Origin of the sequence: Micromonospora sp. WMMD1082, from assembly GCF_029626175.1 — a bacterium.
GTDB lineage: Bacteria > Actinomycetota > Actinomycetes > Mycobacteriales > Micromonosporaceae > Micromonospora.
Genome location: NZ_JARUBM010000002.1, coordinates 2232130 through 2347472, shown reverse-complemented (window position 1 = coordinate 2347472; position 115343 = coordinate 2232130). Strand labels below are relative to the sequence as shown.

105 protein-coding genes, 1 tRNA gene and 1 pseudogene (1 of these 107 running past the window's edge) are annotated in these 115343 nt (G+C 72.9%); 66 read left to right on the top strand and 41 right to left on the bottom strand.

What is annotated here, in order from left to right; translation table 11 throughout:
• The 5 genes from O7615_RS11035 to O7615_RS11015 form a co-directional block, all read left to right on the top strand.
• A protein-coding gene (locus O7615_RS11035; protein ID WP_278177343.1) for a hypothetical protein crosses the window boundary here: on the top strand, positions 1-152 show its 3' end. It extends 316 nt beyond the left edge of the window; the window shows 152 of its 468 coding nt (coding positions 317-468); its start codon lies beyond the left edge, outside the window; its stop codon occupies positions 150-152.
• The gene (locus O7615_RS11030) at positions 149-436 is read left to right on the top strand and encodes a hypothetical protein (RefSeq protein WP_278177341.1); all 288 of its coding nucleotides are present in this window, start codon (positions 149-151) and stop codon (positions 434-436) included. Before O7615_RS11035 ends, O7615_RS11030 begins: the two co-directional genes overlap by 4 nt.
• Positions 426-1967 (top strand): replication initiator, encoded by a 1542-nt coding sequence (locus O7615_RS11025; RefSeq protein WP_278177339.1) that lies wholly within the window; start codon positions 426-428, stop codon positions 1965-1967. The genes O7615_RS11030 and O7615_RS11025 overlap by 11 nt, the downstream gene beginning before the upstream one ends.
• A gap of 68 nt (positions 1968-2035) precedes the next feature.
• Complete coding sequence (locus tag O7615_RS11020; protein WP_278177338.1) at positions 2036-2254, top strand: helix-turn-helix domain-containing protein; 219 nt, start codon at positions 2036-2038, stop codon at positions 2252-2254.
• Complete coding sequence (locus tag O7615_RS11015) at positions 2251-3414, top strand: site-specific integrase (RefSeq protein WP_278177336.1); 1164 nt, start codon at positions 2251-2253, stop codon at positions 3412-3414. The genes O7615_RS11020 and O7615_RS11015 overlap by 4 nt, the downstream gene beginning before the upstream one ends.
• A 65-nt stretch (positions 3415-3479) precedes the next feature.
• Here the strand turns inward: O7615_RS11015 and O7615_RS11010 are convergent.
• Positions 3480-3556: transfer RNA gene (locus O7615_RS11010), tRNA-Pro, on the bottom strand.
• A gap of 67 nt (positions 3557-3623) precedes the next feature.
• Complete coding sequence (locus tag O7615_RS11005; protein ID WP_278177334.1) at positions 3624-4517, bottom strand: metallophosphoesterase; 894 nt, start codon at positions 4515-4517, stop codon at positions 3624-3626.
• A 25-nt stretch (positions 4518-4542) separates the two neighbouring features.
• Here O7615_RS11005 and O7615_RS11000 point away from each other — a divergent pair, with 25 nt between their 5' ends.
• The gene (locus O7615_RS11000; RefSeq protein ID WP_278177332.1) at positions 4543-4998 is read left to right on the top strand and encodes a GatB/YqeY domain-containing protein; all 456 of its coding nucleotides are present in this window, start codon (positions 4543-4545) and stop codon (positions 4996-4998) included.
• An 87-nt stretch (positions 4999-5085) separates the two neighbouring features.
• Here the strand turns inward: O7615_RS11000 and O7615_RS10995 are convergent, their stop codons facing one another.
• Complete coding sequence (locus O7615_RS10995; protein ID WP_278177331.1) at positions 5086-7554, bottom strand: transglycosylase domain-containing protein; 2469 nt, start codon at positions 7552-7554, stop codon at positions 5086-5088.
• Between the two features lie 402 nt (positions 7555-7956).
• Here O7615_RS10995 and O7615_RS10990 point away from each other — a divergent pair, with 402 nt between their 5' ends.
• A complete protein-coding gene (locus tag O7615_RS10990) occupies positions 7957-8277 on the top strand; it encodes a WhiB family transcriptional regulator (RefSeq protein ID WP_278177330.1) in 321 nt (106 codons plus the stop codon).
• Between the two features lie 9 nt (positions 8278-8286).
• Here the strand turns inward: O7615_RS10990 and O7615_RS10985 are convergent, their stop codons facing one another.
• Genes O7615_RS10985 through O7615_RS10975 form a run of 3 tightly spaced genes read right to left on the bottom strand, consistent with a single transcriptional unit; the run spans position 8287 to position 11092 of the window.
• Entirely contained in the window at positions 8287-9438 is a 1152-nt protein-coding gene (locus O7615_RS10985) for an ArsA-related P-loop ATPase (RefSeq protein WP_278177329.1), read from the bottom strand.
• 53 nt (positions 9439-9491) lie between these two features.
• Positions 9492-10469, bottom strand: coding sequence for an ArsA-related P-loop ATPase (locus O7615_RS10980; protein WP_278177328.1), 978 nt, complete (start codon positions 10467-10469; stop codon positions 9492-9494).
• A 26-nt stretch (positions 10470-10495) separates the two neighbouring features.
• Positions 10496-11092, bottom strand: coding sequence for a hypothetical protein (locus O7615_RS10975; RefSeq protein ID WP_278177327.1), 597 nt, complete (start codon positions 11090-11092; stop codon positions 10496-10498).
• 322 nt (positions 11093-11414) lie between these two features.
• Here O7615_RS10975 and O7615_RS10970 point away from each other — a divergent pair, with 322 nt between their 5' ends.
• The 7 genes from O7615_RS10970 to O7615_RS10940 all read left to right on the top strand — a co-directional run bounded on the left by O7615_RS10970 (position 11415) and on the right by O7615_RS10940 (position 19433).
• Positions 11415-11927 (top strand): hypothetical protein, encoded by a 513-nt coding sequence (locus O7615_RS10970; RefSeq protein WP_278177326.1) that lies wholly within the window; start codon positions 11415-11417, stop codon positions 11925-11927.
• Between the two features lie 44 nt (positions 11928-11971).
• A complete protein-coding gene (locus O7615_RS10965; protein ID WP_013736319.1) occupies positions 11972-12127 on the top strand; it encodes a DUF4177 domain-containing protein in 156 nt (51 codons plus the stop codon).
• 76 nt (positions 12128-12203) lie between these two features.
• Positions 12204-12665 carry a RidA family protein gene (locus O7615_RS10960; protein WP_278177325.1) on the top strand — a complete coding sequence of 154 codons (462 nt, stop codon included), beginning with the start codon at positions 12204-12206 and terminating at the stop codon, positions 12663-12665.
• A 123-nt stretch (positions 12666-12788) separates the two neighbouring features.
• The gene (locus O7615_RS10955; protein WP_278177324.1) at positions 12789-13640 is read left to right on the top strand and encodes an MBL fold metallo-hydrolase; all 852 of its coding nucleotides are present in this window, start codon (positions 12789-12791) and stop codon (positions 13638-13640) included.
• Positions 13637-17260 carry an adenylate/guanylate cyclase domain-containing protein gene (locus tag O7615_RS10950; protein WP_278177322.1) on the top strand — a complete coding sequence of 1208 codons (3624 nt, stop codon included), beginning with the start codon at positions 13637-13639 and terminating at the stop codon, positions 17258-17260. The genes O7615_RS10955 and O7615_RS10950 overlap by 4 nt, the downstream gene beginning before the upstream one ends.
• 168 nt (positions 17261-17428) lie before the next feature.
• Positions 17429-17929 (top strand): hypothetical protein, encoded by a 501-nt coding sequence (locus O7615_RS10945; protein WP_278177321.1) that lies wholly within the window; start codon positions 17429-17431, stop codon positions 17927-17929.
• Positions 17930-17960: 31 nt separating this feature from the next.
• Complete coding sequence (locus tag O7615_RS10940) at positions 17961-19433, top strand: serine/threonine-protein kinase (protein ID WP_278177320.1); 1473 nt, start codon at positions 17961-17963, stop codon at positions 19431-19433.
• A 62-nt stretch (positions 19434-19495) separates the two neighbouring features.
• On the opposite strand, the gene O7615_RS10935 is transcribed toward O7615_RS10940, so the two are convergent.
• Complete coding sequence (locus tag O7615_RS10935) at positions 19496-19825, bottom strand: hypothetical protein (protein WP_278177319.1); 330 nt, start codon at positions 19823-19825, stop codon at positions 19496-19498.
• 266 nt (positions 19826-20091) lie between these two features.
• Here O7615_RS10935 and O7615_RS10930 point away from each other — a divergent pair, with 266 nt between their 5' ends.
• The gene (locus tag O7615_RS10930) at positions 20092-21894 is read left to right on the top strand and encodes an alpha/beta hydrolase (protein ID WP_278177318.1); all 1803 of its coding nucleotides are present in this window, start codon (positions 20092-20094) and stop codon (positions 21892-21894) included.
• 101 nt (positions 21895-21995) lie between these two features.
• Here O7615_RS10930 and O7615_RS10925 read toward each other — a convergent pair whose 3' ends face one another.
• The 10 genes from O7615_RS10925 to O7615_RS10880 all read right to left on the bottom strand — a co-directional run bounded on the left by O7615_RS10925 (position 21996) and on the right by O7615_RS10880 (position 33234).
• Positions 21996-22289, bottom strand: coding sequence for a hypothetical protein (locus tag O7615_RS10925; protein WP_278177317.1), 294 nt, complete (start codon positions 22287-22289; stop codon positions 21996-21998).
• Entirely contained in the window at positions 22282-22833 is a 552-nt protein-coding gene (locus tag O7615_RS10920; protein WP_278177316.1) for a Panacea domain-containing protein, read from the bottom strand. The genes O7615_RS10925 and O7615_RS10920 overlap by 8 nt, the downstream gene beginning before the upstream one ends.
• Positions 22834-23138: 305 nt before the next feature.
• Positions 23139-24302 (bottom strand): acyl-CoA dehydrogenase, encoded by a 1164-nt coding sequence (locus O7615_RS10915; RefSeq protein WP_278177315.1) that lies wholly within the window; start codon positions 24300-24302, stop codon positions 23139-23141.
• The gene (locus O7615_RS10910) at positions 24299-26311 is read right to left on the bottom strand and encodes a biotin carboxylase N-terminal domain-containing protein (protein ID WP_278177314.1); all 2013 of its coding nucleotides are present in this window, start codon (positions 26309-26311) and stop codon (positions 24299-24301) included. Before O7615_RS10910 ends, O7615_RS10915 begins: the two co-directional genes overlap by 4 nt.
• 12 nt (positions 26312-26323) lie before the next feature.
• The gene (locus O7615_RS10905) at positions 26324-27925 is read right to left on the bottom strand and encodes a carboxyl transferase domain-containing protein (protein ID WP_278177312.1); all 1602 of its coding nucleotides are present in this window, start codon (positions 27923-27925) and stop codon (positions 26324-26326) included.
• Entirely contained in the window at positions 27922-29145 is a 1224-nt protein-coding gene (locus tag O7615_RS10900) for an acyl-CoA dehydrogenase family protein (protein ID WP_278177310.1), read from the bottom strand. Before O7615_RS10900 ends, O7615_RS10905 begins: the two co-directional genes overlap by 4 nt.
• Positions 29142-30893 carry an acyclic terpene utilization AtuA family protein gene (locus tag O7615_RS10895; RefSeq protein WP_278177309.1) on the bottom strand — a complete coding sequence of 584 codons (1752 nt, stop codon included), beginning with the start codon at positions 30891-30893 and terminating at the stop codon, positions 29142-29144. The genes O7615_RS10900 and O7615_RS10895 overlap by 4 nt, the downstream gene beginning before the upstream one ends.
• Positions 30890-31693, bottom strand: coding sequence for a TIGR03084 family metal-binding protein (locus O7615_RS10890; protein WP_278177308.1), 804 nt, complete (start codon positions 31691-31693; stop codon positions 30890-30892). The genes O7615_RS10895 and O7615_RS10890 overlap by 4 nt, the downstream gene beginning before the upstream one ends.
• A 33-nt stretch (positions 31694-31726) precedes the next feature.
• A complete protein-coding gene (locus O7615_RS10885; RefSeq protein WP_278177307.1) occupies positions 31727-32362 on the bottom strand; it encodes a TetR/AcrR family transcriptional regulator in 636 nt (211 codons plus the stop codon).
• 194 nt (positions 32363-32556) lie between these two features.
• The gene (locus O7615_RS10880; RefSeq protein WP_013736306.1) at positions 32557-33234 is read right to left on the bottom strand and encodes a Crp/Fnr family transcriptional regulator; all 678 of its coding nucleotides are present in this window, start codon (positions 33232-33234) and stop codon (positions 32557-32559) included.
• Between the two features lie 218 nt (positions 33235-33452).
• Here O7615_RS10880 and O7615_RS10875 point away from each other — a divergent pair, with 218 nt between their 5' ends.
• From O7615_RS10875 to O7615_RS10850, 6 genes are all read left to right on the top strand, one after another.
• Entirely contained in the window at positions 33453-34112 is a 660-nt protein-coding gene (locus O7615_RS10875; RefSeq protein ID WP_278177306.1) for an adenosylcobinamide amidohydrolase, read from the top strand.
• Positions 34113-34170: 58 nt separating this feature from the next.
• On the top strand, positions 34171-35319 hold the full coding sequence (locus O7615_RS10870) for a CapA family protein (protein ID WP_278177304.1): 1149 nt from the start codon (positions 34171-34173) through the stop codon (positions 35317-35319).
• Positions 35320-35386: 67 nt separating this feature from the next.
• Positions 35387-36166: an endonuclease III gene (gene nth, locus O7615_RS10865; RefSeq protein WP_278177303.1), complete on the top strand. Its 780-nt coding sequence runs from the start codon at positions 35387-35389 to the stop codon at positions 36164-36166.
• 23 nt (positions 36167-36189) lie between these two features.
• Entirely contained in the window at positions 36190-36801 is a 612-nt protein-coding gene (locus O7615_RS10860; RefSeq protein WP_278182063.1) for a TlpA disulfide reductase family protein, read from the top strand.
• Positions 36798-37508: a CoA pyrophosphatase gene (locus O7615_RS10855; protein ID WP_278177302.1), complete on the top strand. Its 711-nt coding sequence runs from the start codon at positions 36798-36800 to the stop codon at positions 37506-37508. The genes O7615_RS10860 and O7615_RS10855 overlap by 4 nt, the downstream gene beginning before the upstream one ends.
• A gap of 63 nt (positions 37509-37571) precedes the next feature.
• The gene (locus O7615_RS10850; RefSeq protein WP_278177301.1) at positions 37572-38750 is read left to right on the top strand and encodes a MarP family serine protease; all 1179 of its coding nucleotides are present in this window, start codon (positions 37572-37574) and stop codon (positions 38748-38750) included.
• 3 nt (positions 38751-38753) lie between these two features.
• On the opposite strand, the gene O7615_RS10845 is transcribed toward O7615_RS10850, so the two are convergent.
• The 3 genes from O7615_RS10845 to eccCa form a co-directional block, all read right to left on the bottom strand.
• Complete coding sequence (locus tag O7615_RS10845) at positions 38754-39386, bottom strand: phosphatase PAP2 family protein (RefSeq protein ID WP_278182062.1); 633 nt, start codon at positions 39384-39386, stop codon at positions 38754-38756.
• A 173-nt stretch (positions 39387-39559) separates the two neighbouring features.
• A complete protein-coding gene (mycP, locus tag O7615_RS10840) occupies positions 39560-40882 on the bottom strand; it encodes a type VII secretion-associated serine protease mycosin (protein WP_278177300.1) in 1323 nt (440 codons plus the stop codon).
• A 73-nt stretch (positions 40883-40955) separates the two neighbouring features.
• Positions 40956-44897, bottom strand: a complete 3942-nt coding sequence (eccCa, locus tag O7615_RS10835; protein ID WP_278177298.1) for a type VII secretion protein EccCa — start codon at positions 44895-44897, stop codon at positions 40956-40958.
• A gap of 105 nt (positions 44898-45002) precedes the next feature.
• On the opposite strand from eccCa, the gene eccD reads away from it, so the two are divergent.
• Complete coding sequence (gene eccD / locus O7615_RS10830; RefSeq protein WP_278177297.1) at positions 45003-46403, top strand: type VII secretion integral membrane protein EccD; 1401 nt, start codon at positions 45003-45005, stop codon at positions 46401-46403.
• Positions 46404-46432: 29 nt separating this feature from the next.
• Here the strand turns inward: eccD and O7615_RS10825 are convergent, their stop codons facing one another.
• Positions 46433-46939: an inorganic diphosphatase gene (locus O7615_RS10825; protein WP_278177295.1), complete on the bottom strand. Its 507-nt coding sequence runs from the start codon at positions 46937-46939 to the stop codon at positions 46433-46435.
• A gap of 539 nt (positions 46940-47478) precedes the next feature.
• Here O7615_RS10825 and dacB point away from each other — a divergent pair.
• From dacB to O7615_RS10805, 4 genes are all read left to right on the top strand, one after another.
• Positions 47479-48891 (top strand): D-alanyl-D-alanine carboxypeptidase/D-alanyl-D-alanine-endopeptidase, encoded by a 1413-nt coding sequence (dacB, locus tag O7615_RS10820; RefSeq protein WP_278182061.1) that lies wholly within the window; start codon positions 47479-47481, stop codon positions 48889-48891.
• Between the two features lie 91 nt (positions 48892-48982).
• Positions 48983-50050, top strand: coding sequence for a zinc-dependent metalloprotease (locus O7615_RS10815; protein ID WP_278177293.1), 1068 nt, complete (start codon positions 48983-48985; stop codon positions 50048-50050).
• 3 nt (positions 50051-50053) lie between these two features.
• Positions 50054-51070 carry a tRNA lysidine(34) synthetase TilS gene (gene tilS, locus O7615_RS10810; protein ID WP_278177292.1) on the top strand — a complete coding sequence of 339 codons (1017 nt, stop codon included), beginning with the start codon at positions 50054-50056 and terminating at the stop codon, positions 51068-51070.
• Positions 51067-52704: a gamma-glutamyltransferase family protein gene (locus tag O7615_RS10805; protein WP_278177291.1), complete on the top strand. Its 1638-nt coding sequence runs from the start codon at positions 51067-51069 to the stop codon at positions 52702-52704. Before tilS ends, O7615_RS10805 begins: the two co-directional genes overlap by 4 nt.
• A 16-nt stretch (positions 52705-52720) precedes the next feature.
• On the opposite strand, the gene O7615_RS10800 is transcribed toward O7615_RS10805, so the two are convergent.
• Positions 52721-53683 (bottom strand): helix-turn-helix domain-containing protein, encoded by a 963-nt coding sequence (locus tag O7615_RS10800; protein WP_278177290.1) that lies wholly within the window; start codon positions 53681-53683, stop codon positions 52721-52723.
• Positions 53684-53721: 38 nt separating this feature from the next.
• Here O7615_RS10800 and O7615_RS10795 point away from each other — a divergent pair, with 38 nt between their 5' ends.
• The 4 genes from O7615_RS10795 to folE all read left to right on the top strand — a co-directional run bounded on the left by O7615_RS10795 (position 53722) and on the right by folE (position 57677).
• Positions 53722-53973: a hypothetical protein gene (locus O7615_RS10795; protein WP_278177288.1), complete on the top strand. Its 252-nt coding sequence runs from the start codon at positions 53722-53724 to the stop codon at positions 53971-53973.
• Positions 53974-54073: 100 nt separating this feature from the next.
• The gene (gene hpt, locus O7615_RS10790; protein WP_013736289.1) at positions 54074-54649 is read left to right on the top strand and encodes a hypoxanthine phosphoribosyltransferase; all 576 of its coding nucleotides are present in this window, start codon (positions 54074-54076) and stop codon (positions 54647-54649) included.
• Positions 54650-54960: 311 nt separating this feature from the next.
• Positions 54961-56976: an ATP-dependent zinc metalloprotease FtsH gene (ftsH, locus tag O7615_RS10785; RefSeq protein WP_278177286.1), complete on the top strand. Its 2016-nt coding sequence runs from the start codon at positions 54961-54963 to the stop codon at positions 56974-56976.
• A gap of 38 nt (positions 56977-57014) precedes the next feature.
• Positions 57015-57677 (top strand): GTP cyclohydrolase I FolE, encoded by a 663-nt coding sequence (gene folE, locus O7615_RS10780; RefSeq protein ID WP_278182060.1) that lies wholly within the window; start codon positions 57015-57017, stop codon positions 57675-57677.
• 11 nt (positions 57678-57688) lie between these two features.
• On the opposite strand, the gene O7615_RS10775 is transcribed toward folE, so the two are convergent.
• Positions 57689-58402, bottom strand: a complete 714-nt coding sequence (locus tag O7615_RS10775; RefSeq protein ID WP_278177285.1) for a hypothetical protein — start codon at positions 58400-58402, stop codon at positions 57689-57691.
• Positions 58399-60954, bottom strand: coding sequence for an FtsK/SpoIIIE domain-containing protein (locus O7615_RS10770; RefSeq protein WP_278177283.1), 2556 nt, complete (start codon positions 60952-60954; stop codon positions 58399-58401). The genes O7615_RS10775 and O7615_RS10770 overlap by 4 nt, the downstream gene beginning before the upstream one ends.
• A gap of 198 nt (positions 60955-61152) precedes the next feature.
• On the opposite strand from O7615_RS10770, the gene O7615_RS10765 reads away from it, so the two are divergent.
• The gene (locus O7615_RS10765) at positions 61153-61707 is read left to right on the top strand and encodes a hypothetical protein (protein WP_278182059.1); all 555 of its coding nucleotides are present in this window, start codon (positions 61153-61155) and stop codon (positions 61705-61707) included.
• Between the two features lie 2 nt (positions 61708-61709).
• Here O7615_RS10765 and O7615_RS10760 read toward each other — a convergent pair whose 3' ends face one another.
• The 7 genes from O7615_RS10760 to O7615_RS10730 are packed head-to-tail and all read right to left on the bottom strand — an operon-like array spanning position 61710 to position 70013.
• On the bottom strand, positions 61710-62303 hold the full coding sequence (locus O7615_RS10760) for a hypothetical protein (RefSeq protein ID WP_278177282.1): 594 nt from the start codon (positions 62301-62303) through the stop codon (positions 61710-61712).
• Between the two features lie 13 nt (positions 62304-62316).
• On the bottom strand, positions 62317-63486 hold the full coding sequence (locus O7615_RS10755) for a M23 family metallopeptidase (RefSeq protein ID WP_278177280.1): 1170 nt from the start codon (positions 63484-63486) through the stop codon (positions 62317-62319).
• Complete coding sequence (locus tag O7615_RS10750) at positions 63483-64040, bottom strand: hypothetical protein (RefSeq protein ID WP_278177278.1); 558 nt, start codon at positions 64038-64040, stop codon at positions 63483-63485. Before O7615_RS10750 ends, O7615_RS10755 begins: the two co-directional genes overlap by 4 nt.
• Positions 64037-65974, bottom strand: coding sequence for an MFS transporter (locus O7615_RS10745; RefSeq protein ID WP_278182058.1), 1938 nt, complete (start codon positions 65972-65974; stop codon positions 64037-64039). Before O7615_RS10745 ends, O7615_RS10750 begins: the two co-directional genes overlap by 4 nt.
• A 2-nt stretch (positions 65975-65976) precedes the next feature.
• The gene (locus O7615_RS10740) at positions 65977-69270 is read right to left on the bottom strand and encodes an ATP-binding protein (protein WP_278177276.1); all 3294 of its coding nucleotides are present in this window, start codon (positions 69268-69270) and stop codon (positions 65977-65979) included.
• A 49-nt stretch (positions 69271-69319) separates the two neighbouring features.
• Positions 69320-69682: a hypothetical protein gene (locus tag O7615_RS10735; RefSeq protein WP_278177275.1), complete on the bottom strand. Its 363-nt coding sequence runs from the start codon at positions 69680-69682 to the stop codon at positions 69320-69322.
• A 13-nt stretch (positions 69683-69695) separates the two neighbouring features.
• Positions 69696-70013 carry a hypothetical protein gene (locus O7615_RS10730; RefSeq protein WP_278177274.1) on the bottom strand — a complete coding sequence of 106 codons (318 nt, stop codon included), beginning with the start codon at positions 70011-70013 and terminating at the stop codon, positions 69696-69698.
• A 364-nt stretch (positions 70014-70377) separates the two neighbouring features.
• Here O7615_RS10730 and folP point away from each other — a divergent pair, with 364 nt between their 5' ends.
• From folP to O7615_RS10695, 7 genes are all read left to right on the top strand, one after another.
• Complete coding sequence (gene folP, locus O7615_RS10725; RefSeq protein WP_278177273.1) at positions 70378-71229, top strand: dihydropteroate synthase; 852 nt, start codon at positions 70378-70380, stop codon at positions 71227-71229.
• A gap of 36 nt (positions 71230-71265) precedes the next feature.
• On the top strand, positions 71266-71631 hold the full coding sequence (gene folB, locus O7615_RS10720) for a dihydroneopterin aldolase (protein ID WP_278177272.1): 366 nt from the start codon (positions 71266-71268) through the stop codon (positions 71629-71631).
• Positions 71628-72155, top strand: coding sequence for a 2-amino-4-hydroxy-6-hydroxymethyldihydropteridine diphosphokinase (gene folK, locus O7615_RS10715; RefSeq protein ID WP_278177271.1), 528 nt, complete (start codon positions 71628-71630; stop codon positions 72153-72155). Before folB ends, folK begins: the two co-directional genes overlap by 4 nt.
• Before the next feature lie 58 nt (positions 72156-72213).
• A complete protein-coding gene (locus tag O7615_RS10710) occupies positions 72214-72699 on the top strand; it encodes a DUF3180 domain-containing protein (RefSeq protein ID WP_278182057.1) in 486 nt (161 codons plus the stop codon).
• Between the two features lie 145 nt (positions 72700-72844).
• Complete coding sequence (locus tag O7615_RS10705; protein ID WP_278177270.1) at positions 72845-74062, top strand: ABC transporter permease; 1218 nt, start codon at positions 72845-72847, stop codon at positions 74060-74062.
• A 96-nt stretch (positions 74063-74158) separates the two neighbouring features.
• A complete protein-coding gene (locus O7615_RS10700; protein WP_278177269.1) occupies positions 74159-74464 on the top strand; it encodes a hypothetical protein in 306 nt (101 codons plus the stop codon).
• Positions 74465-74577: 113 nt separating this feature from the next.
• Entirely contained in the window at positions 74578-75069 is a 492-nt protein-coding gene (locus O7615_RS10695) for a hypothetical protein (protein WP_278177268.1), read from the top strand.
• 135 nt (positions 75070-75204) lie between these two features.
• Here the strand turns inward: O7615_RS10695 and O7615_RS10690 are convergent, their stop codons facing one another.
• Entirely contained in the window at positions 75205-76200 is a 996-nt protein-coding gene (locus O7615_RS10690) for an ABC transporter ATP-binding protein (RefSeq protein WP_278177266.1), read from the bottom strand.
• Between the two features lie 2 nt (positions 76201-76202).
• On the opposite strand from O7615_RS10690, the gene O7615_RS10685 reads away from it, so the two are divergent.
• The 4 genes from O7615_RS10685 to O7615_RS10670 all read left to right on the top strand — a co-directional run bounded on the left by O7615_RS10685 (position 76203) and on the right by O7615_RS10670 (position 80498).
• On the top strand, positions 76203-76889 hold the full coding sequence (locus O7615_RS10685; protein WP_278177265.1) for an ABC transporter permease: 687 nt from the start codon (positions 76203-76205) through the stop codon (positions 76887-76889).
• 46 nt (positions 76890-76935) lie between these two features.
• Entirely contained in the window at positions 76936-77658 is a 723-nt protein-coding gene (locus tag O7615_RS10680; protein WP_278177264.1) for an ABC transporter permease, read from the top strand.
• 214 nt (positions 77659-77872) lie between these two features.
• Positions 77873-78874 carry a glycine betaine ABC transporter substrate-binding protein gene (locus O7615_RS10675; protein WP_278177263.1) on the top strand — a complete coding sequence of 334 codons (1002 nt, stop codon included), beginning with the start codon at positions 77873-77875 and terminating at the stop codon, positions 78872-78874.
• 91 nt (positions 78875-78965) lie between these two features.
• Positions 78966-80498 (top strand): hypothetical protein, encoded by a 1533-nt coding sequence (locus O7615_RS10670; RefSeq protein WP_278177262.1) that lies wholly within the window; start codon positions 78966-78968, stop codon positions 80496-80498.
• A 55-nt stretch (positions 80499-80553) separates the two neighbouring features.
• On the opposite strand, the gene O7615_RS10665 is transcribed toward O7615_RS10670, so the two are convergent.
• Positions 80554-81735, bottom strand: a complete 1182-nt coding sequence (locus tag O7615_RS10665; RefSeq protein WP_278177261.1) for an NADH-quinone oxidoreductase subunit D — start codon at positions 81733-81735, stop codon at positions 80554-80556.
• Positions 81736-81772: 37 nt separating this feature from the next.
• A complete protein-coding gene (locus tag O7615_RS10660; RefSeq protein WP_278177260.1) occupies positions 81773-83113 on the bottom strand; it encodes an SAM-dependent methyltransferase in 1341 nt (446 codons plus the stop codon).
• A 111-nt stretch (positions 83114-83224) separates the two neighbouring features.
• Between O7615_RS10660 and O7615_RS10655 the strand changes: the two genes are divergently transcribed.
• The 11 genes from O7615_RS10655 (at position 83225) to O7615_RS10605 (ending at position 96226) form a co-directional block, all read left to right on the top strand.
• On the top strand, positions 83225-84187 hold the full coding sequence (locus tag O7615_RS10655; protein ID WP_278177259.1) for a Rossmann-like and DUF2520 domain-containing protein: 963 nt from the start codon (positions 83225-83227) through the stop codon (positions 84185-84187).
• 38 nt (positions 84188-84225) lie between these two features.
• Positions 84226-85074, top strand: coding sequence for a pantoate--beta-alanine ligase (gene panC / locus O7615_RS10650; protein WP_278177257.1), 849 nt, complete (start codon positions 84226-84228; stop codon positions 85072-85074).
• A 29-nt stretch (positions 85075-85103) separates the two neighbouring features.
• Positions 85104-85523: an aspartate 1-decarboxylase gene (gene panD, locus O7615_RS10645; protein WP_278177255.1), complete on the top strand. Its 420-nt coding sequence runs from the start codon at positions 85104-85106 to the stop codon at positions 85521-85523.
• Between the two features lie 115 nt (positions 85524-85638).
• A complete protein-coding gene (locus O7615_RS10640; RefSeq protein WP_278177253.1) occupies positions 85639-86535 on the top strand; it encodes a septum formation family protein in 897 nt (298 codons plus the stop codon).
• Positions 86536-86596: 61 nt separating this feature from the next.
• On the top strand, positions 86597-88291 hold the full coding sequence (locus O7615_RS10635) for an L-aspartate oxidase (protein ID WP_278177251.1): 1695 nt from the start codon (positions 86597-86599) through the stop codon (positions 88289-88291).
• Complete coding sequence (nadC, locus tag O7615_RS10630) at positions 88288-89184, top strand: carboxylating nicotinate-nucleotide diphosphorylase (RefSeq protein WP_278177250.1); 897 nt, start codon at positions 88288-88290, stop codon at positions 89182-89184. Before O7615_RS10635 ends, nadC begins: the two co-directional genes overlap by 4 nt.
• Before the next feature lie 19 nt (positions 89185-89203).
• A complete protein-coding gene (locus O7615_RS10625) occupies positions 89204-89962 on the top strand; it encodes a type III pantothenate kinase (protein WP_278177249.1) in 759 nt (252 codons plus the stop codon).
• Positions 89963-90123: 161 nt separating this feature from the next.
• Positions 90124-91632 carry a lysine--tRNA ligase gene (gene lysS / locus O7615_RS10620; RefSeq protein WP_278177247.1) on the top strand — a complete coding sequence of 503 codons (1509 nt, stop codon included), beginning with the start codon at positions 90124-90126 and terminating at the stop codon, positions 91630-91632.
• 115 nt (positions 91633-91747) lie between these two features.
• Complete coding sequence (locus tag O7615_RS10615) at positions 91748-92098, top strand: Lsr2 family protein (RefSeq protein WP_308440940.1); 351 nt, start codon at positions 91748-91750, stop codon at positions 92096-92098.
• Positions 92099-92565: 467 nt separating this feature from the next.
• Positions 92566-95100: an ATP-dependent Clp protease ATP-binding subunit gene (locus O7615_RS10610; protein WP_278182056.1), complete on the top strand. Its 2535-nt coding sequence runs from the start codon at positions 92566-92568 to the stop codon at positions 95098-95100.
• A gap of 469 nt (positions 95101-95569) precedes the next feature.
• A complete protein-coding gene (locus tag O7615_RS10605) occupies positions 95570-96226 on the top strand; it encodes a C39 family peptidase (protein WP_278182055.1) in 657 nt (218 codons plus the stop codon).
• Between the two features lie 51 nt (positions 96227-96277).
• Here O7615_RS10605 and O7615_RS10600 read toward each other — a convergent pair whose 3' ends face one another.
• Positions 96278-97180 (bottom strand): A/G-specific adenine glycosylase, encoded by a 903-nt coding sequence (locus O7615_RS10600; RefSeq protein ID WP_278182054.1) that lies wholly within the window; start codon positions 97178-97180, stop codon positions 96278-96280.
• Between the two features lie 96 nt (positions 97181-97276).
• Between O7615_RS10600 and O7615_RS10595 the strand changes: the two genes are divergently transcribed.
• From O7615_RS10595 to O7615_RS10585, 3 genes are all read left to right on the top strand, one after another.
• Positions 97277-97789 carry an ACT domain-containing protein gene (locus tag O7615_RS10595; protein WP_278177246.1) on the top strand — a complete coding sequence of 171 codons (513 nt, stop codon included), beginning with the start codon at positions 97277-97279 and terminating at the stop codon, positions 97787-97789.
• A complete protein-coding gene (locus tag O7615_RS10590; protein WP_278177245.1) occupies positions 97786-98379 on the top strand; it encodes a peptide deformylase in 594 nt (197 codons plus the stop codon). Before O7615_RS10595 ends, O7615_RS10590 begins: the two co-directional genes overlap by 4 nt.
• 145 nt (positions 98380-98524) lie before the next feature.
• Positions 98525-99256: a hypothetical protein gene (locus tag O7615_RS10585; RefSeq protein ID WP_278177244.1), complete on the top strand. Its 732-nt coding sequence runs from the start codon at positions 98525-98527 to the stop codon at positions 99254-99256.
• Between the two features lie 25 nt (positions 99257-99281).
• On the opposite strand, the gene disA is transcribed toward O7615_RS10585, so the two are convergent.
• The 4 genes from disA to O7615_RS10565 all read right to left on the bottom strand — a co-directional run bounded on the left by disA (position 99282) and on the right by O7615_RS10565 (position 103854).
• Positions 99282-100460 carry a DNA integrity scanning diadenylate cyclase DisA gene (gene disA, locus O7615_RS10580; protein WP_278177242.1) on the bottom strand — a complete coding sequence of 393 codons (1179 nt, stop codon included), beginning with the start codon at positions 100458-100460 and terminating at the stop codon, positions 99282-99284.
• A gap of 98 nt (positions 100461-100558) precedes the next feature.
• Positions 100559-102010: a DNA repair protein RadA gene (gene radA, locus O7615_RS10575; protein WP_278177240.1), complete on the bottom strand. Its 1452-nt coding sequence runs from the start codon at positions 102008-102010 to the stop codon at positions 100559-100561.
• A gap of 94 nt (positions 102011-102104) precedes the next feature.
• Positions 102105-102827, bottom strand: a complete 723-nt coding sequence (locus tag O7615_RS10570) for a hypothetical protein (RefSeq protein WP_278177239.1) — start codon at positions 102825-102827, stop codon at positions 102105-102107.
• A gap of 139 nt (positions 102828-102966) precedes the next feature.
• The gene (locus O7615_RS10565) at positions 102967-103854 is read right to left on the bottom strand and encodes a UbiA family prenyltransferase (protein ID WP_278177238.1); all 888 of its coding nucleotides are present in this window, start codon (positions 103852-103854) and stop codon (positions 102967-102969) included.
• Here O7615_RS10565 and O7615_RS10560 point away from each other — a divergent pair.
• The 4 genes from O7615_RS10560 to O7615_RS10545 all read left to right on the top strand — a co-directional run bounded on the left by O7615_RS10560 (position 103853) and on the right by O7615_RS10545 (position 107682).
• Positions 103853-104590: a methyltransferase domain-containing protein gene (locus tag O7615_RS10560; RefSeq protein ID WP_278177236.1), complete on the top strand. Its 738-nt coding sequence runs from the start codon at positions 103853-103855 to the stop codon at positions 104588-104590. The genes O7615_RS10565 and O7615_RS10560 overlap by 2 nt on opposite strands.
• A 126-nt stretch (positions 104591-104716) precedes the next feature.
• A complete protein-coding gene (locus O7615_RS10555) occupies positions 104717-105901 on the top strand; it encodes an acyl-CoA dehydrogenase family protein (RefSeq protein WP_278177235.1) in 1185 nt (394 codons plus the stop codon).
• Between the two features lie 146 nt (positions 105902-106047).
• Positions 106048-107097 (top strand): type III polyketide synthase, encoded by a 1050-nt coding sequence (locus tag O7615_RS10550; RefSeq protein WP_278177234.1) that lies wholly within the window; start codon positions 106048-106050, stop codon positions 107095-107097.
• Between the two features lie 27 nt (positions 107098-107124).
• Positions 107125-107682 (top strand): hypothetical protein, encoded by a 558-nt coding sequence (locus O7615_RS10545; RefSeq protein WP_278177233.1) that lies wholly within the window; start codon positions 107125-107127, stop codon positions 107680-107682.
• A gap of 63 nt (positions 107683-107745) precedes the next feature.
• Here the strand turns inward: O7615_RS10545 and O7615_RS10540 are convergent, their stop codons facing one another.
• Entirely contained in the window at positions 107746-108420 is a 675-nt protein-coding gene (locus tag O7615_RS10540) for a hypothetical protein (protein WP_278177232.1), read from the bottom strand.
• 410 nt (positions 108421-108830) lie between these two features.
• Between O7615_RS10540 and O7615_RS10535 the strand changes: the two genes are divergently transcribed.
• The 4 genes and pseudogenes from O7615_RS10535 to O7615_RS10520 all read left to right on the top strand — a co-directional run.
• Complete coding sequence (locus O7615_RS10535; protein WP_007073334.1) at positions 108831-109316, top strand: CarD family transcriptional regulator; 486 nt, start codon at positions 108831-108833, stop codon at positions 109314-109316.
• A 56-nt stretch (positions 109317-109372) separates the two neighbouring features.
• Positions 109373-110068 carry a 2-C-methyl-D-erythritol 4-phosphate cytidylyltransferase gene (ispD, locus tag O7615_RS10530; protein ID WP_278177231.1) on the top strand — a complete coding sequence of 232 codons (696 nt, stop codon included), beginning with the start codon at positions 109373-109375 and terminating at the stop codon, positions 110066-110068.
• 13 nt (positions 110069-110081) lie between these two features.
• Positions 110082-110567: a 2-C-methyl-D-erythritol 2,4-cyclodiphosphate synthase gene (gene ispF, locus O7615_RS10525; RefSeq protein WP_278182053.1), complete on the top strand. Its 486-nt coding sequence runs from the start codon at positions 110082-110084 to the stop codon at positions 110565-110567.
• Positions 110568-110577: 10 nt separating this feature from the next.
• A pseudogene (locus O7615_RS10520) lies at positions 110578-111207 on the top strand (tetratricopeptide repeat protein); the annotation flags it as partial.
• A 773-nt stretch (positions 111208-111980) separates the two neighbouring features.
• On the opposite strand, the gene O7615_RS10515 reads toward O7615_RS10520, so the two are convergent.
• Positions 111981-113150 carry a homogentisate 1,2-dioxygenase domain-containing protein gene (locus O7615_RS10515; RefSeq protein ID WP_278177229.1) on the bottom strand — a complete coding sequence of 390 codons (1170 nt, stop codon included), beginning with the start codon at positions 113148-113150 and terminating at the stop codon, positions 111981-111983.
• 82 nt (positions 113151-113232) lie between these two features.
• Between O7615_RS10515 and O7615_RS10510 the strand changes: the two genes are divergently transcribed.
• Together O7615_RS10510 and fahA are read left to right on the top strand one after the other, a co-directional pair.
• The gene (locus tag O7615_RS10510) at positions 113233-114087 is read left to right on the top strand and encodes a hypothetical protein (protein WP_278177228.1); all 855 of its coding nucleotides are present in this window, start codon (positions 113233-113235) and stop codon (positions 114085-114087) included.
• Positions 114084-115280: a fumarylacetoacetase gene (gene fahA, locus O7615_RS10505; RefSeq protein ID WP_278177227.1), complete on the top strand. Its 1197-nt coding sequence runs from the start codon at positions 114084-114086 to the stop codon at positions 115278-115280. The genes O7615_RS10510 and fahA overlap by 4 nt, the downstream gene beginning before the upstream one ends.
• Positions 115281-115343: the final 63 nt, after the last annotated feature.

Sequence of the window (115343 nt, the reverse complement as noted above, 5' to 3'; positions counted from 1 at the left end):
AGGTCGACCCCATCGAAAACTGCTACTGGTGCGGCCGATCCGGCTGCCAGTGGTGCCCGGCCAACCGCTGCCCCGACCCACGCAACCCGCAGTGCGACTGCCCCTCCTGCCTCGCCACAGAGGCCGAGGAAACCCCGGCGGTGGCCCGATGACCACCACCCCTGCCACCTACCGGTGGCGTCAACCCCGCCTTGCTCGGGGCTGGGAACCCGTCCAACTCATCGGCCGTATGAAGATCCTCGCCGCCCGCGACGGGATCGAGTTGCCGAAGACCTACGTCCTGATCCGCTACCTCTACCTGTGGGAGCACCACCGGGCCGACCTGCCCACCTATGTGGCGTCCCTGCTCGGCCGGATCTTCGACACGCCGAACCCGTTCGGCACCGGCCCCACCACCCACCTACCCACCAGGGCGGTCCGCACCCGTGGCCGCTGACCTGATCGCCGTTGTCCCGGACCAGCACACCAACGCTGGTCCGGGGCACCGGCCCCACGCTCGCCCCGCCGACGGCTCACCGGGTGGGTTCGTCGGCCGCGATGAGTCCGCCTTTACCCGCGCCACCGGCCCGGACTACTTCGGCTGGCTGGAGCACGTGAAGGCGGCTGCGGGCTGCTCCCACCCCATCCGCCTCGCGGGCGAGGTGGCCACCATCGACCGGGACACCGGCCGTCTCCTCAACTCCGTCACCACCGCCGAGCTGCCGGACGGGGAGATCTACAAACCGTGCGGCAACCGCCGTCACGCCGTGTGCCCCTCGTGCGCGCGTACCTACCAGCGCGATGCCTACCAGCTCGTCCGCGCCGGCCTCGCCGGCGGCAAAGGCATCCCCGCCACCGTTACCGGGCATCCGGCGGTGTTCGCCACGCTCACGGCACCGTCGTTCGGGCCGGTCCACACGCAGCGCACCGACCGCGCTGGTCGGCAGGTCCCGTGCCGGCCTCGCCGCGACGTCGAGCTGTGTCCGCATGGTGTGGATGTGCGTTGCCACCAGCGGCACGCCGATGACGATCCGACTCTCGGTACCCCGCTGTGCCTGGACTGCTACGACCACCCGGCACAGGTGGTGTGGAACCACTGCGCGCCGGAACTGTGGCGCCGGACCACGATCGCGCTCACTCGCCACGTCCGTGCCCGCGTCCGGCAGCTCGGCCTGCCCTGGGTCGAGCAGGTCACCGCCAGCGGGAAGGTTCGTCGGGTGCCGCCGGTCAAGCTGTCGTTCGGCAAGGTCGCGGAGATGCAACGCCGGGGCGTCGTGCACTACCACGCGATCATCCGCCTCGACGGTGTCCACCCGTACGACCCTGCCGCGATCGTCCCACCCCCGGCAGGCTTCGATCATGGCGACCTGGTCGCCGCCGTCACCCACGCCGCCACCACGACCGGCTTCACCACCCGCCCCCATGCTGTCCAGCCCGGCGGCTGGCCTATCTGCTGGGGCGACCCCGGTAAGGGCCTCGATGTGCGGCCGGTCAACGCCGACGGCGACATCACCGACGGGAAGGTGGCCGGCTACCTCGCCAAGTACGCCACCAAGAGCACCGAAACCACCGGGCATGTCTCCCGCCGCCTCAACGGCGACACCATCGACCTGTACGCCAACGAGCACGGCACTCACGCCGAACGGCTCGTAGACGCCTGCTGGACCCTCGGCCAACACCGCGACTGGCAGCAACTCCGACGGTGGGCGCACATGCTCGGCTTCGGCGGCCACTTCCTCACCAAAAGCCGCCGCTACTCCGTCACCTTCCGCATCCTCCGCGACGCCCGCACCATCTGGCGACGCACCGAAACCGGCCACGAATACGCCGACCAGCAGAACGACGACACCACCCTGATCGTCGGCCTCCTCAGCTACGCCGGCTCCGGCTGGCGCACCACCGGAGACGCCCTACTCGCCAACACCGCCGCCGCCCTGGCCCGCGAACGACACGAAGCCGCCCGAGACGCCCTGCTTGCCGCCGCCTGAGCCGGCCACCGATCCACCGTCAAGACAGCCTTGACGGTCAACCTGTCCCCGCACGGAAGGAGCACCGATTGACCGCACCCGCACTCACCGCCCCCACACGGGCGCTCTACCGCATCCCCGAGGTCATGCGACTGCTCAGTCTCTCCCGGTCCGTGATCTACGAACAGATCCGCGCCGGCCGACTCCGCACCGTCCGGCAAGGACGTGCCCGCCTCGTCCCTGCCGCCGCGATCACCGCTTACGTCGACCTACTCGAACAGGAAACCCAGAAGGGAGGTACCCGATGACCACACGCCGTGCCCGAGGGGAAGGCGGCCTGCACTGGGACGAGTCCCGGCAACGCTGGATCGCCACCGTCACCGTCGGATACACCCCGGCCGGCAAGCGCATCGTGCGCAAAGGCAGCGGCAAGACCAAGACCGAAGCCCGCACCAAACTGCGGGAGAAGATCCGCGACTACGAAGACGGGCTCGCCATAGCCGAGCACCACTACACCGTCACCGAAGCCGTCACCGACTGGCTGACCTACGGACTCAACGGCCGATCAGACCGCACCAAGGCCAAGTGCGAGATCCTGTGCCGCACCCACATCATCCCCGCGTTGGGCGCCCGGAAGCTACGCGAGCTTCGCGCCCAGGACGTCGACCGCTGGCTAGCTGACAAGGCCACCACCCTCAGCACCCGCACCCTTCGTGACCTCTACGGGTGCCTCAACCGCTCGATCAACCGAGCCATGGCCCGAGACAAGGTGAAGCGCAACGTCGTCGCGCTCTGCACCGTGCCGCGCGGCCAAGAAGGACGCCCCTCCAAGTCCCTCACCCTGGATCAAGCGAAGGCCGTCCTCAACGCCTCCGAGGAAACCCGCCTGCACGCCTACGTCGTGCTCTCGCTGCTGACCGGCGCGCGGACCGAGGAACTACGCGCCCTGTGCTGGGACCACGTTGACCTTGTCGGACAGCCCGACCTCGATCCGCCGCTACCGCCCGCCCTACACGTCTGGCGTTCCGACCGAGAAGGCGGCGACACCAAGACCCGCAAGTCACGGCGCACCCTCGCATTACCTGCCCGGTGCGTCTCCGCGCTGACCCGCCACCGCCAGCGCCAGAACCAGGAGCGCAAGACTGCCGGCAAGGACTGGCATGCGCTCGACCTGGTCTTCGCTTCCACCGTCGGTACCGCCCTCGACGCGGCTAACGTCCGCCGGGCCTTCCGCCGAGTCGTCACCCTCGCCGGCCTCGACCCGGCCGCCTGGACACCCCGCGAGCTGCGGCACAGCTTCGTGTCCCTGCTCTCCGACAGTGGGGTGAGCCTTGAAGACATCGCAGACCTGTGCGGGCACTCGGGAACGACCGTGACGGAGCTGGTCTACCGCCACCAACTCCGGCCCGTGCTGCTCCAAGGCGCGGCCGTCATGGATCGGATCTTCGCGCCTGTTGCCGAGGCGTAGTCACTCAGTTGGTCACTCAGGACGTAGTAGAGGGCACACCCATTGATGGGATGTGCCCTCTGACCTGGTCGGGGTGGCCGGATTCGAACCGACGACCTCTTCGTCCCGAACGAAGCGCGCTACCAAGCTGCGCCACACCCCGAGGCGTGCCGACAAATAGTAGCCCACCCGCTCCGAGGCTCAAACTCGGTACCCCGGCGCGCGGGCGGTCAGCGGGGGATCAGGGTGAGCAGGCTGGCCTCCGGTAGGCAGGCGAAGCGGACCGGGGCGGTCGGGTGGGTGCCGAGCCCGGCGGAGACGTGCAGCCAGGAGTCCGAGCCCGGCCAGCTGTGCAGGCCCTTCGCCATCGACCGGGGCAGGCCGCAGTTGGTCACCAGCGCCCCCACCCCCGGTACGCAGACCTGGCCGCCGTGGGTGTGGCCGGCGAGCAGCAGCCCGAAGCCGTCGGCGGCCATCTCGTCGAGCAGCGCCGGTTCCGGGGAGTGGGTCAGCGCGATGGCGAGGTCCGCCTCGGGAGGGATCGGGCCGGCGACCGAGGCGTAGTCGTCCCGTTCGACGTGCGGGTCGTCGACGCCGGCCATGTCGATCGTCCGGCCGCCGGCCTTGACCGTGGTCCGCCGGTTGTTCAAGTCGGCCCAGCCGGCCCCGGTGAACACGTCACGCAGCTCCTCGAAGGGCAGCTCGACCCCCTCGGCGTACTCCCGGTCGGGCAGGAAGTAGCTGAACGGGTTCTTCCAGACCGGCCCGGTGTAGTCGTTCGAACCGAAGACGAACGCGCCCGGGTAGTCGAGCAGGGGTTGCAGCGCCCGCAGCACGCCCGGCACCGCCCCCGGGTGCGCCATGTTGTCCCCGGTCACCACGACCAGGTCGGGGTCGAGGGCGGCCAGCGAGGCGACCCAGTGCTGCTTGCGCTCCTGGTGGGGGGTCATGTGCAGGTCCGACACGTGCAGTACGCGCAGCGGCTCGGTGCCGGTCGGCAGCACCGGGACGTCGAAGCGGCGGAGGGTGAACATGTTGCGCTCGACGAGCGACGCGTACGCCAGGGCGGCGGCACCCGTCGCGACGGTTGCGGTCGCGAGCCGGAATAGTGTGCGCTTTCGCATGCCGATCAGGGTAGTTTGACCGTCCATGAGCACGCTGAAGGACCGTCTCACCGCCGACATGCGCGCCGCCCTGAAGGCCCGCGACGAGCTGACCACGTCCACCCTGCGGATGGCCCTGGCCGCCGTCGGCACGGCCGAGGTAGCCGGCAAGGCCAAGCGCGAGCTCAGTGACGACGAGGTGCTGGCGGTGCTGACCAAGGAGGCCAAGAAGCGCCGCGAGGCGGCCACCGCCTTCGCCGAGGCGGGCCGCACCGAGCAGGCCGCCAAGGAGACCGCCGAGGGTGAGGTGCTGGACCGCTACCTGCCGAGGCAGCTCTCCGACGCCGAGCTGACCGAGCTGGTCGCGGGGGCGCTCGTCGCCGGCGGCTTCACCGGCAAGGCCCAGATGGGCCCGGCGATGAAGGCGGCCCAGGCCGCGGTGGCGGGCCAGGCCGAGGGGGGCCGGGTGGCCGCCGAGGTACGCCGCCAGCTCGGCCTCTGAATCCTTCCCCGATCGAGCCGCCCACCGATGCGCGGATGGGCGGGCACCCTTCCTGGGATGCCCGCCCATCCGGCGTGGGAACGGCGATCAGCCGCCGGGTCGGTCGTCCGGCGGCCGGCTGGGACTGCTGGGCGGACTGGACGGACCGGTACTCGGCCGGCCGTTGTTGCCACCGCCGTTGTCGTTGTCGCCACCACCATTGCCGGCGCTGACCATGATCGTCACGATGCCGCCCTTGATGGTGCGGCCGCTGGGGCTGGTGCCGGCGGCGGTGCCGGCGGGGCAGTCGGAGGTCACCCGGCTGCTGGAGACCAGGGGCTGGAAGCCGGCGCCGGAGATGCGCGACTTGGCCCGTTCGATGTCCAGGCATCCGACACCCGGGATGCTGCGCTGGTCACCCAGGGAGATCTTCTGACCGGGCGGATCGAAGTTGATCGCCTTCTTGCCGTCCATGGCGGCCTTCAACGTCTGCCAGACCGGCGGGTTGATGCCGTCGCTCGGCTTGTGCTTCATCTTGACGTTGGTCTGCGGCCAGTCCGGGTCGGCCAGGATGCCGGCCACCGCGTACTGCTTGGTCATCGCGACCAGCGAGGCGGTCCGCTCCGAGTCGGTGGTGCCCGACTTGCCGGCGACCGGCTTGCCCACCTGGTACTTCACCTCGGCGGCGGTGCGGCTGCCGCCGCACTTGCTGGTGGAGGAGTTGTCGCCGACCGGGCAGCGGGCCGCGTCCACGGCCGCCCGGGCCACCTCGGTGCTGATCCGCTTCTCACAGCGCGGGTTGGCCACGTCCAGCTTGTTTCCGTCCAGGTCGCGGATCTGCTGCACCGGGATGGGCTCGCAGTACTTGCCGTCGGCGGCCAGCGTGGCGTACGAGTTGGCCAGTTCCAGTGGCGTGGTGTCCGTGACGCCCAGCGTGAACGAGCCCCACTGGTGGGCGGCCGCCTTGTCGTTGGCCCAGTCGTTCTCCTTGCTGACCCGGAACTGGATGCCCAGCCGCTTGGCCGCGTCGACCACGTTCTCCGCGCCCACCTGCTGCTGGAGCGGGACGAAGTACGTGTTGGTCGACGCGGAGAAGGCGCTCCACATGTCCTTCACGCCGCCCGGCTGCCGGTTCGAGTTCATCGGGCAGTAGAAGTGTGTGCCGGGGCAGGCCGCGTCACTGCTCCTGTCAATGATGTACTCGGACTTGAACTGCTGCGGCGCGTTGATGGTGTAGCTGAGCGGGATGCCCTTCTCCAGCGCGGCCACGATCGTGTAGATCTTGAAGACCGAGCCGGCCTGGTAGCCGGTGAGCCCGTCGCCGCCGGTCAGCAGCGGGTTCACCGTGTTGGGGTAGTTGCCGAGCGTGCCCTTGGCTCGCTTTGCCGGATCGCTGTGCGGCTTGTTCTGCGGGTTCTTCGGGTTGTCGAGCTTGAAGTTCCGGTTGACCGACAGGGCGCGTACCCGGCCGGTGCCGGGCTCGACCACCGCGACCATCACGGCTTCCTTGGAGTTCACCGACTTCGCAGCGCGGACGGCCTTGTCGGCGCCGTCCTGGGCCTGCTTGTCCAGCGTGGTGACGATCGTGTAGCCGCCGCTCTTGAGCCGCCGCTCCCGGTCGTAGGTGGTCGAGCCGAACGTCTCCTGCGACATCCACCAGCGGTAGAAGTAGTCGCAGAAGAAGCCCCAGGCGTTCTTGTTGGTGGCGACGCAGCCGTTCGGCGCGCGCTTGCCCTTGACCACCAGCTTGGTGGCCTTGGCCGCCTCGGCCTCCTCCCTGGTGATCGCGCCGGTCGTGACCATGTGGTCGATCACGTAGTCGCGCCGGGCGACCGCGTGCGGGTAGCCGCTCTTGGTGGTCGGGTCGAACGAGGTCGGCGCCTTGACCAGGCCGGCCAGCATGGCGGCCTCCTCGATCTTCAGCTCCTTCGGCGGCTTGTTGAAGTAGACCTGGCTGGCGGCGTAGACGCCGTACGCGCCGTTGCCGAAGGCGGCGAGGTTGAGGTAGCTCTCCAGGATCTCGTCCTTGGTGAGCTTCTTCTCGATCTGTAGCGCGTAGTTCATCTCGCGCAGCTTGCGGGCGCTGGTGTCCTCGGTCGCGGCGATCACGTCGGCCGGGTGGGTCGCCGAGTAGGCGATGCCCATCCGGACGTACTGCATGGTCAGCGTCGAGGCGCCCTGCCGGTCGTTGTCCGCGGAGCTGTTGTTGACGAAGGCCCGGGCCACGCCGTTGAGGTCGACCCCGTTGTGCTTGTAGAAGTCGTGATCCTCGGCGGCGATGATCGCCTGCTGCATGTGGGGCGAGATGTCGGCAAGCGTCACGTCGCGCCGGTTCTCGTCGTACATGGTGGCCAGCGGTGTCTTGGCGTCCGAGGCGAGCAGGTAGCTGATCTGGGGTGCGCGGGCCATGGTCAGTTCCTTCGGCAGTGCGCCGAAGGTCTCCGCGCTGGCCTTCGCGGCCAGGCCCGACATCGCCACCGCGGGGAAGGCCGCAGCGGCGACCACCACGCCAGCCAACAGCCCACAGATGAGCAGCGATGCGGCGTTGGTCAGGACGTTGTGGTCACGTTTCCGCATCCAGGTCACCTCGACAGGGTACGCGAACAGGTAACGAGGGGCGCTGGGGCGTCTTTTCCCCATTTCCTGCGCGCGCCGTCCTCGTTGTGCTAGACGCGTGGCACCGGTCGTCCGGTTGCGTGGATCCGTGCCGAGTTTCCTCCTCGCGGAGGTGGCCCGCAGCGTTTTCGCGGACTCCGGTGGGGTAAGCGGCGGTCCCTGGCCCGAGAAGCCGGGAGTGTCCGGAATGATGGATTTAGCCGACAACGTTGCGTAATCGGGTGACTACAGAGCATGATGGGGGCGGCGACAGCGCCACATGTCGTCCGCGCCGCCTTGGGGTAAGGCGTGCCGGACGGCCGGGGGGATTGCCGGCTGGCCCAGGAACGGCGTCGGTAGTACTGCAAGGGGGGACGTGTACAGATGGGCATGATCACTGACTGGCCGTCGTTGGCGGCGTGTCAGAACGGAGACCCGGACGCGTTGTTCGTACAGGGCGCCGAACAGAACGTGGCCAAGCGGATCTGCCGGAGCTGCCCAGTCCGGTACGAATGCCTGGCCGACGCGCTGGACAACCGGATCGAGTTCGGTGTGTGGGGTGGCATGACCGAACGGGAACGCCGCGCGCTGCTGCGTCGCCACCCGCAGGTCACCAGCTGGCGGAAGATGTTCGAGGCGGCGATGAAGAAGAACGCCAAGGACAAGGCCGGGAAGGACAAGATCCTGGCCACCGCCGGCAACTGACCGGCACGGTCAGTCGCGGCTCATCGCCGCCGCGATCGTTCGCAGCCCGTCGACGTCGTGCACGTCGGCGGGCTGTGCCGTCACCGAGACGGCCGGCACCTGCGGGAACGCCTCGGTGAACCGCGCGGCCACCTGCCGCTCGCGGACCGCCTGCTCGGCCAGGGCCGCGTGCGCCCGCAGGACCTCGACGGTGCCCTCGTGGCCGCCGGCCGCAGCCAGCTGGTCGGCGGCGGCACGGCTCTCCGGCCCGCCCAGCTCGGGCACCGCCGGCCGGTGCACCCGGTTGAGCACCAGGCCGGCGAGCGGCATCTTCTCCTCGCGCAATCGGCCGGCGAAGTAGGCGGCCTCCCGGACCGCGTCCGGCTCCGGCGCCGCGACCAGCAGAAACGCCGTCTCCCGCGCCTGCAGGATGCGGTACGTCTGCTCCGCGCGCTGCCGGAACCCGCCGAACATCGAGTCGAGCGCGGCCACGAAACCGGACAGGTCAGTCAGCAACTGAGCGCCGATCACCTTCTGCACGACCCGGGAGAACATCCCGAAGGAGGCGGTGACCAGGCTGAACATGCTGCGACCGCCGGTCCGCGCTGGGGCGAGCAGCAGCCGCAGCATCCGCCCGTCGAGGAACCGGGACAGCCGCGCCGGCGCGTCGAGAAAGTCCAGCGCCGAGCGCGACGGCGGGGTGTCCACCACGATCAGGTCCCACTCGCCCCGCGCGTGCAGCTGGCCGAGCTTCTCCATCGCCATGTACTCCTGCGTACCGGCGAAGGTGGAACTCATCGCCTGGTAGAAGGGGTTCGCGAAGATCTCCGTGGCCTTCGCCGGATCGGTGTGCGCGAGCACCACGTCGTCGAAGGTGCGCTTCATGTCGAGCATCATGGCGTGCAACTGGCCACCGCTGTCCTCGACGTCGATCCCCTTGACCTGCCGAGGCGTGTTGTCCAGCTCCGTCAGGCCGAGCGACTGTGCCAGCCGCCGCGCCGGGTCGATGGTGAGCACCACCGTACGCCGGCCGTGCTGCTCGGCCGCGCGCAGCGCGAGCGCGGCGGCCGTGGTCGTCTTGCCCACCCCGCCCGCCCCGCAGCAGACCACGATCCGTACGCCCGGGTCGGCCAGGATCCGGTCGACGTCCAGCTGCGGGGCGGCGTTGTCGGAAGGCACCAATCGAGCGTATCGGGCCGGCCCGCTCCGCGCGTCAGGCCGAGGTCAGGTGTGAGTCAATCGCCGTGCACGAGCGCCGTGGTGAGCACGTCGAGGCCGGCACGGTCCACCCCGTCGGGCAGGAGCGGGAGTTCCACCAGGGGCACGCCGAGTTCCACCAGATCGGCGCGGAGCGAATCCTCCAGCTCCCGGCGGATCGCCAGGTCGCGTGCCTCGTGGTGCAGCCCGGCGACGGTCCGCTGGTCGGCCGGCAGCCCGGCGGCGCGAAGCCCCCGCTCCAGCTCGGCCTCGGTGACCAACCGCCCCGCCGGCAGCGGCGCCCGGGTCGCGTTGACGATCACCCGGCCCACCCCGAATCCCAGCGAGGTCAGCTCGGCGATCGCGTCGACGGTCTCCTGTACCGGCATCTCCTCGAGCAGGGTCACCACGTGCACCGCGGTCATCGGTGAGCGCAGCAGGGCCGAGACCCCCTCGCTCTGGGTCTTGATCGGCCCCACCTTGGCCAGCCGGGCCGTCTCGGCGGTGACGTTCAGGAAACGCCCGATCCGGCCGGTGGGCGGTGCGTCCAGCACCACCGCGTCGTACACCCGTCGCTGGTCGACGGTGCGGGTGGTGGCCTCCTTGAGCTTGCCGGTGAGTAGCACGTCGCGCAGGCCCGGAGCGATGGTGGTGGCGAAGTCGATCGCGCCGAACTTGCGCAGTGCCCGGCCCGCCGCGCCGAGCTTGTAGAACATGTCAAGGTATTCGAGCAGCGCCTCCTCGGCGTCCACGGCGAGGGCGCGGACCTCGCCGCCGCCGGGCGCGTCGGCCAGGTGCCGTTCGGCGTACGGCAGCGGCTCGGTGCCGAAGAGTTGGGCGATGCCCTGCCGGCCCTCCACCTCGACCAGGAGCGTGCGTCGACCGGCGGCGGCCAGGCCCAGGGCCAGGGCGGCGGCCACGCTGGTCTTGCCCGTGCCCCCCTTGCCGGTCACCACGTGCAGGCGGGCGGGCCAATCGGTGCCGGCCTGGTCAGTCGGTCGCTGCGCTGCTCCCACCCGTCGAGCCTATCCATTCGGCGAGTTCAGGCGACCTCGCAGACCCACCAGCCGGTCTTGCGGATCACGGTGAAGCGTAGGTCCTGGTCGGCGATCTTCTCGTCGGCGGTGGTCACGGTCACCGTGGTGGTGACGGTGGCCCGGTCGCCGGTCTCGTTGTCCACCGTCGGGGTGTCCCAGCGGAACCGGGGGTTCTGGTAGGTCGAGACGTACTTCTCGACCTCGGCCACCTTGGCCCTGATCTTGTCCCGGTCGCGGGCGGCGGTGCAGACCAGCTTGGCCGCCTTGGCGGCGTCCCGCTCCTGGTAGACCGCGGTGAGGAAGTCGTCGACCGCCACCGACGGATCCTGCGCCCCCTCGCCGGACTCGGTGTTGCGCAGGGCAAGGAACGCGGCCACGCCGCCGCCGGCGCAGAGCAGCAGCACCACGACCAGCGCGATCGAGGCGACCAGCGCCCCGCGCTTACGGGGCGGACCCGCCGGCGCCTGGTGCGGCGGATAACCGGACGCCGGTGGCGGGGTCGACGCACCATTGCCGGCGGTTGCCGGGGAGGAGGACTGGCCGGGCGGACCGGCTGGTGGGAGGTCGGTGGGGCCGGTCGGGCCGGTGGGTGGCTGGGTCATCGGTCCCCCGGGGTGCGGCGCAGCACCGCAGTGGCGGTGAGCGTGGGATCGGGTGGCCGGGCCGGGCGCCCGTCCAGACCGGAAGGGTAGCGGTCCCCGGTCCGGCTGCGGAGGGCCCGGTGTCTCCCGTACGGGCGTCGCGGTCAGCTTTCCGCTGGTCGGGTGTCGCAAATGTGACCCAATGCAATCGGGCGTGCGCGTCCTGTTGATGGGACCGGTGGGTCGGCCCTACGGTCGCTCCGGCACGCCCGCCCCGGGCCGGGCGCAGGGGCCCGGACCGACGGGCGGCGCCGTGACCAGGTACGACGCCCGGAGGCAGCGCATGCGCGACACGGAGAACACCCGCCGAGCCCAGTTCCCGGCCGGGCCACAACGGGGCGGTCGGACGGCTGGCGGAGACTCCACCGGCCGGCTGCCGGTGAACGAGCGCTCGTACCGCCGCCCCGCGGACCCGGTCACCGGTGTCGAGCCGGCCGGAGGGCGGGAGGAGGAAGGCCCCGGGTACGTCATTCACCTGCCCATCCGGGTGACCGACCTGGCCGCCGCGACCGCCCTGGCCGGTCGGGTGGCGACCTCGCTGAACTTCCTGCTCGAACTGGACGCCGGTGAGACCGAGGTGTCGACCGCCGACGACCAGAACAACCGGCACCGGGTCTTCTGCGACCTGCTGCTGCCCGACCGCACCCGCTGCCCCCAGCCCTACGACCACTCCGGCCCCTGCGGGGAACTGCCGACCCCGCCCGAGCAGCGCCCCGCCCCGGAGCAGCGTCCCGAGTCTGCACAGCGTCCCGAGTCTGAGCAGCGCCCCGCGCCCCGACCGGCCGGCGGACCGTAGGCTGTGCCCCGAAGTGTCCATGCCACCGAGGGAGCCCTCCACCGATGCAGAAGTGGGAATACGCCACGGTCCCGCTGCTGGTCCACGCGACCAAGCAGATCCTCGACAACTGGGGTGAGGACGGCTGGGAACTCGTCTCCGTCGTGCCCGGGCCGAACCCGGAGCAACTCGTCGCCTACCTGAAGCGGCCGAAGGCATGAGTGAGCGGAGCGAGCGAATCGTCAGGCGCAGTGCGGTGGTGCCTCATGACGGCGCGGAGCGCAGCGGAGTGCCGGCATGAGTAACGGGCCGCACGGGAAGCTGGCGGAACTCGGGCTGGAACTGCCGGAGGTGGTGCCGCCGGTGGCGAGCTACGTGCCGGCGGTGCAGTCCGGGCAGCACGTGTACGTCTCGGGGCAGCTGCCGATGGCCGAGGGCAAGCTGCTGGCCACCGGCAAGGTCGGCGCCGGCGTCTCGGCCGACCAGGCCAAACAGCTCGCCCAGCGGTGCGCCCTCAACGCGCTCGCCGCGATCGACTCGCTGGTCGGCCTGGAGAACGTCGTCAAGGTCGTCAAGCTGACCGGCTTCGTCGCGAGCGCACCCGGCTTCACCGGCCAGCCCGGCGTCATCAACGGCGCCTCGGACCTGTTCGGTGCCGTGTTCGGCGAGGCCGGCCGGCACGCCCGCAGCGCGGTCGGCGTCGCCGAACTCCCGCTGGACGCCCCGGTCGAGGTCGAACTCATCGTCGAGGTCTCCTGACCTCGACGCCACCCCACGCGATCTTGCAGTTTCGGTCGGGACGAAAGCCCCTCGGAAGGGCGAATCGGGGACCGAAACTGCAAGATCGCGGGGCCGCCCCGGTGGGGTCGTACGATCGCAGCCATGGGAGGGCATGTGACGGGGGCGGTGACCGCCCTCGCCAGCGAACTGCCGGATTGGGTGACGCTGCTGCGTGCGCCGAACCCGGGTCCGATGACGCTGGACGGCACCAACACCTGGCTGCTGCGGGCGCCCGGTGCGTCGTACGGCGTGCTCGTCGATCCGGGCCCGGCCGACGAGGCGCATCTGGCGGCGATCACCGCGCAGGGGCCGATCGGTCTGGTGCTGATCACCCACGGGCATCCGGATCACACCGAGGCCTCGCCGCGCCTGCACGAGCTGCTCGACGGCGTGCCGGTGCGCGCCGCCGACCCCGCGCACAGCATCGGCGGCCCGCCGCTGGGCAGCGCCCCGGCCGACGGTGGCAGCCGCGAGGGTGACCGCCTCGACGGGTACGGCCTGGACATCCGGCTCGTGCCGACGCCCGGGCACACCGCCGACTCGGTCTGCTTCCTGGTCGGCCACTACGGCCGGCGGTTGGTGCTGACCGGCGACACCATCCTGGGCCGGGGCACCACCGTGGTCGCCCACCCGGACGGCCACCTCGGCGACTACCTCGCCAGCCTGGAACTGCTCTCGGCGTACCGCGGGATCCCGGCGTTGCCGGGACACGGCCCGGCACTGGCCGACTGCGGCGCCGCCGCGGACTTCTACCTCGCCCACCGTCGCGCCCGGCTCGACCAGGTCCGGGTGGCGCTGGACGGTGGCGCGCGGACCGCGGCCGAGGTGGTCGCGACGGTCTACGCGGACGTGGACCGGTCGCTGTGGTGGGCGGCCGAGTGGTCCGTCCGCGCCCAGCTGGAATACCTGGGCCGGGAATCCGACGGCGGTGGCGCGGGGTTGGACCGACCGTGACCTGCCCGGTGTGCGGAACCGTCGCCGTGCCCGGCGCCCGGTTCTGCCACAACTGCGGCGCCGCGCTGCCGGCCGCCGCGACCCTGCCCGCCGCCGAGCGTCGGGTGGTGACCGTGCTCTTCGGCGACCTGTCCGACTTCACGTCCTGGTCGGAGGATCTCGACCCGGAGCGCGTCGGTGCGGTCACCGACCGGGTGCTGGCCGCCCTCGCCGGGGCGGTCAAGACCTTCGGCGGGCACGTCGACAAGCTGACCGGTGACGGGATCATGGCGGTCTTCGGTGCCCCGGTGGCGCACGAGGACGACGCCGAGCGGGCGGTCCGCGCCGCGTTGTCCATGCAGCGGGCGGTCCGCCGGGTGCTCGACGACGAGCGGGGTGGCGGCGCCCCGCTGGGCCTGCGGGTCGGGCTGAACACGGGCGACGTGATCGCCGGCATCCAGGCCGCGATCGAGTACACCGTCATCGGCGACACCGTCAACACCGCCGCCCGGCTGGCCGACGCCGCCGCCGTCGGCGCGGTCTACGCCGGCGGGCGCACGGCCGCGGCGACCCGCCACGTGGCGAGCTGGCGCGCGCTACGCCCGCTGCGGCTCAAGGGCAAGCGCGAGCCGGTCGAGGCGTACGAGCTGCTCGGTCTGCTGGACGCGCCCGGCACCCGCTCCGGCCTCGGCGACGAGGCGCCCTTCGTCGGCCGGGAGACCGAGATCGGCCGGGTCGCCGGTCGGCTGGCCGAGGTGATCGACCGTGGTGAGCCACGGGTGCTGCTGATGACCGCCGAGGCGGGCATCGGCAAGTCCCGGTTCGCCGCCGAGGTGGAACGCCTCGCCGCCGGCTACGACGTGGGCGCCGGGCGGTACGCCGCGCACACCGGGGCGCGGGTGCTCTCGGTGCGCTGCGCCGCGTTCGGTGAGCGTCGCCGGCTGGCACCCCTCGCGGACCTGGTGCGCGCCGCGACGGGCCTGCCCAACGACGCGGCCACGGCGGTCACCCGCGCGGCCGTCGAGGAGCGCCTGCGGCGGCTCGGGCAGCGGCTCAGCCGTGTCCGGACCGAGCCGGCCCCGGTCGCGGTGGACCAGCTGCTGGCCCTGCTCGGATACGCCGAACTGCCCGCCGGTGGCCACGCCGACCAGGGCGAGTGGAGCAGCGCCCAGCCGCCGGCCGACGTCGACGCGGTGCCCAACGCGGTGGCCGATCTGCTCAGCGCGCTCGCCGCGGAGGCGCCGCTCGTGGTCGTGGTGGACGACCTGCACGACGCCACCGGGGAGACCATCCGGGCGCTGGAGGTGGCGCTGTCCCGGCTCACCGGGCCGGTGCTGGTGCTGCTGCTCGGCCGGCCCGAGCTGGTGCGCGCCGCCGGCACCCTGACCCGGGTCGCGGACGCCGAGGTGCAACCGCTGCCGCCACTGCGGGGCGCCGACGCGGCCCGGTTGCTGACCAGCTATCTCGCCGGCGGGCGACTGCCCCAGGCCGACACCGACCGACTGCTCGCCACCGCCCAGGGCAACGCGTTCTACCTGGCCGAACTGGTCACCCTGCTGATGGAGCGCGGCGCGCTCACCGCCGGGGCACGCAACAGCTGGCGGCTGGCGCCCGGCTCGCTGGGTAGCCGGCTGCTCTCCCGTGACCTGGCGGCGGTGCTCGCCGCCCGGATCGACGCCCTGCCCGTCGAGGCCCGCTCGGTGCTGCGGGATGCCGCCGTGGTCGGCGACACGGTGCCCGACGGCGCGCTGGAGGCGTTGCGGGAACAGCGGGCCGGCCGCGACGGTCGTCCGGCCGCGGTCGCCGCGGTCGAACTGGAACGCGCGGTGGAGGAGCTGCTGCAGCGACGGATGCTGCACCGCACCCGCAGCGGGTACGCCTTCGCCACCCCGCTGATGCGGGAGGCCGCGTACTCCGGGATCAGCAAGGCGGAGCTGGCCGAGCGGCACGCCGCGCTGGCCCGCTGGGCGGCCGACGTGGCTGGTCACGGCGGCGGCACGGTCGGCGAGGTGAGCGGCGGCGCCGCGACCGGCCCGGGGGGCACCGTGACCGGTCCGGGGGGCTTCACGGAGGCGAGCCGGGACGACTTCGTGGCCGCGCACGTCGAGCGGGCCACCGCGCTGGCCGACGCGGTCACGCTGCGCCCGGACGCGCCGGCCCGAGCGGTCGCACCGCTGGGCGTCGCCGCGCTCGGCCGGGCCACCCGCCGGGCGCTGGAGGTGGGCGAGCCGGCGCTCGCCGTGGAGTACGCCGAACGCGCCGCCGAACTGGCCCGCGACGGCGTACCGGCGGCCGACCGGGTGGTGCACGCCCGCGCGCTGCTCCAGGTCGGTCGGGCCGCCGACGCGCTGGCCTTCGCCGAGAAGATCTCCGCGAACGCGGGGGATCCGGCGACGCGGGCCAGTGCCCTGCTGCTCGCCGGACAGGCCCATCAGGTGATGGGCGACCTGCGGCGGGCGGAGTCCTGCTGGCGGGAGGCGTCGCAGGTGGCCGGCGACGCCGACCTGCCGACCCTGCGGGCATCGGCGATGCGCCGGCTGGGCATGGCGGACTTCCTGGCCGGCCGGCTGGGGCAGGCGAGCAGCCGGCTGGCCGCCGCGTACCAGGTCAGCCTGGCCGTGCGGGACCGGCGGGGGCAGGCGTGGTCGTTGCAGAACCTGGCCTGGGTGACCACCACCCGGGGCGACTTCGGCGGCACGGACGCGGTGCTCGGCCGGGCCGCCCGACTCTTCGCCGAGTTGAAGGATCCCTACGGGCGGGCCTGGCTGCGCGGCACCACCGCCTTCGCCCGGCTGCTCGCCGGGCGGTTGCGGGAGGCACGGCGGTTGGCCCGGATCTTCCTGCCCTTCGGCGAGCGGGTCGGCGAGGCGTGGGCGGTCGGCACCCTGCGGGCGGTCGACGCGTACGCCAACGCCGAGTTGGGCGAGCTGGCCGACGCCGACCGGGAGGCACGCCGGGCGTACCGGGAGTTCGCCGCCGCCTCCGATGACTGGGGGCAGGGCTTCGCGCTGGTCGTGCGCGGGGTGGTCGCCCGAGGGCTGGGCGAGCCGGAGCACGCCGCTGACCTGCTCACCGACGCGCTCGCGTACGGCCACCGGACCGCACACCCGCTGCTCACCGGGATGGCCGGCACGCTGCGCGGCTTCGTCGCCCTGGACATGGGCGACGTGGCCGCCGCCGAGCGGGACGCCCGGGCGGTGCTCACCACCGTGGAGCCGCACAACCCGCAGGCGCCGGCCCAGGTGGCTCCCCGGGTGCTGCTGGCGACGGCCCGGCTGGCGGCCGGCGACTCCGGCACCGCGGTCGGCCTGCTCGCCCCGGTCGCCACCGCTGCCGCCACCACACCGTCGCTGCTCTTCTCCCGCCGGCAGTCGATGGCGCGCTACGCGTCGGCCCTGCTCGCGCACGGGCAGCGGGAGCAGGCGTTGTACTGGGCGCGCCGGGCGGTGACGGCGCCGGCCGAGGACGTCCGCAGCCAGGTGATCGCGGCGAGCGTGTTGGCCGAGGCGTTGGCCGCCTGCGGTCGGCCGGCGGAGGCGAAGGCCAGCGCCGAGGATGCGGTCCGCCTGGCGTACGCCACCGAGCAGCGCAGTGAACGGGCCGCCGCCGAGGCGCTCCTCACCCGCCTCCGTACCGCCTGATCTTCCCCACCCGCGGGGACGGCGGGCGGGCCGGACCGCCCGGCGGGTGCACGGGCGGGTACGGATCTGGCGGTTTCGGGGATGTGATCGGTCGGGGGTGGCCGCTAGCGTGGCAGGTGCACGCGGCCGCCGGTTCTGGCGGTCGCGCCGTCAAGGAGGAGGGCACAGATGAGGCTGCCGCGTTCGGTCGCGGGGTGGACGATCGCGGTGTTCGGCGTGCTGGCGCTGGTGATGGGCGCCGTCGGCCTGCTCTGGCCGGAGGCGCTGCTGCGGGTGCTCGGCTTCGAGATACCGGAGACCCGCGCGCCCGGCGACTACACGGGCACGTTCGTGACGGCCTCCTCGATGGCCTCGTTCAACATGGGGGTCTACTACCTGCTCGCCACCGCCACCGAGTGGCGCGCGTTCTACCGCTTCACGGTGGTGTTCCGGCTGGTGACGTTCACGGTCTTCACCCTCGCGGTGCTGGGCGACGTCGCACCGGGCCGGTTCTTCGGGGTGGCGGCCTGGGAGGGCCTGGGCGCGCTGGCCACCGCCGCCGGGCTCTGGTGGGACGCCCGCCGCGCCGCGGCGAGCGATGACGGATCGACCGTCGGTGCACCGGTGCCGGGCGACCGGCGCGGCGCCGGAGCAACGGGCGCGGGGGCGGCCGCCGATGCGGTTCACTGAGCCGCCGGTGCAGTTCGGTATTTTCGAGGTTGTGACCGACACCCCGCCCGGCGCCCTGCCGACGCCCATCGTGCCCGGTCTGACTGATTTGCAGGTGTTTGCCCGGGGTGGGTACGCCACCGTCTACCGGGCGACGCAGATCTCCGTGGGCCGCGAGGTCGCGGTCAAGGTGGAGAACCGGACCCTGGCCAGCGATCGAGATCAGGCGCGCTTCCTGCGCGAGGCGCGTGCCGCCGGTCGGATGTCGTCGCATCCGCACGTGGTCGACCTGTTCGATGTCGGGGTCACCATCGACCAGCACCCCTACCTGATCATGGAACTCTGCGACGGCTCGTACGCCGAGCGGATGCGCAACTCGCCGCTGGGTGCGGCCGAGGCCCGCGACCTCGGCATCAAGATCGCGGATGCGATCGCGCACTCGCACGCCGCGGGCGTGCTGCACCGCGACGTGAAGCCGGCCAACATCCTCTACTCGCACTTCAACTCGGCCGTGCTGGCCGACTTCGGGCTGGCCGTGGTCGCCGAGATGCGGGACGCTTCGGTCGCGCTGGAGGTGCTCACCCCGGCGTACGCGCCGCCGGAGATGTTCAGCCACAGCCCGCCGTCGCCGGCCGTCGACGTGTACGCGCTCTGCGCCACGCTCTACGCGGTCATGCACGGGCGACCGCCCCGCTGGCAGAGCGAACGCAATCCGAGCCTGGTCACCGTGCTGGAGATGTTCCAGCAGCCGATCCCCAGCCTGCCCGGCATCCCGGAGGAACTGGTCGACGTCCTGCGCGCCGGCATGGCCAACGATCCCGGCGACCGGCCCTCGGCCGCGGAACTGCTCACCATGCTCACCAATCTGTCGCTGGGCACCACGGGAACGCCGGCCGGTGGGGTGAACTTCCCCCCGGCCCCGCTCGGCGGTGGCCACGTTGCCGGTCCGCCCGTGCCGGCAGTGCCACCCGCCGCGCCCGGCTCCACCGACCGACGCCGTCGGCGACGCTGGTTCCTGGGCGCCGCTGGCGTGGTGGCGCTGGCCGCCTCGGCGGGTGTCGGGGCCCTGGCGGCCGGTGGTGTCCCGTCGCCGCAGCCGAGCGTTCCGGTCCGTCCGGCGGCGACCGGCGTGCTCCGTCCGGGCTGCGCCACCCTGCCCGAGGCACTTCCCGCCGGCGCCCAGTGCGCGACGGAGTTGGAGTGCTTCGGCCCGGTGCAGGTGCGCGGCCAGCGGGCCGAGGCCAGCCGGGTGTCCTGCGACGCCCGGCACACCTGGGAGAGCTATGCCCAGGGGCAACTGCCGGCCGCCCTGACCGGCGCCGACCACGACGAGATCGTCGCGGATCGGGACGTCCGCCGGGTCTGTAACGAAGAGACGTTCCGGTTGGTCAGCGGCCTGCGCCAGACGGCCGGCTGGAATCTCGAGGTGCTGCCGCCGGCCGACCCGAACGACGACCGCACCTACCGCTGCCTCGCCGGGCGAGGTCTGGACGGGCTGGCCTCGCCCACCCTCACCAGCGACTGAGCGTCCCGACGCACATCATCATCATTACCACCGGCCGCTGTCGCCCGCCTTGGTCGTCGTCGTCAACGCCCGCCTCGGTTGCGGCGATCGCGGTCCCGCATCGCTCGGACCGCGTCGCGGTCGCCCAGCGTCTCCAGGGTGTCCGCGTCGATGCCGGGCGGTTCGATCTCCGGGCTCGCGGACGCCTGCCCGGGTCGACCGTCCGCGTCGCGTTGCCGGGCGGCGGTCACGGCCACCCCGGCGACGGTGGCGAGCAGCACGCAGAGCAGGGCCATCGCCACGCCCAGCAGGTCCTGCCGGCGCTCGATGACCAGCGCGACCAGCAGCCAGAACGCCGCGAGGGCCGCGACCACCGCCACGGTCCGTGCGTCGAGTCCGGGGAACCGTCTCACCAGTCCAGAATGTCGGAGATTGCCGTTCTGTCAACAGCAGTCGGCTTCGCGCCGCGGAACAGCTGATAAACAACGGCTTGCCGGGATGAGGCGGCCGTGGCCCCGGTGACCTGGCCGAAGGCGGGTCTCCCGCTCGGGGCCTGGTCGGGAGCGTGTCTCCTGGTCGGCGGCGTGTCTTCCGCCGGCAGGCATTGCCGGGCATCTCTAGAGTGGCGATGGTCGAGCCTCGGCTCGGCGTGTCCCGTTTCCCACCGGAAGGCGTCCACATGCCACGACCGATCCGGAACCTGGCCACCGCAGGGCTCGTAGGCGTACTCCTCGCCACAACGGCGGTCGCACCCGCCACCGCTGCCCCCACCACGATCGGCGGAGGGACCGCGAGCGTCGCGCATCGCACCAGCCTCGCCGAGCGGCTGCGCGTCGACCGGGTGCCGACGCCCACACTGGACTGGTACGAGTGCTACGAGTACGCCGAGTGCGCCACCGTCCGGCTGCCGCTGGACTACGACAACCCCAAGGGTGCGACGACCGAGATCGCGGTGCTGCGGGTCAAGGCCCGGGACCAGCAGCGCAAGATCGGGAGCCTCTTCCTCAACCCGGGTGGTCCGGGCGGCTCGGGCACCAGCATCGCGCTCGCCGCGCCGAACTTCCTCGGTGACGAGCTGCTCGACCGGTTCGACATCGTCGGGGTGGACCCGCGTGGCGTCAACGCCAGCGACCAGGTCAAGTGCTTCACATCGGTGAAGGAGCAGACCCGGGCGTACGAGGGGACCAACCTCGCGTTCCCGTACACGAAGGCCGAGGAGAAGGCGTACGTCGCCGCTTCGATCAGGATGGGCCGGGCCTGCTCGACCACCGGGCGGCCGCTCAGTGGTGCGATGTCGACCGCCGAGGTCGCCCGCGACATGGACGTGCTGCGCCGGGCGGTCGGCGACAAAAAGCTGACCTACCTGGGCTTCAGCTACGGCAGCATCCTCGGGCAGTACTACGCGAACATCTTTCCGGACCGGGTGCGCGCGCTGGTGATCGACGGTGTGCTCGACCCGACGGCGTGGGTCGGCACCGGCGCAGCGGGCAACGTCCTCCAGGAGGGGCGGTTGCGCAGCGCGCAGGGTGCCTACCAGGCGCTGCGTGAGATCCTCAAGCGGTGCAAGGCGGTGGGTGTCGCCGCCTGTCCGCTGGCCGCCGGTGACCCGGTCGCCCTCTTCGAACTGGTGGCGAAGCGGCTGAAGGCCAACCCGCTGGTCGTCGAGGACCCGGACTTCGGCGAGTTCACCATCACCTACGCCGACTTCATCGGCGCGATCCTGAGCGGGCTCTACGGCCCGTACGGCTACTACGACGTCGCCTACATCACCTACGAACTGCTGGTGCTGACCGATCCGGCGGCGGCCGAGGCGACCCGCGAACGGGTCCGCGGCTCGGTGCGACAGCGTGCGGCCGGTGCCCGCGAGCAGGCGCGTGCCTACGACTTCCCGTACGACAACGGCCTGGAGACCTTCCTCGGCGTGGACTGCACCGACGCCAACCACCCCAAGGACGCCGGTTCCTGGCCGGCCCGGGCGGCCCGCGCCGACCGGCGTGACCCGTACTTCGGGCGGATCTGGGCCTGGGCCACCTCGCCGTGTGCCCGCGACACCTGGACGGTGCGCGACGAGGACCGTTACACCGGACCGTTCAACCGGCGTACGCACCACCCGGTCCTGGTGGTCGGCAACTACTGGGACCCGGCGACCAACTACAACGGAGCGGTCGCCTCGGCCCGGCTGCTGCCGAACAGCCGGCTGCTGGCCAGCGACAACTGGGGGCACACCGCGTACGGGACGTCGGCCTGCGCGACCGGCACCATCGACGCGTACCTGCTGCGTCTGACGTTGCCGAAGAAGGGCAAGGTCTGCCACGGCGACGTCCAGCCGTTCGAGGAACTGCCGGAGCCGGAGGCGGCCGTGCGCGCGGACACCTCCAAGAGCGACCTGGCCGCTCGGGGCATGCCGCGTCCCGGCGAGCCCAAGCAGCTACCGCCGGTGGTCGCACCGCTGCCGGCCGTCGGCACCCTCACGGTCCGCTGAGGTCCCGCTCCACGACGCCGGGGTACGGCGGGCGTTCGGGTCGCCCGCTGTGCCCCGCCGTACTCCTCCTCGCTGACGCGCCCGCCTGTACGTGGGTCGGCTCAGACCGGCCAGGACAGGGCCGCGATGCTCCTGCATGTCACGGTGCGCGTCGTTTCTTCGATCGTGTAGGTGCAGACCACGACGGTGCCGTCGTGGATCGATAGAGGCACCTGCCCCCACCACAGGTTGTCGAAGCCTGGTTCGCGGCGCACGCCCTGGTAGGGATCCTCGAAGCGGGAAAGCATCCATGCCGTCACCAGGTTGATGAGGTCCTGGTCGGGGGACTCGCTCTTGATCCAGATGTCGAGATGGTCGGTAAAACCCTTCAGTGACCACAGGGAGGCGTCAGACACCAGTAACAAGCCTCGCGCGGAGGGCTTCGACGCTGTCTTCGTGCGTCCCTCGCTCGTCCACGGCAGCCTCGGCCAGCCATGCCCGCACGTCGGCGGTGTCGAGGACCGCTTCGTCGTCCTGCTGGCGAGGGGCGCCAGTGGTGCGGAAGAACTCCTTGATCCAGTCCTGCCGAATGGTGACGGACTCGCCGGGACGACGGCTGCTGTCGGCGAGTTGCCAGGGAGTCTCGCTGTGCGTGAGGTGCTCCAGATCGGTGCCCGTCAGGTTGCCGTAACGGGAGATCACGTAACCGATGGTGTTCAGCTCCGCCTCACCGAGCTGGCGGCGCGGCGGGGCCGCTTGGCTCCTGCGCTCGTCCCGCCACAGCGCGGATACAACGGGGCCCATGTCCCAGGCGTCGATGCGCTCCGGGAACAGCGGGCGGTCGAAGGCGGCGAGGTGGTGGCCCTGGCAGTAGTAGAGCAGTTTGTGCAGCTTCTTGACCGGAAGTCCGGGTAGCCGGTCGCGAAGCTCGGCGGCGATGTCATGCGCGGACACGGTCATGCCTCCCATGCTAGGTCGGTCGAGAGGTTCCGGTGATGGCGGCACGGTCGGAGGTCGTGGTTGGCGAGTAGGGGCAAAGTAGCGGAAGGGTGCGACACCCGCCTGCTCCGGCACGCCCCATTGCCGCAGCGCTGGCCCAGGTGGACGCCGGCCGGGTAACCCTGACCTTGGATCGGCTCAGTTTCATGGAGTTCCGCCGCGATGAACGCATGTATCAGTGGACACGAGCGGAAGAGGTGACCTTCGGAGGCTGACTGCCGGCCAAGGGGGGTGGCAGGGTTTAAGTCAGGTGGGTTCGAGCCCGGTCAGTACGACTTGTCCTGGCCGAGGACGTGTTGGGCGACGAAGTTGAGGATCATCTCCCGGCTGACCGGGGCGATCCGGCCCGCGCGTACCCCGCCGAGCAGGGTGGCCACCCCGTATTCGGTGGTCATGCCGGCGCCGCCGAGCGCCTGGACGGCGGTGTCCACGGCGAGCGCGGCGGCCTCGCCTGAGGCGTACTTGGCCATGTTGGCGGCGACGCCCGCCTCCAGGTCGCGGCCGGTGTCGTAGAGGGCAGCCGCCTTCTGGATCATCAGCCGGGCCAGTTCGACCTGCACGGCCGCGTGGGCGAGGGGATGTGAGACGCCCTGGTGGGAGCCGATGGTGCGGCCGCCCCACACCGACCGGGTGGAGGTGTACTCGGTGGCTCGCTCGATGGCGTAACGCCCCGTTCCGGCGCCCATGGCGGCGACGGTGATGCGCTCCGGGTTCAGCCCGGAGAAGAGCGCGGGCAGGCCGGCGTCCAGCGACTCGCCGACGAGTGCGTCGGCGGGCAGCCGCACCTCGTCCAGGTAGAGCAGGAACTGGTTCTCCGGGGAGACGATCTCCATGTCCAGCTTGGACCAGGTCAGTCCGGGCGCGCCGGTCGGCACGATGAACAGCGCCGGCTTGAGCTTTCCGCTCGCCGCGTCCTCGGTGCGGGCGACCACCAGCACGTGCCCCGCCTCGTCCACGCCGGAGATGTAGCACTTGCGGCCGGACAGGACCCAGTCGTCGCCATCGCGGCGGGCAATCGTGCCCAGGCGGTGGAAGTTCGAGCCGGCCTCCGGCTCGGTGATCGCGAAGACGATCTTCTGGGAGCCGTCGGCCAGGCCGGGCAGGTGACGTTTGCGCTGCTCCTCGGTGCCGTGCCGGTTGATGACCGTGGCGGCGATGGCGGGGGAGACCACGAGCAGCAGCAGCGGGCAGCCGGCGGCGGCCAGTTCCTCGCAGACGATGGCCAGGTCGGTGATGCCGCCGCCCCCGCCGCCGTACTCGGTGGGGATGTTGACGCCCAGGTAGCCGAGCCGGCCGGCCTCGTGCCACAGCTCGGTGGTGTGCTCGCCGGCCTTGGCCTTCGCCACGAAGTAGCGGTGGCCGTACCGCCTGCCCAGCGACCGGACGGCCGCGCGGAGCTGGTCCTGCTCTGCACTGAGGTCGAAGTTCATGACGGTGCCTCCTCGGCGGGGTTGACCACGGCCAGCACGGCACCCGTGTCGACCTGCCCGCCGGCCGGCACGGGCAGCTCGGTGACCACGCCGTCGGTCGGTGCGAGCACGGGGTGTTCCAGCTTCATCGCCTCCAGGGCCAGCAGCAGGTCACCGGCGGCGACCCGCTGACCGACCTCGACGTGCACCCGGGCCACCACGCCGGGCAGCGGGGCCAGCAGCGAACCGGCGGCCAGCTCCGCGGTGGGCAGCGGGAAGCGTGGCAGCTCCACCAGGCTCGCCGCCCCGTCCGGGCCGTCCACGAAGACCTCCGACCCCGCCCGGTGTACGCGGTACGCCCGCCGGACCCCGTCCACGTCGAGCACGACCCGTTCCGGGCCGGCCTCGATCAGCGCGACAGCCGGCGAGGCGGCACGGGCGGCAGTCGACGAGGTGACGCGGGCGGCAGTCGACGAGGCCGACCACTCGGCGAGAGCGCCCGAGCGGTCGAGTCGGTAGCTGACCTCGATCTCGCCGCCGTCGGCACCGGCGAACCGGGTGACCTGGCCGAAGGCGGGCACGTTGCGCCAGCCCGACGGCAGGCCACGCAGCACCGGGGCGGTTGCTCGGCGGGCGGCGGCCGAGGCGAGCGCGGCGGCCAGCGCGACCAGGGGGACCGCTGCCTCGGGCAGCAGCGGGGCGAAGACCTCGGGGTGCCGGTCGAGGAATCCGGTGTCGACCTGCGCCGCACCGAACTCCGGGCTGCGCAACACCCGGACCAGCAGGTCCCGGTTGGTGGTCACGCCGTGCAGTTCGGCGCGGGCCAGCGCGCCGGCCAGCGCGCGGGCCGCCTCGGCCCGGGTGGGTGCCCAGGCGACCAGCTTGGCGAGCATCGAGTCGTAGTGCACGCCCACCACCGAACCGTCGACCACCCCGGAGTCCAGCCGCAGGCCGTGCACGGGCGCGAACTCGGCGGCCGCGCCGGGAACCGTGAACCGGTGCAGGGTGCCGGTGGCCGGGCGGTACCCGTGGGCGGGGTCCTCGGCGCAGAGGCGTACCTCGATCGCGTGGCCCTCGACCGGCGGAGTCGCGGACAGCGGCAGCGGCTGGCCCTCGGCGACCAGCAGTTGCAGCCGGACCAGGTCCAGCCCGGTGACCGCCTCGGTGACCGGGTGTTCCACCTGGAGCCGGGTGTTCATCTCCAGGAAGTGGAAGTCACCCTCCGGGGCGAGCAGGAACTCGACCGTGCCCGCGCCGACGTACCCGACCGCCCGGCCGGCGGCCACCGCCGCCGCGTGCAGCCGCGCACGCAGCTCCGGAGCGAGCACCGCCGGTGCCTCCTCGACGATCTTCTGGTGCCGGCGCTGGATCGAGCAGTCCCGCTCGCCGAGCGCCAGGACCGTGCCGTACCGGTCGCCGACGATCTGCACCTCGACGTGGCGCCCGCGTTCGACGTACCGCTCGACGAAGACCGTGCCGTCGCCGAATGCCGCAGCGGCCTCGCGGCGCGCGCCCGCGACCGCCTCGGCGAGCCCGGCGGTGTCCCGGACGATCCGCATGCCGCGTCCACCGCCCCCGGCCGCCGCCTTCACCAGCACCGGAAAGCCGGTGACCTGATCGGTGTCGGTCCAACTGGGCAGCATCGGCACGCCCGCGTCGGCGAGCAGCGCCTTGGCGGCCAGCTTGTCGCCCATCGCGGCGATCGCCTTGGCGGGCGGGCCGACCCAGGTCAGGCCGGCGCCGGTCACCGCCTCGGCGAAGTCGGCGTTCTCGGCGAGGAAGCCGTAGCCGGGATGGACGGCGTCCGCGCCGGACCGGCGGGCCGCGTCCAGGATCGCCTCGATCCGCAGGTACGTCTCGACGGGCGTGTTCCCGGGCAGGCGGACCGCCTGGTCGGCCTCGGCGACGAACGGCGCGTCGGTGTCCGCGTCGGAGTGCACGGCGACCGTCTCCACGCCGAGCGCCCGGCAGGTGGCGAAGACCCGCCGGGCGATCTCCCCCCGGTTCGCCACCAGAAGTCTCGTGATCATGAGCGATCTCCCCTAGACCCGGAAGACGCCGAAGCCGTCGGCGCCCTGCACCGGTGCGTTGTGGATGGCCGAGAGACAGAGCCCGAGGACGGTACGGGTGTCCCGGGGGTCGATAACCCCGTCGTCGTAGAGCCGGCCGGAGAGGAAGAGTGCGCCGGACTGGGACTCGATCTGCTGCTCGACCATCATCCGCATCGCCGCGTCGGAGTCCTCGTCGAACTCGTGGCCCCGGGCGGCGGCGGCCTGCCGGGCCACGATGGAGAGCACCCCGGCCAGCTGTGCCGGCCCCATCACCGCAGACTTCGCGTTCGGCCAGGTGAACAGGAACCTCGGCTCGTACGCCCGGCCGCACATGCCGTAGTTGCCCGCGCCGTAGGAGGCACCCAGGTTGACCGTCAGATGCGGCACCGTCGAGTTCGACACCGCGTTGATCATCAGTGCGCCGTGCTTGATGATGCCGCGCTGCTCGTACTCGGTGCCGACCATGTAGCCGGTGGTGTTCTGGAGGAAGATCAGCGGGGTGTCGGCGGCGTTCGCGAGCTGGATGAACTGGGTCGCCTTCTGCGCCTCCTCGCTGAACAGCACGCCCCGGGCGTTGGCCAGTACGCCGACCGGGTACCCGTGCAGTTCGCCCCAGCCGGTGACCAGCGCGCCGCCGTAGGCCGGCTTGAACTCGTCGAACTCGCTGCCGTCGAGCACCCGGGCCAGGATCTCGCGCGGGTCGAACGGCACCTTCAGGTCGGCGCTGACGATGCCGAGCAGCTCCTCCGGGTCGTACTTCGGCGGTGGCGGCACCGGGTTGCGCGGCGGCGGTCCCTGCTTGCGCCAGTTCAACCGGCGTACGCACTGCCGGGCCAGCCGGATGCCGTCGCGCTCGTCGGCGGCGAGGAAGTCGGCCAGCCCGCTCCTGGTGGCGTGCATGGCCGCGCCGCCCAGCGACTCGTCGTCGGCGTCCTCGCCGGTGGCCATCTTCACCAGCGGCGGCCCGGCCAGGTAGACCTGCGACCGTTCCCGGATCATGATGGTGAAGTCCGACATCCCGGGCACGTACGCGCCACCGGCGGTGGCGTTGCCGAAGACCACGCTGACCGTGGCGATCTTCTCGGCCGAGAGCCGGGTCAGGTCGCGGAACACCCGGCCGCCCGGAATGAAGATCTCCGCCTGGGTGGGCAGGTCGGCCCCGGCCGACTCGACCAGGTTGACCATCGGCAGCCGGTTCGCCAGCGCGATCTCGCCGGCCCGCCGGGTCTTCGCCAGCGACCACGGGTTCACCGCGCCGCCGCGTACCGTCGGGTCGTTGGCGACGACCAGGCACTCCACGCCCTCGACCACGCCGATCCCGGTCACCACGCTCGCGCCGACGGGGAAATCGGTGCCGTACGCGGCGACCGGCGACAGCTCCAGGAACGGGCTGTCGGCGTCCAGCAGCAGCTCGATCCGTTCCCGGGGGAGCAGCTTGCCGCGCCGGTGGTGCCGGCTCACGTACTTCTCGCCGCCGCCCGCCCGCGCCGCGTCGAGCGCGGCGTCCAGCTCGGCGAGGCGTTCTTGCAGCGCCTCCCGATTGGCCAGGTGGGTCGGCGAGGCGGGGTCGACCGTGCTGCCCAGTGTGGTCATAGGCCCATGCCCTTCGCGACGATCTCGTTCATGATCTCGGTGGTGCCGCCGCCGATGCCGAGGATCCGGGCGTCGCGGTAGTGCCGCTCCACCTCGGCGTCGCGCAGGTAGCCGAAGCCGCCGTGCAGTTGCAGTGCCTGGTCGACGACCCAGTCGCCGGCGGCCACCGCCACGTTCTTCGCCATCGCCACCTCGGTCACCACCGGCTCGCCGGCGGCCACCCGGGCGGCCACCACGTGCACGTACGCCCGGGCGGCCTCGGCGCGGGTGTGCATCTCGGCCAACCGGTGCCGCACCAGCTGCCGGCTGGCCAGCGGCCGGCCGAAGGTGGAGCGGTCCCGGCACCAGCTCACGGTCAGCTCCACGCAGCGCTGCGCGATGGCGTACGCCTGGGTGGCCAGCGAGAGGCGTTCGGCGGCGAATTGCTGCATGATCGCGAGGAAGCCGGTGTCCTCCGCGCCGATCCGGTTCGCCACCGGCACGCGTACGTCGACGAAGGAGAGTTCGGCGGTGTCCGAGCAGTGCCAGCCGAGCTTCTCCAGCCGTCGGCCGACGGTGAACCCGGGCGTGCCCTTGTCGATCACCAGCAGGCTCAGCTCGCCGCCGCCTGGGATGCCGGTGCAGACCGCGGTGGTCACGAAGTCGGCCCGGGAGCCGCTGGTGATGTACGTCTTCGCCCCGTTGACCACGTAGTGATCACCGTCCCGGCGGGCGTGGGTGCGGATGCTCGCCACGTCGGAGCCGCCGTCCGGCTCGGTGATCGCCAACGCGCCGATCATGGAGCCGGCCAGCGTGGGCCGGACGTACCGGTCGATCAGGTCGTGCCCGGTGCCGTCGTTGGCGGCGGTGCCGTGGGCGGCGCCCGCACTGTCGGCGGGCCGCCGGGGGATCGGGCCGCCCAGCCGGCCGCCGGCCGCGGCGACCATGTGCGGCAGCGCGATGCCGTGCGTGAAGAGCGCGGCCACCAGACCCGACGAGCCGCCGGAGCGGATGATCTCCTCGGTGACGACGATCGAGTCGAGCAGGTCGCCGCCGCTGCCGCCGACCGACTCGGGAAAGCCGATGCCGAGCAGGCCGAGCTTCGCGGCGGTGGCGTGCAGCTCGCGGGGCACCTCGCCGGCCCGCTCCCAGTCGGCCAGGTGCGGCAGCACCTCCCGGCTGACGAAGGCCCGGGTCAGCTCGCGAAGCTGCCGCCGCTCCGGCGTGTCCACGATGGTCATGGTCGGCCACCCCCGATCGCCGGCGCGGCGGTGGGCAGCCCGACGGGCAGGTCGGCGGGGAGGTCGACGAGCCGGGCCCGGAGCAGCTCGCCGAGCGCCTTGGCCTGCGGGTCGAACCGGGTGGAGGCGGCCACCCCCGACCCGAGCAACCCCTCGATGACGAAGTTGACCGCCCGCAGGTTCGGCAGCTCGTACCGCGCGACGGTCAGCGGGGCAGTCTCCGGCAACAGTTCCGTCAGCCGCGCCACCGTGAGCCAGCCACGTAGCCAGGACCAGGTCGCGTCCGTACGCGCCCAGACACCGAGGTTCGCGTCGCCGCCCTTGTCACCCGAGCGGGCACCGACCACCTCGCCCAGCGGCGCCCGCCGCGTCGCACCCAGCTCGGGATGAGCGGAAGGGCCTGCTGCCTGTGGTGCAGGGGCTTTCGCCGCAGCGGTCACCGGCGGCGGGGCGATCGGCTGGCGGGTGCCATCCGGCAGCACGGCGACGTGGGCGACCGCATCCTGCGGCACGGTGTCGGCGGTGAAGACGCCGTACGGGACGGCGTCGCCGGGCAGTGTGGTCAGCGTGCAGCCCGGATACGAGGCCAGGGCCAGCTCCACCGCCGCTGCCGAGAACGCCCGCCCGGCCCGCTTCCGGTCACCGTCGCGCAGGTGTACGTGCAGCAGTGCGCTCGCCGTCTCGGTGTCGGCGGCGTCCGGGTGGTCGGTACGGACCAGCGTGAACTCCAGCCCGTCCGGGCCGATCGCCTCCGCCAGTTGCGCCCGGACCAGGGCCGCCTTGGCCGGTATGTCCAGCCCGCAGAGCACGAACGTCATCGAGTTGCGGAAGCCGGCCAGGTTGTTGACGCCGACCTTGAGCGTGTCGGGTGGCGGGGTGCCCCGGACCCCGGCGACGCGTACCCGGTCCGGCCCGTCCTGGTCCAACCGCACCGAGTCCAGCCGGGTCACCACGTCCGGCCCGAGGTACGCCGGCCCACCCACCTCGTACAGCAGCTGCGCGGTGACCGTCTCGACGGTGACGGCGCCGCCGGTGCCGGGATGCTTGGTGAGCACCGCCGAGCCGTCCGGGTGCAGCTCGGCGACCGGGAAGCCCGGCCGGTGCCCGCCGTCGGGCAGCTCCGTGAAGAAGCTGAAGTTGCCGCCGGTGACCTGCGCTCCGCACTCGATCAGGTGCCCGGCGACGGTGGCCCCGGCCAGCGCGTCGAGGTCCGCGCGTCCCCAGCCGAAGCGGGCGATGGCCGGGCCGACGACCAGCGAGGCGTCGGTGACCCGACCGGTCACCACCACGTCCGCCCCGGCGTCGAGGCAGGCGGCGATGCCGAACGCCCCGAGGTACGCGTTGGCGGTGAGCGCGTCCGGCCGAGCCAGGGCGTCGCCCTCGACGTACCCGATCCGGACGGGGAGGCCGAGCCGGTCGGCGAGCGCGCGGATGGCGGTGGCCAACCCGGCCGGGTTGAGCCCGCCGGCGTTGGTGACCAGCGTGACCCCGCGGTCGAGCGCGGTGCCGAGGCAGCCCTCGAGCTGCCGGAGGAATGTCTTGGCGTAGCCGAGGTCGGGATCGCGCATCCGGTCCCGGCCGAGGATGAGCATGGTTAACTCGGCCAGGTAGTCGCCGGTCAGCACGTCCAGCTCACCGCCGTCGAGCATCTCCCGCCAGGCGGAGAACCGGTCGCCGTAGAAGCCGGAGGCGTTACCCACCCGGAGCACCTCGCTCGGATGACCCGGTCGCGGACGCTCGCTACTCATCGTGCCGACACCTCGGTGCCGTCCGCGTGCGGGGGACGGCCGGTGCCGGGCGGGCCGGCGAACGCCTGGGCCACGTCGAGCCACCCGTCGGCGACCGGCCCGGTGGCGACCAGGGCGAGGTCGGCACGGTGCCGGCGCTGGGTCACCAGCAGGCAGAAGTCGACTGCCGGACCGACGACCCGGTCGGCCGCGTCCGCCGGGCCGAAGGTCCAGGTCTCGCCGGTGGGTGCCACCAGCTCCACCCGGACCGGCGTGGTGGGCACCGCCCGGCCGTGGGCGGCGAAGCTGTGCCCGAGGGTACGGAAGCCGAGGAAGGCGATGTGCCGCAGCCGTTCGGTGGCGGGCCGGGTGACGCCGAGCGCCTCGGCCACGTCCTCGCCGTGGGCCCACGTCTCCATGATCCGGGCGGTCGCCATCGAGGCCGACGACATCCGGGTGCCGTACCAGGGCAGCTTCTCCCCGGCCGGCACGGCGGCGAGGGCCGCCGCGAGTGCCGAGCGGCCGTCCCGCCAGCGGTCCAGCAGCGTGGCGGGCGGGGCGAGGAACGACTCCGCGCCGTCATCGACCAGCCGGGCCGGGTCCGGCGCGGAGGTGACCGAGGCGTAGAACGCGTCGGCGTCGGTGGCGGCGAGCCGCGCCACGTGGTCGGTCCACGCCAGGTGGGCGATCTGGTGGGCGATGGTCCAGCCCGCCGCCGGGGTCGGCCGGGCCCACTCCGGCGGCGGCAGCGGGGCGACGAGCGCGTCGAGCTGATCGGACTCGGTGGCCAGATCCGTGAGCAGTGCGGTCAGGTCGACCATGGTGCCTCCGGGCGGGGTGGACCGGTCAGGACGTCAGTGCCGATCGCTCCCGGGCGGGTCGTCGGCGGGGGCGAGCAGGGTGGTGAACTGGTGTTTCCAGGCGTGCAGCAGGGCGGCCCGGCGGGCCGAGTCGTCGCTGAGCAGGTTGGCCACGCCGAGGCCGCGCAGCAGGTCGAGGGTGGCCTGCACCGCCTCGCGTACGCCAGGGCGTCGCTCGTCCACGCCGAGCAGCTCGACGGTCAGCCGGTGCATCTCGCGGCCGACCCGGGTCTCCAGCGGGAGCAGTGCGGCGCGCAGCTCGGCGTCGGTGCGGGCGGCCACCCAGAGTTCGAGGGCGGCGACGAAGAGCGGCCCGGTGAAGGCGGCGGCGAGCAGGTCGACCACCCGGTCGAGCCGGCTCGGGCCGGCCGGCAGGGCCTCGGCCTCGGCACGCAGCTCGGCCGCCCGGCGTTCGGTGAGATGACCGACGGCGGCGGTGACCAGGGCGGTCCTGGTCGGGTAGTGGTGCAGCTGGGCGCCCCGGGAGACGCCGGCCCGGGCCGCCACGACGGTGGTAGTGGTGCCGGACCAGCCGTGCTCGACCAGGCACTCGACGGTCGCCTCCAGCAGCCGGGCCCGGGTGGCGCGGCTGCGTTCCTGTTGAGGGACGCGGGTCGATGCGGTGGGCACGCGCACAGCCTGCCCGTCTCCAAACAAACAGTCAAGACTGACTTTTTATGGCGTGGGCTCGGAACACGTCCTGTCGTGACAAGGGGTCAGCGATCGTCGCGCGGCCCGAAGGCGACCGACGCCTTCCCGGTCGCCGGGTTCCGGTCGAGCGATTCTGTGCCGGGCAGGCCGGGTCGGACCCGTGCGCGGTCGGGTCAGACCCGTGCGCGACGGGCCAGCCGCTCCGGGTCGAGGATGATGATGCTCTTGCCGTCCAGCCGGAGCCAGCCGCGCGAGGCGAAGTCGGCCAGCGCCTTGTTGACCGTCTCCCGGGAGGCGCCGACCAACTGGGCGATCTCCTCCTGGGTCAGGTCGTGCGTCACCCGCAGCACGCCGCCGTCGCGGGTGCCGAAGCGGCCGGCCATCTGGAGCAGGTTCTTGGCGACGCGGCCGGGCACGTCCGTGAAGATCAGATCCGCCAGGGCGTCGTTCGTCCGGCGCAGCCTGCGGGCGAGCACCCGCAGCAGCTGCTCGGCGATCTCCGGCCGGTTGTTCAGCCACGGCCGCAGCGCCTGCTTGCGTAGCCGGGCGAGCCGGCTGTCGGTGACCGCGGTGGCGGTCGCCGTACGCGGACCCGGGTCGAAGAGCGACAGCTCGCCGACCATGTCTGACGGACCCATCACGGCGATCAGGTTCTGTCGGCCGTCCGCTGCCCGGCGGCCCACCTTGATCTTGCCGGACAGCAGGATGTAGAGGCTGTCGCCGGGCTCGCCCTCGTTGAAGACGACCTCGCCCTTGCGGACCTCGATCGTCTCCATCTCCTTGGCGAGCGCCTCGGCAGCCTCCGGGTCGACACCCTGGAAGATCCCGCTGCGGGCCAGTACCTCGTCCATCGCGCACCTCCGGTTGCGCGTGCCGTTTGCTCGGCCGGGTCCGCCGTCCGCTGATCCCTCGCGCGCCGACCAGTCTAGGCGCACGTGAGCAGGAATCAGAGGTCCACCCCTGGAATCTTGATCGTTGGGCGTAACGTGCCCGTCGTGATCGACCTCTAGAATCCCGCGCCTGGTCGGGCCGGTATCGGCGGGTCGAATCCCGGCCGTAGGGTCACGGCGTGCTGAACGAGCCCCTGCTGACCGCCCGGCGCGAGGACGAACGGGACATACCCCTGCTCATATGGCGTTCCGGGCGACCGCTGCGGGCGATCAGTTCCGCCCCTCTCGGCGGTGGGATCGGCGTACGGCGGTGGGTGCTGAACGCGACGGTGCCGATGTCGTACGACCGGGACGATCCCGCCGACCACCTGGCCGCCATGGCCCGGGAGTGCGGCCTCGACGGGCCCGGGGCGGGCCTGCTGACCGGCGTCGACGTCGGCGAGGTGGTGGCGCGGACCGACACCGGCGTGCAGGTCTGGGCCACCGTCGGGCTGGGCACCCCGATCCCCGCCGCGGCGCCACCGGCCGCGGTACCGGCGCAGCCGGTCGGCACGGTCAACATCGTGGCGTACGTCCCGGCCCGGCTCGGCGACGCGGCGCTGGTCAACGCGGTGGCCACGGCCACTGAGGCGAAGACGCAGGCGATCATGGAGCTGGGGCTGCCCAGCACCGGCACCCCGACGGACGCCGTCGCCGTGCTCTGCCCGCCGGACGGACCGGTCTGCGCCTACGGTGGCCCCCGCTCCACCTGGGGAGCACCCCTGGCCAGGGCGGTGCACGCCGCCGTGCGGGCGGTCGGGACCGAGACCGTCCCATGGTCGGATCGGCTCCCAGGCTGAATCTCCCCACCCGATCGGCCGTCGTCGTCGCATTACCCGGACGGTAGGGTCGCTCACGATGTACGCTCGCGCCCCCCTCGCGCCCCGACCGCCCCGACCGCGTCGTCACGCCGTGGCCGCGCTCGGAGGGCTGCTGGCTGCCCTCCTCCTCGCCGGCTGTGCCACCACCGACGAGGGTCCGATCTGGCAGCCCGGCACGGGCGGCGGTGACACGGGCGCGCCGGTCGGGTCGAGCGCCCCCGCCGTCAAGAAGATCTCGCTCTCCGCCACCGGCGACATCGTCATGGCCATGGCGCCGAACCGGCTGCCGCCCAACAACGGCAAGGGCTTCTTCGACTCGGTCAAGAAGGCGCTCGCCGCCGACCTGGTGATGGGCAACCTGGAAGAGCCGTTGACCGTGGACACGGGCACCGGCAAGTGCGGGGCGAACTCCACCCGCTGCTTCCAGTTCCGGGCCCCACCGGAGTACGCCGCACATCTCGCCGACGCCGGGTTCGACCTGCTCAACCAGGCAAACAACCACGGCTACGACTTCGGGCCGAAGGGGTACGAGAACACCCAGAAGGCGCTGGAGGAGCACGGCCTCGCGCACACCGGTGCGCCCGACCAGATCACGGTGGTCGAGGTCAAGGGCGTCAAGGTCGCCGTCGCCGGGTTCTCGTCGTACCGCTGGTCGAACAGCCTGGTCGACATCCCGGCCGCGAAGAAGGTGATCGAGAAGGCCGCCGAGCAGGCCGACATCGTCGTGGTGCAGGTGCACATGGGTGCCGAGGGGTCGGAGATGACGCGGGTGCGGCCGGGCACCGAGATGTTCCTCGGTGAGAACCGGGGCGACCCGATCAAGTTCTCCCGCGCGATGATCGACTCCGGCGCCGACCTGGTCGTCGGCCACGGTCCGCACGTGCTGCGCGGCATGGAGTTCTACAAGGGCCGGCTGATCGCGTACAGCCTGGGCAACTTCGCCGGCGGCGGCAACTCGTTGAGCAACACCGGCCGCCTCGGCTGGGGCGGGGTGCTGAAGGTGTCGCTCGAAGCCGACGGCACCTGGGCCGGCGGCTCGTTCACCTCCACCTACATGGACGGGGTCCGCAAGCCGACGGTCGATCCCGACGATCGCGGCCTCGGGCTGCTCCGGGATCTCACCAAGCTCGACTTCCCGGAATCCGGCGCCCGCTTCACCGACTCCGGAAAGATCAACGCACCCTAGGGGCGATCTGCGGCCCGTCGGCAGAGGGCGTCCGGAAGAGTCGGGCCGGCGACGTAGGCTGGCCGTCGTGACCAGAAGCGCCACCGAGACCGACCTGGGTCGTACGCGTCGGGCGCGGCGGATCGGCCGCGTGCTGACCGAGACGCACCCCGACGCGCACTGCGAACTCGACCACGGCAACGCGCTGGAGCTGGCCGTCGCCACGATCCTCTCGGCCCAGTGCACCGACAAGAAGGTCAACGAGGTCACTCCGAAGCTCTTCGCCCGCTACCCGACGGCCACCGACTACGCCGGGGCGGATCGCGGCGAGATGGAGGAGATGATCCGGCCGACCGGCTTCTACCGCAACAAGACCAACTCGCTGATCCAGCTCGGTCAGGCCCTGGTGGAGCGGTACGACGGCCAGGTCCCCGGCCGGCTGGCCGACCTGGTCACCCTGCCCGGGATCGGTCGCAAGACCGCCAACGTCATCCTCGGTAACGCGTTCGACGTGCCCGGCATCACCGTCGACACCCACTTCCAACGGTTGGCGCACCGCTGGGGGCTGACCACCGAGACCGACCCGGTCAAGATCGAGCATGAGATCGGGGCGATGTTCCCGAAGCGCGACTGGACCATGCTGTCGCACCGGATCATCTTCCACGGCCGCCGGGTCTGCCACGCCCGCAAGCCCGCCTGCGGGGCGTGCACGCTGGCGAAGCTCTGCCCTGCGTACGGCACCGGGCCGACCGAGCCGGCCGCCGCGGCGAAGCTGCTCAAGGGCCCCCGCGCCCGCGACCTCGCGGTCGCCGCCGGCATCGATCCCGAGCTGGTGCCGGTGCAGGCGGTCCGGGCGGAGGCGCCGTGATCCGCCGGCTCGCCCTGCTCTCCCTGCCGCTGGTGCTGCTGGGCACGGCCGCCTGCACCGCCGACACCGAGGCGCCCGGGCCGACCCGCCAGGATGCGGCCGCCGCCCGCCCGTCACCGTTCCAGGACTGCGCCGGCCTCGCCGGCGACCCCGCCGGCCGTGGTGAGGCGCCCGGCCCCGATAAGGCGGACGGTCCCGGCGGGGCGGCGGGCGATCTGCTGCCCGAGCTGACCCTCACCTGCTTCACCGGCGGTGCCCCGATCGCCCTGCGGGACGTGCGCGGGCCGGCGGTGGTCAACATCTGGGCCTCCTGGTGCCCGCCCTGCCGCAAGGAGCTGCCCGCCTTCCAGCGGCTCAGCGAGCGTGCCGAGGGGCAGTTGCGGGTGGTCGGAGTGAACAGCCGGGACAGCCGCGCCGCGGCGCAGTCGATCGGCGAGGATTTCGGCGTACGGTTCCCGATGCTGGTCGACCAGGGCGAGGCGGTGCAGCGAGCGCTGCGCCGCACCGCGATCCCGCTGACCATCTTCGTGGACGCGCAGGGCGGGATCCGGCACATCGACAGCTCGGGCGCGCTGGACGACGCCCGCCTCGCCGCACTCGTCCACCAACACCTCGGCCTCACGGTGCCAACATGAGCAAGCGTGAGCGAGCGGGTGCGCAGCCGCCGGAATGGATGGGGCCGCTGCTGGATCGGCTCGGCACCGCGCGTACCGAGGATTTCACTCAGCTGCGTACGCCGGATCGCGGCGGCCGGGAGAGCGCCGTGCTGGTGCTGCTCGGCGAGGATGTCGCCACCGGCCCGGATGTGCTGGTCCTCCAGCGAGCCGCCACCCTGCGCAACCATGCCGGCCAGCCGGCGTTTCCCGGCGGGGCGGCCGACCCGGAGGATGCCGACGCCGCCGCGACGGCGCTGCGCGAGGCGAACGAGGAGGTCGGTCTCGACCCGGTCAGCGTCACCGTCCTGGCCCAACTGCCGAGGCTGTGGATTCCGGTCAGCGACTTCGTGGTGACGCCGGTGCTCGCCTGGTGGCACGCGCCGCACCCGGTGCATTCCCGGGAGCCGGCCGAGGTGGCCCACGTCGCCCGGCTGCCGATCGCCGAGCTGGTCGACCCGGACAACCGGGTGCGGGTACGCCATCCGAGCGGCTGGGTCGGCCCGGCCTTCTCCGTGCGCGGGATGCTCGTCTGGGGCTTCACCGCCGGGGTGCTCGCCGCGTTGCTGGAGATGGGTGGCTGGAGCCGGCCGTGGTCCCGGCGCCGGGTGATCGATCTTCCGCCGACCGGCGCGTCCCCCGCCCCGTCGGCCGGCACCGACGACGTCGACGAGAGCGCCCTGCGCTGATCGGACCGCTACCTTCCGCAAGCGATCGTCATCGCGCGAGCCCCTGGCCCGTACGCTTGAGCCGTGTCGGCCGTGGATCTCGTACTGCTGTTGCTCATGCTCGTGTTCGCGATCAGCGGATACCGACAGGGGTTCGTCATCGGGGTGCTCTCGTTCTCCGGCTTTTTCCTCGGCGCCCTGATCGGACTGCAGATCGGGCCGATGTTCGCCCAGCAGTTCGTGGACGGCGGCACCCGGGTGCTGATCTCGCTGGTCGCCATCTTCGGCCTCGCCGTGGTGGGCCAGGCGCTGGCCGGCTGGCTCGGCTCCCACCTGCGTCGCACCATCGCCAGTGACGTGGGGCGGCGGGCCGACGATGTCGGTGGCGCCTTCGTCTCGCTCTTCGCGGTGCTCCTGGTCGCCTGGCTGGTGGCCGTGCCGCTCGGCTCCTCCTCGCTGCCGTGGTTGGCCGCCTCCGTCCGCAGCAGCGCGTTGCTCAACGTGGTCGACCGGGTGCTGCCCGACCAGGCTCAGCAGCTCTCCACGGCGCTGCGCGACACCGTCGACACCAACGGGTTCCCGGACGTCTTCGAGGGGCTGCGGCGTACCCAGGCCCGGCAGGTCGAGCCGCCCGACCCGGCGCTCGCCGGCTCCGAGGTGGTGAGCAACGGTCAACGCTCGGTGGTCAAGGTGCTCGGTTCGGCGCCGAGCTGTTCCCGGCGGATAGAGGGCTCCGGCTTCGTGTACGCCGACGACCGGGTGATGACCAACGCGCATGTGGTCGCCGGCACCCGCTCGGTGGCGGTGGAGTTGCGCGGGGACCGGTACGAGGGCGAGGTGGTCGTCTACGACCCGGACCGGGACCTGGCCGTGCTCTACGTGCCCGGGCTGCCCGGCCCGTCGATGCGGTTCGCCGCCGGCAACGCCTCCACCGGCGCGGATGCCGTCGTGCTCGGGTTCCCGCTCGACGGGCCGTACAACGCCCAGTCGGCGCGGGTCCGTGACGTCGACCGGATCACCGGGCCGGACATCTACTCGTCGGGGAACGTGACCCGGGAGATCTACACGATCCGGGCGCTGGTCCGCAGCGGCAACTCCGGCGGGCCGCTGGTCTCCTCCAACGGCCTGGTGCTGGGGGTCATCTTCGCGGCGGCAGCCGACGACCCGAACACCGGCTTCGCGGTCACCGCCGCCGAGGCACGGCCGGTGGCCCTGGCCGGCGCGGAGCGTACCCGGGGCGTCGAGACCGGCGAGTGCACCTGACGGTCACCTGCCAGGTGGCGGGCGCCGGTTCTCGGGTGCAGGCCGGGGCCAGACGGTGAAGACGGCGGTGGTGGCGGCGACCACCGCCGCACCGAGCAGCCATCCGGCGAGCACGTCGCTGGTCCAGTGCACGCCGAGGGCGACCCGGCTGAACCCGGTCACCACGGCGATCAGCAGGGCACCGAGCCAGACCGCCGCGCGGGCCGTGGACCGGGCCCCGGTGCGGGGCAGGAACACCACCAGGAGAACTCCGGCGGCGAGTACCGCGTTCAGCGCGTGCCCCGAGGGAAAGGCCAGGCCGGGCGCCTGCGCCACCGGGTCGGGCAGGTCCGGTCGTGGACGGCCGACGAGCAGCTTGAGCAGCGGCGCGAGCAGGCCGCCGAGCACCATGGTCGTGGTGGCCCAGACGGCGAGCCGCCGGGCGCCACGGCTGGCCAGCCAGATCACCAGTGCCAGTGCCGCCACCCGCAGCGGCATCGGGGCGAAGGCGTCGGTCCAGACGCTCATCGTCCGGACCCAGGCCGGGTGGTCCAGGGCGTACCCGTGCAGGTGCGCGGTGACCGCCACGTCGAGCCGGCGCAGCGGCGGCCAGTCGCTCAGCACCAGCGTGGCGAGCAGTGCGAATGGCACGAGCATCACCACGCCGGAGGCACCCGGGGCGCGCCTCGGCCCCCGCGCTCCGGTCGCTGGCAGGTGGGAACCACGCCCGGAGAGTGGCGCCGCGCCGCGCCGACCGATTCCCACGACGACCGTTCTACCCGCGTCGACGGGTCGGGTACCCGGGTTCGGGCGGATTCGTGCCGCGACGGTCAGCGGGGCGCCTGCCGGAACCGGCGCACCATGAGCGCGGCGCCGGTGAGCAGGGCGAGGAGAATGGCCGACCCGATCCAGAGCCGCTCCGCGCCGGCGTCGTCCTGCGCCCCGGCGGCGCGGGCCCGCCACTGGGTCTCCTGCCGCGCCCCGGTCAGGCCGAGCTGTTCGGCGTCGGGGTCGCCCGTCGTCACCGAGCCGGGTGCCGCGCCGAACCCGGTCACCCCCGGCGGGTCGTTGTCGTCCAGCGGGTTCTGGTGCACCAGCGGCACCTCCGCGGTCAGCGCCGCGACCGGGTCCACCAGGCCGTAACCGAACCGCTCGTCCCGCCCGGTGGGGCCGATGTCCTTGGCGGTGACGAGCAGCCGGTTCACCACGTCGCCGGCGGACATCTGCGGGTAACGGGCCCGCACCAGGGCGGCGGTGGCGGCGACCAGTGGCGCCGCGAAGCTGGTGCCCTGCACCCGCCAGTACCCGCCGGGCGGGCGAGCGCCGACGAGCCCGCTGGCCGGGGCGGTGAGGATGGTGGCCCGGCCGGTGATCGCACCGCTCCACAGGTTGTCGCTGTTGCGTTCCAGGCCGGAGACCGCGATCACGCCCGGTTCCCGGGCCGGATACCACACCTTCGCCTCGGGCGAGGTGGCAAGGTTGCCGGTGCAGGCGATCACCACCACGTCCCTCGCGAAGGCGTAGTCGATCGCCGCGGCCAGCGCCGGGCTGTCGCCGTTGCCGCCGAGCGACAGGTTGATCACCTTGGCGCCGTTGTCGACCGCCCACCGGACGCCCTTGGCCACGATCAGCGCGTCGTCGTAACGGTTCTCCGCGTCGAGGACCCGTACGGGCAGGATCCGGGCGTCCGGCGCCAGCCCCACCACGCCCTGGCGATCGTCGTTGCGCCCGGCGATCAGACCGGCCACCGTCGTGCCGTGCCCGACCGGATCCGGCTCGGCGGCACCGTCCGTGGCGACCAGGTCGAGCCCGGGCAGCACCTGGCCGGCCAGGTCGGGGTGGGAACCGTCCACCCCGGAATCGATCACCGCGACGACCACGCCCCGCCCGGTCGACGTGCGCCACGCGATCTGCGCACCCAACTTGTCGAGCTGCCACTGCTCGTCGCGGACCTGGTCAGCGCGTCCCGCCGGGTCCGGTGCGTAGGCCACCGGCACGCCGAGGGTGGGGACCGTGAGCGGCACGGCCGCGGCGGGAACCACCGCGACGGCGGCGGACAGGACGGTGGCGGCCGTCGCGAGCAGCGCCCGGTGAGCCAACCGTCCGGCCCCTGGCAGGCCGCTGTGCCGCACCCTGGTCACATCCTCAGCCATTCGTCGCGGGACACATGACGATCGGAGATTACCGGTTCCGCCGCGTCTCTAGGGACGTTCCGTGGACTCGGCATCACTGTGGCGGCAGGTGAGCCAGTTGGACCAGGCGTACGCCTTCGCGTCGGGTGAACAACCGGCCGCGCCCGGGCGGCAGCGGCCCGGGCCGGACCGGGCCGACCAGCGCGCCCTCCTCCGGGCTCCCCGACATCACCAGGCCCGAGGTGGACAGTTCGCGTAGCCGCTGCACCACCGGCTCGTACTGGGCGCGGGCCGCGCCACCGGAGCGTCGGACCAGCACCAGGTGCAGCCCGACATCGCGGGCGTGCGGCAGGTGCTCCTCCAGCGCCCGCAGCGGGTTCGCCGGCCCGCTCGCGACCAGGTCGTAGTCGTCGACCAGCACGAACAGTTCCGGACCGGACCACCACGACCGGTCGCGCAACTGCGCCGGGCCGACCTCGGGGCCGGGCGTCCGACCCTGCAGGTAGCCGGCGGCCGACTCGACCAGTTCGGCGGTGTGCGCGGCGGCGGTGCCGTACCCGATCAGGTGTGGCGTGGAGATCGCACCGAGCAGGCTCCGCCGGTAGTCCACCAGGATCACCCGGGCCTGCTCCGGGGTGAACCGGGTGACGATCGTGGCGGCCAGGGCGCGCAGGAACGACGACTTGCCGCACTCCGCGTCGCCGTAGACCACGAAGTGCGGCTCCGTGGTGAAGTCGAGGACCACCGGGTGCAGGTCGGCCTCGGCGATCCCGACCGGGATGCTCAGGCCGGTGGTGGCGTCGAGGTCGAGGTCGGCGTACGGCAGCACGGCCGGGAGCAGCCGCACCCGGGGTGCGACCGGCCCGGCCCAGCCCTCGCTGACCTGCTTCACCAGCCCGGCGGTGTCCGTGCCGGTCGCCTGCGGTAGCGCGGTGAGGAAGTGCAGGCCCTCCGGGGTGACGCCCCGCCCCGGCGCCCGTTCCGGCACGTGGTGCGCGGCGCGCCGGGCGACGAGCGAGTCGGACGGGTCACCGAGCCGCAGCTCGAGCCGGGAACCGAAGAGGTCCCGGATGGCCGGCCGGAAGTCCAGCCAGCGCACCGCCGTGGCCACCACGTGCAGTCCGTAGGAGAGCCCCCGGGTGGCCAGGTCGGTGATCAGCGGCTCCAGGTCGTCGTACTCGCCGCGCAGGGTCGACCACCCGTCGACAACGAGAAACACGTCGCCGAAGGGGTCGGTGCGGGGTTCACCGGTCGTGTCCTGGTGGCGGCGTCGCTGCCGCCAGGCGGCCATCGACTCCACGCCGAGTTCGGCGAAGGTGCGTTCCCGGTCGGCGAGCACGGTCGACATCTCGCCCACGGTGCGCCGTACGCCGGTCGGGTCGGCCCGCCCGGTGACCCCGCCGACGTGCGGCAGGTCGCGCACCGCGGCCAGCCCGCCGCCACCGAAGTCGAGGCAGTAGACCTGCACCTCGGCCGGGGTGTGGGTGAGTGCCAGCGCGCAGATCAGCGTACGGAGTGCGGTGGACTTGCCGCTCTGCGTACCGCCGACCACCGCGACGTGGCCGGCCGCGCCGTCCAGCGTCAGCCAGAGCAGGTCGCGCCGCTGCTCGTACGGTTTGTCGACCACGGCCACCGGCACCTGCAAGGCGCCGTGCAACTCGGGATTGCCGAAGGTCAGCCCTCGGCCGTCGTCGACCGTCAGCGGGCCGCCGAGTTCGTCCATGACCGGGGCGTCGGCCAGCGGCGGCAGCCACACCTGGTGCGCCGGCACCCCCTGCCCGGCCAGCCGGTCGACCAGCAGACCCAGCAGGGTCTCCCGGGGCTTCTCGTCCTGGACGGTCGGCGGGGTGGGCGGCTGCGGCGCGGGGGTGAAGTGGGTGGAGAAGGAGAGCAGGCGGGGACCGGCCGGTCCGGATGCACCGGCCGCCGGGCCGCGCGGCTGCACCGCCCCGGAGACGTACGCGGCCTTGAACCGCAGCAGCGGCTCGGTGCCGTACCGAAGGAAGCCGTGCCCCGGCGAGCGGGGCAGTTCGTGCGCGTCCGGTGCCCCGAGCACCGTGCGGGACTCCAGCGCGGAGAAGGTGCGCAGACCGATCCGGTACGACAGGTGGGTGTCGAGCCCGCGCAGCCGCCCCTCCTCCAGGCGCTGGCTCGCCAGCAGCAGGTGCACGCCGAGCGACCGGCCCAGCCGGCCGATCTGGACGAACAGGTCGATGAAGTCGGGCTTGGCCGACAGCAGTTCGGAGAACTCGTCGCAGATCAGCAGCAGCGACGGCAGCGGGGCCAGCGGACCGCCGGCCGCCCGCGCGCGCTCGTAGTCGCGCAGGCTGGCGTAGTTGCCGGCCCGGCGCAGCAGTTCCTGCCGGCGGACCAGCTCGCCGTTGATTGCGTCGACCATTCGGTCGACCAGCGGCAACGCGTCCGCCAGATTGGTGATCACGGCGGCGGTGTGCGGCAGCCGGTCGAACGAGGCGAACGTGGCCCCGCCCTTGAAGTCCACCAGCACGAAGTTGAGCTGCTCCGAGGAGTGGGTGGTGGCCAGCCCGAGCACCAGCGTACGGAGCAGTTCGGACTTGCCGGAGCCGGTGGCACCGATCAGCAGCCCGTGCGGACCCATGCCGTCCTGCGCCGACTCCTTCAGGTCCAACTCCACGGCGCCACCGTCCACGCCGACGCCGATCGGCACCCGCAGCCGTTCCCGCGCCGATCTCGGCAGCCAACCCTGCTCCGCGGTGAAACCCTCTGGATCGCCGATGCCGAGCAACTCCGGCAGGCCCGGCTCGGCGCCGGGTGACGCGTCGGCACCCCGGGCGGCGGCCAGGCGCAGCGGCGCGAGTCGGCGGGCCACCGCCTCGGCCTCGGTGATCTCCAGCGTGTCGGCCGCGCCGACCTCGGCCGGCCCGTCCGCCGAGTGCGAGTGCAGCCGACCGCCCCGCAGCTCCAGCAGTAACGCGAACCGGTCGAGCAGGCGCGGCGGCGCGGTGTCCAGGTCGATCAGGGTGACCGCGTCGATGCCACCGTCCCCGGCCAGCTCGGTGGCGCCGGTGAGGTCGCCCCCGTCGAGCACGACCACCAGGTGCGGCCCGTCGGTCGCCGGCCCGGCCGGGCTGAACCGGGAGCGGCTGGCCAGCGCCTCGCCGAGCAGCCGCTCCAGCTCCACCGCGGAACTGGTGACCAGCCGCACCGGGCCGAGGGCGTCGTGGCGGGTCGGATGCTGGGCGTGCGGCAGCCACTTGACCCACTCCCAGACGCCGCGTCGCTCCGGGCCGGCGCAGACCGCGACGAGCAGTTCGTCCGGAGCGTGGAAGACCGCGAGCTGGGTGAGCATCGCCCGGGCCAGCGCCTGCGCGGCCGGTGATCCGGTCGGGCCGACCGGTGTGGCCCGGACGAAGATCCGGGCGAAGCTGCGCAGCGACACGGCCACCGGCAGGTCGGGCACCACGGAGTACGCGTCCAGGAAGCGGCGCAGGGCGCCGGCGGTCATCGGCTCCAGCTCCTCCAACGGACGGGTGACCGGCGGGATCAGCGGGGTGGCGAGGGTCTGCGGCCCGACGGCGACCCGGACCACCGCGAAGTCCGGATCGGTGGGGCGTCGCTCCCAGACCCGGTGGCTCTGCACCGTCGACCAGAGCACCGACGGGTCCGGGTGCCGGTAGCAGAGGCCGGCGCGCTGCCGCGCCGCGGTCTGGCGGACCTGGCGGCGCAGGGTCGTGAGGTGCCGCAGGTACTCCCGGCGGGCCGCCATCATCTCGGACTTCTTCGGGGTGCCCGCGGCGCTGCCCCAGGAGGTCATCAGCATCGCCAGCGAGGAGAGGCCGAACATGCCGCCGACCACGTACGCGTAGGCGCCGCCACCCCGGCCGAACATCATCGCCATCGCGACCGTGCCACCGAGCATCGGCAGCACCATCAGCATCTGCTGCCAGCGGGCGCCGGTGCCGGCCGGAATCTCCGGGGGCGCCTGCACCGGCAGGTCACCGACCGGAATCTCGGGCGCGGGGCGCCGCTCCGGACGCCGGATCACGACACTGGACACTCGACCTGCTCTCCTGACAACGCACGGTGACGCGAGCCTGGCTCATGGTAGGTAAAGTCTTTCCGTCCGCACAGCAGCCGCCCCGCTTGGGATGGAGATCGGCCGATGACAGTCGGGCTGGCCCGGGTCACCGTCAACGCACCCCGACGGCGGGTCGACGTTGCGCTGCCGGAGCAGGTTCCCCTCGCCGAGCTGCTGCCCGAGGTGCTGCGCCACGCCGGCGAGGGGCTCGCCGACGACGGCGAACGGCACGGCGGTTGGCGGCTCCGCCGCGCCGACGGCAGCGTGCTGACCGGCGGGCAGGCGCTGCTCGCCCAGGGCGTACGCGACGGCGAGGTGCTGCACCTGGTGCCGGCCCGCGCCGAGTGGCCCGAGCTTGAGTACGACGACGTGGTGGAGGCCATCGCCGACGGTGCTCGCCGGCAGGGCGCGGCGTGGTCACCCCGGGCCACCCGGTGCGCCGCGCTCGCCGGCGCCGGCTTCCCGCTCGCGGTCGGCCTGCTCGCCCTGGTCCTCGGCGGACCGGGCGACCCCGCCGGCTGGCTGGCCGCGACCCTGGTGGCGGTGCTGCTCCTGCTGGCCGGCACCGCGCTCTCCCGGGCCCAGGGCGACGGACCGGCCGGCGCCACCCTCGGCGGCTGCGCGCTGCCGTACGCCGCAGTGGCCGGTGCCCTCGCCGTCGCCTCGGGCGATCCGGTCGGGCTGTTCGGCCCGCTGCGCTGGATCGGTGCGGCGGAGCTGCTCGCCGGTTCGGTGGCGTTGCTGCTGGTGTCGGTGCTCGGGCTGCTCGGGGTGGCCACCCGGCGGCCCGTCTTCGTGGCCGGCGTGGTGGTGGGCGCGGCCGGCGGGCCGGCCGCCCTCGTCGGACTGCTGCTCGGTCCGGCCGGTGCGGCCGCCGTGCTGCTCTGCGTGCTGGCCTTCGCGATCGGAGCGGTCCCGCTGCTGGCCATCCGGCTGGGCCGGGTACCGCTGCCGCCCATCACCCTGCCCACCGGTGCCCCGGACGATCCGGACCGGGCGCGTGACCTGCCGGACCGGGGCCGGGTGTACGCGGCGGTGGCCCGCAGCGGGGAGATGCTGACCGGGATGTTGATCGGGCACGCCGTGCTGGCCGTGGGCGCCGCGTTGGTCGTCGTTGCCACCGGTGGCACCGCCGGTCGGCTGCTCGTCGCGGTGACCTCGGCGGTGCTGCTGTTACGCGCCCGGCTCTTCGTGGCGGTGCGGCACCGGGTGCCGCCGGTGCTCGCCGGGCTGGCCGGGTTCGCGGTCCTCGGCGGGGTGCTCGCCAATGCCACCGGGCAGCCGGGTCGGCTCGCCCTGGTGGCCGGTGGGCTGCTGATCGCCCTGCTGGTGGTGGCCGCCGGCACGACCTACGCCCGCCGGCCGGTCTCCCCGTATGTCGGCCGGCTCGCCGACCTCACCGACACCGCCCTGGTGGTCTCGGTGGTGCCGGTGACCTGCGCCGTGCTCGGCCTCTACGAGCAGGCCCGGGAACTGCTCGGTTAGCTCGATCCCCGGGCCCGGACGGACGTGTGTCAGTGCGTGGGCTCGCCGCGTTCCTCGGCCTCCCTGGCCCGGCGGTACGACGCATGGATCTCGGCCTCGGCCTCGGTGCGCCCCACCCAGGTCGCACCCTCGACCGACTTGCCCGGCTCCAGGTCCTTGTAGACCTCGAAGAAGTGCTGGATCTCCAGCCGGTCGAACTCGCCGAGGTGGTGGATGTCGCGCAGGTGCTCCTGCCGCGGGTCCTCGTACGGCACGCAGAGGACCTTGTCGTCGCCGCCCTTCTCGTCGGTCATCCGGAACATGCCGATGGTGCGGCACCGGATCAGGCAACCCGGGAAGGTCGGCTCGGGCACCAGCACCAGGGCGTCCAGCGGATCGCCGTCCGCACCCAGGGTGCCCTCGATGAAGCCGTAGTCGGCCGGGTACTGCGTGGAGGTGAAGAGCGTGCGGTCCAGCCGGATCCGGCCGGTGACGTGGTCCACCTCGTACTTGTTGCGGTGACCCTTGGGGATCTCAACCGTGACGTCGAAATCCATCTGCACGCTCCCTCGTTGGCCCACGCTGGCTTGACGGAACCGGCGGCCGGGCCGGGTGAATGCTCACCCGCCGACTCCGGCAGCCGCATAGTCTTCGGACCGAAGTAGTGTCACCCAGGCCGGTTCCCGGTCGGGAGGAGGGGGTCGTGGGGAGGGAAGATTCACACTACCGTCCGGGCGGTGCCGCCGAAGGTGGTAACGGCCAACCGTCGGCGAAGCCGGCGGCCGGGCGGGTACCGGTGCCGGACGCGCAGGTACTCCGGGCGCAACCCCCGACACCGCCCATCTCGCCGGCACCCCCGGCTCCCGTGAACCCGGCCCCCGTGAGGCCGGCATCCACCGAGTCCTTCCCGGCGACGCCGACCAGGGGCGCCGCCTCGGGCCGCGCCGTCGTGCCGGGCGCCGCCGCCCCGACTAGCCCGGCGCCCGCTGCTGCGGGCTCCGCCCCGGTTCCGGCGGGCTCCGCCCCGGTTGCAGCCGGGTCGGCCCCCGCTCCGGCGGGTCCGGCCGCCACGCCGTCCCCGCGCCGGCGGTGGCCGCTGGTGCTCGCCGTCGGGCTGGTGCTCGTACTGGTCGCGGTGGGGCTGGTCGTGGTCCGACCCGGGCCGGTGGGCCGGTGGCTGGGCGACGCTCCCACCGCACCGGCGGCCAGCGAGCCGGCGGAGTCCACGCCGGTCGCGGTGCTGGCGGCCGCCGACATCGGCGCGCCGCTGCCCAGCGTCGAAGGGCTCCGAGCCGTGCTCGAACCGCTGGTCGGCGACGCCGCCCTGGGCGGCCGGGTCAACGTGGCGGTGGCCGACGCGCTGACCGGGGAGCCGCTCTTCGACCGTGGCGGCGGCGAGGGGACCGTGCCGGCGTCGGTGACCAAGCTGTTGACCGCCGTGACGGTGTTGACCGCCCGCGGCCCCGGCCACCGGATACCGACCCGGGCGGTGGCCGGCGCGCAGCCGGGTGAGGTGGTGATCGTCGGCGGCGGGGATCCGACGCTGGCGGCCGGCGCCAAGGGCTTCTATCCGGGGGCCGCGAGCCTCGCCGACCTCGCCGACCAGGTGCGTACGGCGCTGGGCGGAGCCACCCCCACCAGGATCGTCGTCGACTCCTCGCGCTACTCCGGCCCGGTGTACGGACCCGGCTGGGACGACGACATCCCCACCGGCGGCTACGGCGGGGCGATCACCGCGCTGATGCTCGACGGTGCGCGCAAGGACCCGAAGGCCGGCCAGGGTTGGGCCGAGCGGGTTCCCCAGCCGGACCTGGCCGCCGGCCGAGCCTTCGCCCAACTGCTCGGTGTGCCGGCCGACGCCGTGCGGAAGGGCACCGCCCCGCCGGCGGCGACCGAGGCGACCGGTGGGCCGGCCGGCGACACCGCGCCCGGGGCCGAACTGGGCGTGGTGCATTCGCCGCCGCTGATCCGCCTGGTCGACATCATGATCAGCGAGAGTGACAACATCGTGGCCGAGGCGCTGGCCCGCCAGGTCGCGCTGGCCCGCGACCAGCCCGCCTCGTTCGCCGGTGCCGCCACGGCGATGGCCGAGGTGGTGTCCGAGCTGGCTCTGCCGGTGAGCGGGCTGTCCCTCGCCGACGGCAGCGGGCTGTCCCGGAAGAATCTGATCAGCCCTGCGCTGCTGACCGAACTCCTGGCGCTCGCGGCCAGCCCGGAGCGGCCCGAACTCGCCGCAATCTTCGGCGGACTGCCCGTCGGGGGCTGGTCCGGCACGCTGCGCGACCGCTACGGCGCCGCACCCGGCACGGCCGCCGGTGCCGGCGTGGTCCGCGCCAAGACCGGCACGTTGACCCGGGTGCATGCCATCGCGGGGGTGGTGACCACGGCCGAGGGGCGGCTGCTCACCTTCGCCGTGCTCACCGACGAGGTGCCGCCGGCCGGGATGGAGCCGGCCCGGGCGGCCCTGGACCGGATCGCCGCCGCCCTGGCCACCTGCGGCTGCCGCTGAACCGCTGGGCGGATCGCGGCGGGTCCGGCCGGCGGGCCGGCGCTGCGTCGCCCGGCCGGGTGGAGTTTGCGGCGCGGGTACGGTGGGTGGCATGGCGCAGTTCGTGGACTGGGATCTGGCCACCGCTACCGCGGGGGCTCTGGGTAAGTCGGGCCCCCGGGTGACGTACGACGAGGCCACCGAGGTGGTCTCCGGGCTGCGCCGGTTGACCGACGAGGCGGCCGGGCACGTCGCCGACTACACCGGGTTGACCTCGCAGGTCGCTCACCCGCCGGTGCGGGTGGTCGACCGGCGCGACTGGGCCGCGACCAACGTCGCCGGACTGCGTGAGGTGATCACCCCGCTGGTCGGCCGGCTCTCGCAGGACAAGCAGCCCGGCGCGTTCACCGAGGCCGTCGGGTCCCGGGTGACGGGAGTGCAGGCGGGCACCGTGCTGGCCTACCTGTCCGGCCGGGTGCTCGGGCAGTACGAGGTCTTCTCCGCCGACCCGGGGCAACTGCTGCTGGTCGCGCCGAACATCGTCGAGGTGGAGCGCAAGCTGGGCGCCGATCCGCGTGACTTCCGGCTCTGGGTCTGCCTACACGAGGTGACCCATCGGACGCAGTTCACCGCGGTGCCGTGGATGCGGGCGTACTTCCTCGGTGAGGTGCAGGCCTTCGTCGACGCCGCGCAGGGTGGCGAGCACCTGCTGGAGCGGCTGCGCCGCGGCGTGAGTACCCTCGCCGACGCGGTCCGCGACCCGCAGAGCCGGGCCAGCGTGCTGGACATCGTCCAGACGCCGGGGCAGCGGGCCGTGCTGGACCGGCTGACCGCGCTGATGACCCTGCTGGAGGGGCACGCCGAGTTCGTGATGGACGGCGTCGGCCCGCAGGTGATCCCGAGCGTCGAACGGATCCGGGCCGGCTTCAACCGGCGCCGCGAGGCCGGGAACCCGGTGGAGAAGGCGATCCGGCGGCTGATCGGCATCGACGTGAAGATGCGGCAGTACGCGGAGGGCCGCAGGTTCGTGCACGCGGTGGTGGACCGGGTGGGCATGGCGGGCTTCAACCGGGTCTTCGAGTCGCCGCTGACCCTGCCCCGGCTGGCCGAGCTGAGCGAGCCGGACGCCTGGGTGGCGCGGGTGCACGGGCCGGTCGGCCCGGTGCCGACCGCCGGCTGAGCGGTGGCCCCGCTCGCCCCGTCGGTCGCCGCGATCCGGGTCGCGGTCCGCCGCGCGCTGGCCGACCTGCCGGCGTACGGTCCGGTGCTGGTCGCCTGCTCCGGTGGGGCCGACTCGCTCGCCCTGGCGGCGGCCACCGCGTTCGTGGCGCCCCGGACGGGACGTACCGCCGGGCTGGTCACCGTCGACCACGGGTTACAGGACGGGTCGGCGCGGCGGGCGGCGGCGGTGGCGCGCTGGGCGGAGGGGGCCGGACTGGCGCCGGTCGAGGTGGTCCGGGTCGAGGTCACCGGCCGGCCGGGCGGCCCGGAGGCGGCCGCCCGCGAGGCCCGCTACCAGGCGCTGACCGAGGTCGCCGGGCGGCACGACGCGGCGGCGCTGCTCACCGGGCACACCCGGGACGACCAGGCGGAGACGGTGCTGCTCGCACTGGCCCGGGGCGCCGGCCCGCGCGGGCTCGCCGGGATGCCGGCGCGTCGGGATCTGGCCGGCATCCCTCTCGTACGACCGCTGTTGGAGATCGGGCGGGACGAGACCCGTGCCGCGTGCGCGGTGCTCGGGCTGACGCCGTGGGAGGACCCGCACAACAGTGACCCCGCGTACGCCCGCTCCCGGATCCGGGCCGACGTGTTGCCGCTCCTGGTCCGGACGCTCGGGCCCGGGGTGCTGGACAACCTCGCCCGTACCGCCACGCTGGTGGCGGCGGACAACGCGGTCCTGGACGAGCTTGCCGGTGCGGCCCTGATCGGGGCGCGGCATCCCGACGGTGGACTGGCCGTCAAGGCGCTGGCCGACCTGGCCCCCGCGCTGCGCGGCCGGGTGCTGCGTGCCTGGGCCCACGAGTTGGGCGCACCGCCGGCCGCCCTGTCGCACCGGCACGTCGCCGCGCTGGACACGCTGGTCACGGCGTGGCGCGGGCAGCGGGTGACGTACCTGCCGGGCGGGCTGCGGGTGCGCCGGCACGCCGACCGGCTGCTGCCGGAGGCGCCGCCGGTGCCGGACGGCAAGATCGACGAATGACCTTCCCCCGGCGACCGCTCTTCGCCCCGCGGGCCGCGGTGGCCACCAGCCAGCCGCTGGCCATGGCCGCGGGTCTGGCCGTGCTGCGGCGGGGCGGCAACGCCGTCGACGCCGCGCTGGCCACCGCCATCACCCTCACCGTCGTGCAGCCGCCGTCGAACGACATTGGTGGCGACCTCTTCGCCATCGTCTGGGACGGCAAGCGGCTGCACGGCCTGAACGCCTCCGGCCGGTCGCCCGCCGGGCTGACCCGCGAACGGGTGCTCGCCGCGACCGGCGGGCGGGGCGCCGGACCCGCCGACGCGCTGGGTGGCACGCAGGCGGCCGGCCCGGCGATGCCGGCCCGGGGCTGGCTGCCGGTGACCGTGCCGGGCGTGCCGGCGGGCTGGCGTGACCTGCACGACCGGTTCGGCTCGCTGCCCTTCGCCGACCTCTTCGCCGACGCCATCGGGTACGCCGAGCACGGGCATCCCGTCTCCACCGCCACGGCGGCGGCCTGGTCCCGGGCGGTCGCCGGGCACGCCGGGCTGAGCGGCCCCGAGTACGCGGGGTTCGGGCGGGTCTTCGCGCCCGGCGGGCGGGCTCCCCGGGCGGGCGAACGGTGGCGGAACCCGGACGCGGCGCGGACCCTGCGGCTGATCGCGCAGAGCCGGGCGGAGGAGTTCTACCGGGGGCGGATCTCCGCCGCCCTGGCCGACCACGCCGCCCGCACCGGCGGCCTGCTCACCGCCGACGACCTGGCGGCACACGCCGGCACCTGGGTCGATCCGGTGTCGGTGCGCTACCGGAACCACGAGGTCTGGGAGCTGCCGCCGAACGGGCAGGGCCTGGCCGCCCTGCTCGCCCTGGGCATCCTCGACGGGTTCACGCCGGCGGCGGGGTCGCGGTGGCTGCACCGGCAGATCGAGGCGGTCAAGCTCGGCTTCGCCGACGCCCACGCCCACGTCGCGGACCCCGACCGGACGCCGGTACCGGTGGCGGAGTTACTCGCGCCCGGGTACCTCGCGCAGCGCCGGGAGGCCGTCACGGACGCCGCCGCCGACCCGGTGGCCGGCACACCGGAGCGCGGCGGGACGGTATACCTCTGCACGGCCGACGAGGGCGGCATGATGGTCAGCCTGATCCAGTCCACCTACCTGGCCTTCGGCTCGCACGTGGTGCCACCCGGGTACGGCTTCGTGCTGCAGAACCGCGGTCTCGGCTTCCGGCTGGACGCGGGCCACCCGAACGTGGTCGGTCCGGCGAAGCGGCCGTACCACACCATCATCCCCGGCTTCCTGACCCGGCAGGGAGCGCCGGTGGGACCGTTCGGGGTGATGGGCGGCCACATGCAGCCCCAGGGCCACGTGCAGCTGATCTCGGCGACCGTGGACGCGGGGCTCGACCCGCAGGCGGCGCTGGACGCGCCGCGCTGGTACTGGCACGCGGGCCGCTCGCTGCTCGTCGAGGAGCAGCTGATCGCGGGACCCGGCGGGGCGGCGATCGTCGCCGACCTGCGCGCCCGGGGTCACCAGGTCCTCGTCGCACCCGAGCCCACCGTCTTCGGGTACGGCCAGGCGATCTGGCGCCGTGCCGGGAGCGGCTACGTCGTCGGCTCCGAGTCCCGGGTCGACGGGGGCGCCGGGGGCTTCTGACGGCCGTCCTGGCCGGTCAGCCGGTGGGGACGCGGTCGCGGAACGTGGTGCGGTACGCGTGCGGGGTGGCGCCGACCCGGCGGGTGAAGTGGTGCCGCAGGGCGGCGGCGTCGCCGAAGCCGGCCCGGTCGGCCACCGCCTCCACCGAGAGGCCGGTGTCCTCCAGCAGCCGGCGGGCCAGCAGGATCCGCTGGTTGGTCAGCCAGTCGTGCGGAGTGGTGCCGGTCTCGGCGCGGAACCGGCGGGCGAACGTACGCGGGGCCATCCCGGCCCGCGCGGCCAGCTCGTCGACGGTGGTCTGCCGGTCCAGGCGTCCCATCAACCACTCCAGCACCGGCTCCAGGGTGGGCGCCTCCGGCGCCTTGGGGATCGGCGCCTCGATGTACTGGGCCTGCCCGCCGTCGCGGTGCGGTGGCACCACCATCCGTCGGGCGAGCCGGGTGGCGGTCGCCGAGCCGTGTTCCTGGCGTACCAAATGCAGGCAGGCGTCGATGCCGGCGGCGGTGCCCGCGCTGGTGAGCAGGCGCCCGTCCTGCACGTAGAGCGAGTTGCAGCGGACCCGGGCGCCGGGGTGCCGACGCTGCAACTCGTCGACGTGCCGCCAGTGGGTGGTGCACTCCCGCCCGTCGAGCAGCCCCGCCTCGCCCAGCAGGTACGCGCCGGCACACACGCTGAACAGGTACGCCCCCCGCTCGGCGGCCCGGCGTAGCGCCTCGTGCACCTGGGCTGGCGCGGTGGTGGCGGGATCGTGCGCCGGGACCGCGACCAGGTCGGCCTCCTCGATCGGGCCCAGGTCGGCGGTCGGCACCAGGTGGAAGCCGGCGGAGGTGCGCACCGGGGCGCCCTGCGGGCCGCACACGTCGAAGCGGTAGCCGGGCAGGCCGTCGGCGGTGCGGTCGGTGCCGAACACCTCGGCGAGCACGCCCAGCTCGAACGGCGCCACCCCGTCCAGGGCGAGAACCGCGACTGAATGGAGCATGTGACGAGGGTAACCGCAGAGGTGGCGGAAAATCGAGGATGGATGGCATTCCTGCCACTGTCCGGCGGGAGGCGGGCTCCGCAGACTGGCAGGTGTCCGGTGCGCACCGGCGGCGACACGTCACCAGCAGACGCCAGAAAGCGAGCGCCGCCATGGGATTCCTGTTCTTCCTGCTCTTCTTCCTGCTCCTCGCCCTCCTGTCCGCCGTCGGGCTGACCGCCGACAGCCGTGACTCCGCGGACTGGAAGCCGTCCGATGGGGGTCGCCGACGGCGATCTCACCCATGCTGAGGTGATTGGCCTCTTTCGTCGAGAAAATCTGGGGTCGGGGTGGCCCGAAAAGGGGCGGCCCCGCCGACGGTGGAGGCAGGGCGTACGGCAGGCTATGGGCATGGCTGACGGCTCCTGGTACGACGCCGACATCGACCACGTGATCATTTCCGAGGCGCAGATCCGCGAGAAGACCGCGGAACTGGCCAAGCAGGTCTCCGCGGACTACGCACATGTCACGGACGGGCTGCTGCTCGTCTGCGTACTCAAGGGGGCGGTCATGTTCATGGCCGACTTCGCCCGCGCGCTCGGCCGGCAGGGCCCCCCCGCCGAGCTGGACTTCATGGCCATCTCGTCGTACGGGCAGGGCACCACCTCCTCCGGCGTGGTGCGCATCCTCAAGGATCTCGATCGGGACATCGCCGGCCGGCACGTCGTCGTCGTGGAGGACATCGTCGACTCCGGGCTGACGCTCTCCTGGCTGCTGCGTTATCTGGAGTCGCGGTCGGCGGCGAGCGTCGAGGTGGTCGCGTTGTTCCGCAAGCCGGACGCGGTCAAGGTGACGGTGCCGGTCAAGTACGTCGGCTTCGACATCCCGACTGAGTTCGTCGTCGGATACGGCCTCGACTTCGGCGAGCGCTACCGCGAGCTGCCGTACGTCGGAGTGCTCAAGCCGGAGGTCTACGCCCGCTCCTGACCACACCGGCGCGCCCGACCGACGTTCAGCCGACTTTCAGCTGATCGGACTACCGTGGATCCCGGTGGTGCGGAGGTCCGCTCCGGGCCACGCCGGCTGACACCCGGTTCGCCGTACGCGTAAGTGCTGGGCTCGCCAGCTCACATCCGTCCCGCACGGTGTACCGTCGAATGACCGTGGCGCGGCAACCCGCGCCCCGGGGTCGAGGCCGGCCCGCACGGCGGCTCCGGCAGCCGCCCCGGCGGCGACACCCACAGTCGGTCAGGACGTCGATCAGGAGGATGCGGGCGTCTCGGCGCTCGACATACAGCATGGAACGTACGCGTTTCTTCCGCCGACCGGTGTTCTGGGTCATCCTGGTCATCCTCGGCGCCGTCGTGCTCAGTCAGTTGTTCACCGGTGGACCCAGCTACCACCGGGTGGACACGTCCGTCGCGCTTGACCAGCTCAACAAGGGCGGCATCGAGGAGGTCGTCTTCCAGGACAAGGAACAGACGATCCAGCTCAACCTCGCCGAGGAGACCGAGTTCGGCGAGACCACCACCAAGCTGATCGAGGCCCAGTTCCCCTACGAGGTCGGCAACGAGGTCTGGAACCAGATCCTCGACGCCAAGGCCAACAACCGGGTCACCGGGCCGGCCGACACCGAGGTGTCGTCCGACAGCATCTGGGTCAGCCTGCTGGTCAACCTGCTTCCCATCGTGCTGCTCGTGCTCCTGCTGCTGTTCTTCATGTCGCAGATGCAGGGCGGCGGCTCCCGGGTGCTCAACTTCGGCAAGTCCAAGGCGAAGATGATCACCAAGGACACGCCGAAGACGACGTTCGCGGACGTCGCCGGGTCCGAGGAGGCCGTCGAGGAACTGCACGAGATCAAGGACTTCCTGCAGAACCCGGCGAAGTACCAGGCGCTCGGTGCCAAGATCCCGAAGGGCGTTCTCCTCTTCGGCCCACCCGGCACCGGTAAGACGCTGCTCGCCCGGGCCGTGGCCGGCGAGGCCGGGGTGCCCTTCTACTCGATCTCCGGTTCCGACTTCGTGGAGATGTTCGTCGGCGTCGGCGCCAGCCGGGTGCGTGACCTGTTCGAGCAGGCCAAGGCGAACGCACCGGCGATCGTCTTCGTCGACGAGATCGACGCGGTCGGCCGGCACCGTGGCGCCGGCATGGGTGGCGGCCACGACGAACGCGAGCAGACCCTCAACCAGCTGCTCGTCGAGATGGACGGCTTCGACGTCAAGGGCGGCGTCATCCTGATCGCCGCCACGAACCGGCCGGACATCCTCGACCCGGCGCTGCTGCGCCCGGGCCGGTTCGACCGGCAGATCCCGGTCGACGCCCCCGACATGGAGGGCCGTAAGGCCATCCTCCGGGTGCACGCCAAGGGCAAGCCGTTCACGCCCGATGTCGATCTCGACTCGGTGGCGAAGCGGACGCCGGGCTTCAGCGGTGCCGACCTGGCCAACGTGATCAACGAGGCGGCACTGCTGACCGCCCGCAAGGACCAGCGGGCGATCTCCAACGACTCGCTCGAGGAATCGATCGACCGCGTGATCGCCGGCCCGCAGCGGCGTACCCGGGTGATGAGCGACCAGGAAAAGAAGATCACCGCGTATCACGAGGGTGGGCACGCGCTGGTCGCCTGGGCGCTGCCGCACGCCGCGCCGGTGCACAAGGTGACGATCCTGTCCCGTGGCCGCTCCCTCGGCCACACCCTGGTGCTGCCCACGGAAGACAAGTACACCCAGACCCGCGCCGAGATGGTCGACACCCTGGCGTACGCGCTGGGTGGCCGGGCGGCCGAGGAGCTGGTCTTCCACGAGCCCACCACCGGCGCCGGCAACGACATCGAGAAGGCCACCCAGCTGGCCCGCGCGATGATCACGCAGTACGGGATGAGCTCCAAGCTCGGCGCGATCAAGTACGGCACCAGCGGCGACGAACCGTTCCTCGGCCGCAACATGGGCCACGAGCGGGACTACTCCGACGTGGTCGCCGCCGAGATCGACGGCGAGATGCGGGCGCTGATCGAACTGGCCCACGACGAGGCCTGGGAGATCCTGGTCGAGTACCGGGACGTCCTGGACAACATCGTGCTCGAGCTGATGGAGAAGGAAACCCTCTCCACCTCGGACATGGCCCGGATCTGCGCCCGGGTGGTCAAGCGGCCGCCGATGGCCCCGTACAACGGCTTCGGCAAGCGGCAGCCCTCCACCGAGCCGCCCGTGCTCACGCCGGCGGAGAAGGAGTCGCTCAAGGTCCAGGCCGAGGCCGACGGCGCGCAGGCGACGGTCGGTGGTGGCAGCTCGAACAACTCGGACGGCCCGCACTGAGCACCGACGACACGGCGGCCAGCTTCCCACCGCGGGAACTGGCCGCCTCCGCCACCGAGCCCGACACCGATGGCCTCGACTACATCGCCGCCCGACTGGTCAACGGCCGGCTCACCGGTCGCCCGGTCGAGGACGCCATGGACCTCGGCCGGATCGAGAAGGCCGTCCGCGAGATCCTGATCGCGGTCGGGGAGGATCCGGAGCGCGACGGCCTCCAGCAGACCCCGGCCCGGGTGGCCCGGGCGTACGCGGAACTCTTCGCCGGCCTGCGCGTCGACCCGGCCACGGTGCTCACCACCACCTTCGAGGCCAACCACGAGGAACTGGTGCTGGTCCGGGACATCGACGTGATGAGCCTCTGCGAACACCACCTCCTGCCGTTCAGGGGGAGTGCCCACATCGGCTACATCCCCGGACCGGACGGGCGGATCACGGGTCTGTCCAAGCTGGCCCGGCTCGTCGAGGTCTTCGCCCGCCGCCCGCAGGTGCAGGAGCGGCTCACCTCCCAGATCGCCGACCTGCTGATGGAACGACTGGACCCGCGCGGCGTGGTCGTCGTCCTCGAATGCGAACACATGTGCATGGCGATGCGGGGGATTCAGAAGGCCGGTGCCAAGACCATCACCTCGGCGGTGCGCGGCACCCTGCAGCGGGACGCCAAGTCGCGGGCCGAGGCGATGGCCCTGATCATCCCCCGCTGACCGGCCGGTTCTCAGGCAGCCAGCATCGTCAGGACGATCCCCGCGGTGGCCACCACCGCGGGGAGCAGACAGACCAGTGCGCCGAACCGGGGCGTACGGTCCACCGCTCCCCCCGGCCGGGTGGGGAAGAACCGGCCCACCGCGAGCCAACCCACGCCGAACGCGACCGCCGGCGCGGGCAGCCCCACCACCAGCGCCCCGGCGGTCACCGCGCCGGTGCCGGCCAGGGCGTACACCACCACCAGGAACAGCGGCACGAGCAGGCCCAGCGGCCCGTACACCAGCAGGTTGCGGGGGCGGGACGGCCAGTGCGCCACCCGGGACAGGCCGCGGGCGGCGAGCGTGTCGTCCCCGCCGTGGGCCCACCGCTGGGCATCCCGCAGTGCCGACAGCACCGCCGCCGGACCACCGGCCATCGACCGGGTCGCCTCGGTCAGCTCCGGCGGCGTCGGCACCAGCGAGATCGGTGGTACGCCCAGCTCACGCAGCCGGGCCTGCTGCGGCGCCAGCCGCGTGCGTACCCCGGCCAACTCCTCCCGGGCGGCCTGGACCGCCCGGGCCTGCTCGCTCGCGGCGGTCGCCGCGCCACGGCGCACCCCGTCGAGCTGGCGCGCGGCAGCCAGGTAGTCGGCCCAGGCGGCCGGCATCGGATCCTGCGGTGTGCCGCCGCCCGTCCGCTGCCGGCCCGGACCGGCGATCGTGGCCGGTGAGTGATCGAGCGTCATTCCGGCTCCCCCTCCTCGCCATCCGGCACGTCGTACGGCACCAGCACCACGCCGCGCTCTCCCGGTCCGTCCCACAGCACCACCCGGTCGGGTCGGGGCCGCCACTCCACCGGCCGGCCGAACACCGGCGTGAGCTGGGCGCCCGGCACTCCCGCCACCGCCACGGCGGTCAGCTTGTCGACCGTCTCGTCCGGCTCCACCAACGCCGCGAACGACGGCACCGTGCGCCACCAGCCGAGCACGTGCTGCCCGGCCGGCGGCCCGTCGCGCAGCAGTGTCCGCAGCCGCGACGGCGGCAGCTGCTCGGGCGGCGCCACGTCCAGCCCGAAGACCACCAGGTAGGTCGGCTCCCCGGCGTCCGCCACGGCGAGCAGCCCGGCCAGGTCCACCGTCTCGGCCGGATGTCGCGCGGCCAGCTCCGCCACGAGAGCGTCGGCCAGCGGCCGCGTCTCGGCGTCCGGTGCGGCAACCACGAACCGCGCCGTACCGGGCGGGTGATGCACCGCCGTGCTGCGGGTAGCCATCGCCAACAGCTGGCAGGCGTCCGGTCGCGGACCGAGGACGGCGAGGTTGCGTCCCGCAGCCGGGCCGAACGGCACCGCCACCGTGCTTCGCGCGACGTCCACCGCCCGCCCGAGCAGCGCCGCCGGGGTCATCGCCCGCCCGGCGAGGGCCGCCCGGTAGCGGGGATCGTTGCCCAGCAACGGGCGCGCGTACCCGGCGAAGACCACCGGCGGGGTGGCACCCTCCGCCTGGGCCGCCCACAGCCGGTGGCGCAACCCGGCCACCGCGTCCGGCTCGTCCTGCGGATCGGGGAACCGGACCATCCGCTCGTGCCCCCGGATGGCTCCCCGAGGGCCGCCGAGACCACCGGCGGTGTTCACCACCGCGCTGCCCACCGGCAGGCCGGCCGCGGAGTCGTTGGTGGGCTCCAGCACCGGCCCGCCGCCGGGCAGCGCGACCCGCACCGGGAACTGACCGAGCAGCGAATCCCGCAACCCACCGTCGGAGCGGGCACTCAGGCACAGGTCACCCTCGCCGGCCAGCACCAGATGGACGCCGTACGCCCGGCCGGTCCTGGTCAGCGCGTCCAATCGGCTGGCCGCCTCGGCGGCCAGCCGATCCCGTTCGGCGAAGAGCACCGGCAGGTTCTCCACCACACAGACGACCCGGGGCAGCGGTCGATGCCGTCGCAGCTCCGCGAAGCGCTGCCCACCGGCGCGGGCGGACGCCTCCGTGCGCCGGCGGACCTCGGCCGTTAGCTGGTCCAACAGATCCAGCACGTACTCCCGGTCGGCGGCCATCGCGGCGGCCCGGACCTGCGGGATCCAGGACCGGTCCCGCTCGGTCTGGAGGAACTCCGCGAAGGACTCGCCGCGGCCGAGATCCACCAGGTACAGCGACAGCTCGTCCGGGCCGTACCGGGCGGCGAGACCGAGCAACGCCGTGGTCAGGAACGTCGACCGGCAGGCCCGGGAACGGCCGCTGACCAGCCAGTGCGGGGTCAGCTCGGTGAAGCCGAGCGGAACCGGCCGGCCACCGGCGTCGCCGACCGTGGTGCTCAGCCCGTCCGTCCCGTCCGCCTGCCAGAGATCGTCCTCCGGCGGCGGTAGCAGGCCGGACAGGGACAAGCGGCTGCCGGCCTCGATCTGGGCGGCGAGCCGGTGGCAGACGATCTCGACCAACTGGGCCGGCGGATCCGGGTCGACGAACACCGGCGAGTTCAACCCGCCGTCGGTGTCGCTGAATGCTGCTCCGGGCGGGTCGCCCAGCAGCGCGTACGCGGTGCGCATCGCCACCGTCGTGGCCCCGGGCAGTGGGCCCCGGCCCGTCGGCGGCCAGCCGGCGACCACGAGGTGCAGGCCGGCGGCCGGCCCCTGCTCGGCGAGCGCCTCGATCCGGGCCAGGTCGCTCGGTCCGGTCCGCTCGGGGAGCGCGGCCACCACGAGCAGCAGCGAACGGTCGTGCCGGCGCGAACCCGACGATCCCGGTGCGACCCACCGCTCCGCCTCGGTCAGCACCGCCCGCAGACCGGCGGCGTCCGTGGCCGGCGGGGACAGCACCCCGGCGTCGCCGAGCGCCGTGAACGGCGCCAGCGCCGCGCCCGTCGCGTCCACCGCGCGTACCAGCAGCGCTCCCGCCGGTGTCGCCGCCAACAACCGCAGCAGTACGGCCCGGAGCAGCCCGGCCACCCGTGGGTCGCGCGCGTCGGTGTCCACCACGAGGTGACCGGTGCCGAGCAACGGGACCAGCGCGGGAAAGCGCGCGTCATCCAGCGGCGCGGCGATGCCGACCCGGACGAAGGGCGGTGGACCCTCCCCGGCGGGGGTGGCCGGCTCGGCGGTGTCCAGCGTGGATCCGGCCCAACCGGGGGCGAGGACGGCGGCCGCGGCACGCAACCGCTCGGCCAGCGCGTACTGGCGGCGCTGGTCCGCGGGGGCGGGCCGGGTCTCGTCGAGGATCGTCGTCGCCGCCGCGACCGTCGCGGCGGCCCGGCGGTGCAACGCGGCGGCGCGGAGTGCCCTTGCCTTCGGACCGCCCACCGTGTCCACCCCCTCCGCCCGAGGTCGGCACCCACTCGCCGGGCAGAGACGACGGTATCCCAGCGCGGGCTCGACCTCCGGGATGCGCGGCGGTGCTGCGCCGGTGTTGTCGTGGATCTCACCTACCGGCCATGTTCCGTCACGATCTGCTGAATTTGGGGCATTGGGTCCACGGCGTCCAGCCGATAGCCTCAGGGGGTGGAATCAGTGCCGCCCCCCGCCGGTTCCCAGGTTTCCCGCGTACCGGCGCAACGGACCCCGCCGGAGGAACTGGCGCCGCCCGCGGTAGCGCCAGCACCCCAGCGGCCCCGACGGCGGCTGCGTACGGTGCTGACGGTGGTTGCCGGGGTTGTCGCGGCGCTCTGCCTGGGCGGCGGGGTGGTCGGCTATCTCGTCTACGACCGCGCCACCGCCCCCGACCGCAGCGCTCCCGACGTGGTGGTGGACAACTACCTGCGTGCCTTCCTGGTGGATCGAAACGACGTCCGGGCGGACCTCTTTACCTGCGGGGGCGGTACCGATCTGGACCAGCTTCGACTGCTCAGGAACGATCTGGCGGACCGCGAGGAACGGTTCGGCACCAGGATGTCGGTCAGTTGGGGAAGTCTTCAGGTGGATCGGGACGGCGACAACGCCCAGGTGCGGGTCGACCTCACCTTTGCGGCTCAGGTGGATGGCATCAGGCAGAGTGACCGGCAGTCGTGGATGTTCACCACGCGGTTGGACGAGGACTGGCGGGTCTGTTCCGCGACGGCCGGCTAGCCTCACTCCACCCAGAGCATGTGGACGGGGACCTCCAGGGTGGTCGGTGACTGACCGCGCCAGGCCCAGCGATACCACTCGACCTCGGGCGTGACCCGTACGCAGATGTCGCCATCGGTGCCCGAGTATGCCTCGGTGACGGCGCGCAGGTCGCGGTGCTCGACGGCGCCGACCATGTGCACGACCCGCCGCCCGGTGACCGAATCCGCCTCGAAGACCGGGGTCGGTGGCCGGTGCGCGGGAGCGTCCAGCGAGACGAGACGCAGGCCGCCCTCCGTCGTCGGCGTGCCCGGCCGGCCCACCGTCTCGACCCAAACCCGCTCGACCGGCACCAGCGGCGCGAACACCTCCACCTGGTCGGACTCGGCGCGGTACCACTCGTGTTCGGGAATGACCGGGACGTAGGTGCGGCTGTTCTGCACCACCCGCTCGTCGGCCCGCAGGTCGGCCCGCCAACCCAGCCCGGGCAGCCCGACCAGCACCCGTTGCCCGCGCAGCTCGACGCGTTCGACAGCGGGGACGACGTCGATCGGTCGGGGTGGCTGCGGCGCCCAGTCGGGCTGATCGGCGAACGGGTCGGGAAGGGGTCCGGTCATGACGGTGGAGGGTTCACCCGGCGCCCTTCAACGGCGCGCCCTTGGACCGCATGAACGGCACCGGGTCGATGGCGCCCCTGCTGCTGCGGTCGCCGTCGACGTGCACCTCGAAGTGCAGGTGCGGCCCGGAGGAGTTACCGCTGCTGCCCACCTCGCCGATCACCTCACCAGCCTGTACGGTGTCGCCCACGGCGACCCGGGGACGGCTCACCAGGTGACAGTAGCGGGTGATGACGCCCTGGGCGTGCAGCACGTCGACGAACCACCCGCAACCACCCTTGCCCGGCCAGCCATCCACATCGCAGCTGAGCCGCCCCCTCCAGTCGGGGTCGCAGCGGGAGACCAACACCCGGCCGGTCGCCGCGACTCTGATCAAGGTGCCCTTCGGTGCGGCGATGTCCACGCCGTTGTGCCCGGGGCGACTGGCGGTCCGGAAGCCGGAGCCGACTCCGCCCGGAATCGGGGCGGTCCAACCGGAGGCGGCGATCTCGCCCGCCGCGGCGGCGTCGCACACCTCTCGCCCCGCGATCAGCACCGTCCGGGCCGCACCGCCGGCCAGCGCGTCGACGATGCGGGAGGCGAGCTCCTCGTGCTTGGCGTACGCGTCCGGAAAGGCACTGATCTGGACCCGTTGGGCGGCCACGGTCAGCGGTAGCTTCTGCCAGTCGGGCACGTCGACGAGCTTCTCGTAGAACTTGCGGGACGCGTACTCGGGGTTCATCCGCTGCGCGACGGTGCCCCAGGAGGCTCGTTGCTGGAAGAGCCCGACCGAGTCGTGGTCGGCCCCGATGCCCTCGTTGGGGATCTCCTGCGACTCCCCGACCGTGCGGTTGGCCAGGTTCAGCAGGCGCGACTCCTGCATCGCGGTCGCCACGGCGATCACCCAGCCCCGCGGCGGCACCTTCATCTCCTGGCCGACCTTGATGATCACGGCGGCGTTGCGCAGCTGGCGCTCCCCGTACTGGGCGATGCGCGGCATCCTGGCGGTGACGTCGACCTCGAAGTCGCCGGTGCACTCCAGACTGGTCGGGGTCAGCTGCTCGGCGCCGTCACCGCCCAGCTCGGTGAGGAAGAAGGCACCGGCGCCGCCGGTACAGCAGAGCAGCGCCAGCGCCGCGGTGAGCGCGGCCGCGAGGGCGCCGACCCGGACCGGTCGGCGACGCGGTCGGCTCTCCTCGCTCACCGCCGCTCCCAGTCCACGGCGTCCACCAACCACCGACCGTCCGGCGCCACCAGTTCGAGCCGGAGCTGCCCGGTGTCGAACGGGACCAGCGCCTCCACGAACGTCTCGCCGCGCGGGCGGAGGGTCACGTCCTCCGTCACCTCGCCGGCCGGTACGCCGGCCGGCCCGGCACCGGCGAGCTTCTCGGTGAGGGCGGGGGTCGAGAGGGGACGCAGAGTCTCGTGCCAGTCCTCCGCCGACTGTCCCGGAAGACCGAGCCAGGCGGCGACGAAGCGTTCGGCGACCCGAGCGGGGGCCGGTTCGCCCGGCTGGGTCACCGGCGACGGTGTGGTGGTCGTCGAGATCGCGCCGTCGTCCCCGGTGGTCGGATGCACGGTGGTGATCGGGTCGGCCGGGCGGTTGCTCAACCCCGCCGTCGGGTCGGCCGGGCCGGCCACCAGCCGGGCCGCGCCGACCACGCCGAGCACCAGCACCGCGATGCCGAGGGCGACGCCCAGCCGGGACCGCAGCAACCGGGTGACCAGGAACTCGACCGCCCGCCGCACGGCACTCACTGGGCCTCGGAGCGGATCCGGGGCGCGGGCTTCTCGGGTGTGCGCTGCGCCGAACCCGGGCGGTAAATCACGAAGGACGGGTTCTCGTCCGGCACGTCCGGCTCGGTCCAGGAGGCGGGCTGCCGGCGACGGGGCCGGGGCGCGACGGGCCGGCCCTCGGGGCGTTTCTCCGGGGCCTGGTCGCCGGCGCCGCCGGCCTCGCGGCCATCCGGCCGCTTCGCGGCGGCGGGTGCGCCGCTGGGGACCGGGTCCGGGCGAGCCTCCGGACGCACCTTCGGCTGCTCCGGTGCCGCCGCCCGGCGCCGTCCCACGCTGGGCTCGGCGGTGCCGCCGGGCTCGGCGACATCGAGCCGGGCGGCCGTGCGCATGTCCCGGAAGAACCGCCGGTGCCAGGAACCCGCCGAGCTGACCGCCTCGCTGCTGTCCTTGCCGCCGAGCTGCGTGATCCGCCGATAGGGGCGCAGCAGCAGCCAGCCCACCACCCCGCAGAGCCAGACCAGCACCACCTGCAGCCAGCCGGGCAGGGTGGGTGTGCTCATGATGAGGTCGACCGCGAAGAGGTAGATGGCGGCACCGGTACCGAAGATCGCGATGTTGAACAGCGCCGCCACCACCGCGTTGCCCAGCCGCCGTAGGCCGGCGCTGGCCGGGCGGAGCAGGCCGATGGTGCCCAGGATCGGCGCCGCGATCACCGCCCAGCGGAAGATCAGGAAGCCCAGCAGCACCAGCAGCGAGGCGGTCAGGTCGAACATCGCGAAGAGCAGGGCGGCGAGCACCGCGATGAATCCGGCGCCCACGCGGTCCATGTCCCGGATGCCCTTCAGGTACTCGTACGCCTCCGGATCCTCCTGCTTGATCTGCTCGGCGACCGTCATCCACTGTTGTTGCTTGGCGTTGAGGGTGGCCTCGCGGGTCTGCGGGTTGGCCCGGATCTTCTCCGCCTCCTCCCAGGAGAGCGACTTGGCGTCGTAGAGCGCCGCGCCGTATTTCTTGGCGGTCTCGCTGTCCGCCGAGCCGAGCACGCCGCGCAGCCAGTTCCGGTAGAGCATCGCCTCGGCCGCGGTGTCGCTGGCCCGGACCGCGGGAGGGCGCTTGTCCGTGCAGGCGTCCGGGTTGGGCATCGCGCACCGGCCGGGCGGGACGTCCCTTGCCGCCGGCCCGACGGCGTCGTGCACGACGCCGAGCGTGGAGACGAGGGCGCCGTCGGCGAGGTTGGCCGACTTGACCGGCCAGGCGGCCAGCGCGGTGACCGCCACCATCACCACCAGCGCCCACCCCGCCGTGGTCATCGCGGTGCTCATGTCGGACTGGCGCGAGCGCCAGAGCAGGTAGAGCCCGACGACGCAGAGCGTGACGATGCCGAAGACGCTGAACACCTTCTGGTAGATCGCCTTGGTGGCCTGGTCCACCAGAGGATCCGCCCAGCCCCACATCGTGCCCGGCTCCCAGGCGCGCTCGCGCAGCGCGTTCGAGGCGCCGATGATCGCGGTCGCCATCATGAACTCGCCGTTGGCGAGGGTGTTGGTGAACTTGTAGTCCGGGTGTAACAGCCCGGTCGCACAGCCGGTTTCGACGTCGTAGGTGCTGTAGCTGTAGCCGGCGTAGCCGTAGTCGCTGTAGTAGCCCTTCGGGCCGGGCAGCTTGGAGGCCTCGGGCCGGGACGCGAACCAGCCGGCCACGCCGGAGTCCGGCGCGGTCGGCGTTGGGGGATTGCGGCACGTCGCCTCTGATTGCGCCACCTGCTGCAGTCTGGTGACGCAGGCGCGGAAGTCTGCCTGCCACTCCTGCGTCGTGCACAGGTCGGCGGCGGCCTGGTACGCGACCGGAGCCGCGTGCGCCGGTGTGGCCGTGAGCCCGGGCCAGCTGATCGTGGCTGCGGCGAGGACGCCGAGCGCCAGGAGGAGCGCCGTGATCCGTGCCCGGGCCCTCGCCATAGTCACGCCTCCATGTCAGGCAGCACGGTCGGCAGCACCCCGGCAGCGGCGGCGATGGCGGCGGGGGTGGTGTCAAGGTAGTCCAGCAGTCCGTCCACGTAGGAAACGTCGACGCGTACCTTCTGCACTCGACCGTCCACGTCGCGCATCACGAACTCCCGGAAGCCGAGCCGGTCGGCGGAGGTCGCGTCGGCGGTCGAGAGCGAGGCGAGGGTGGCTTCGTAGCCGTCGTCGACCGGCACGCGCAGCAGTCGCAGCGCCTCGGAGGCGATCTCCGCATCCTCGGCGATCCGGCCGACGAAGACGGTGGAGACGAGGTTCTGCACGTCGAGGCCGAGGATGTCACGGGGGTTCTGTGAGGCGACCAGCGCGGCGAGGTTCCACTTGCGGGAGTCCCGGGCGAGTCTGACGAGAAACGAGCGGCCGGAGCGCCACCCCTCCATGAAGTGCGCCTCGTCCAGGCCGACCAGCTTGCGCGACGACATCGATCCGCCGTAGCAGCGGCGTACCGCCAGTCGGTGTGCGGTGTGCAGCATCGGCAGGGCGAGTGCCTCTTCGGCCGACCAGTACTCGCGTTCGATCTTGAGGTCGGGCAGTCGTAGACCGGCCATGGTGATCACGGTGAGCGCCGCGTCCGGCCCGAGCAGCCCCTCCGGGGGGCGACCGAAGAAGAGCATCGCGAGCGGCATCTCGGCGGTGTCCAACAGCAGGTTGGCCAGTTCCCGTCCAGCGTCGTCGTCGAGCTGGCCGAGGCAGGTGACCACGTCGTCCAGGGTGGAGTTCTCCTCGGCGGGTACCTGGCGTACGGCGTGCCGGAAGAGGGTGGCGGTGGAGGCCTCGCGGGCGACCTGCGGCGGCACCAGCATCATGCAGATGTCCTGCACCAGCATCCGCCGCTCGGCCCGGGCGTTGGAGACCGCGATCTCGAACTCCCGGTCGCCGGCGGCGCCGGCGCCGAACTCGCTGCGCAACGGGGTCGGGATCAGCGAGTACGGTGCCAGCGTGCCGTGTTCGGAGCCGGTCAGGTTCAACACGCGCGCGTACGGTCGCAGCTCCGGCATCGCGCAGAGCCGGGCCAGTGGGCCGGAGGGGTCCAGCAGGGTCACCTGCACGCCCCGGCGGGCGGCCAGGTAGCCCAGTGCGCCGAGCAGCGTGGACTTGCCGCCGCCCGGCTCGGCCACGAAGACCGCGAGGCCGGAGCGTTCGCGCACCTCCATCGGGAAGTGCAGGTCGAGGAAGACCGGCCGGCGGCAGGTGCCGGCGGTACGCCCGATCAGGTCGCCGCGCCGGTCGCCGACCGTGGAGGCGGCCTGCGGCAGCGCCGCCGCGAGCAGGTTGACCGGCATCCGCCGGACGTATCCGGTGTTGGCGATCGGCTCGCCCGGGATGAACTCGCGGGCCAGCCAGTCCTGGTTCTTCGGATGTTGCAGCGAGACGCGCAGCTCGCGGGAGTAGAGCTGGATCAACCGGCGGGCCCGTTCCAGGCACTCCTCCCGGGTGCGCCCGCCGACGGCGATCCGGTGCCAGCCGTGGGCGCGGGCGGAGTCGACCGGCAGCCCGGTGGTCATCTCGTCGCCGATCACCAGCGCCCGCTTGGCCAGCCGCTCCAACTCCGGTGGGGCGTCGATGCCGTGCTCGGCATAGTCGAGCTGCTGCGACCGGATCATTCGTAGCCGGTGTTCGAGGTTGCGGAAGGAATCGCCGGAGCCCAGGACGTCGACCCGGGTGGAGAGCTCCATCGGCCACGGCAGCCGCTCGTGGAAGTGCAGCCAGGGCTCGTGCCGCTCGGGGATCTCCAGCGGCTCCATCCGGCCCACGGCGAGCACCGCCACGTGCCGCTCCTCGCCGGTCATCCGGTTGACCAGCTTCACCGTCGATCCGTACGGCGTGCGGTAGCGCTCGACCTGCTCGGTGAGGGCGAGCAGATCGCCGCGCTCCCAACGCCCCTCGGTGATGGGTGAGAGCGCGCCGGGCGGTGCCATGCAGAGCGCCACCGACCGGTAGAGCAGCCATTCCAGCTCCTGCGCGGTGACCCGTCGCCCGCGCATGCCGAACGCGCCCAGCACCTCGTCGAACTGTTCGACGGTGCGGCCCAGCTTGCGTCGCTCGCCCTCGGCGACTCCCCGCCCGAAGGTGCGCAGCAGCCGTTCGGTGAGCGAGTCGCCGAGCGAACGGCGGGCGAAGGTGACCCCGAGATAGGTCTGGCCCTCGGCGTGGTTGACCGACAGCAGGTGCCGCTGAGCGGCCACCAGATGCTCGGCCCAGCCGGGCGTGCCGGGGACATCGGGCAGTGGCGCGGCGGTGTTCGCGTCGATGGTGCGGGCCCATTCGTCGGCCGGGAAGGGCCGGGTGGTGCGGCGCAGGTGCAGCCGGAAGCCGGCGAGGCCGGCGTACTGCTCGGAGATGGCCGAGAGCAGGGCCTCACGTTCCGCGTCCGGTCGGAAGGCCCAGCGCACCTCGGGCAGCCAGTACCAGGCGGTGACCGTGTTGGGGGTGAAGGTCAGGTGCCCGGCGATCTCGGTGATGGCGAGTTCGACCGCGGGATCCCGGTCGCCGAACTTGATCTTCGGTGGGCGGACCCGGACCGGCTTGACCGGCCGGTCGCGGTGGTCCACCGAGCGCTGCCGGGGGGCGGGGCGGGTGGCCGGTGCGGCGGCCCGCCGCGACGGCCGCGTCGCGGCGTCGGCGGCATGCGCCCCGTCGCGGGCGGGGCGATCGTCGGCGGCTGGCCGGGCGCTCGGCAGCCGGTCACCGGGTGGCGGAGCCGTCCGGGAGGCGGCCGCTGGCAGGCCCGTGGCCGTCGCGGCGTCGTCGACCATCCGGGCCGATGGCGTGGCCGGTGTGGAGTCCGGCGGTGGCGCGGGCACCGGGGGCGTTGGGGGTGCCGGGCGCGCCGCGGGCACCGGAGGTGGCGCGGGCCGGTGGGGCGCCGGTGCGGCGGCGGGTGCTGGCGCGGGGCTCGCCTGCTGCGGTAGGGCCCGTGCCGGGAGCCCGTTGCCACGCTGGGCGGGACCGGGCCTCGGGTACGCGCCACCGAACAGGTCGAGAAACGGCGAGTCGATGTCGGCGCCGTCGCGGCTGACCGGCGCGGATTCGGCCGCGACCGCCCGGCGCTGCTGCGGGCGGGGAGCCTGGAAGACGCCGACGCTGCCGTGACCCGGAGTGGCGGCGAGCGCCGGGTCCAGGGTGGTGTCGTCGAGTTCCTCGGTTTGTGGGTAGTCGAACGAACGCGCACGGTTACCTTGCGGCGCGGCCGGGCGCCCGGCCGGGGAACCCGGCGTGGAGGAGCGGCTCATGCGATCGCCCTGCCTGTGTCCTCGTTCGGCCCGTACGGCGTGCAGCCGGTCATGCCAGTTCCTCCCGGATCCTGATCCTGCTGCCGACCAGGCGCGGGTCGCGCTGCTCGGCGGCCGGCTCCCGGGTGCGTCGCCAGTCGGTCAGCGCGGTACGGATCACCATGCGCGCTGGACGGTCCGGGTCGACGTACCGGAAGACGAACGAGGTGGTCACGATGGCGATGGCGATCTCCCAGGCGGGGAAGAGTTCGACCTGCAAGGTGAACAGCCAGTGGATGAACATGTAGAGGGGAACGAGCAGGATGAACAGCCCGTACTGGGCGTACGGCAGGTGGACCGGAAGGGTGTAGCCGGGCGGCCCGAGATAGACCAGGCGGGCCCGGTAGATGTCGTCGTCGGTGCGCAGCCGCATGTCGTGCCCGCGCCTATTCGAAGATCAGGTTGATCAGGAAGTCGCCGATGAAGAAGAGGGTGGCGGCTCCGGCGATGAAGGCCAAACCGACGATCGCGATGGCGGAGCTGGTCAGCACCTTGGAAATCTCGCCCCGGCTGGCGCGGCCGATGAAGATGACGCCCAGCACGGCGAGCAGGATCGGAGCGATCTTGCTGGCGAAGAAGGTGACGACGCCCTCGGTGTTGATCCCCTTCGGCTCCTCGGCGGCGATTGGGATCGACGACGCCAGGGTGGAGAGCAGGTGGGCGGCGTTGGCGGACGCCGTTTCCATCAGCTCGATGGCGATCACTGAAACCTCCCCAAGTCGCGGCCGGCGGCGCCGCGGTGGTGCAGTAGGCAAGCCTTGCGGGATCGGTGCTCACGGTGCGCAGCGCCCGAGACCCTGCGTACGTCGCTCGCCACGGAAGGTGGCGATTCTTGGGCGGATTGTCCCGCTTCGGCCCTCCTCTAAGCGTCGCCATACTCGATGCTGGGCAATTCCACAGCGTACGGGCCGCCCCTCTTTGCGACAAGCCGCGAAGATACTGCCCGATCCGACCCGGACGACCGATCGTACACCTGTTCCAATTCCCATGTCACTGAGCTGTTGACGAGGGGTTCGTGCCCAGGCCGGGGCGCCTGGCGGGGTCGGCGGGACCGGTACCGTCCTACTCGTGACCGATCTGGTGCGGGCCGCGGCCCCGGTGGTGATGGGCGTCCTGAACGTCACGCCCGACTCTTTCTCCGACGGCGGACGCTACGCCGACGTCGACGCCGCTGTCGCACACGGCGTCCGGCTGCGCGCGGATGGGGCGGGGTTGGTGGATGTCGGCGGCGAGTCGACGCGACCCGGCGCCGACCGGGTCGACGCGGCGACCGAGGCCGCTCGCGTGGTACCGGTCATCCGGGAACTAGCCGCCGCCGGCGTTCCGGTCAGCATCGACACCACCCGCGCCCGGGTCGCCACTGCCGCCCTCGACGCCGGGGCGAGCGTCGTCAACGACGTCTCCGGCGGGCTCGCCGACCCGGACATGGCCCGGGTGGTCCGCGACGCCGGCTGTCCCTGGGTCCTGATGCACTGGCGTGGCCACTCCCGCCGGATGAGCGAGCTGGCGCGCTACGGCGACGTGGTCGCCGACGTACGTGCCGAACTCGGCCAACGGGTGGACGCGGCGCTCGCCGCCGGAGTGGCCCCGGACCGCATCGTCATCGACCCGGGTCTCGGCTTCGCCAAGACGGCCGCGCACAACTGGCAGCTCAGCGCCCGGCTGCCCGAACTGCTCGACCTTGGCCACCCCCTGCTGTTCGGTGCGAGCCGCAAGTCGTATCTGGGCCAGTTGCTGGCCGGCCCCGACGGCACGCCGCGTCCCACCGACGGGCGGGCGACGGCCACCGTCGCCACCAGCCTGCTCGCGGTCGCCGCCGGTGCCTGGGGGGTTCGGGTGCACGACGTGCGCGCCACCGTCGACGCGCTCGCCGTCTGGCAGGCCACCGGCCGTCCCCGCCTCGCCCCGGTGCCGGCATGAGAGCGTGAGCGAGTGAATCATCGACTCAGTGCCGGCGTGAGCGACCGGATCGAACTGACCGGTCTGCGGGCGCACGGCCGGCACGGTGTGTACGACTTCGAACGCGCCAGTGGGCAGGAGTTCGTCGTCGACGCGGTACTGGAACTCGATCTCGGCCCGGCCGCCCGGTCCGACGACGTGACCGACACCGTGCACTACGGGGAGCTGGCCGAACGCCTGGTCGCGGTGGTCACCGGCGAGCCGGTCAACCTGATCGAAACCCTCGCCGACCGGCTGATCGAGGTCTGCCTAGCCGATCCGCGGGTCTCCGGCGCGACGGTCACGGTGCACAAGCCCGAGGCGCCGGTACCGCACGCCTTCACCGACGTGGCCGTGACGATGCGCCGGACGCGTACCCGATGACGCGTGCCGTGCTCTCCCTCGGCAGCAACCTCGGCGACCGGCTCGGCCACCTGCGTACCGCCCTGGACGCGCTGGGCGACAGCGTCCTGGTGGTCTCCGGCGTCTACGAGACCCCACCGTGGGGCGACACCGCGCAGCCGGCGTACCTGAACGCCGTGCTGCTGGCCGCGGATCCGGCCGCCGGGCCGTCCGACTGGTTGGCGCGGGCCCGGGCGGCGGAGGGACGCGCCGGCCGCGTCCGCGACCCGCGGCGGCGCTTCGGCCCCCGCACGCTCGACGTCGACGTCGTCGCGGTGTGGACCGACGACGGCCGTCCGGTGTTCAGCGACGATCCCGAGCTGATCCTGCCGCATCCCCGGGCACACCTGCGGGCCTTCGTGCTCCGGCCGTGGATCGACATCCAACCCTACGGTCAGCTGCCCGGACACGGTTGGTTGACCGACCTGCTCACCGCCGGCCCGGCTGCCGCCGAGGTGCCGGAACTGAGCCCCCGACCTGATCTGACGTTAGAGTCGACGGCATGAGCGAACCCAGCGGAGTGAGCCCGGCATGAGCGTGTCGCCACCGCCCGACGGGTCGCGGATGGGTCCGACCCGCATCTCGACCCTGGTGGTGGCCGCCCTCGCCGCCGCCGCGGTCGCCTGGCTGCTGATCAGCAGCTTCTACTACGACCGACTGCCGCCGCTGCCGTGGCTACCGGTGGTCACCCTCGCCGGACTCGCCGTGCTGGAGGCGTACGCCGCGATCAACACCCGGGGCCGGATCGAGCGCCGACCGGGCCGTGATCCGGTCAACCCGCTGATGGTTGCCCGGTTCGTCGTGCTGGCCAAGGCGTCCGCGCTGGTCGGCGCGATCTTCACCGGCGCGTACGCGGGGCTGACGGGCTGGCTGTTCGTGCAGTCGACGCGGGCGGCCGCCGACGACCGCCCGGCGGCCGTCGCCGGCCTGCTGGCGTCGGCCGCCCTGGTGGCTGCCGCGCTCTGGCTTGAGCGGTCCTGCCGGGTGCCGGACCAGCCCGACGACGAGCACGAGCCGGACGACTGGGAGAACCACCCGGGCCGGCGATAGGCCGGGACTTCGACACCCGCCCTGGCCGGGGGGTTCCGCCCGGCTCCGGAGCGCGGGTACGGTGCCTGCGACCGCAAGGCAACGCCCCGCCGCCGGCCCGCCCGCGCGTCGGTGGAGTCCGGGCGGCCGCTGGGAGGCAGAAATCATGGGGTACGACGAACCGGGCCGCAGCGGAGAGCCGGAGCCCACCTCGGCCGTTCCCGCGACCGGTGCGGAGGCCGTCCTCGACGACCCCGACACCGAGCCGGGCCGGGACCGTTTCGGCGTCTACATCGTCTGGGAGACGCTGCTGCTGCTCGGTTTCGGTGCACTGGTCTACCTGGTGTGGCAGGAGGATCCGGCAGTGCTGCGGGGCAGCGGCCTGCGCGGCCTCATCGTCGACGTGGTCGGCGTCGGCCTGCTGGCCCTGGCCGCCGGGCTGAGCCTGCGGACGGCCGCGGTCAATCTCGCGATCGGGCCGGTGGCGGTCGCGGCCGGCCTGCACTTCGCCGAACAGAGCGACCGGGGCGTGCTCGTCAGCGTCGGTACGGCCGCCGCGGTGGCCGCGGTCGGTGGACTGCTGCTGGGACTGGTCGTGGTGCTGCTGCACGTGCCGGGCTGGGCGGCCAGCCTCGGTGGCGCGGCCGGCGTCATCATCTATGTCGAGCAGCGGTCGGCGCCCGTGCTGGTGCAGGGGAATTACGATCCGCTCGGCACGGCCGGGCAGATCTTCGTCGGCTTCGCCGCGCTCGCCGTGTTCGGCGGGCTGTTCGGGGCGGTCAGCCCGATCCGCCGGGTGGTCGGTCGGTTCCGGCCGGTCGCCGACCCGGCCCGCCGGCGGGGTGCGTGGGCCGCCGTCGTGACCACCGGTGGGTACGTCTGCTCCACCGTGCTGGCGGTGTTCGCCGGCGTGCTGATCGCCTCGACGGACGGCGCGGTGGCGCCGGCGGTGGGGCTGGACTGGACGGTGCTGGCGGTGGGCGCCGCACTGCTCGCCGGTACCAGCGCGTTCGGGCTGCGGGGTGGCGTGTTCGGCACGCTGCTGACGGCCGGCGCGATCGGGTTGTTCCTCGCGTACGCGCAGGCGCGCGGCTGGACCGTCAGCCGGTGGGCGGTCGGTGCCGCGGTGCTGGCCGTCGGGCTCGTGGTGACCCGCCTGGTCGAGACGTACGGGCGGCCGGTGTCGGCACCTGGGGCGCTGCCCGTGCCACCGGCGCCGCCGATGGACGCCACGACCGGCGGCGGGTGGAGCGTGTCCCGGCCGGAGCCGGTCGGCGACTGGCCGCCCGTCCTGCCGGCCCAACCCATCGTGAGCACCGCCGACCCGTGGGGGTCCCGGCAGTGGGAGAGCGGCCCGCGCAGTTGGGAGTCCGACGACCGGTGACCGGTCGGGCACTTCTCGCCGGTCGGACGGCGCCGCGTGGCGCGGCCGGCCGAGCGTCGGCGCGCCGAGAGTGATCTCGGCGGTTAGGCTCTGCGCATGACCGACACATCATCGATCTCCGGCGGCCGGTCGTTCGAGGAACTGGACGCCCTCTCCACCGAGGAACTGCGTGAGCAGGCGTTCGCGCTGGCCCGGGAGCGCCGTGACGTCGGGTTCTTCTGGTCCGTGCTGCGGCACCTGCCGAACGCCGACGAGGCCGCAGCGCTGGACGGGGCGCCGAACTCGGTAGGGCCGACGATCGACGAGGCGGCCGCCCTCTGGCGGGAGATGACCGGTCACGGCTACGAGGAGTCCGCACCGCTGTTGCGCGCCGCCTTCATCGACTACCTGATGAAGCACTGACCGGCCCTCGTGAAGGTGGTGGCGGTGCCCGGCACCGAGCGGCCAGGTCCGGCGTAACACCATAAATCGCGCCTCGCGTTTGCCCACGTCGATCCGCTGGGAACTAGCGGGCCATGGCTCTCACCAATCGATACAAGTCCGCACCGGGCGCCGGCACCCTTGCCGCGCTCATCCTCGTCCTGGTCTTCGGCAGTCCCTGGTACGTCGACTGGGTCAGGGAGAACACCGACCCGGACAGCGCAGGCGGGTGGTTCCTGAGGCTGCTCGCCTGGCCGGCCTGGCGATTCGACTCCTCCGACTCGATCCAGGAGATCTTCGCCGACGACCTGAAGGCGATTCTCGTGGTCGTCCTGACCCTCGTGTTCCTCTATCTGCTCCCGGGCTCCCAACTCGCCCGTGCGCGCGGCACCCTCAGCCAGTTCTTCGCCGGCTGGGCGGCGTATGTCTTCGCGGGTGCCTTCGCGGCCCTGCTCACCACCCTGATCCGGACCAACCCGTCGCTGGTGGGCGCCTTCCAGGCCGCCGGTGACGGCGCGGAGTACGGCCTCTTCACCGGTTGGATCATCGGAATCGCCACGCTGGGCGGCTACCGGGGACGGCGCTGACGGCGCGGCCGGCCCGGCGACCGGCCGGCCCCAGCCTTCAGCGCGACCGCCCACCCCCTACGTGGCTCCGGCCGGGTCCGCCCGCATGGCGGACCCGGCCGCCCGTACCGGCCGTCCGGCCACGGCCCGACGGCTTCAGCCGGTCGGCTCCGCCAGTGCCAGGATGCGCTCCCGGCTGAGCACCCCGACCGGCCGCCCGTCCTCGGTGACCACGGCGTGGCCACGGGTCGACGTGAGCAGCACGGCCAGCGCGTCGTACGCCGAGCCGCCCAGCGGCACCGCCGGCAGTTCCGCCGCGCCGTCGACCGGCAGCGGATCGAGCACCTCCCGGGTGACCGGGGTGACCGCCAGCCGGCGGATGCCCCGGTCGGCACCGACGAACTCGCGGACGAACGGGGTGGTGGGGGCACCGAGCAGCGCCGCCGGGGTGTCGTACTGCTCCAGCCGGCCACCCTCGGAGAGCACCGCGATCCGGTCGCCGAGCCGGACGGCCTCGTCCAGGTCGTGGGTGACCAGGACGATGGTCTTGCGCACCTCGGCCTGCAACCGCAGGAACTCCTCCTGGAGCCGGGTCCGCACGATCGGGTCGACGGCGGAGAACGGCTCGTCCATCAGCAGCACCACCGGGTCGGCCGCGAGCGCCCGGGCCACCCCGACCCGCTGTCGCTGCCCGCCGGAGAGCTCGTGTGGGTAGCGCCGGCCGAACTGCGCCGGATCGAGACCGACCAGTTCCAGCAGTTCGGCGACCCGGGGTCGGACGCGGCCGGCGGGCCAGCCGAGCAGCCGGGGCACCGTGGCGACGTTGGCGGCCACCGTCTGGTGCGGGAAGAGCCCGACGTTCTGGATGACGTAGCCGATCTGCCGGCGCAGTTTCACCGGGTCGACCCGGGTGACGTCGGAGTCGCCGAGCATGATCCGGCCGGCGGTCGGCTCGATCAGGCGGTTGATCATCCGCAGTACGGTCGACTTGCCGCAGCCCGAGGGGCCGATGAGCACGACCAACTCGCCCGCGTCGACGTGCAGGCTGAGGTCGTGGACCGCCTCGGTGCCGTCCGGGTAACGCTTGCCGATGCCGTCGAGGGTGATCGACGCCGCGCGCTGACCGCCGTCGGCGACCGGGGTAACGTCCACGTATGTCCTTCCGCCTGAGCTACCGGGCCGACCCGGGTAACCCGTGGTTCTCCTGGCAGTACGTGCGGGACAACTCTGACACGGTGCTCGCCGCCCTACGCGACCACACCACGCTGACCCTCCGGGCGGTGCTGATCGCCGCGCTGATCGCCGTACCGCTGGCCGTGTTGGCGTACTGGTTCCGGCCGCTGACCGGCCCGATTCTCGCACTCACCGGGGTGCTCTACACCGTCCCGTCCCTGGCTCTGTTCGCGTTCATCGCGCCCTACCTGGGCATCGGAGTCGCGACCGTGCTCAGCGTGGTGGTGCTGTACGCGCTGCTGGTGATCGTCCGCAACACGGTGGCCGGGCTCAACCAGGTGCCCGCGGAGGTACGCGAGGCGGCCGAGGGCATGGGGTACGGCCGCTGGGGGCGGCTGCTGCGGGTCGAACTGCCGCTGGCCCTGCCCGGCATCCTCACCGGCCTGCGACTGGCCACGGTCTCCACGGTCGCCCTGGTCACCGTCGGTGTGGTGATCGGGCGGGGCGGGCTGGGGCAGATCATCTTCGCCGGCTTCAACAACAACTTCTACAAGGCCCAGATCATGAGCGGGACGCTGCTCTGCATCCTGCTGGCCCTGGTGCTCGACCTGATCCTGGTCGGGGCCGGTCGGCTGCTCACCCCGTGGCTGCGCGGGCGGGCCGGATGAGCGTCGCGGTCCGCGGTCAGCGGGTCCGGACCGCCCGGAGGACGCGATGAATCCCGTCGAGCAGGCGGTGGTCTGGCTCAACGACCCGCTGAACTGGACCAATCCGGGCGGCATCCTGGACCGGATCGGCGAGCACGTGAGCATGTCGGCCGCCGCGGTGCTGTTGGGCTGCCTGGTGGCCTGGCCGCTCGGGCTCTGGCTGGGCCACACCGGCCGCGGCGGCGGCCTGGTCGTCCTCGTCTCCAACCTCACCCTGGCGGTGCCCACGCTGGCCCTGCTGACCATCCTCCCGCTGACCTTCCTCGGCTTCGGCCGGCCGGCCGTGGTGGTCGCCCTGGCGGTGTTCGCGGTGCCGCCGCTGCTGGCCAACGCGTACACCGGGGTGCGGCAGGTCGATCCGCAGACCCGGGAGGCGGCCCGGGGCATGGGCATGACCGGCGCACAGGTGCTCCGCCGGGTCGAGCTGCCGCTGGCGGTGCCCTTTCTCGCGGCCGGGTTCCGGACCGCCGCCGTCCAGGTGGTCGCCACGGCGGCCCTGGCGACCTTCGTCAACGGTGGTGGCCTGGGCGAGATCATCCGGTTCGGGTTCGGCCTGAGCATCGCGGTGGGCGGCGGGCAGATCCTGGCCGGCGGGCTGCTGGTCGCCGGGCTCGCGCTCAGCGTCGAACTGCTCTTCGCACTGGTGGAACGGCTGGTCACCCCCCGCCCGCTGCGCCGGGCCCGGCGCCGGGCGGTGCGGCGGGCGGCGGACGCGGTCACCGGCACCTGAGGCACTGCCGGGGCGGCTGCCGGCGACGGGTGGGTGGTGATCTCGGGTGGCGGCGGTGCGACGGATGGTGTCGTTCCGGTGACGAAGACCTCCCCGGGTTGTCGGGGGGTTGCGTCAGCATGTTGGGTGGAAATCGCGGGCGGCGGAAGGCTGATCGCCCGTCGGACACGCGGCCGGCCCGGACGGGCCGCGCCGGGACACGGAAGGCGGGCTCATGCGCGCAGGTAGAAGACTGTCCATCGCCTTCGTCGGCGCCGTCGTCGCGGCGACGGCGCTGGCCGGGTGCGGCGACGCCGGCTCGTCCGGCACCGAGGCGCCCCAGCAGGGTGCCTCGGGCGAGGGCTGCGCCCCGGTGGCCGGCGAGCAGCTCATCGCGCTCGACGACGACAAGTCCCTCCAGAACGCCGACAACATCATCCCGGCGGTCAACAGCGAGGTGGCCACGCCACAGCTCATCGCGGCGCTCGACAAGGTCTCCGCGGTGCTCGACACCCCCAAGCTGGTGCAGCTCAACAAGGCGGTCGACGTGGACCGTAAGAGCGCGCAGGTGGCCGCTCAGGAGTTCGCCACGGCCAACTCGCTCGCCGACGGCGTCGAGCAGGGGCCGGGCGGACGGATCACGGTGGGGGCCGGCAACTTCACCGAGAGCGAGATCATCGCCGAGCTTTACAAGATCCAGCTGACCGCGGCCGGCTACCAGGTCACCGTCCAGCAGATCGGTAACCGGGAGCTGTACGAGCCGGCGCTGGAGAAGGGCGAGATCCAGGTCGTCCCGGAGTACGCCGCGACCATGGCCGAGTTCCTCAACGGCAAGGCCAACAGCGGCGGCCAGCCGGTTTCCTCGCCGGACGTGGAGGCCACCGTCACCGCGCTGCGCGGCCTCGGCGAGAAGGTGGGCCTCAGCTTCGGCGCCCCGGCGGCGGCGCAGACCCAGAACGCCTTCGCCGTGACCCAGGAGTTCTCCGAGAAGTACGGCGTGCGGACCCTCTCCGAGCTGGCCGAGAAGTGCTCCGGCACGGCGACGGTGCTGGGTGGCCCGCCGGAGTGCCAGGAGCGTCCCTTCTGCAAGCCGGGCCTGGAGCAGACCTACGGGCTGGCGGTGGGCTCGTTCTCCTCGCTGGACGGAGGCGGCCCGCTGACCAAGACCGCGCTGCGTAACGGCACGATCAGCGTCGGCCTGGTCTTCTCCACCGACGCGGCGTACGCCCAGAGCTGAGGCGTCGGCCACGACGCGGCGCGCCCCCGGCCAGCTCGGCCGGGGGCGCGGCCGTTCCCACGTGACGCAACTCTCGGTAGGCTGCGGAGCCATGCCCGCCCCGGTGCCCGCCGACACGCGTAACCCGCAGCTGCTCACCGTTCTCTTCTGGGGCGGTGTGGCCCTGGCTCCGGTCGCGGCGCTGATACTGCTGGTCGCCGACGGCAACGGGCCACTGCGGTTCGCCGCCGTGCTGGCCATCCTGGCCGTGGTGCTGATCGGGCTCTCCATCACACTGCGTACCGAGGGCGGCGGGCGGCCGCACGCCGAGGAACTGCGGGTGGAGATCGACGAGCTGCGGCGGGAGCTGCGCGGTGAGATCGTGGCCGCCGCCCAGCGGGGTAACCAGGCGCTCGACGCCGCCCAGCGGGCCCAGGAGGCGCTGGCCGGGCTGCGCCGGCGAGCGGAGTCCGGTGGCGCCGTCCCGGCCAGGAGCGAGGAGGCGCCCGGCCCGGGTCGGGCCCGCGTGCCGGTGCCGGAGCCGGAGACACCGGCACGCTACGGCGAGCGGTCGGCCGGCCAGGCCGGGGTGTACGGCGCGGCTCAGCCTGGCCCGGCCGGCGGGTACGGGGGGTACGGCGGTGACCGTGCGGCGGCGGGATACGGCGGTGACCGCCCGGCGAGCGGCTCGGCCGGGGTCTACGGCTCGCCCGCCCGCGCGGAGCCGGACAGTGGTCCCGGCGATGCGGCGCCGCGGCCGCTCGGTGTGGTCCGGCACACCGAGACGGTGCACGTCACCACCCGGCACACCGTCGTGGACGGCGGGGGTGGCGAGTCCGGCAGCCGGTACGGCGGTTACCCGGCGCGCTGGTCGGCGCAGCAGCCGGGGGAGCGTGCGCAGGGTGGCTACGGCGCGGACCGCGAGGAACGCTCCTGGGCCGGGTCGGCCCAGGAGGACGAGCGCCCCTGGACGGCGGGCGCGGACCGCGACGACGACCGGCGCTGGTCGGGCGGCTCGGGGCAGCGCGACGGCGGCTCCACCTACCACGACGATCAGCCGGCGAACCGGGACGATCGTGACTGGGGAACGCCGTACGACGAGCGGGGTTACGACGGCGGTGCCCAGCCGTGGGAGGCGCCTGCCGAAGCGGCTCCGGCCGGCCGGACGCACCGGGCGGACGATACCGGGGAGTACTGGGCGCAGCTGCGCGCCGGCGACCGCTGGGCCGAGGTACGCGACGACGACCGAGGGCGTGAGCTGCGGGTCGGCGAGCGCCGCGCCGAGGTGCACGCCGACCCCGGTGGTACCGAGTACCGGATGGAGGACCGCTGGGCCAGCGTGCGCCGCGACGAGCCGCGCCGCGACGAGCCGCGCTGGGGCGGTGACGAGGGGCGGCGGCACGGCTGGGACGAGCCGGAGAGTCCCCCGGCGCTGCCCGCCGGTGGGGTACCGGTGCCGGAGGAGTGGCGCCCGCCCCGCCAACGCCGATACCAGCCCGAACCGGCACGTGGCTACGAGCCGGAGCCGGTTCACGGGTATCAGTCCGAACCGGTGCGTGGGCAGCGCCCGGGCGCCGAGTCGTACGGCCGGCGGCACCACGCCGAGGAGTCCGCCTACGACGGCGGTGCCAACCGCTGGCGCTGACCCGGCCGGCACTCCGGCGCGGCACGCCGCCATCGGGCCGGCCCCGGGACCGCGATCACTTGTCGACGTCGCCGACCACGAAGAACATCGAGCCGAGGATGGCGATCAGGTCCGGTACCAGGCAGCCGGGCAGCAGGGTGGCCAGGGCCTGCACGTTCGCGTACGACGCGGTGCGCAGCTTGAGCCGCCACGGCGTCTTCTCACCGCGGGACACCAGGTAGTAGCCGTTGATGCCGAGCGGATTCTCCGTCCAGGCGTAGGTGTGCCCCTCGGGCGCCTTGAGCACCTTCGGCAGCCGGGTGTTGATCGGCCCGGTGAGCCGGTCGACCCGGTCCAGGCACTGCTCGGCGAGGTCGAGCGAGGCGTACACCTGGTCGAGCAGCACCTCGAAGCGGGCGTGGCAGTCGCCGGTGGTGCGGGTGACCACCGGCACGTCGAGCTGGTCATAGGCCAGGTACGGCTCGTCGCGGCGCAGGTCCAGGTCCAGCCCGGAGGCGCGGGCGACCGGCCCGGAGGCGCCGAACGCGGCGGCGTCGGCGGCGGAGAGCACCCCCACCCCGACCGTACGCGCCAGGAAGATCTCGTTGCGCCGGATCAGGTTGTCCAGGTCGGGCATCCGGCGACGTACCTCGCCGATCGCGGCCCGGGCCCGGCCGGTCCAGCCGGAGGGGACCTCCTCCTTCAGCCCGCCGATCCGGTTGAACATGTAGTGGATCCGGCCACCGGAGACCTCCTCCAGCACCGCCTGGAGCGTCTCCCGCTCCCGGAAGGCGTAGAACATCGGGGTGATCGCGCCGATCTCCAGTGGATACGAGCCGAGGAACATCAGGTGATTGAGCACCCGGTTCAGCTCGGCGAGGGCCATCCGCAGCCAGGTGGCCCGCTCCGGCACCTCCATGCCCATCAGCCGTTCCACGGCGAGCACCACGCCCAGCTCGTTGGCGAACGCCGAGAGCCAGTCGTGCCGGTTGGCCAGCACGATGATCTGCCGGTAGTCGCGTACCTCGAACAGCTTCTCGGCGCCGCGGTGCATGTAGCCGATGATCGGCTCGGCGGCGAGCACCCGTTCGCCGTCGAGGACGAGCCTGAGCCGCAGTACGCCATGCGTGGAGGGGTGCTGCGGCCCGATGTTGAGCACCATGTCCGCGCCGAGCTGCTCCCCGCCGGTGCCCGCCACCAACCCGGCCCCGGTGCCGACGGTCAGCTCGCGCAGGTCGCCCGTGGTCATGCCCGCCATCGTGCCATGAACCGCCGGCACCGGCGGTGGACGCCCGTTACCGGCTCCACCCGCTGGCGTCCTCGGGCGCGGACCGGACGGACCGCAGCCGTCCGGCGGGCACTCCGACCGGCTGCCACAGCCACCAGTGCCCGCCGAGGCCGGCCGGGTCGGTCAGCTCGGCCGCCGCCGATGCCTCGGCCAGCGCCCGCACGTACCCGGCCGGGTCACGACCGGCCCGGCTCAGTGGTGGTCGCCCGCCGTCGACCCCGAGGGCCCGCAGCCCCTCCCGCTGCGATCCGAGGGAGTACGCACACCGGGCGACCCGCTCACCGGCGGAGGCGACCGAGTCCATGGCGACGTGCGCGGTGATGTCACACGAGCCGTCCGGCACCGGCGGCACCTGCCGTCCGCCCCGGTACCCGGTCAGCGACCCGCCGACCGGCCGCTCCGCGCTCAGGTGCCCGTAGTCCACGGCCAACGCCAGCCCCCGGTCGACGTGGCCCACCGCTTCAGCCCACGCCTCGTCTCTCGTCCTCCCGATCTCCGCCCGAACTTCCGGGTTCCATGAGCGGTTTGTGGGGGTTTCCGGGCGGCCCGACCGGCTCCGGGCGGTCAGGCTTGATCCCTCCGCCGGTCGGGCCGCCCGGAAACCCGACCCGGTCGAGCCCGAACCGTCCGTCACGGTCTGCGGTGGGACGTCCGGGCCGTCCTCGGTGGGTAGGGGCCACCAGGTGGCCAGCCAGTCGGCGTCTTCTCGACTGACCGGTCCACCTGTCGTCTCTTCGCCTGAGGCCGGGTCCACGAGCAGGTAGTGCCAGCCCTCCTCGGTGTACGTGGCGAGGTCGAGGGGGATGTTGTCGAGCCACTCGGTGGCCAGGAGCAGGCCGGTGATGCCGGCGGGGATCTCGTTCGTCCAGGTGATCTGGTCGGGGAGGTCGGCGGGACGCGGGGCGAGTTCGACGGCGGTGAACCGTACCCGCCGGGCCAGCTGCACCGGCGCGGCGAGTGACGGATCGACGGACCCCGGCGAGGAGACGCCCAGGTCCGCGTTCTGAACGGCGGCCGTGGTGGTCAGGGTTTCCGGGGAGCCCGCCCGCGCAGGGATCAAGCCTGACCGCCCGGAGCGGGCGGGCTCCCCGGAAACCCCCACCGCAACCCCCACGGACAGCGCGCGAAGCAGTTCCCCCCGCCCGGCCCCCACGTCCACCACGTCGAACGGGTCGGGAAACCCGAGGGCGGCGTCAACGCGTGCGATGAGGCCGAGCAGAGCCGAGGCGAAGATGGGGGAGGCGTGGACGCTGGTGCGGAAGTGCGCGGCCGGCCCGGTTCCGGAGACGAAGAAGCCGCCGGGTCCGTAGAGCGACCGGTGCATCGCGGCCTGCCAGGGCATCGACATCGGGACCTCCCCGGGGCGCCGGTGAACGATTTCACACATCCTTGTTTCAGGTCCGTGTCGGCGACGCATACTTGCCTCGACCGGTACCCATCTCGAGGACTGGATCGTGACATGAGCGCACCGCTGCGCACCCATCCGGCCGCCCCTCGGCGGCCCGCGACCGTGACATCTTCCCAGGTCGCCACCGCTGTGCTGACCGTAGGCGTGATCGGCGCCGGGCGGGTTGGCGCCACCCTGGGCGCCGCGCTGGCGGCCGCCGGGCATCGGGTGATCGCCGCCACCGGGCGCTCCGGGGCCTCCCGGGCCCGCCTGGCGCTGCTGCTGCCCACCGCCGCCCGGCGCCCGGCGACTACGGTCGCCCGGGCCGCCACCGACCTGCTGGTGATCTCCGTGCCGGACGACGCGCTCGCCGGGGTGGTCGCCGGCCTGGCCGCCGACGGCGCGCTGCGCCCCGGCCAGGTGGTCGCGCACACCTCCGGCGCGCACGGCCTGGCGGTGCTGGCCCCGGCCGCCGCGGCCGGTGCCCGCCCGCTGGCGTTGCACCCCGCGATGACCTTCACCGGTACGCCCGACGACCTCGGCCGGCTGCCCGGCATCTCGTACGGGGTGACCGCGGCGGCCGAGCTGCGTCCGCTGGCCGCCCGGCTGGTGGCCGACCTCGGCGGGGTGCCCGAGTGGATCGCCGAGGCCGACCGGCCGCTGTACCACGCGGCGCTGGCGCACGGCGCCAACCACCTGGTGACCCTGGTCAACGAGGCGGCCGACCGGCTGCGCGACGCCGGGGTGGGCCAGCCCGAGAAGGTGCTCGCCCCGCTGCTGCGCGCCGCGCTGGAGAACGCGCTGAGCCTCGGCGACGACGCGCTGACCGGCCCGGTCTCCCGGGGCGACGCGGGCACGGTGCGGCGGCATCTCGACCGGCTCGCCGCCACCGCGCCCGAGTCGGTCGGGCCGTACCTCGCCCTGGCCCGGCGCACCGCCGACCGGGCCGTGGCCGCCGGCCGGCTGCGTCCGGCCGACGCGGCGCCGCTGCTCGGCGTCCTCGGTGGGGAGCAGCAGCCCCGGGTGGCGGCGTGACGGTCGGCGGTACCAAGGTGTCGAGCGAGGTGGATCACATGACGGAACTGGTGCACACCCGCGCCGAACTGGCCCGGGCCCGGGCCGCCCACACCGGCACGGTGGGGGTGGTGATGACGATGGGCGCCCTGCACGAGGGGCACGAGGCGCTGCTGCGGGCAGCCCGCGAGCGTGCCGACCAGGTGATCGTGACGATCTTCGTGAACCCGCTGCAGTTCGGGCCGACCGAGGACTTCGGCCGTTATCCGCGTACGCTCGAAGCCGATCTTGAAGTGTGCCGGCGGGCCGGTGCCGACCTGGTCTTCGCCCCCTCGGCGGCGGACATGTATCCGGACGGCGAGCCGGCGGTACGGGTCAACCCGGGGCCGCTCGGCGAGGACCTGGAGGGGCTGAGCCGGCCCGGGTTCTTCCACGGCGTGCTCACCGTGGTGCTGAAGCTGCTCCAGCTCACCCGCGCCGATCTCACCTTCTTCGGTGAGAAGGACTACCAGCAGCTGACCCTGGTCCGGCGGATGTGCCGCGACCTGGACGTCCCGGTCGAGGTGGTCGGCGTGCCCACCGTCCGGGAGCCGGACGGGCTGGCCCTGTCCAGCCGCAACCGTTACCTCTCCCCGGTCGAGCGCCCGGTGGCGTTGAGCCTGTCGCGGGCGCTGCGTGCCGGAGTCGAGGCCGCCGAGGCCGGCCGCGACGCCGGGGCGGTGCTGACCGCCGCGCACGTCGCCTTCGGCGCCGGCGAGTCCGGTGCGCGGCTCGACTACCTGGTCCTCACCGATCCCGACCTGGAGCCCGGACCTGTCCGTGGCCCGGCCCGGCTGCTCGTCGCCGCCTGGGTGGGCGGTACCCGGCTGATCGACAACGCCGCGGTCCGACTCGACCCGCCCTCCTGACCCGGACACGTACCGCGAAAGGCGTCCCGATGTACCGCACCATGCTCAAGTCCAAGATCCACCGGGCCACGGTGACCCAGGCGGACCTGCACTACGTCGGCTCGGTGACCGTCGACGAGGACCTGCTCGACGCCGCCGACCTGCTCCCCGGCGAGCAGGTGGCGATCGTGGACATCACCAACGGAGCCCGGCTGGAGACGTACGTCATTCCCGGCCGGCGGGGCAGCGGCGTGATCGGCATCAACGGCGCCGCCGCCCGCCTGGTGCACCCGGGCGACCTGGTGATCCTGATCTCGTACGGGCAGATGGACGACGCCGAGGCCCGGACGTACCGCCCCCGGGTGGTGCACGTCGACGCCGACAACAGGGTGATCGACCTCGGCGCCGACCCGTCGATCGCCGCTCCCGGTACCGCCGGCGCCCCCGTCCCCAACCCGCTCTCGGTGTAGGGCGCCCACCAGCGTCGACAGATGCGCCGCGATTCCGGTCTGTCACCGGAAGGTCATTCCTGGTTACGCTGGTGGTGCCGTCGGGGGACGGCCGCTGAGTGGGGGAGGCGGCGCCATGCAGCGTGCGACGAGAACCCTGATCGCGGCGTTTGCCGTGGCGGTGCTGCTGGCGGGCTGCAACGGCGCCGCCGGAGTCGACGGCGACCTGGTCGACGACTGGGCGGCCCTGCCACCACCCGGCCCGTTCACCCCGGCCGCCGGCGTCTGCCACGAGGCGGATTTCGCCGACGTGGTGCCCCTCGGGGCGTACGCGCCGGTCGACTGCGCGGTGCCGCACCGGTTGGAGACCGTGCACGTGGGCGCCTTCCCCGACGGTCGGAGCGAGCCGCCACCGATCGCGTCGACCGAACTGCGTACGGCGTTCGTCGAGTGCGACAACCGGGCCACCGGATACGTCGGCGACAACTGGCGGGCGGGCCGGCTCCGGCTGGCGGTGGCGGTGCCGTCCGGGCCGGGCTGGGCATCCGGGTCACGCTGGTACCGCTGCGACCTGATGGAGGTCACCACCGCCGAGGCGGGGGCCACGGTCGTCACCCGTACCGGCTCGCTGCGGGACGCCCTCCGACCGCCGTCACCGCTGCGCCTGGGCTGCCAGCAGGCGCGTACGGATCGTCGTGGGGTGGTGCAGACCCTGGTGGCGGTGGACTGTGCCAGCCGGCACGACGCCGAGTTCGCCGGGGTGTGGCAGGCGCCCGACCGCCCGTACCCGACGCGGAGCGCCGAGTGGGCACCCTTTTACGGCGGATGCCGTTCGGTCACCGCCCGGTACGCCGGCGTACCCGACGATGCCGCCCTGCCCTTCCGTACCGACGTGGTGGTCCGCCCGCCGGGCGCCGGACGGTGGCGGGTGGGTGACCGGGGCATCCGCTGCTACCTCTGGTTGAGCGACCGGGCGGTGACCGGGTCACTCGAAGGAGCCGGTCCGGCCCGCCTGCCGGTCCGGACGAAGTAGCCGGAACCACTTGTCCCGCCCCCGGCACCCGAGCCGAGAGGCGTTCGGGTTGACTGTGGGCATGGAGCTACCGACCGTCGACCTGCCGGTGCTGCCGAGCCTGCTGGCCGCTCCGGCACCCGGCTGGGTGGAGACCACCGACGTGATCGTGGTCGGCTCCGGGGTGGCCGGGCTGACCGCCGCACTGCACCTGCGCGAGGCGGGCCTGCACGTCACCGTGGTCACCAAGGTCGACATCGACGAGGGGTCGACCCGGTGGGCGCAGGGTGGCATCGCCGCGGTGCTCGACCCGGCGGACACCGCGGCCATGCACGCCGCCGACACCGAGATCGCCGGGGTCGGCCTCTGCGACCCGGCGGCGGTACGCGTCCTGGTGGAGGAGGGGCCGACCCGGCTGCGTGAGCTGATGCGTCTCGGTGCCGAGTTCGACCGCAACGCCGACGGCTCGCTGATGCTCACCCGGGAGGGCGGGCACCGGGCCGATCGCATCGTGCACGCCGGCGGCGATGCGACCGGTGCGGAGGTGCAGCGGGCGTTGCACGAGGCGGTGCGCCGCGACCCGTGGATCCGGCTCGTCGAACATGCGCTGGTGCTGGACCTGCTGCGGGCCCCCGGCGACGGCCCGGGCGGGCTCGGCGCCGCCTGCGGGATCACCCTGCACGTCCTCGGCGAGGGCAGTGAGGACGGCGTCGGTGCCCTGCTGGCCCGTGCCGTCGTGCTGGCCACCGGTGGGATGGGCCAGATCTTCGCGGCGACCACCAATCCCGCGGTCTCCACCGGTGACGGGGTCGCCCTGGCCATGCGGGCCGGGGCGGCGGTCACCGACGTCGAGTTCGTGCAGTTCCACCCGACCGCGCTGATCGTGCCGGAACGCACCCGGGTGTCCGGCGCCGGCCATGCCCAACAGCCGCTGGTCTCCGAGGCGTTGCGGGGCGAGGGCGCGCACCTGGTGGACGCCGACGGCAAGCGTTTCATGCTCGGCCAGCACGAACTGGCCGAACTCGCGCCCCGGGACGTGGTGGCCAAGGGCATCCACCGGGTGCTGCTGGCCACCGGTGACGATCACGTCTACCTCGACGCCCGCCACCTCGGCGGCGAGTTCCTGGCCCGTCGCTTCCCGACCATCGTCGCGTCGTGCCTAGCCATCGGCGTCGACCCGGGAGCCGACCTGATCCCGGTGGCACCGGCCGCGCACTACGCCTCCGGCGGGGTCCGCACCGATCTGCACGGCCGCACCTCCATCCCCGGCCTGTACGCCTGCGGCGAGGTGGCCTGCACCGGCGTGCACGGCGCCAACCGGCTGGCCAGCAACTCCCTGCTGGAGGGGCTGGTCTTCTCCCGGCGGATCGCCGACCACGTCGCGTCCGCGCTGCCGGAGCAGCAGCGCCCGGCGGACACCGGCGCCTGGCGCGGGGAGGGCGGCTGGGTGCTGCCGGCCGCGGCGACGCCGGTGTTGCAGCGGGCGATGACCCGCGGCGCCGGTGTGCTCCGCTCGGCCACGACGCTCGCCACGACCGCGACCGAACTGGTCGAGCTGGGCGCCGGTCGTGGCACGCCACGCACCGCCGACTGGGAGGCGACCAACCTGGTCACGGTGGCCGCCACCCTGGTCGCCGCGGCGTACGCCCGCCGGGAGACCCGGGGCTGCCACTGGCGGGAGGACTACGGATCGGCCGACGAGCGGTGGCAGGGCCACCTGGTCGGTGCCATCGGCGCGCAGGGCCGGTTGACCACCCGGTGGGAGGAGACGCGATGACGGGGGACACGGAGCGACTGCTGCGCGGGGCCGGGCTGGACCCGGACCACGTGCGCCGGATCATCGAGAACGCCTTCGTCGAGGATCTCGGCCCGGACGGGCTCGACGTCACCAGCGTCGCCACCGTCCCGGCGGCGCAGACCGACACCGCCGATCTGGTGGCCCGGGCCGACGGGGTGGTGGCCGGGCTGGCCGTCGCCGCCGCCGTGTTCGAGCTGGCCGGCGAGGTGACCGGCATCGGTCGTACCGCCGAGGTGTCGTTGGTCGCCCGCGACGGCGAGCGGGTGGCCCGGGGCGACGTGCTGGCGACGGTGACCGGCCCCACCCGGGTGCTGCTCACCGCCGAGCGGACCGCCCTCAACCTGCTCTGCCGGATGTCCGGGGTAGCGACACACACCCGGGCCTGGGCGGACGCGCTGGCCGGCAGCAAGGCGATGGTTCTCGACACCCGCAAGACCACGCCGGGCCTGCGCGCCCTGGAGAAGTACGCGGTCCGCGCGGGCGGCGGCACGAACAAGCGGATGGGTCTGCACGACGTCGCCATGGTCAAGGACAACCACAAGTTCGCCGCGGGCGGCATCGCCGCCGCCTATCGGCGGGTCCGGTCCGCGTTCCCGGACGTGCCCGTGCAGGTGGAGGTGGACACGCTCGCCGAGGCGGTGGAGGCGGTCGAGGCCGGGGCGGACTTCCTCCTGCTGGACAACATGCCGCCGGCGGTGCTCGCCGCGGTGGTGGCGGCCGTCGGCGACCGGGCCGAGCTGGAGGCGACCGGCGGGCTGACCCTGGCCGATGCCGCGGCGGTGGGAGCGACCGGCGTCGACTTCCTCTCCGTCGGCGCGCTCACCCACTCCTCACCCATCCTGGACATCGCCCTGGACCTGCGTACGGAGTGAACCCGTCTAGGCTTCGTGCGTGCTGCTCTGCATCGACATCGGGAACACCAACACCGTGCTGGCGACCTTCGACGGCGACAAGCTGGTGCACTCCTGGCGGATCAAGACGGACGCCCGGTCGACCGCCGACGAGCTGGGCCTGATGTTCCGGGGTTTGCTCGCCGGGGACGCCGTCGAGATCACCGGGGTGGCGGCCTGCTCGACCGTGCCGGCCGCCCTGCGCTCGTTGCGGACCATGCTGACCCGCTACTACGGGGAACTGCCGAGCGTCATCGTGGAGCCCGGGGTGCGTACCGGCGTCCAGCTGGCCATCGACAACCCGAAGGAGGTCGGCGCCGACCGGGTGGTCAACACGCTGGCGGCCTACACCCTCTACGGCGGGCCGTCGATCGTGGTCGACTTCGGCACCACCACCAACTTCGACGTGATCAGTGCGCGGGGTGAGTTCCTCGGCGGTGCGTTCGCGCCGGGCATCGAGATCTCCTTCGACGCGCTCGCCGCCCGCGCCGCCCAGCTGCGCAAGGTCGAGGCGACCCGGCCCCGCTCGGTGATCGGCAAGAACACCGTCGAGTGCCTCCAGGCGGGGCTGTACTTCGGCTTCGCCGGGCAGGTGGACCGGATCGTCGAGCGGATGACCGCCGAACTGGGCGACCTGAAGGCGGTCATCGCGACCGGCGGCCTGGCCTCACTGGTGCTCACCGAGTGCCAGACGATCACGCACCACGAGCCGATGATCACCCTGATCGGCCTACGCATGGTCTACGAACGGAACGTCTAGCCTCTGGACTGACCAACGTGTGGTGGGCGCCCGGCGGCGCCGAACGAGAGGGCCGCAGTGGGTCGGTCATGGCCGGCAGGCTATCCAGTAACGGCCGGCGAGGCGCTTGAGTACGCTCGGGGCCTGACCCCGCCCGAATTCTCCCGCCGAGGAAGCGTGCCGTGACCCAGCAGAGCCCCGTGCCAGTCGACCCCGCCGACGACCTTCCCGAGCAGATGAAGGTCCGCCGGGAGAAGCGGGACCGGATGCTCGCCGACGGTGTCGAGCCGTACCCGGTCAGCTTCCCGAGGACCAGCACCCTGGGCCAGGTGCGCCAGCGCTACGCGGACCTGCCCACCGACACCGCCACCGGCGACCGCGTCTCGGTCACCGGTCGGGTGATCTTCGTACGGAACACCGGCAAGCTCTGCTTCGCGACGCTGCGCGACGGCGACGGCACCGAACTGCAGGCCATGCTGTCGCTGGACCGGGTCGGCGCGGACCGGCTGGAGGACTGGAAGCGCCTGGTCGACCTCGGCGACCACGTCGGGGTGACCGGTGAGGTGATCACCAGTCGCCGGGGTGAGCTGTCGGTGCTGGCCGAGCAGTGGGCGGTCACCGCCAAGGCGCTGCGACCGCTGCCGGTGGCGCACCGGCCGCTCAGCGAGGAGTCCCGGGTCCGGCAGCGCTACGTCGACCTCGTGGTCCGTCCGCAGGCGCGCCAGATGGTGCGTACCCGGGCCGCGGCGGTACGCAGCCTGCGCGATTCGTTGCACGGCGAGGGCTTCATCGAGGTGGAAACCCCGATGTTGCAGTTGCTGCACGGTGGCGCGGCGGCCCGACCTTTCGTGACCCACAGCAATGCACTCGACACCGATCTGTATCTGCGAATCGCGCCGGAACTGTTTCTGAAGCGCGCCGTGGTCGGCGGCGTCGAGCGGGTCTTCGAGATCAACCGCAACTTCCGTAATGAGGGCATCGACTCTTCGCACTCGCCGGAGTTCGCGATGCTGGAGGCGTACCAGGCGTACGGCGACTACAACACGATGGCCGAGTTGACCCGCAATCTCGTCCAGCAGGCGGCGATCGCGGTCAGCGGGTCGACGGTGGTCACCCATGCCGACGGCCGGGAGTTCGACCTCGGTGGTGAGTGGCGTTCCGTCACCCTGTTCGGTGTGCTTTCCGAGGCGCTCGGCGAGGAGGTCACGGTCCGCACCGAGCGGACCCGCCTGGTCGAGTACGCGGACAAGGTCGGCCTGGCCGTCGCCCCCGGATGGGGGCCGGGCAAGCTGGCCGAGGAACTGTTCGAGGAGTTGGTCGTGCCCGGCCTTGAGGCGCCCACCTTCGTCCGGGACTACCCGGAGGAGACCAGCCCGCTCACCCGGGCGCACCGCGACGAGCCGGGTCTGGCCGAGAAGTGGGACCTCTACGTGCTCGGGTTCGAACTGGGCACCGCGTACTCGGAGCTGGTCGACCCGGTGGTGCAGCGGGAACGCCTGGTGGCGCAGGCGCAACTGGCCGCCCGGGGTGACGACGAGGCGATGCGACTGGACGAGGACTTTCTGCGCGCGATGGAGTACGGAATGCCACCGGCCGGTGGCATGGGAATGGGAATCGACCGGCTCCTGATGGCGCTGACAGGCCTGGGAATTCGGGAAACCATCCTCTTCCCGTTGGTCCGCCCCGAGTAGCCGTACGAAAATCTACCGGGTCGTTACCGCATCCTATTGACGCGGCAAGCGTCCCACGGGTTATTCTGCTCTCGCAGTTGGCAGGATCAACCCCTGCTCGAAAGGAATGTGGGACGTGGCCAAGCAGATCATTCACAAGCTGGTCGATGACCTGGACGGCGGGGACGCGGACGAGACCGTCAAGTTCGCGCTCGACGGCGTTCAGTACGAGATCGACCTCTCAGGTTCGAACGCAGAGAAATTGCGTGACGTATTCGCTCCGTACATCGCCCACGGCACCAAGGTGGGGCGCGGCGGCGTGGTCGTCGGTGGGCGCGCCGCCCGCGGTCGGGGTGGCGCCACGGCTGACCGCGAGCAGAACAAGGCCATCCGGGCCTGGGCGCGCAAGGCCGGCAAGGACATCTCGGACCGGGGCCGGATCCCCCAGGAGATCGTCGACGAGTACCACTCGAAGGCCGGTCACTGAGACCTGGCCCGCACGGTCGTCCACGGCGACCAGGCCCGCACGGTCGTCCACGACGCCGGCCCGGAGACTCCTCCGGGCCGGCGTCGGCGTAGGTGGGACTAACCGCGGCGGGGTCGGCGTTGTCCACAGGCGGTGGATGTCCTGTCCACAACCTGTGGATGGTGCCGGAGTGGCGCCGTCCCGCGCCGGGAACGCCCCCGTGCGGCGTTCCCGGCGGTCTCCGGCTGCCGGCCGAATTTCGCTCTGCGCGTAGAGCGACCACGCCCGGAACACCCGTTGAGCGTGGATGGTTGTGCAAAACGACGCGTACCGGGCCTACGACGCAGACACACGAGGTCAGCCGAGTCGGCTCGCGGCGATAGAGTAATGAGGCGCGGACGCCCGTCCCGGGCGCTCGCGTATCCGGCCCCGCCGAGAGTCTTGACCACCAAGATCGAGTGCGCACGGCACGTGAGGAGCACGAGGGCATGTTCGAGCGGTTCACCGACCGAGCGCGACGGGTTGTCGTCCTGGCCCAGGAAGAGGCCCGGATGCTCAACCACAACTACATCGGTACGGAACACATCCTGTTGGGCCTGATCCACGAGGGTGAGGGCGTCGCCGCGAAGGCTCTGGAGAGCCTGGGGATCTCCCTTGAGGGCGTCCGCCAGCAGGTGGAGGAGATCATCGGCCAGGGTCAGCAGGCGCCGAGCGGGCACATCCCGTTCACGCCGCGGGCCAAGAAGGTGCTGGAGCTGTCGCTGCGTGAGGCGCTGCAACTCGGGCACAACTACATCGGCACGGAGCACATCCTGCTCGGGCTGATCCGTGAGGGTGAGGGCGTCGCCGCCCAGGTGCTGGTCAAGCTCGGCGCCGACCTGAACCGGGTCCGTCAGCAGGTGATCCAGCTGCTCTCCGGCTACCAGGGCAAGGAGCCGGCCGCGGCGGGCACCGCGCCGGGTGAGGCCGCGCCGTCGACCAGCCTGGTGCTGGACCAGTTCGGCCGGAACCTGACCCAGGCGGCCCGGGAGGGCAAGCTCGACCCGGTGATCGGGCGCGAGAAGGAGATCGAGCGGGTGATGCAGGTGCTCTCCCGCCGGACGAAGAACAACCCGGTCCTGATCGGTGAGCCCGGCGTCGGTAAGACCGCCGTGGTGGAGGGGCTGTCCCAGAAGATCATCAAGGGCGAGGTGCCCGAGACGCTGAAGGACAAGCAGCTCTACACGCTCGACCTGGGCGCGCTGGTCGCCGGTTCCCGTTACCGGGGTGACTTCGAGGAGCGCCTGAAGAAGGTGCTCAAGGAGATCCGCACCCGGGGCGACATCATTCTGTTCATCGACGAGATCCACACCCTGGTCGGCGCCGGTGCCGCCGAGGGCGCGATCGACGCGGCGAGCATCCTGAAGCCGATGCTGGCCCGTGGCGAGCTGCAGACCATCGGCGCGACCACGCTGGACGAGTACCGCAAGCACCTGGAGAAGGACGCCGCGCTGGAGCGGCGGTTCCAGCCGATCCAGGTGGGTGAGCCGTCGCTGGCGCACACCATCGAGATCCTCAAGGGGCTGCGGGACCGGTACGAGGCGCACCACCGTGTCTCGATCACGGACGCGGCTCTGGTGGCCGCGGCGACGCTGGCCGACCGGTACATCTCCGACCGGTTCCTGCCGGACAAGGCGATCGACCTGATCGACGAGGCGGGTGCCCGGATGCGGATCCGCCGGATGACCGCACCGCCAGACCTGCGTGACTTCGACGAGCGCATCGCCCAGGTGCGGCGGGACAAGGAGTCCGCCATCGACGCGCAGGACTTCGAGCGTGCCGCGCAGCTGCGTGACAAGGAGAAGCAGCTGCTGGGTCAGAAGGCGCAGCGGGAGAAGGAGTGGAAGGCCGGTGACCTGGACGTCGTCAGCGAGGTCGACGACGAGCAGATCGCCGAGGTGCTGGGCAACTGGACGGGCATCCCGGTCTACAAGCTGACCGAGGAGGAGACCTCGCGCCTGCTGCGCATGGAGGACGAGCTGCACAAGCGCGTCATCGGCCAGGAGGACGCGGTCAGGGCGGTCTCGAAGGCCATCCGGCGTACCCGGGCCGGCCTGAAGGACCCGAAGCGCCCGTCCGGCTCGTTCATCTTCGCCGGCCCGTCCGGTGTGGGTAAGACCGAGCTGTCCAAGGCGCTGGCGGAGTTCCTGTTCGGCAGCGAGGACGCCCTCATCCAGCTGGACATGTCCGAGTTCCACGACCGGTACACGGTGTCCCGCCTCGTCGGTGCCCCTCCCGGCTACGTCGGCTACGACGAGGGTGGGCAGCTGACCGAGAAGGTGCGGCGTCGGCCGTTCAGCGTGGTCCTCTTCGACGAGATCGAGAAGGCCCACCCGGACGTGTTCAACACGCTGCTGCAGATCCTGGAGGACGGTCGGCTCACCGACGGTCAGGGCCGGATCGTGGACTTCAAGAACACGGTCATCATCCTGACCACCAACCTGGGCACCCGGGATGTGGCCAAGGCGGTGTCGCTGGGCTTCCAGGCGTCGGAGGACTCCGACTCCAACTACGACCGGATGAAGCAGAAGGTCAACGACGAGCTCAAGCAGCACTTCCGGCCCGAGTTCCTGAACCGGATCGACGACACCATCGTCTTCCACCAGCTGCGTGAGCTGGAGATCCTGTCGATCGTCGACATCATGATCCAGCGGATCGAGACCCAGCTGCGCAACAAGGACATGGGCCTGGAGCTGACCGACAACGCCAAGAAGTACCTGGCGAAGAAGGGCTTCGACCCGGTGCTCGGTGCCCGTCCACTGCGTCGCACGATCCAGCGCGACATCGAGGACAACCTCTCCGAGCGGATCCTGTTCAACGAGCTGACCCCCGGTCAGATCGTGGTCGTGGACTGCGAGGGCGACCCGGACGACATCGACAAGTCCAAGCTCGTCTTCCGGGGCTCCGACCGGCCGGCCCAGGTGCCGGACGCGGTCCCGGCCGACCTCGGCGGCAGCACGGCGGCCGCGGGAGCGGACGAGTAGGTCAGGCCGAAGTAACGGCGGCCCGGTGGCGACCTGCCACCGGGCCGCCGTCGTCTCTGGCGGACACCCTGCGGGGTGCCCGCGCTGACAGGTCGGCGGCCTGCACCCGTCTCGCCCTGATATCGCGGCGACATCGCGGACGCGAGGATTGTCCGGATCATGCCCCGCATGCCGCTCGGCGTTGTCGAAGGCCGGTCCACTTGCCGCGCGCTGCGCTCACGGCGGGTGAGGTGTGACCGCCGCCACGGTTTGCCGGGGCATGGGCCGGCCCCGGGGGTCGTTGTACCGGGGGTAACCGCAACGGCCCTGCTCACGGGCGTCCCGGAATGCCAGGCCCGCCGAGGCCGTTGCACACCCGGCAGGCGATCCGGCTCGACAGACACCGGGCGCTTCTGCTTCTTCCTCCCGACGCGGTATCCACACCTCCTCTCCAGGTGTCGTGTCGATTCCCCCGAGACGGAAGGCAATGATCATGACTACGCTGATTCGTAAGGCTGCCCTGACCGCTGCCGGTGCCGTCTGCGCCGGTGGAATGATCGCCGCCCCGGTGGGCGCGATCGCCGCCACGGCGGGCAGCACCAACCCGTTGGCCGCCGTGGCCGAGCGGGGGCACGGCAAGGGCGAGCGGCAGCTGAACGTGCGGTACGAGGCCCAGCCGAACTTCTACTACTGTGGCCCCGCCGCCGTGCGTAACGCCCTGAGCACCATGGACAAGGACATCTCCCAGGACGACCTGGCCCGCGAGATGGGCACCACCGAGCGGGGCACCGACTCGGCGCACCTGATCACCAAGGCCCTGAACCAGAAGGCGGGCAAGGAGGTCTACCGCACGGTGGAGATCCCCGGCCGGGCCGCTGACGACGCCGAGAGTGACCGGCTGCGCGACGACATCGTCCGCGCCATCGACGATGGCCGGGCCATGGTGGCCAACATCATCGGTACCGCCACGGACATCGACGGGGTGAGCCACTCGTTCGAGGGCGGCCACTACATCTCGGTGACGGGCTACCGGGACAACGGTGACCAGGTGAAGATCGCCGACTCGGCCAACCCCGCCCAGGCCGAGTACTGGATCAGCACGGACGCGCTGGCCGACTGGATCGCCAGCCGCGGGTACTCCGCCTGACACCCACCACCGCACCTCGACTGAGGGCCGGCCCCGATCCGGGGCCGGCCCTCAGCGTGCCACCGGTGCCGGCGGGCCGTCCCCCGCCAGGCGGAAGGATGCCTCACCAACCGGCTCGACCAGCCCGTCGGTGACCAGACCGGCGAGCGCCCGGGCACGTTGCACATCGTCCGCCCACACCTGGTCGAGGCGCTGGTGCGGCACCGGGCCGGCCGCCTCCCGGAGCACCGCGAGCAGCAGGCCGCGCACCTGCCGGTCGGTGCCCGCGTAGCGCTGCGGACGGCGGCTCGGGCCGACCGGGGCGGGGCGTCCCGAGGCCCGCCAGGCGCAGATCGACTCGACCGGGCACGCCTCGCAGCGGGGCGACCGCGCGGTGCAGACGATCGCGCCCAACTCCATGATGGCGGCGCTGGCCAGGGCGGCGGCGGCCGGCTGGGCGGGCAGCAGTTCCTCGGTGGCGACCAGGTCGGCGGGTCGGGTCGCCGGTCCGGCGTCCGGTTCCCCGGCCACCGCCCGGCAGACCACCCGACGGACGTTGGTGTCGACCACCGGGTGCCGCTGGCCGTAGGCGAAGGCGGCCACCGCCCGAGCCGTGTACGTCCCGACGCCGGGCAGGGCGAGCAACTGCTCCAGCCGCTCCGGCACCTCACCGCCGTGGCGCTCCACGATGGCCACCGCGCAGTCGCGCAGCCGTACCGCCCGGCGGGGGTAGCCGAGCCGCCCCCACATGCGGATCGCCTCGGCCGGGCTCTCCCGGGCCAGGGCGTCCGGCGTCGGCCAGCGCTCCAACCACGCCTGCCAGGCGGGCAGCACCCGGACCACCGGGGTCTGCTGGAGCATGACCTCGCTGACCAGGATCGCCCACGGGCTCGCGTCGGCGCCGCGCCACGGCAGGTCCCGGGCGTTCTGTTCGTACCACCGGCTTACCCGGCCGGCGAAGGTGGATTCCGTCATCGCGTCGCTGATGATGTCACGCACCCGGATCCCGTCGGGTGGACGGTCCGGGCGGGCCGCCGCCAGCGGTGCGGGTGGATCGGGCAGAATGCCCGGATGAACGAGCTCGCGATCACCGTCATCGGCCGGGATCGGCCCGGCATCGTGGCCGACGTCGCCGAGGTGCTGGCCCGGCTCGGCGCCAACCTCACCGACAGCACGATGACCCGGCTGCGGGGGCACTTCGCGATGACCCTGATCTGCGTCGGCCCGGCCGCCGCCGAGGTCGAGACCGCGCTGGCCCCGCTCGCCGCCGACGGACAGCTGCTGGCCACCGTACGCACGGTCACGCCCGACGGTGAGACGGCACCGGCCGGCGCGCCGTACGTCATGGCGGTGCACGGCGCGGACCGGATGGGCATCGTGGCCGCGATGACCCGGGTGCTGGCCGACGCCGGTGGCAACGTCACCGATCTGAGCACCCGGCTGGCGGGGTCGCTCTACGTGGTAGTCGCCGAGGTCGAGTTGCCCACGGGCGCGGCCGACGCCGTCGCCGGTCGGCTGGCCGAGACCGCCGCCGGTCTCGGTGTCGAGGTCACCCTCCGACCCGCTGATCCGGACCTGCTGTGAGCGGCGAACCGGGTCGGTCGGACCTGAAACCGCAGGTTGAGGCGTACGCGGGCCTCGGCGACTGGGTGCCCGAGGCGCTGGGCGCCGGCCGGGTGATTCCGGTGGTCTCCGCCCCGGAGCCGGTGCTCAGCCGGCCGGGAGCCGAGGTCGACCCGACCGCCGGGGAGACGGTCCGCCTGGCCGCCGACCTGATCGCCACCATGCGGGTGTCACCCGGCTGTGTCGGCCTGGCCGCCCCGCAGGTCGGGGTGGGCGCCCAGGTCTTCGCGGTGGACGTGACGGGCCACCCGAAGGCGGTCACCGTGCACGGCGCGTTCGTCCTCTGCAACGCCCGGGTGGTCGAGGCGACCCGGTGGAAGGCGGGCCGGGAGGGGTGCATGTCGGTGCCGGACCTGACCGGTGACGTCAAGCGCGCGAGCCGGCTGGTGGTCGAGGGGGCGCTGCCCGGCAGCGGCGAGACCGTACGCCTGGTGACGGACGGTTTCGAGGCGCGTGCCCTGCAACACGAGATCGACCACTGTGCCGGCCTGCTTTTCCTGGACCGGGTGGCCGGCGCCCACGCGATCTACCAGCGCAAGGTCTACCTCTGATCCGGCCATCTCGTCACCGTCGGTGACCGAGGGTGCCGTAGTCGGGTCGTACCGTCGTGAATGGAGGGTCGGAACGGATGGGACGTCTGAGCCACGGCGCGTCGTTACCGTCCGTCGCTCGCGCCGCCGCTACGGTGGGGGCATCATGCGTCTGACGGTCGGCCCCCTGCCTCCCGCCGTGTACTGGCGGCGTCGCGCCGTCGTGCTCGGCGCGGTCCTGCTCTTCCTGGTTGTCCTGCTCTACTCGTGCAGCAACGGGCCGAACGGTGGCAACAACGCCACCGGCGACGGCCAGCCCGACCCGGGGGTGGCGACCGGCACACCGGAGCCCACCGGCTCGGTGCTGACGCCGCAGACCGGCTCGCCCCCGTCCGGCGACGCCGGCGCCGACCCGTCCACCCCGGCGGACGACCCGGAGAGCGAGCCGGAGACCGAGCCGAGTCTCAGCAACGACCCGCCGGTGGCCGACCCGGTGTCGGACGAGGGCACCTGCGCGGACAGGGAACTCTCGGTCACCGCCCTGGCGCTGCCGGCGCAGGTCGCCCCCGGCGCGGCCGTCGATCTGCACCTGAAGATCCGCAACCGGTCCGAGCGCACGTGCAGCCGGGATGTCGGGGCGACCGCGCAGGAGATCTACATCAAGTCCGGCGCCGAGGTGGTCTGGTCGTCGGATACCTGCGGCACCGCCTCCGGGTCGGACGTGCAGTCCTTCACTCCCGGATTCGAACGCTCCTACCAGGTCGGCTGGAACGGCAAGGACAGCAGCCGGTGCGCCAACGGGCTGGCGAACGGCCCCACGGTGCAGGCCGGCACGTACGAGGTCTTCGCCCGGGTGGGCACCAAGCTGAGTCAGCCGGCGAAGCTCGTCCTCAGGTAGGTGGGCGCCGAGGCCACGGCACCGGTCAGACGTAGCGTTCCAGGATGGATGCCTCGGCCAGCCGGGACAGACCCTCGCGCACGCCCCGGGCCCGGGCGTCGCCGACGCCCTCGACCGCCTGGAGATCCTCCACCGTCGCGCCCAGCAACCGTTGGAGACTGCCGAAGTGCAGCACCAGCCGGTCCACCACGGCCACCGGAAGCCGGGGCACCTTGGCCAGCAGCCGGAACCCGCGCGGGCTGACCGCCGCGTCCAGCGCGTCCGAGGCGGCCGGATAGCCGATCGCCTTGGCGACCGAGACCAGGTCGATCAGCTCGGTCGCGCTGAGCAGATCCAGCTCGACCAGCGCCTCGTCGAGGGTGCGGGACTTGCGGCCGGTGGGCAGGTAGTCCCGGATGACCAGGGTGCGGTCGGCGTCGACACCGGCCATCAGTTCGTCCAACTGGAGGGCGAGCAGGCGACCGTCGGTGCCCAGCTCGACCACGTAGCCGGCGATCTCGTCGGCGATCCGGCGGACCATCTCCAGCCGCTGCACCACGGCCACCGCGTCACGTACGGTGACCAGATCCTCGATCTCCAGGGCGGAGAGGGTGCCGGAGACCTCGTCCAGCCGGAGCTTGTACCGCTCCAGGGTGGCCAGCGCCTGGTTCGCCCGGGAGAGGATCGCCGCCGAGTCGTCCAGCACGTGCCGCTGGCCGTTGACGTAGAGGCTGATGATCCGCATGGACTGGCTGACCGAGATCACGGGGTATCCGGTCTGCCGGGCGACCCGCTCCGCGGTGCGGTGCCGGGTGCCCGATTCCTCGGTCGGGATGGTCGGGTCGGGCATCAGGTGCACAGCCGCCCGGACGATCCGGGTGCCGTCGCTGGAGAGCACGACCGCACCGTCCATCTTGCACAGCTCGCGGACCCGGGTCGCGGAGAACTCGACATCCAGCGGGAAACCGCCGGTGCACAGGCCCTCGACCACCTTGTCGTAGCCGAGGACGATCAAGGCACCCGTCCGGCCGCGCAGGATGCGCTCGAGACCGTCGCGCAGCGCGGTGCCCGGTGCCATCAGCGCCAGATTGGCGCGCAGCGGATCACCGGCGCTGCCGCCCCCGGTCACGCTCACGCTGATCGGGCGGGCGGGCGAGCCCACGGCGCCGGTGCGGGCGTGGGGTGTCGCGCCGGCAGGCTTGGCGGTATCGCGGTCGATCGGCACGGGCACAGTCTACGGACTGCCCTGCGGTGGGTGCTCTCGTGGTTACTGTGATGTGTCACGATTCCGCCCGACCTGCCCGCGTCGCCCGGGGCAGGGGCTCACTCCGCCGACGCCCGGGCCGCCGCCTGCAACGCCGAACGGACGTCGGTGACCTCGATCACCCGCATCTGCTCGGGACCGGCACCGGTGCTCGCGGGCCCGCAGCCAGGGGGCACCAGGGCCAGCCGGAAGCCGAGCCGGGCCGCCTCGGCCAGCCGACGCGGCACCGCTCCCACCCGGCGCACCTCGCCGGTCAGACCGACCTCGCCGATCGCCACCAGGTGCGGTGCGATCGCCAGGTTGAGCCCGCCGGAGGCGACCGCGAGAGCGACCGCGAGGTCGGCCGCCGGCTCCACCACGCGGATGCCGCCGACGGTGGCCGCGAAGACCTCCCGGTCGTGCAGGGTGAGACGTTCGGTACGGCGTTGGAGCACCGCCAGCACCATCGCCAGCCGAGCCGAGTCCAGCCCGGAGACCGTACGCCGGGGCGAGCCGGCCACCGTGGCGCCGATCAGCGCCTGCACCTCGGTGACCAGCGCCCGGCGCCCCTCCATCGCCACCGTCACACAGGTGCCCGGCACCGGCTCGGAGTAACGGGTCAGGAACAGCCCGGACGGGTCGGCGAGGCTGCTGATGCCCCCCTCGTGCATCTCGAAGCAGCCGACCTCGTCGGCGGCGCCGAAGCGGTTCTTGACGCCACGCACCAGCCGCAGCGACGAGTGCTTGTCGCCCTCGAAGTGCAGCACCACGTCGACCAGGTGCTCCAGCACCCGAGGGCCGGCGACCTGGCCGTCCTTGGTGACGTGGCCGACCAGCACGGTGGCGACGCCGCGCTCCTTGGCCACGGCGACGAGGGCGGCGGTGACCGCCCGGACCTGGGTCACCCCGCCGGGCACCCCCTCGGTGCCGGTGGTGGAGATGGTCTGCACCGAGTCGAGGACGAGCAGGCCGGGCTTGACGGCGTCGAGATGTCCGAGCACCGCCGCGAGGTCGCTCTCGGCGGCCAGGTAGAGCTGGTCGTGCAGGGTGCCCATGCGCTCGGCGCGCAACCGCACCTGGCTGACCGACTCCTCGCCGCTGACCACCAGTGACGGGCTGCCGGCCCCGGTGGCCCACTGCTGGGCCACGTCGAGCAGCAGGGTCGACTTGCCGACCCCCGGCTCCCCGGCGAGCAGCACCACCGCTCCGGGAACCAGACCGCCACCGAGGACCCGGTCGAGTTCGCTGACGCCGGTCGGCCGGGCCCGGGCCGGCGCGGCGCTGATGGTGGCGATGGGCCGGGCCGGCTCGGCGGGCATCCGGGAACTGACCACCCGCCCGGAGACGGTCGGGCCGCTGATCGTGCACTCGACCACGGAACCCCACTCGCCGCACTCCGGGCAGCGCCCGACCCACTTCGGTGGCTGGTGGCCGCAGGCGTCGCACTCGTAGGCGGGACGGGGCTCGCGGGCGGCGGCCCGGCCCCGCCCGCCGCCGGATGCCCGGGACGGCGTAGATCGGGAGATGCTCACCCGAGGGACGCTAACCCCCGGGTATGACGGCGGCGCCGCCGGCATGGGTTCACCACGCCGACGGCGCCGCCGGACAGTCCTGGAACTGGATCGGTCAGTGGCCGCCTTCGCCCTCGTACTCGGTGTGCCGCTCGATGATCGGAGACGGCTGCGGCGCCGGGGTCAGCGGCACGGCGATCGGGGCGGCGCTGGTGACCGTGTCGCCGCCCCCGAAGTCGAAGGTCAGCGTGATGTTCTGGCCGGCGAGCACGGCCTCGTTCAGCCCGAGGAGCTGGAGCACCTGCTCACCCTCGGTGTTCAGCTGCACGTAGCTCTGCGGCGGGATCACGACCCGGGCCGGGCCCGCCGTGGGCGACTCGGTCGGGCTGGGCGACGGCGACTCGTCCGGCGACGGCGAGTCGTCCGGGGAGGGGGACGCCTCCGGGGACTCCTCCGGCGACGGGGAGGCGGTCGGCGAGGGCGATCCGGTGGGTGACGGGCTGGTGGCGGCGGCGACCGTGGTGAGCACCACCTCGCGGGCGTCGGGCGAGGTGACGGTCACGGTGACCGGATCCGGCGAGTCGTTGTAGAAGACCAGGTTGAGCACGGCGTCGTCGCCGGCCCGGTAGCCTTCGACACCGGGGTACGCGATCAGCGCACTGCGTACGCCGTACTTCCCGTTGCCGCCCTGGAGGTTGGCGCCCTGGATCGACGGCACCTTGTTGGCCGTCTCGGAGATCTGGCCGGCGCCGCACCCGGACAGCAGCAGCCCGGCTGCCGCCGCGATCCCGGGCAGCAGCATGGCAGCCCGCCGGGAACCCCTGATCGAGCGCGTCACGTCGGTCCTCCTCGTCACGATCACACCCGGCTACGCCGCCGGACCCGCTGGCCATGCCCGCGCAGACCGCGCTCCAGGGTAGTTGGAGCTGATCGTGACCCGCACGCCGACCCGGTACGGCCACCTGCCGGGGTGAGGCTCACACCAGCCGGCCGCTCGTGACCAGCAGCACGACGTCGATCAGGGCCACCAGCATCACCGCCCGGAAGGCGGCCACCGGGCGGTCACCGGCCCGGCCGGTGGGCCGCCCCGCGTACCAGGCCAGCAGGAAGATCACGACGGCGGCCGCGACCGCCGCGAGTCCGGTTCCCGACGGCGGCCCGGGCGGCCCCAGCACCAGCGTGACGGTCGCCGCGGTCAGCAGCCCGACGGCGGCGGCCCGGCTGCCCGCCGGGCCCAGCCGGTGCGGTAGCCCGTGGACCCCGGTGTGCGCGTCGTCGGCGAAGTCGGGCAGCACGTTGGCGAAGTGCGCGCCCGCGCCGATCAGCGCCCCGGCGGCCACCAGCCACACCGGCGGCGGCGGGGCGCCGGGCAGCGCCAGCACCACGAAGGCGGGCAGCGCACCGAAGGAGATCGCGTACGGCAGCACCGAGACCGGGGTCGACTTCAGCGGCCAGTTGTACAGCAGGGCCGAGGCCAGGGCGACGGTGGCCCAGAGCGCCGCCACCGGGTTGGTGGTCAGGGCCAGTGTCACGGTGGCGCCGGCGGCCAGGGTCGCGGCCACGGCGACGGTGCGCCGACCGACCGTCCCCGACGCCACCGGCTTGTCGGTACGCCCGACCGCGGCGTCGCGGTCGGCGTCGAGCAGATCGTTGGTCCACCCGACCGTGAACTGGCTGGCCGCCACGGTGAGCGCCACCGCGACCACCCCGCCAGGTGGATGCCCGACACCGACCGCGAGCAGACCGGCCACTGTGGTGACCGCCGCGGTCGGCTCCGGATGGCTCGCTCTGACCAGCCCTAACACCGTCGACGACATAACGGAAGTCTGGTCGTTACCGGGGAGTCGTGCCACGCTCGTTGCCATGCGTGCTGCCGGCACCGGCCTGCCCCGCAACGATCCGCGCCAGTACGACGACCTGGCCGGCGAATGGTGGCGGCCGGATGGCGCGTTCGCCATGCTGCATTGGCTCGCGCGGGCGCGGGCCGCGCTGGTGCCGCCGGCGGCCCGGCCCGGTGCGCTCCTGGTCGACCTGGGCTGTGGCGCGGGGCTGCTCGCACCGCACCTGGTCGGCAAGGGCTACCGGCACGTGGGGGTGGACCTCACCCGCTCGGCGCTGGCCCAGGCGGTCGCGCACGGCGTGCTCGTGGTCAACGGCGACGCCACCGCGGTGCCGCTCGCCGACGGCTGCGCCGACGTGGTCGCCGCCGGTGAGCTGTTGGAACATGTCCCGGACTGGCGCGCGGCGGTGGCCGAGGCGTGCCGCCTGCTCCGTCCCGGCGGCCTGCTGGTGCTGGACACCCTCAACGACACGGCGCTGTGCCGGCTGATCGCCGTCCACATCGCCGAGCGACTGCCCACCGTGCCGCGCGGCATCCACGATCCGCGTCTGTTCGTGGACGACCGCGAGCTGGTGGCCGAGTGCGGCCGTCACGGCGTCGACCTGCGTGTCCGGGGCATCCGGCCCGGCGTACCCGGGCTGCTGCGCTGGCTGGCCCGCCAGGTCGGTGGCGCCGGGACGCCGGACGTCCGGCCGCCGCGCATCGTGCCGACCGGGTCGACGGCCGTGCTCTACCAGGGCCGCGGGGTACGCGGCGGATAGCTGATACCGGTGGGGGTATGAACGCGTGAAGAGGGGGAGTGCCGTCATGAGCGAGCGTGAGCGAGCGAATCATCGGCTCTGTGCGGTGGTGCCTCATGGCGGCACGCAGCGAAGCGGAGTGCCGTCATGAGCGAGCGTGGTGCAGGCGGCGCACAGGCGGTGGAGGCCGCCGGGCGGTTGGCGCCCCGGCTGGCGGCCCGGGCGGCCCAGCACGACCGGGACGGTTCGTTCCCGGTCGACGACTTCGCCGACCTGCGCGAGGCGGGGTTGTTCGGGCTGATGGTCCCCGCAGAGCTGGGCGGCGCCGGCGCGACGTTCGCCGGGTACGCGGCCGTCGCCACCGAGCTGGCCCGGGGCAACGGCGCCACCGCGCTGGTGTTCAACATGCACGCCTCGGTCACCGGGGCGCTCGGCGCGGTGACCGAGGACCTGGCCGAGGCGCTCGGCGTACCGGCGGAGGCGCTGGCGGCCCGCGACCGGTTGTTGCGGGCGGCGGCCGACGGGGCGTGGTATGCCGTCGCGATGAGTGAGCGTGGCGCGGGCGCCCGGCTGTCCCAGCTGAGCACGAGCTACGAGCCGGTCGAGGAAGGCTGGCGGATCAAGGGCAGCAAGACCTTCTGCTCGGGTGCGGGTCACGCCGACGGATATCTGGTGGCCGCCCGCAGTGCCGCCGACCCCTCGCTGGTCTCGCAGTTCCTCGTCCCGGCCGGTGACGGCCTCACCGTCGAACCCACCTGGGACGCCCTCGGCATGCGGGCCACCGCCTCGCATGACCTGCACCTCGACGTCACAGTGCCGGCCGACCGGCTGCTCGGCGGGGTGGAGGGACTGGCCCTGGTGGTCGCCCAGCTCATGCCGCACTGGCTGGTGGCCAGTTACGCCGCCGTCTACGTGGGGGTGGCCCGGGCGGCGATCGACGCGGCGGCGGAGCACCTGAACGCCCGGAAGCTCGCCGGGCTGCCGGCCGTGCGCGCCCGGCTCGGTCGGGCCGATGCCGCGGTGGCGGCGGCCGAGCTGGTGGTCGCCGAGGCGGCCCGGCGGGTGGACGAGGCACCGGGCGACGCGGAGACCAACCGGTGGGTGTGGCGGGCCAAGCTGCTGGCCGGCACCACCGCGGCGGACGTGGCGGCGTCCATGCTGGAGGCGGCGGGCACCTCCGCCACCCGACGGGGCCACCCGCTGGAGCGCCTCTACCGGGACGCCCGCTGCGGGTCCCTGCACCCGGCGACCTCCGACGTCTGCGCCGACTGGCTCGGCATCGCCGCTCTCGGCGGCGACCCGGACCGTGATGGATCGGCCCCTCGTTGGTGAGCGTGAGGAGTGAGCTTGCGAGCCCCGCAGTCGCGAACGACGGCGAGGACTGGTGAGCGTGAGGAGTGAGCTTGCGAGCCCCGCAGTCGCGAACGACGGCGGGAACTGGTGAGCGTGGGCAGCACGAGCGAGAGGAAGGTGAGACCGTGTCCGTACCGGTGATCGCGGGCTTGGGCACGGCTCATCCGCCGTCGGCGAACCAGCAGGAGCTGTGGGACAGGTTCTTCTCCCGGCACTATGCCGGCGCCACCCGCGCGCTGGCCGAGCGCATCTTCGCGAATTCCGGCGTGACCCGGCGGCAGGCGGCGGTCAACCCGTTGATCGAGGACGTGTCGGACTGGCCGACCGAGCGGCGGATGCGCCGCTACCAGGTCGAGGCGCTGCCGCTGGGCAAGGAGGCGGTCGGCCGGGCGTTGACCGCGGCCGGGCTGGACGCCGGTGACGTCGGGCTGTTCGTCGTCTGTTCGTGCACCGGTTACGCCACGCCGGGGCTGGACATCATGCTCGCCCGGGATCTGGGCATGGCCCCGGCGGCCCAACGGATGTTCGTCGGCCACATGGGCTGCTACGCGGCCCTGCCGGGGCTGGGCGCGGCCGGTGACTTCGTGACCGCGCGGGGCCGACCGGCGCTGCTGCTCTGCGCCGAGCTGACCAGCCTGCACCTGCAGCCGTCGTCGGCCCGGGTGGACACCCAGCAGATTATCTCCCACGCGCTCTTCTCCGACGCGGCGGTCGCCGCGGTGGTGGTGCCCGGCGGCCGGGGGTACGCCGTGCGTGAGGTCGCCTCGGTGACGGACACGTCCACCGCCGACCACATGACCTGGGAGGTGACCGACACCGGCTTCCGGATGGGACTGTCGCCGAAGGTGCCGCAGGTGCTGTCAGCCCACGTCCGAGGGCTGGTCGACGAGTTGCTGGCCCGGCACGGCACCCGCGTCTCGGAGGTGGACGGCTGGGCCGTCCATCCGGGTGGCCCGCGCATCCTCAACGTGGTCGACCGGGAACTGGGCCTGGCGTCCTCGGCACTGGCCGCCTCGCGGGGGACGCTGGCGGAGCACGGGAACTGTTCCTCCCCGACGGTGCTGCTGATCCTCGACCGCCTGTTCCGGTCGGCACCCGCCCCCCGCCGGGTGGTGATGCTGGCCTTCGGCCCCGGCCTGACCCTCTACGCCGCGTTACTCGAACGTCACGCCTGACTCTCTCTGCGGGCTACCCTTCTAGGTATGGACGTCGATGCCGCGCACCGGCAGCGCGGGGCGCTGCTGGCGGCCGTCGGGGCGGTGGCGCTGGCCCTCGGCGGCTGGTGGTGGCAGACGGAGGCGCCGACGCCCGCTCCGCCCGGTGTCCTGGGCGGCGTCGAGGTCGTCCGGGACGGATCCTCGTCGGCCAGCTACTGGACTCGGACGGGCGCGGTGATCGGCACGAGCGGCGCGACCGTGGGATCGGCCGCCGCAGGTGCCGGCCGTCCGGGCAGGTGGCGGGTGGGCGGCGGCGACCCGGTCTGGACCGAGCGGGCGAGGCTCGGCTCGGGCGACGCGGTCGTCCGGTACAACCGGATCGCGAACGGCGAGCGGCACCTGCTGCGCTTCAGCTGTACCGGCCCCGGCGAGCTGCTGGTCGGCGTCCGTGGTGCCCGGGCGGCGGCCCCGATGACCGTCGGCTGCGACGGTGCGGTGGCGATGATGGAGATCACCGGCACCGGTGCTCCGGTGTGGGTGTCCTTCTCGCTGGCCGGGTCGCAGCCGGTCCAGGTCGAGGCCCGGCTGATCGCCCCGCGCTGAGCAACGCCGTAACCGCACCGCCAACCTGCCATCCGCCCGTGGGCTCCGCGCCGCCCGGTGGGATCAGTTGACCAGCCGAGCCAGCTCGGCCTGGTGATCGGCGAACGAGCCGACCTCCGGTACGACCAGGGTGATCCGGCCGGTGCGATCGGCGAGCAGCGCGGTCACCGCGTGCGGGCGGGCCGTCAGGTGCAGGAAGGCACGTAGACCGCCGGCCGGGTCGGCGAGCGTCCGCACCTGCGTGCCGGCCGGTGCGGCCTCGGGCCGCGAGCCGGCCACCATGACCACGGTCACCCCGGCCGGCGCCACCGCCGCTGCCTCGATGATCCGCTCGGGGCAGGCGCATCCGTCCACCAGGACCACCACGGCCGGCAGCAGCCCCCGCAGGGGCACGGGCGACTGACCGGTGTCGACCAGATCCAGGGCGGGCAGCGCGCGGCCGACCAGCTGCACCGGTGCCGGATCGGGAGCGCTGGTGGCCGGCGCGGTGGAGCGGCCGGCGCGGGTCCAGGTGACCGCGGCCAGGCCGGCCATGGTGGTCAGCACCGCGATCATCAGCACGAGTACGGGGACCATGGGCGGACGCCATCGACGGTGCTGGCCGGTTGCCCACCGCAACTCGCGGCGGACCTGTTCGGCCTCGTCGGCCAGGGCCGAGATGTCGTCCGGAACGACCACCCGACCCCACTCCGGAGGCAGATCCGGCAGCCCTGGACCGTCGGCGTCAGCCTTGCCCATTACGACCCCCTGACACCTCACGGGTGCGCGGACGCGGCACCCCTCCAGCGTCCCGCACCGGGCCGGGTCCCGCTACCGCTGCCCGCGCCCGGCCACGGGGGGATACCATGGGATGAGTGCGTAGCCCCTGATCTCGGCGCTTGCGCCCGAAACTTTGGCACGTGCGTCCCGACTCGGGCGCCTGCGCCTCAGAATTCGGCGCCTGCGCTCCGGATCTTGACGTTCATCGCGGCCGTGTCCAGGGGTCATCCCTGAGTTACGGAGCGTGTTCGAATCATCGGCCGGACGGCCTGTCAAGCCGAAGAAATACCTCTCACAGGGCCCCTGAGCTGCGCCAACGGTCAGGACAGCGGTGAGACATCGGTGCCTGAGCGTGTTACCCTAGACACAGCGAAAGGGGTTTCGAACCTATGGTTTTCAGTGTCGGCGAGACCGTTGTTTACCCCCACCACGGGGCCGCACTCATCGAGGCAATCGAGACTCGGGTCATCAAGGGCGAGCCCAAGCAGTACCTCGTCCTGAGGGTCGCGCAGGGTGACCTGACGGTCCGGGTGCCAGCCGAGAACGCCGAGATCGTGGGTGTGCGCGAGGTGGTCGGCGAAGAGGGCCTCGGCAAGGTCTTCGACGTTCTCCGGGCTCCGCACACCGAGGAGCCGACCAACTGGTCGCGGCGTTACAAGGCGAATCTGGAGAAGCTGGCCTCCGGCAATCCGCTGAAGGTGGCCGAGGTCGTCCGCGACCTGTGGCGCCGCGAGCGGGAGCGGGGGCTGTCCGCGGGCGAGAAGCGCATGCTCGCCAAGGCCCGCGACATTCTCGTCGGCGAGGTCGCGCTGGCCGAGAAGAGCACCAAGGACGAAGCGGAGACGCTGCTCGACAAGGTGCTGACCGAGGCCTAGTCCGCACAGCATCGTCGTACCCGATTCGTAGCGAAGAAACCGTCGAGGACCGCGACGTGACCGCGCAGCTCAATCCGCGCGGTGACGTCGCGGTCCTCGTGCCTGCGGCCGGTGCCGGTGTACGCCTGGGGCCCGGTCGCCCGAAGGCACTGCGGCTACTCGCCGGGGAACCGCTGTTGGTGCACGCGGTCCGCCGGCTGGCCATGGCCGGGTCGGTACACAGCATCGTGGTGGCCGCGCCGGCCGCGGAGGTCGCCGCGGTGCGCGAACTCCTCGCCCTGGTCGCCCCGGTGACGGTGGTGCCCGGCGGTGCGGAGCGGCAGGCCTCGGTGGCTGCGGCGCTCGCCGCCGTGCCGGCCGGCCCCGAGATCGTCCTGGTGCACGACGCGGCCCGCGCGCTGACCCCGCCCGCGCTGGTGGAGTCGGTGGCCGCCGCAGTCCGGGCCGGTCACGACGCGGTGATTCCCGTCCTCCCGGTCGTCGACACGATCAAGGAGGTCGACGCGGGTGAGCGGGTGCTCGGCACCGTCGACCGGGCCGCCCTGCGCGCCGTGCAGACCCCGCAGGGCTTTCGCCGTGCGGTGCTGACCGCGGCCCACGCGGCTGCTGCGGATGCCCTCACCGACGATGCCGGGCTGGTGGAGAAGCAGGGCGTGCCGGTGTATTGCGTGCCCGGTTCGGAACACGCCCTGAAGATCACCCGTCCCTTCGACCTGGCCCTCGCCGAGCACCTGCTGGCCGCCGAGCGGTAGCGCGTACGCTCGGATCATGATCGTTCCTCGGGTGGCCATCGGGACCGACGTGCACGCCTTCGCGGCCGGCCGGCCGTGCTGGGTGGCCGGCCTGCACTGGCCGGAGCAGGACGGCCTCGCCGGGCACTCCGACGCGGACGTGGCCGCCCACGCGGCCTGCAACGCTCTGCTCTCCGCCGCCGGCCTGGGCGATCTCGGTGCCAACTTCGGGGTGGGCCAGCCCGAGTGGGCCGGGGCGAGCGGTGTCGCGCTGCTCGCCGAGACGGCCCGGCGGGTCGGTGCCGCCGGCTTCGCCATCGGCAACGTGTCGGTGCAGGTGGTGGGGGTCCGGCCGAAGATCGGCCCGCGCCGGGAGGAGGCCCAGCGGGTGCTGTCGGAGGCGATCGGCGCGCCGGTCACCGTTTCCGCCGCCACCACCGACGGCCTGGGCTTCACCGGACGCGGTGAGGGGCTCGCCGGGATCGCGGTCGCCCTGGTGTACGAGCGGCCGAGCGCCTAGGCTCGCCGCGATGTCCGCCGACGTCCCCACCGACCCGCCCGCCGCCGACGGGTACCTCGAGCGTGCCACGCTCCTCGCCGAGCTGGGCCGCTACGACGAGGCCGTCGCGGAACTGGGCTTCGCACGCGCCATCGATCCGGCCGCCGCCGAGGTGTTGATCATGCTGGCCCGGGTGCAGCTGGCGGCCGGGCGACCGACCGACGCGCTGGCCGCGGCCGAGGACGCCGTGGCCGCCGCGCCGGGACAGGTCGCCCCGCTCGTCGCCCGTGGTCTGGCGCTGGGCGACCTCGAACGGTACGCGGAGGCCGCCCGTACGGCCGACGAGATCCTGGCGCTGGGGCCGGAGGACGCGTACGCCCAGCGCAGTGCGGCGGCGATCCTGGCCGGCTCCCGCAACGGCCAGCCCGCGTTGAACGCCGCCTGGCATGCGGTGGAGCTGGCTCCCGAGGAGTCGGAGGCGCACCTGGTGCTGGGCCTGGTCGCGGCGAACATGCGGATGTACGACCTGGCCGAGCGGGCGTATCGCGAGGCGCTGCGGCTGGATCCGCGGCTGGCGGAGGCGGGCGACGACGTCGGAGTGCTGCGGCTGGAGCAGCGGCGCTGGAGTGCGGCGCTGGAGCGCCTGGCCGACGCCGCGGCGCCGAACCTGCCCCCGGCCGGCCCGGGTCGGCCCAGCCGGTCCGGCGACAATCCGGACCGATCGGACGGACTCCAGGGTGATCCCCACCGGCCGGACGAGGTCGGGGAGAAACCGGACCGTCCGGCCGGTTCCGAGCCCGGCTGGCCCGAGGGCGGGCGGACGGAGCCCGGCTGGCCGCGCGGTGAGCGGACCGAGCCCGGCGGGCTGGGCGGGAGCCAGCGGGGTGGAGACGGCGAGCGCGGGTACGGACCCGCTGGGCCGGCCGAGCGTGAGCCGGGTGAGCATGGCTCCGGTCGACGTCCGGACGGCAGTGAGTCGTCGGCGTTCGGCGGGACCGGTCCGTTCGGCAGCGGCCAGGTCGGGTCAGGGCCGACCGACGTGGGGCCGGTCGCCGGGCGCCGGACGGTGCCGGCCGGGCTTCGGCAGCTGGTGCTCTGGGGAGCCGGTTGGTCGCTGGTCGCCGCCCTTCTGGTCGCCTGCTCGGCCGCGACCGGCCCCGGGTTCTCCCGGCTGGTGGCGGTGCTGGCGGCGGCCGGCGGCGGCATCGTGCTGTGGCGGCACGCCGCGCGGCTGCCCGGCCTGACCCGGACCGTCCTGCCCGTCCTGCGCCGGACGGACCGCCCGCTCGCCCTGGCCGTCTACGCGGCGCTCGCCGCGCCCGCGTTGATCCTGCTCTACGCCCTGCTCGGCAGCCCCTGGCCACTGGTCCTGGCCATCGGCATCGCCACCGTCGCCCAGTTGACGATCGTCTCCCGTCCGGTGGCCTGACGTCGTCAGGCCGGGCGGCGGGACCAGGTCCAGGGGTAGGCGTCGTCCTCGCACTCGGTTGCCGCGCCGCAGAGGTCCAGGGGCCGGAAGGTGTCGACCATGACCGCCAGCTCGTCGAAGAAGTCCACCCCGATGGAGCGTTCCGCCGCGCCGGGCTGCGGGCCGTGCGTGAAGCCGGACGGGTGCAGTGAGATGGAGCCCTGCTCGATGCCGGAGCCGCGCCGCGCCTCGTAGTTGCCGCCGGTGTAGAAGAGCATCTCGTCGGAGTCGACGTTGTGGTGGTGGTAGGGCACCGGGATGGCGTCCGGGTGGTAGTCGACCTTGCGCGGCACGAACGAACAGATCACGAAGTTCGGACCCTGGAAGGTCTGGTGCACCGGCGGCGGCTGGTGGATGCGGCCGGTGATCGGCTCGAAGTCGTGGATGGAGAACGCCCAGGGGTACAGGTGCCCGTCCCAGCCGACCACGTCGAACGGGTGGTGGGCGTACACGTGGCGGGTCCAACCGCGACGGTGCCGGACCAGCACCTCGACGTCGGAGCCGTCGACCAGCAGCGGGGCCTCCGGCCCCCGGAGGTCGCGCTCGCAGTACGGCGAGTGCTCCAGGAACTGGCCGCGTACGGAGAGGTAGCGCTTGGGCGGGCCGATGTGCCCGGACGCCTCGATGGCCAGCAGCCGGGTCGGTGCGTCGCCGGTGGGCACCAGGCGGTGCACCGTCGAGGTAGGGATGATCACGTAGTCGCCGGCGACCGCGTCCAGCACGCCGAAGGTCGACTCGACCCGCAGCGCCCCGGCCTCGACGTACAGGCAGTGGTCGCCGGTGGCGTCGCGGAACAGCGGGGAGGGCCGGTCGGCCAGGACGTACGCGATCCGTACGTCGTCGTTGGCGAGCAGGTAACGCCGACCGAGGACGGGGTCGTCGCCGGCTCCGTCGAGCTTGTGGGTGCGCAGGTGCCGGGGCTTGAGCGGCAGGTTGGGCGCCCGGGTCACGGTGGGCGGGGTGAACTCCTCGGCGGCGACGATCGCGGTCGGCGCGTACCGGTGGTAGAGCAGGGACGAGTCGGAGGAGAAGCCCTCCTGACCCATCAGCTCCTCGGTGTAGAGGCTGCCATCGGGTTGCCGGAACTGGGTGTGGCGCTTGCGTGGCAGCTCGCCGACGCTGTGGTAGTACGGCATGTCGCCTCCCGGTCAGCCGCTGATCGTCCGATAATCGGACGCTGTTGTCCGCTTCTGCAAGCGTCCCGTACATTCTTGTCTCGTGTCAACGCAGCTGCCCGCACTCGTCGCCGGCCTGGTCGACGATGCCGCCGTGTTCCCGCCGGGCAGTGCGTCGCTGCCCGACGCCGTGGCCGCCCACCGGCGGCACCGCGCCGCGTGGTACGCCGAGCTGGTCGGCCCGCTGCTGCTGCCGGTGTCCCGGCTGGCGGAGCTTGCCCTCCTGCTCGGTGCGGACGAGCGGATCGCGGTGGGTGCGATCGGCGACGTCCCGCTCGGTCAACTCGGCAAGGCGTGCGTGGAGGCGGATCCGCGTATCGAGATCCGCCAGGTCGAGGCGGCCGTGGCCCGGCGCGGCGAGGACCCGCTGCCCGGCACCGCCGAGCTGGTCGAGCTGGGCCGCACCGCCGGATCGACCGTCTACGCCGAGATCCCGTTGACCTTCGGGCTGATGTCGGCGCTGGACGCGCTGGCCGCCGCCCGCGCCTCGGGGGTGCCCGTCGCCGCCAAGTTCCGCACCGGTGGGCTGGCCGCCGAACTCTTCCCCAGCCCGGCCGAACTGGCCGCGGTGATCGGGGCCTGCCGGGACCGCCAGGTGCCCTTCAAGCTCACCGCCGGGTTGCACCACGCGGTGCGCCACGTTGACCCGGAGACCGGCTTCACCCACCACGGGTTCGGCAACGTGCTCGCCGCGACGCTGGCCGCCGCCGACGGTGCCGCCGTGGACGCCGTCGCCGAGCTGCTCACCGTGCGCGACGAGCGACCGCTGGTGCAGGCGACCGAGGGCCGACACGACGTGGCCCGCCCGCTGTGGATCGGGTTCGGCTCGTGCAGCATCGTGGAACCACTGACCGATCTGATCCGGCTGGGGCTGGTGAACGGGGGCTACCGGGCATGACCTGGGTGACGGGCGCGGACGGTTCCGGGTACGGGGTGCACCACCTGCCGTACGGGGTGTTCCGCGCGGGCGACGGCGAGCCGCGCATCGGCGTACGCGTCGGTGATCTCGTGCTGGACCTGGCCGGGGCGGAGGCGGCTGAGCTGGTGCTGGCCGGCGGGGCGCTGTGTCGGCCGACGCTGAACGCGTTCCTGGCGCTGGGCCGCCCGCAGTGGCTCGCCGTGCGGCAGCGGATCACCGAACTGCTCACCGACGCCGCGCACCGGGCGGCGGTGGAGCCGCTGCTGGTGCCGGTGGACGAGGTGCGGATGGAGCTGCCCTTCGAGGTGGCCGACTACGTGGACTTCTACTCGTCCGAGCACCACGCCGCCAACGTGGGCCAGATCTTCCGCCCCGGCCAGCCGCCGCTGCTGCCGAACTGGAAGCACCTGCCCATCGGTTACCACGGTCGGGCCGGCACGGTGGTGGTCTCCGGCACGCCGGTGGTACGCCCGCACGGCCAGCGGCCCGGCGCCGAGGGGCCGGTCTTCGGCCCCTCGGCGCGCCTGGACATCGAGGCCGAGGTCGGATTCGTGGTCGGCGTGCCGAGCCCGCTCGGGCGTCGGGTGGCCGCCGCCGACTTCGCCGATCACGTCTTCGGCGTGGTGCTGGTCAACGACTGGTCGGCGCGGGACATCCAGGCCTGGGAGTACCAGCCCCTCGGGCCGTTCCTGGGCAAGTCGTTCGCCACCTCGGTCGCCGCGTGGGTGACCCCGCTGGAGGCGCTGCGGCACGCCCTCGTGCCGGCGCCGGTGCAGGACCCGCCGGTGGCCGACTACCTGCGTGACGAGCCGCACCTGGGACTGGACCTGCGGCTGACGGTGAGCTGGAACGGCGAGCCGGTCAGCGAGCCGCCCTTCGCCGGCATGTACTGGACGCCGGCGCAGCAACTGGCGCACCTGACCGTCAACGGCGCCTCGCTGCGCACCGGCGACCTCTACGCCTCCGGCACCATCTCGGGCCCCCGGCGCGACCAGGTCGGCTCCTTCCTGGAACTCAGCTGGGGCGGCACCGAGCCGGTCGCCGTGGGCGGGGTGGAACGCACCTTCCTCGCCGACGGCGACACGGTGACGATCACCGCCACCGCCGCCGGACCCGATGGCAGCACCATCGCGTTGGGCGAGGTGACGGGGACCGTCCTGCCGTCGTACTGACCTGAACCCGACAGCCCTGTCCTTGATCGCACCCGCTGTGCGATCAAGGACCCACCGCGTTCG

Bases quoted from the DNA above. Each gene is read 5' to 3' on its own strand.
- O7615_RS11030 (WP_278177341.1), top strand. From the start codon at position 149: ATGACCACCACCCCTGCCACCTACCGGTGGCGTCAACCCCGCCTTGCT.
- O7615_RS11015 (WP_278177336.1), top strand. From the start codon at position 2,251: ATGACCACACGCCGTGCCCGAGGGGAAGGCGGCCTGCACTGGGACGAG.
- O7615_RS11005 (WP_278177334.1), bottom strand. From the start codon at position 4,517: ATGCGAAAGCGCACACTATTCCGGCTCGCGACCGCAACCGTCGCGACG.
- O7615_RS11000 (WP_278177332.1), top strand. From the start codon at position 4,543: ATGAGCACGCTGAAGGACCGTCTCACCGCCGACATGCGCGCCGCCCTG.
- O7615_RS10995 (WP_278177331.1), bottom strand. From the start codon at position 7,554: ATGCGGAAACGTGACCACAACGTCCTGACCAACGCCGCATCGCTGCTC.
- O7615_RS10990 (WP_278177330.1), top strand. From the start codon at position 7,957: ATGGGCATGATCACTGACTGGCCGTCGTTGGCGGCGTGTCAGAACGGA.
- O7615_RS10975 (WP_278177327.1), bottom strand. From the start codon at position 11,092: ATGACCCAGCCACCCACCGGCCCGACCGGCCCCACCGACCTCCCACCA.
- O7615_RS10970 (WP_278177326.1), top strand. From the start codon at position 11,415: ATGCGCGACACGGAGAACACCCGCCGAGCCCAGTTCCCGGCCGGGCCA.
- O7615_RS10965 (WP_013736319.1), top strand. From the start codon at position 11,972: ATGCAGAAGTGGGAATACGCCACGGTCCCGCTGCTGGTCCACGCGACC.
- O7615_RS10960 (WP_278177325.1), top strand. From the start codon at position 12,204: ATGAGTAACGGGCCGCACGGGAAGCTGGCGGAACTCGGGCTGGAACTG.
- O7615_RS10955 (WP_278177324.1), top strand. From the start codon at position 12,789: ATGGGAGGGCATGTGACGGGGGCGGTGACCGCCCTCGCCAGCGAACTG.
- O7615_RS10945 (WP_278177321.1), top strand. From the start codon at position 17,429: ATGAGGCTGCCGCGTTCGGTCGCGGGGTGGACGATCGCGGTGTTCGGC.
- O7615_RS10930 (WP_278177318.1), top strand. From the start codon at position 20,092: ATGCCACGACCGATCCGGAACCTGGCCACCGCAGGGCTCGTAGGCGTA.
- O7615_RS10920 (WP_278177316.1), bottom strand. From the start codon at position 22,833: ATGACCGTGTCCGCGCATGACATCGCCGCCGAGCTTCGCGACCGGCTA.
- O7615_RS10915 (WP_278177315.1), bottom strand. From the start codon at position 24,302: ATGAACTTCGACCTCAGTGCAGAGCAGGACCAGCTCCGCGCGGCCGTC.
- O7615_RS10910 (WP_278177314.1), bottom strand. From the start codon at position 26,311: ATGATCACGAGACTTCTGGTGGCGAACCGGGGGGAGATCGCCCGGCGG.
- O7615_RS10905 (WP_278177312.1), bottom strand. From the start codon at position 27,925: ATGACCACACTGGGCAGCACGGTCGACCCCGCCTCGCCGACCCACCTG.
- O7615_RS10900 (WP_278177310.1), bottom strand. From the start codon at position 29,145: ATGACCATCGTGGACACGCCGGAGCGGCGGCAGCTTCGCGAGCTGACC.
- O7615_RS10895 (WP_278177309.1), bottom strand. From the start codon at position 30,893: ATGAGTAGCGAGCGTCCGCGACCGGGTCATCCGAGCGAGGTGCTCCGG.
- O7615_RS10890 (WP_278177308.1), bottom strand. From the start codon at position 31,693: ATGGTCGACCTGACCGCACTGCTCACGGATCTGGCCACCGAGTCCGAT.
- O7615_RS10880 (WP_013736306.1), bottom strand. From the start codon at position 33,234: ATGGACGAGGTACTGGCCCGCAGCGGGATCTTCCAGGGTGTCGACCCG.
- O7615_RS10870 (WP_278177304.1), top strand. From the start codon at position 34,171: ATGTACGCTCGCGCCCCCCTCGCGCCCCGACCGCCCCGACCGCGTCGT.
- O7615_RS10855 (WP_278177302.1), top strand. From the start codon at position 36,798: ATGAGCAAGCGTGAGCGAGCGGGTGCGCAGCCGCCGGAATGGATGGGG.
- O7615_RS10845 (WP_278182062.1), bottom strand. From the start codon at position 39,386: ATGCTCGTGCCATTCGCACTGCTCGCCACGCTGGTGCTGAGCGACTGG.
- mycP (WP_278177300.1), bottom strand. From the start codon at position 40,882: ATGGCTGAGGATGTGACCAGGGTGCGGCACAGCGGCCTGCCAGGGGCC.
- eccD (WP_278177297.1), top strand. From the start codon at position 45,003: ATGACAGTCGGGCTGGCCCGGGTCACCGTCAACGCACCCCGACGGCGG.
- O7615_RS10825 (WP_278177295.1), bottom strand. From the start codon at position 46,939: ATGGATTTCGACGTCACGGTTGAGATCCCCAAGGGTCACCGCAACAAG.
- O7615_RS10815 (WP_278177293.1), top strand. From the start codon at position 48,983: ATGGCGCAGTTCGTGGACTGGGATCTGGCCACCGCTACCGCGGGGGCT.
- O7615_RS10805 (WP_278177291.1), top strand. From the start codon at position 51,067: ATGACCTTCCCCCGGCGACCGCTCTTCGCCCCGCGGGCCGCGGTGGCC.
- O7615_RS10800 (WP_278177290.1), bottom strand. From the start codon at position 53,683: ATGCTCCATTCAGTCGCGGTTCTCGCCCTGGACGGGGTGGCGCCGTTC.
- O7615_RS10795 (WP_278177288.1), top strand. From the start codon at position 53,722: ATGGATGGCATTCCTGCCACTGTCCGGCGGGAGGCGGGCTCCGCAGAC.
- hpt (WP_013736289.1), top strand. From the start codon at position 54,074: ATGGCTGACGGCTCCTGGTACGACGCCGACATCGACCACGTGATCATT.
- ftsH (WP_278177286.1), top strand. From the start codon at position 54,961: ATGGAACGTACGCGTTTCTTCCGCCGACCGGTGTTCTGGGTCATCCTG.
- O7615_RS10775 (WP_278177285.1), bottom strand. From the start codon at position 58,402: ATGACGCTCGATCACTCACCGGCCACGATCGCCGGTCCGGGCCGGCAG.
- O7615_RS10760 (WP_278177282.1), bottom strand. From the start codon at position 62,303: ATGACCGGACCCCTTCCCGACCCGTTCGCCGATCAGCCCGACTGGGCG.
- O7615_RS10745 (WP_278182058.1), bottom strand. From the start codon at position 65,974: ATGGCGAGGGCCCGGGCACGGATCACGGCGCTCCTCCTGGCGCTCGGC.
- O7615_RS10740 (WP_278177276.1), bottom strand. From the start codon at position 69,270: ATGAGCCGCTCCTCCACGCCGGGTTCCCCGGCCGGGCGCCCGGCCGCG.
- O7615_RS10735 (WP_278177275.1), bottom strand. From the start codon at position 69,682: ATGCGGCTGCGCACCGACGACGACATCTACCGGGCCCGCCTGGTCTAT.
- folK (WP_278177271.1), top strand. From the start codon at position 71,628: ATGACGCGTGCCGTGCTCTCCCTCGGCAGCAACCTCGGCGACCGGCTC.
- O7615_RS10710 (WP_278182057.1), top strand. From the start codon at position 72,214: ATGGGTCCGACCCGCATCTCGACCCTGGTGGTGGCCGCCCTCGCCGCC.
- O7615_RS10705 (WP_278177270.1), top strand. From the start codon at position 72,845: ATGGGGTACGACGAACCGGGCCGCAGCGGAGAGCCGGAGCCCACCTCG.
- O7615_RS10700 (WP_278177269.1), top strand. From the start codon at position 74,159: ATGACCGACACATCATCGATCTCCGGCGGCCGGTCGTTCGAGGAACTG.
- O7615_RS10695 (WP_278177268.1), top strand. From the start codon at position 74,578: ATGGCTCTCACCAATCGATACAAGTCCGCACCGGGCGCCGGCACCCTT.
- O7615_RS10685 (WP_278177265.1), top strand. From the start codon at position 76,203: ATGTCCTTCCGCCTGAGCTACCGGGCCGACCCGGGTAACCCGTGGTTC.
- O7615_RS10680 (WP_278177264.1), top strand. From the start codon at position 76,936: ATGAATCCCGTCGAGCAGGCGGTGGTCTGGCTCAACGACCCGCTGAAC.
- O7615_RS10675 (WP_278177263.1), top strand. From the start codon at position 77,873: ATGCGCGCAGGTAGAAGACTGTCCATCGCCTTCGTCGGCGCCGTCGTC.
- O7615_RS10670 (WP_278177262.1), top strand. From the start codon at position 78,966: ATGCCCGCCCCGGTGCCCGCCGACACGCGTAACCCGCAGCTGCTCACC.
- O7615_RS10665 (WP_278177261.1), bottom strand. From the start codon at position 81,735: ATGGCGGGCATGACCACGGGCGACCTGCGCGAGCTGACCGTCGGCACC.
- O7615_RS10660 (WP_278177260.1), bottom strand. From the start codon at position 83,113: ATGTCGATGCCCTGGCAGGCCGCGATGCACCGGTCGCTCTACGGACCC.
- O7615_RS10655 (WP_278177259.1), top strand. From the start codon at position 83,225: ATGAGCGCACCGCTGCGCACCCATCCGGCCGCCCCTCGGCGGCCCGCG.
- panC (WP_278177257.1), top strand. From the start codon at position 84,226: ATGACGGAACTGGTGCACACCCGCGCCGAACTGGCCCGGGCCCGGGCC.
- panD (WP_278177255.1), top strand. From the start codon at position 85,104: ATGTACCGCACCATGCTCAAGTCCAAGATCCACCGGGCCACGGTGACC.
- O7615_RS10640 (WP_278177253.1), top strand. From the start codon at position 85,639: ATGCAGCGTGCGACGAGAACCCTGATCGCGGCGTTTGCCGTGGCGGTG.
- O7615_RS10635 (WP_278177251.1), top strand. From the start codon at position 86,597: ATGGAGCTACCGACCGTCGACCTGCCGGTGCTGCCGAGCCTGCTGGCC.
- nadC (WP_278177250.1), top strand. From the start codon at position 88,288: ATGACGGGGGACACGGAGCGACTGCTGCGCGGGGCCGGGCTGGACCCG.
- O7615_RS10610 (WP_278182056.1), top strand. From the start codon at position 92,566: ATGTTCGAGCGGTTCACCGACCGAGCGCGACGGGTTGTCGTCCTGGCC.
- O7615_RS10600 (WP_278182054.1), bottom strand. From the start codon at position 97,180: ATGACGGAATCCACCTTCGCCGGCCGGGTAAGCCGGTGGTACGAACAG.
- O7615_RS10595 (WP_278177246.1), top strand. From the start codon at position 97,277: ATGAACGAGCTCGCGATCACCGTCATCGGCCGGGATCGGCCCGGCATC.
- O7615_RS10585 (WP_278177244.1), top strand. From the start codon at position 98,525: ATGCGTCTGACGGTCGGCCCCCTGCCTCCCGCCGTGTACTGGCGGCGT.
- O7615_RS10560 (WP_278177236.1), top strand. From the start codon at position 103,853: ATGCGTGCTGCCGGCACCGGCCTGCCCCGCAACGATCCGCGCCAGTAC.
- O7615_RS10565 (WP_278177238.1), bottom strand. From the start codon at position 103,854: ATGGCAACGAGCGTGGCACGACTCCCCGGTAACGACCAGACTTCCGTT.
- O7615_RS10555 (WP_278177235.1), top strand. From the start codon at position 104,717: ATGAGCGAGCGTGGTGCAGGCGGCGCACAGGCGGTGGAGGCCGCCGGG.
- O7615_RS10545 (WP_278177233.1), top strand. From the start codon at position 107,125: ATGGACGTCGATGCCGCGCACCGGCAGCGCGGGGCGCTGCTGGCGGCC.
- O7615_RS10540 (WP_278177232.1), bottom strand. From the start codon at position 108,420: ATGGGCAAGGCTGACGCCGACGGTCCAGGGCTGCCGGATCTGCCTCCG.
- O7615_RS10535 (WP_007073334.1), top strand. From the start codon at position 108,831: ATGGTTTTCAGTGTCGGCGAGACCGTTGTTTACCCCCACCACGGGGCC.
- O7615_RS10515 (WP_278177229.1), bottom strand. From the start codon at position 113,150: ATGCCGTACTACCACAGCGTCGGCGAGCTGCCACGCAAGCGCCACACC.
- fahA (WP_278177227.1), top strand. From the start codon at position 114,084: ATGACCTGGGTGACGGGCGCGGACGGTTCCGGGTACGGGGTGCACCAC.